This window comes from Bosea sp. BIWAKO-01, assembly GCF_001748145.1.
Classification (GTDB): Bacteria; Pseudomonadota; Alphaproteobacteria; order Rhizobiales; family Beijerinckiaceae; genus Allobosea.
Window position 1 is genome coordinate 372501 of record NZ_BCQA01000002.1, and the last position, 113918, is coordinate 486418.

98 protein-coding genes, 2 tRNA genes, 1 rRNA gene and 9 pseudogenes (1 of these 110 only partly in view) are annotated in these 113918 nt (G+C 63.2%); 44 read left to right on the forward strand and 66 right to left on the reverse strand.

The window, feature by feature from the left end:
• Positions 1-222 precede the first annotated feature (222 nt).
• From BIWAKO_RS33505 to BIWAKO_RS33535, 7 genes are all read right to left on the reverse strand, one after another.
• Positions 223-298 (reverse strand) — tRNA-Ala (locus tag BIWAKO_RS33505).
• Positions 299-328: 30 nt separating this feature from the next.
• Positions 329-405: transfer RNA gene (locus BIWAKO_RS33510), tRNA-Ile, on the reverse strand.
• A 225-nt stretch (positions 406-630) separates the two neighbouring features.
• Positions 631-2117 (reverse strand): 16S ribosomal RNA (locus BIWAKO_RS33515).
• An 846-nt stretch (positions 2118-2963) separates the two neighbouring features.
• Positions 2964-4028 carry an amino acid ABC transporter permease gene (locus BIWAKO_RS33520; protein WP_069883269.1) on the reverse strand — a complete coding sequence of 355 codons (1065 nt, stop codon included), beginning with the start codon at positions 4026-4028 and terminating at the stop codon, positions 2964-2966.
• Between the two features lies 1 nt (position 4029).
• Positions 4030-5205, reverse strand: a complete 1176-nt coding sequence (locus BIWAKO_RS33525) for an amino acid ABC transporter permease (RefSeq protein WP_069883408.1) — start codon at positions 5203-5205, stop codon at positions 4030-4032.
• A gap of 59 nt (positions 5206-5264) precedes the next feature.
• Positions 5265-6266, reverse strand: coding sequence for an amino acid ABC transporter substrate-binding protein (locus BIWAKO_RS33530; protein ID WP_244523739.1), 1002 nt, complete (start codon positions 6264-6266; stop codon positions 5265-5267).
• 150 nt (positions 6267-6416) lie between these two features.
• On the reverse strand, positions 6417-7361 hold the full coding sequence (locus tag BIWAKO_RS33535) for a LysR family transcriptional regulator (RefSeq protein ID WP_069883270.1): 945 nt from the start codon (positions 7359-7361) through the stop codon (positions 6417-6419).
• Positions 7362-7550: 189 nt separating this feature from the next.
• On the opposite strand from BIWAKO_RS33535, the gene BIWAKO_RS33540 reads away from it, so the two are divergent.
• From BIWAKO_RS33540 to BIWAKO_RS33565, 5 genes and pseudogenes are all read left to right on the forward strand, one after another.
• Positions 7551-9629, forward strand: coding sequence for a hydantoinase/oxoprolinase family protein (locus tag BIWAKO_RS33540; RefSeq protein ID WP_069883271.1), 2079 nt, complete (start codon positions 7551-7553; stop codon positions 9627-9629).
• 74 nt (positions 9630-9703) lie between these two features.
• A pseudogene (locus tag BIWAKO_RS33550) lies at positions 9704-11367 on the forward strand (hydantoinase B/oxoprolinase family protein).
• Positions 11367-12527: a M24 family metallopeptidase gene (locus BIWAKO_RS33555; RefSeq protein WP_176733507.1), complete on the forward strand. Its 1161-nt coding sequence runs from the start codon at positions 11367-11369 to the stop codon at positions 12525-12527. The pseudogene BIWAKO_RS33550 and the gene BIWAKO_RS33555 overlap by 1 nt, the downstream one beginning before the upstream one ends.
• Before the next feature lie 179 nt (positions 12528-12706).
• Entirely contained in the window at positions 12707-13681 is a 975-nt protein-coding gene (locus tag BIWAKO_RS33560; RefSeq protein ID WP_244523727.1) for a M24 family metallopeptidase, read from the forward strand.
• 62 nt (positions 13682-13743) lie between these two features.
• Positions 13744-14970, forward strand: a complete 1227-nt coding sequence (locus BIWAKO_RS33565) for an MmgE/PrpD family protein (protein WP_141740463.1) — start codon at positions 13744-13746, stop codon at positions 14968-14970.
• A 1152-nt stretch (positions 14971-16122) separates the two neighbouring features.
• Here BIWAKO_RS33565 and BIWAKO_RS34690 read toward each other — a convergent pair.
• The 7 genes and pseudogenes from BIWAKO_RS34690 to BIWAKO_RS33600 form a co-directional block, all read right to left on the reverse strand.
• Positions 16123-16305: pseudogene (locus BIWAKO_RS34690) on the reverse strand (helix-turn-helix domain-containing protein); the annotation flags it as partial.
• Positions 16306-16393: 88 nt separating this feature from the next.
• A complete protein-coding gene (locus tag BIWAKO_RS36275; protein ID WP_069883277.1) occupies positions 16394-16690 on the reverse strand; it encodes a hypothetical protein in 297 nt (98 codons plus the stop codon).
• Positions 16691-16725: 35 nt separating this feature from the next.
• Positions 16726-17046 (reverse strand): hypothetical protein, encoded by a 321-nt coding sequence (locus BIWAKO_RS33575; protein ID WP_141740464.1) that lies wholly within the window; start codon positions 17044-17046, stop codon positions 16726-16728.
• Between the two features lie 665 nt (positions 17047-17711).
• On the reverse strand, positions 17712-18755 hold the full coding sequence (locus BIWAKO_RS33585) for an amidohydrolase family protein (RefSeq protein WP_141740465.1): 1044 nt from the start codon (positions 18753-18755) through the stop codon (positions 17712-17714).
• A gap of 272 nt (positions 18756-19027) precedes the next feature.
• A pseudogene (locus tag BIWAKO_RS37025) lies at positions 19028-19404 on the reverse strand (transposase); the annotation flags it as partial.
• 224 nt (positions 19405-19628) lie between these two features.
• On the reverse strand, positions 19629-19973 hold the full coding sequence (locus BIWAKO_RS33595) for a hypothetical protein (protein ID WP_069883281.1): 345 nt from the start codon (positions 19971-19973) through the stop codon (positions 19629-19631).
• A 481-nt stretch (positions 19974-20454) separates the two neighbouring features.
• Positions 20455-21360 carry a hypothetical protein gene (locus tag BIWAKO_RS33600; RefSeq protein ID WP_141740466.1) on the reverse strand — a complete coding sequence of 302 codons (906 nt, stop codon included), beginning with the start codon at positions 21358-21360 and terminating at the stop codon, positions 20455-20457.
• Positions 21361-21982: 622 nt separating this feature from the next.
• Here BIWAKO_RS33600 and BIWAKO_RS33605 point away from each other — a divergent pair.
• Positions 21983-24067, forward strand: coding sequence for an adenylate/guanylate cyclase domain-containing protein (locus BIWAKO_RS33605; RefSeq protein ID WP_069883283.1), 2085 nt, complete (start codon positions 21983-21985; stop codon positions 24065-24067).
• A gap of 524 nt (positions 24068-24591) precedes the next feature.
• Here the strand turns inward: BIWAKO_RS33605 and BIWAKO_RS33610 are convergent.
• From BIWAKO_RS33610 to BIWAKO_RS33640, 7 genes are all read right to left on the reverse strand, one after another.
• Entirely contained in the window at positions 24592-25794 is a 1203-nt protein-coding gene (locus BIWAKO_RS33610) for a mandelate racemase/muconate lactonizing enzyme family protein (protein ID WP_069883284.1), read from the reverse strand.
• A gap of 4 nt (positions 25795-25798) precedes the next feature.
• Positions 25799-27019: a mandelate racemase/muconate lactonizing enzyme family protein gene (locus BIWAKO_RS33615; RefSeq protein ID WP_069883285.1), complete on the reverse strand. Its 1221-nt coding sequence runs from the start codon at positions 27017-27019 to the stop codon at positions 25799-25801.
• 21 nt (positions 27020-27040) lie between these two features.
• Positions 27041-28768, reverse strand: a complete 1728-nt coding sequence (locus BIWAKO_RS33620) for an ABC transporter ATP-binding protein (RefSeq protein ID WP_069883286.1) — start codon at positions 28766-28768, stop codon at positions 27041-27043.
• On the reverse strand, positions 28765-29892 hold the full coding sequence (locus BIWAKO_RS33625; RefSeq protein ID WP_069883287.1) for an ABC transporter permease: 1128 nt from the start codon (positions 29890-29892) through the stop codon (positions 28765-28767). The genes BIWAKO_RS33620 and BIWAKO_RS33625 overlap by 4 nt, the downstream gene beginning before the upstream one ends.
• Before the next feature lie 3 nt (positions 29893-29895).
• Positions 29896-30882, reverse strand: a complete 987-nt coding sequence (locus BIWAKO_RS33630; protein WP_069883288.1) for an ABC transporter permease — start codon at positions 30880-30882, stop codon at positions 29896-29898.
• A gap of 63 nt (positions 30883-30945) precedes the next feature.
• The gene (locus BIWAKO_RS33635; protein ID WP_069883289.1) at positions 30946-32904 is read right to left on the reverse strand and encodes an ABC transporter substrate-binding protein; all 1959 of its coding nucleotides are present in this window, start codon (positions 32902-32904) and stop codon (positions 30946-30948) included.
• A gap of 83 nt (positions 32905-32987) precedes the next feature.
• Positions 32988-33929 (reverse strand): aldose epimerase family protein, encoded by a 942-nt coding sequence (locus tag BIWAKO_RS33640; RefSeq protein ID WP_069883290.1) that lies wholly within the window; start codon positions 33927-33929, stop codon positions 32988-32990.
• Between the two features lie 233 nt (positions 33930-34162).
• On the opposite strand from BIWAKO_RS33640, the gene BIWAKO_RS33645 reads away from it, so the two are divergent.
• The 3 genes from BIWAKO_RS33645 to BIWAKO_RS33655 all read left to right on the forward strand — a co-directional run bounded on the left by BIWAKO_RS33645 (position 34163) and on the right by BIWAKO_RS33655 (position 38117).
• On the forward strand, positions 34163-35890 hold the full coding sequence (locus BIWAKO_RS33645) for an IclR family transcriptional regulator domain-containing protein (protein ID WP_069883291.1): 1728 nt from the start codon (positions 34163-34165) through the stop codon (positions 35888-35890).
• A gap of 78 nt (positions 35891-35968) precedes the next feature.
• Positions 35969-36790, forward strand: coding sequence for an NAD-dependent epimerase/dehydratase family protein (locus tag BIWAKO_RS33650; protein ID WP_141740488.1), 822 nt, complete (start codon positions 35969-35971; stop codon positions 36788-36790).
• A gap of 70 nt (positions 36791-36860) precedes the next feature.
• Positions 36861-38117, forward strand: coding sequence for a glucarate dehydratase family protein (locus tag BIWAKO_RS33655; RefSeq protein ID WP_069883293.1), 1257 nt, complete (start codon positions 36861-36863; stop codon positions 38115-38117).
• 22 nt (positions 38118-38139) lie between these two features.
• On the opposite strand, the gene BIWAKO_RS33660 is transcribed toward BIWAKO_RS33655, so the two are convergent.
• The 3 genes from BIWAKO_RS33660 to BIWAKO_RS35775 all read right to left on the reverse strand — a co-directional run bounded on the left by BIWAKO_RS33660 (position 38140) and on the right by BIWAKO_RS35775 (position 40273).
• Entirely contained in the window at positions 38140-39030 is an 891-nt protein-coding gene (locus tag BIWAKO_RS33660; RefSeq protein ID WP_069883294.1) for an SMP-30/gluconolactonase/LRE family protein, read from the reverse strand.
• A 384-nt stretch (positions 39031-39414) separates the two neighbouring features.
• A complete protein-coding gene (locus BIWAKO_RS35770) occupies positions 39415-39855 on the reverse strand; it encodes a hypothetical protein (RefSeq protein WP_141740467.1) in 441 nt (146 codons plus the stop codon).
• Position 39856: 1 nt separating this feature from the next.
• Positions 39857-40273: a hypothetical protein gene (locus BIWAKO_RS35775; RefSeq protein ID WP_141740468.1), complete on the reverse strand. Its 417-nt coding sequence runs from the start codon at positions 40271-40273 to the stop codon at positions 39857-39859.
• A gap of 294 nt (positions 40274-40567) precedes the next feature.
• Here BIWAKO_RS35775 and BIWAKO_RS33670 point away from each other — a divergent pair, with 294 nt between their 5' ends.
• A complete protein-coding gene (locus tag BIWAKO_RS33670; protein WP_069883296.1) occupies positions 40568-40777 on the forward strand; it encodes a hypothetical protein in 210 nt (69 codons plus the stop codon).
• Between the two features lie 269 nt (positions 40778-41046).
• Here the strand turns inward: BIWAKO_RS33670 and BIWAKO_RS33675 are convergent, their stop codons facing one another.
• From BIWAKO_RS33675 to BIWAKO_RS35790, 16 genes and pseudogenes are all read right to left on the reverse strand, one after another.
• On the reverse strand, positions 41047-43014 hold the full coding sequence (locus BIWAKO_RS33675; RefSeq protein ID WP_244523740.1) for a methyl-accepting chemotaxis protein: 1968 nt from the start codon (positions 43012-43014) through the stop codon (positions 41047-41049).
• Between the two features lie 586 nt (positions 43015-43600).
• Positions 43601-44694 (reverse strand): annotated as a pseudogene (locus tag BIWAKO_RS33680) (ABC transporter ATP-binding protein).
• The gene (locus BIWAKO_RS33685) at positions 44691-46631 is read right to left on the reverse strand and encodes a glycoside hydrolase family 127 protein (protein WP_069883410.1); all 1941 of its coding nucleotides are present in this window, start codon (positions 46629-46631) and stop codon (positions 44691-44693) included. Before BIWAKO_RS33685 ends, BIWAKO_RS33680 begins: the two are co-directional and overlap by 4 nt.
• Positions 46632-46659: 28 nt before the next feature.
• Entirely contained in the window at positions 46660-47523 is an 864-nt protein-coding gene (locus tag BIWAKO_RS33690) for a carbohydrate ABC transporter permease (RefSeq protein WP_069883298.1), read from the reverse strand.
• The gene (locus BIWAKO_RS33695) at positions 47523-48449 is read right to left on the reverse strand and encodes a carbohydrate ABC transporter permease (RefSeq protein ID WP_069883299.1); all 927 of its coding nucleotides are present in this window, start codon (positions 48447-48449) and stop codon (positions 47523-47525) included. Before BIWAKO_RS33695 ends, BIWAKO_RS33690 begins: the two co-directional genes overlap by 1 nt.
• 76 nt (positions 48450-48525) lie before the next feature.
• Positions 48526-49770, reverse strand: coding sequence for an ABC transporter substrate-binding protein (locus BIWAKO_RS33700; RefSeq protein WP_069883300.1), 1245 nt, complete (start codon positions 49768-49770; stop codon positions 48526-48528).
• A 58-nt stretch (positions 49771-49828) separates the two neighbouring features.
• Positions 49829-50872 (reverse strand): LacI family DNA-binding transcriptional regulator, encoded by a 1044-nt coding sequence (locus tag BIWAKO_RS33705; protein ID WP_069883301.1) that lies wholly within the window; start codon positions 50870-50872, stop codon positions 49829-49831.
• Between the two features lie 701 nt (positions 50873-51573).
• Positions 51574-52071 carry a hypothetical protein gene (locus tag BIWAKO_RS35785; RefSeq protein ID WP_141740469.1) on the reverse strand — a complete coding sequence of 166 codons (498 nt, stop codon included), beginning with the start codon at positions 52069-52071 and terminating at the stop codon, positions 51574-51576.
• A gap of 335 nt (positions 52072-52406) precedes the next feature.
• Positions 52407-52625, reverse strand: a pseudogene (locus BIWAKO_RS34695) (transposase); the annotation flags it as partial.
• Positions 52626-53149: 524 nt separating this feature from the next.
• The gene (locus BIWAKO_RS33720) at positions 53150-53338 is read right to left on the reverse strand and encodes a hypothetical protein (RefSeq protein WP_141740470.1); all 189 of its coding nucleotides are present in this window, start codon (positions 53336-53338) and stop codon (positions 53150-53152) included.
• Between the two features lie 950 nt (positions 53339-54288).
• On the reverse strand, positions 54289-54504 hold the full coding sequence (locus BIWAKO_RS33730; RefSeq protein ID WP_141740471.1) for a hypothetical protein: 216 nt from the start codon (positions 54502-54504) through the stop codon (positions 54289-54291).
• Between the two features lie 231 nt (positions 54505-54735).
• Positions 54736-55110 carry a hypothetical protein gene (locus tag BIWAKO_RS36540; protein ID WP_141740472.1) on the reverse strand — a complete coding sequence of 125 codons (375 nt, stop codon included), beginning with the start codon at positions 55108-55110 and terminating at the stop codon, positions 54736-54738.
• Between the two features lie 38 nt (positions 55111-55148).
• Positions 55149-55796, reverse strand: a complete 648-nt coding sequence (locus BIWAKO_RS33740; protein ID WP_069883308.1) for a response regulator — start codon at positions 55794-55796, stop codon at positions 55149-55151.
• Between the two features lie 506 nt (positions 55797-56302).
• A complete protein-coding gene (locus tag BIWAKO_RS33745; protein WP_141740473.1) occupies positions 56303-56662 on the reverse strand; it encodes a periplasmic substrate-binding domain-containing protein in 360 nt (119 codons plus the stop codon).
• Positions 56663-56766: 104 nt separating this feature from the next.
• Positions 56767-56976 carry a hypothetical protein gene (locus BIWAKO_RS33750; RefSeq protein ID WP_141740474.1) on the reverse strand — a complete coding sequence of 70 codons (210 nt, stop codon included), beginning with the start codon at positions 56974-56976 and terminating at the stop codon, positions 56767-56769.
• Positions 56977-57316: 340 nt separating this feature from the next.
• On the reverse strand, positions 57317-57517 hold the full coding sequence (locus BIWAKO_RS35790) for a hypothetical protein (protein WP_141740475.1): 201 nt from the start codon (positions 57515-57517) through the stop codon (positions 57317-57319).
• A 378-nt stretch (positions 57518-57895) separates the two neighbouring features.
• Here BIWAKO_RS35790 and BIWAKO_RS33755 point away from each other — a divergent pair, with 378 nt between their 5' ends.
• Entirely contained in the window at positions 57896-58291 is a 396-nt protein-coding gene (locus tag BIWAKO_RS33755; RefSeq protein WP_069883311.1) for a hypothetical protein, read from the forward strand.
• 562 nt (positions 58292-58853) lie between these two features.
• On the opposite strand, the gene groL is transcribed toward BIWAKO_RS33755, so the two are convergent.
• Positions 58854-60494, reverse strand: coding sequence for a chaperonin GroEL (gene groL / locus BIWAKO_RS33760; protein WP_069883312.1), 1641 nt, complete (start codon positions 60492-60494; stop codon positions 58854-58856).
• Between the two features lie 41 nt (positions 60495-60535).
• The gene (groES, locus tag BIWAKO_RS33765) at positions 60536-60853 is read right to left on the reverse strand and encodes a co-chaperone GroES (RefSeq protein ID WP_069883411.1); all 318 of its coding nucleotides are present in this window, start codon (positions 60851-60853) and stop codon (positions 60536-60538) included.
• Between the two features lie 296 nt (positions 60854-61149).
• Between groES and BIWAKO_RS33770 the strand changes: the two genes are divergently transcribed.
• Positions 61150-61785 (forward strand): hypothetical protein, encoded by a 636-nt coding sequence (locus tag BIWAKO_RS33770; protein ID WP_244523728.1) that lies wholly within the window; start codon positions 61150-61152, stop codon positions 61783-61785.
• Positions 61786-61867: 82 nt separating this feature from the next.
• The gene (locus BIWAKO_RS33775) at positions 61868-62194 is read left to right on the forward strand and encodes a hypothetical protein (protein ID WP_069883313.1); all 327 of its coding nucleotides are present in this window, start codon (positions 61868-61870) and stop codon (positions 62192-62194) included.
• A gap of 279 nt (positions 62195-62473) precedes the next feature.
• Here the strand turns inward: BIWAKO_RS33775 and BIWAKO_RS33780 are convergent, their stop codons facing one another.
• Together BIWAKO_RS33780 and BIWAKO_RS33785 are read right to left on the reverse strand one after the other, a co-directional pair.
• Positions 62474-62761, reverse strand: coding sequence for a hypothetical protein (locus BIWAKO_RS33780; RefSeq protein ID WP_069883314.1), 288 nt, complete (start codon positions 62759-62761; stop codon positions 62474-62476).
• 314 nt (positions 62762-63075) lie between these two features.
• Complete coding sequence (locus BIWAKO_RS33785) at positions 63076-63603, reverse strand: type 1 periplasmic-binding domain-containing protein (RefSeq protein ID WP_244523729.1); 528 nt, start codon at positions 63601-63603, stop codon at positions 63076-63078.
• Between the two features lie 45 nt (positions 63604-63648).
• Between BIWAKO_RS33785 and BIWAKO_RS33790 the strand changes: the two are divergent.
• A pseudogene (locus BIWAKO_RS33790) lies at positions 63649-64092 on the forward strand (transposase); the annotation flags it as partial.
• Positions 64093-64173: 81 nt separating this feature from the next.
• Here BIWAKO_RS33790 and BIWAKO_RS33795 read toward each other — a convergent pair.
• Positions 64174-65136, reverse strand: a complete 963-nt coding sequence (locus BIWAKO_RS33795; protein ID WP_371332371.1) for a GntR family transcriptional regulator — start codon at positions 65134-65136, stop codon at positions 64174-64176.
• Here BIWAKO_RS33795 and BIWAKO_RS33800 point away from each other — a divergent pair.
• The 7 genes from BIWAKO_RS33800 to BIWAKO_RS33830 are packed head-to-tail and all read left to right on the forward strand — an operon-like array spanning position 65123 to position 73803.
• Complete coding sequence (locus tag BIWAKO_RS33800) at positions 65123-66460, forward strand: M20 family metallopeptidase (RefSeq protein WP_069883317.1); 1338 nt, start codon at positions 65123-65125, stop codon at positions 66458-66460. The two genes, BIWAKO_RS33795 and BIWAKO_RS33800, sit on opposite strands and share 14 nt — an antisense overlap.
• 11 nt (positions 66461-66471) lie before the next feature.
• The gene (locus tag BIWAKO_RS33805; RefSeq protein ID WP_069883318.1) at positions 66472-68025 is read left to right on the forward strand and encodes an ABC transporter substrate-binding protein; all 1554 of its coding nucleotides are present in this window, start codon (positions 66472-66474) and stop codon (positions 68023-68025) included.
• A 21-nt stretch (positions 68026-68046) separates the two neighbouring features.
• Positions 68047-68994, forward strand: coding sequence for an ABC transporter permease (locus BIWAKO_RS33810; RefSeq protein ID WP_069883319.1), 948 nt, complete (start codon positions 68047-68049; stop codon positions 68992-68994).
• Positions 68987-69811 carry an ABC transporter permease gene (locus BIWAKO_RS33815; RefSeq protein ID WP_069883320.1) on the forward strand — a complete coding sequence of 275 codons (825 nt, stop codon included), beginning with the start codon at positions 68987-68989 and terminating at the stop codon, positions 69809-69811. Before BIWAKO_RS33810 ends, BIWAKO_RS33815 begins: the two co-directional genes overlap by 8 nt.
• 4 nt (positions 69812-69815) lie before the next feature.
• A complete protein-coding gene (locus tag BIWAKO_RS33820; protein WP_069883321.1) occupies positions 69816-71432 on the forward strand; it encodes a dipeptide ABC transporter ATP-binding protein in 1617 nt (538 codons plus the stop codon).
• Between the two features lie 17 nt (positions 71433-71449).
• Positions 71450-72670: a M20 family metallopeptidase gene (locus BIWAKO_RS33825; protein WP_069883322.1), complete on the forward strand. Its 1221-nt coding sequence runs from the start codon at positions 71450-71452 to the stop codon at positions 72668-72670.
• Positions 72667-73803: a M24 family metallopeptidase gene (locus BIWAKO_RS33830; RefSeq protein WP_244523730.1), complete on the forward strand. Its 1137-nt coding sequence runs from the start codon at positions 72667-72669 to the stop codon at positions 73801-73803. The genes BIWAKO_RS33825 and BIWAKO_RS33830 overlap by 4 nt, the downstream gene beginning before the upstream one ends.
• Positions 73804-74229: 426 nt before the next feature.
• Here the strand turns inward: BIWAKO_RS33830 and BIWAKO_RS33835 are convergent, their stop codons facing one another.
• From BIWAKO_RS33835 to BIWAKO_RS33860, 6 genes are all read right to left on the reverse strand, one after another.
• Positions 74230-74514: a hypothetical protein gene (locus tag BIWAKO_RS33835; protein ID WP_069883323.1), complete on the reverse strand. Its 285-nt coding sequence runs from the start codon at positions 74512-74514 to the stop codon at positions 74230-74232.
• Between the two features lie 98 nt (positions 74515-74612).
• Positions 74613-75038, reverse strand: a complete 426-nt coding sequence (locus BIWAKO_RS33840; protein WP_069883324.1) for a DUF1236 domain-containing protein — start codon at positions 75036-75038, stop codon at positions 74613-74615.
• Positions 75039-75547: 509 nt separating this feature from the next.
• The gene (locus BIWAKO_RS33845; RefSeq protein WP_069883325.1) at positions 75548-77308 is read right to left on the reverse strand and encodes an adenylate/guanylate cyclase domain-containing protein; all 1761 of its coding nucleotides are present in this window, start codon (positions 77306-77308) and stop codon (positions 75548-75550) included.
• Positions 77309-77735: 427 nt separating this feature from the next.
• A complete protein-coding gene (locus BIWAKO_RS33850; RefSeq protein WP_069880922.1) occupies positions 77736-79160 on the reverse strand; it encodes an ISNCY family transposase in 1425 nt (474 codons plus the stop codon).
• A 141-nt stretch (positions 79161-79301) separates the two neighbouring features.
• Positions 79302-79766, reverse strand: a complete 465-nt coding sequence (locus BIWAKO_RS33855; protein ID WP_069883326.1) for a hypothetical protein — start codon at positions 79764-79766, stop codon at positions 79302-79304.
• A 58-nt stretch (positions 79767-79824) separates the two neighbouring features.
• Positions 79825-80253, reverse strand: a complete 429-nt coding sequence (locus BIWAKO_RS33860) for an RrF2 family transcriptional regulator (RefSeq protein WP_069883327.1) — start codon at positions 80251-80253, stop codon at positions 79825-79827.
• A gap of 659 nt (positions 80254-80912) precedes the next feature.
• Here BIWAKO_RS33860 and BIWAKO_RS37520 point away from each other — a divergent pair.
• From BIWAKO_RS37520 to BIWAKO_RS33875, 3 genes are all read left to right on the forward strand, one after another.
• On the forward strand, positions 80913-81107 hold the full coding sequence (locus BIWAKO_RS37520; RefSeq protein ID WP_371332380.1) for a DUF6455 family protein: 195 nt from the start codon (positions 80913-80915) through the stop codon (positions 81105-81107).
• Positions 81108-81528: 421 nt separating this feature from the next.
• On the forward strand, positions 81529-82674 hold the full coding sequence (locus BIWAKO_RS33870) for an NnrS family protein (RefSeq protein WP_069883329.1): 1146 nt from the start codon (positions 81529-81531) through the stop codon (positions 82672-82674).
• Positions 82675-83259: 585 nt separating this feature from the next.
• On the forward strand, positions 83260-84102 hold the full coding sequence (locus tag BIWAKO_RS33875) for a DUF2189 domain-containing protein (RefSeq protein ID WP_244523731.1): 843 nt from the start codon (positions 83260-83262) through the stop codon (positions 84100-84102).
• Positions 84103-84238: 136 nt separating this feature from the next.
• Here BIWAKO_RS33875 and BIWAKO_RS33880 read toward each other — a convergent pair.
• A pseudogene (locus BIWAKO_RS33880) lies at positions 84239-84367 on the reverse strand (IS3 family transposase); the annotation flags it as partial.
• 136 nt (positions 84368-84503) lie between these two features.
• Between BIWAKO_RS33880 and BIWAKO_RS33885 the strand changes: the two are divergent.
• Both BIWAKO_RS33885 and BIWAKO_RS33890 read left to right on the forward strand, forming a co-directional pair.
• The gene (locus BIWAKO_RS33885; protein WP_069883330.1) at positions 84504-84959 is read left to right on the forward strand and encodes a pseudoazurin; all 456 of its coding nucleotides are present in this window, start codon (positions 84504-84506) and stop codon (positions 84957-84959) included.
• 194 nt (positions 84960-85153) lie between these two features.
• Complete coding sequence (locus tag BIWAKO_RS33890; protein ID WP_069883331.1) at positions 85154-86293, forward strand: hypothetical protein; 1140 nt, start codon at positions 85154-85156, stop codon at positions 86291-86293.
• Positions 86294-86525: 232 nt separating this feature from the next.
• On the opposite strand, the gene BIWAKO_RS33895 is transcribed toward BIWAKO_RS33890, so the two are convergent.
• Positions 86526-87389, reverse strand: coding sequence for a ferritin-like domain-containing protein (locus tag BIWAKO_RS33895; protein ID WP_069883415.1), 864 nt, complete (start codon positions 87387-87389; stop codon positions 86526-86528).
• A gap of 240 nt (positions 87390-87629) precedes the next feature.
• On the opposite strand from BIWAKO_RS33895, the gene BIWAKO_RS33900 reads away from it, so the two are divergent.
• The 9 genes from BIWAKO_RS33900 (at position 87630) to BIWAKO_RS37035 (ending at position 98649) form a co-directional block, all read left to right on the forward strand.
• Complete coding sequence (locus tag BIWAKO_RS33900) at positions 87630-89975, forward strand: NosR/NirI family protein (RefSeq protein WP_084652505.1); 2346 nt, start codon at positions 87630-87632, stop codon at positions 89973-89975.
• Positions 89976-89994: 19 nt separating this feature from the next.
• Positions 89995-91944: a TAT-dependent nitrous-oxide reductase gene (nosZ, locus tag BIWAKO_RS33905; protein WP_069883332.1), complete on the forward strand. Its 1950-nt coding sequence runs from the start codon at positions 89995-89997 to the stop codon at positions 91942-91944.
• A gap of 4 nt (positions 91945-91948) precedes the next feature.
• Entirely contained in the window at positions 91949-93343 is a 1395-nt protein-coding gene (locus tag BIWAKO_RS33910) for a nitrous oxide reductase family maturation protein NosD (protein ID WP_069883333.1), read from the forward strand.
• A complete protein-coding gene (locus tag BIWAKO_RS33915; RefSeq protein ID WP_069883334.1) occupies positions 93340-94260 on the forward strand; it encodes an ABC transporter ATP-binding protein in 921 nt (306 codons plus the stop codon). Before BIWAKO_RS33910 ends, BIWAKO_RS33915 begins: the two co-directional genes overlap by 4 nt.
• Entirely contained in the window at positions 94257-95087 is an 831-nt protein-coding gene (locus tag BIWAKO_RS33920; RefSeq protein ID WP_069883335.1) for an ABC transporter permease subunit, read from the forward strand. The genes BIWAKO_RS33915 and BIWAKO_RS33920 overlap by 4 nt, the downstream gene beginning before the upstream one ends.
• The gene (locus BIWAKO_RS33925) at positions 95084-95641 is read left to right on the forward strand and encodes a nitrous oxide reductase accessory protein NosL (RefSeq protein ID WP_069883336.1); all 558 of its coding nucleotides are present in this window, start codon (positions 95084-95086) and stop codon (positions 95639-95641) included. Before BIWAKO_RS33920 ends, BIWAKO_RS33925 begins: the two co-directional genes overlap by 4 nt.
• Before the next feature lie 10 nt (positions 95642-95651).
• Complete coding sequence (locus tag BIWAKO_RS33930; RefSeq protein WP_069883417.1) at positions 95652-96647, forward strand: FAD:protein FMN transferase; 996 nt, start codon at positions 95652-95654, stop codon at positions 96645-96647.
• A gap of 36 nt (positions 96648-96683) precedes the next feature.
• Positions 96684-96827, forward strand: a complete 144-nt coding sequence (locus BIWAKO_RS35795; RefSeq protein WP_141740476.1) for an ABC transporter permease — start codon at positions 96684-96686, stop codon at positions 96825-96827.
• Between the two features lie 805 nt (positions 96828-97632).
• The gene (locus BIWAKO_RS37035; RefSeq protein ID WP_371332373.1) at positions 97633-98649 is read left to right on the forward strand and encodes a DUF6538 domain-containing protein; all 1017 of its coding nucleotides are present in this window, start codon (positions 97633-97635) and stop codon (positions 98647-98649) included.
• Between the two features lie 45 nt (positions 98650-98694).
• Here the strand turns inward: BIWAKO_RS37035 and BIWAKO_RS37525 are convergent.
• From BIWAKO_RS37525 to BIWAKO_RS33955, 4 genes and pseudogenes are all read right to left on the reverse strand, one after another.
• Positions 98695-98889, reverse strand: a pseudogene (locus BIWAKO_RS37525) (SpvB/TcaC N-terminal domain-containing protein); the annotation flags it as partial.
• 671 nt (positions 98890-99560) lie between these two features.
• The gene (locus tag BIWAKO_RS33945) at positions 99561-100622 is read right to left on the reverse strand and encodes an IS110 family RNA-guided transposase (protein WP_069878466.1); all 1062 of its coding nucleotides are present in this window, start codon (positions 100620-100622) and stop codon (positions 99561-99563) included.
• A 258-nt stretch (positions 100623-100880) separates the two neighbouring features.
• A complete protein-coding gene (locus BIWAKO_RS33950) occupies positions 100881-101090 on the reverse strand; it encodes a hypothetical protein (protein ID WP_069883339.1) in 210 nt (69 codons plus the stop codon).
• Entirely contained in the window at positions 101087-101566 is a 480-nt protein-coding gene (locus tag BIWAKO_RS33955; RefSeq protein ID WP_069883340.1) for a hypothetical protein, read from the reverse strand. The genes BIWAKO_RS33950 and BIWAKO_RS33955 overlap by 4 nt, the downstream gene beginning before the upstream one ends.
• A 64-nt stretch (positions 101567-101630) precedes the next feature.
• Here BIWAKO_RS33955 and BIWAKO_RS37530 point away from each other — a divergent pair, with 64 nt between their 5' ends.
• The 4 genes from BIWAKO_RS37530 (at position 101631) to BIWAKO_RS33970 (ending at position 105379) form a co-directional block, all read left to right on the forward strand.
• Positions 101631-102068 (forward strand): helix-turn-helix domain-containing protein, encoded by a 438-nt coding sequence (locus tag BIWAKO_RS37530; RefSeq protein ID WP_084652506.1) that lies wholly within the window; start codon positions 101631-101633, stop codon positions 102066-102068.
• Between the two features lie 876 nt (positions 102069-102944).
• The gene (locus tag BIWAKO_RS33965; protein WP_176733513.1) at positions 102945-103313 is read left to right on the forward strand and encodes a phasin family protein; all 369 of its coding nucleotides are present in this window, start codon (positions 102945-102947) and stop codon (positions 103311-103313) included.
• Positions 103314-103368: 55 nt separating this feature from the next.
• The gene (locus BIWAKO_RS36290; RefSeq protein WP_176733514.1) at positions 103369-103539 is read left to right on the forward strand and encodes a hypothetical protein; all 171 of its coding nucleotides are present in this window, start codon (positions 103369-103371) and stop codon (positions 103537-103539) included.
• Positions 103540-105025: 1486 nt separating this feature from the next.
• Positions 105026-105379 (forward strand): hypothetical protein, encoded by a 354-nt coding sequence (locus BIWAKO_RS33970; protein WP_069883343.1) that lies wholly within the window; start codon positions 105026-105028, stop codon positions 105377-105379.
• A gap of 200 nt (positions 105380-105579) precedes the next feature.
• Here BIWAKO_RS33970 and BIWAKO_RS33980 read toward each other — a convergent pair whose 3' ends face one another.
• The 4 genes from BIWAKO_RS33980 to BIWAKO_RS33995 are packed head-to-tail and all read right to left on the reverse strand — an operon-like array spanning position 105580 to position 107901.
• Positions 105580-105870: a hypothetical protein gene (locus tag BIWAKO_RS33980; protein ID WP_069883418.1), complete on the reverse strand. Its 291-nt coding sequence runs from the start codon at positions 105868-105870 to the stop codon at positions 105580-105582.
• A 44-nt stretch (positions 105871-105914) separates the two neighbouring features.
• Entirely contained in the window at positions 105915-106208 is a 294-nt protein-coding gene (locus BIWAKO_RS33985; protein ID WP_069883345.1) for a hypothetical protein, read from the reverse strand.
• Positions 106208-107488, reverse strand: coding sequence for a Y-family DNA polymerase (locus tag BIWAKO_RS33990; RefSeq protein WP_069883346.1), 1281 nt, complete (start codon positions 107486-107488; stop codon positions 106208-106210). The genes BIWAKO_RS33985 and BIWAKO_RS33990 overlap by 1 nt, the downstream gene beginning before the upstream one ends.
• On the reverse strand, positions 107485-107901 hold the full coding sequence (locus tag BIWAKO_RS33995) for a LexA family protein (RefSeq protein ID WP_371332374.1): 417 nt from the start codon (positions 107899-107901) through the stop codon (positions 107485-107487). Before BIWAKO_RS33995 ends, BIWAKO_RS33990 begins: the two co-directional genes overlap by 4 nt.
• A 1084-nt stretch (positions 107902-108985) precedes the next feature.
• On the opposite strand from BIWAKO_RS33995, the gene BIWAKO_RS34000 reads away from it, so the two are divergent.
• Positions 108986-109657, forward strand: coding sequence for a response regulator (locus BIWAKO_RS34000; protein ID WP_069883348.1), 672 nt, complete (start codon positions 108986-108988; stop codon positions 109655-109657).
• Between the two features lie 416 nt (positions 109658-110073).
• On the opposite strand, the gene BIWAKO_RS37260 is transcribed toward BIWAKO_RS34000, so the two are convergent.
• From BIWAKO_RS37260 to BIWAKO_RS34010, 3 genes are read right to left on the reverse strand one after another with little or no spacing between them, the layout of a single operon-like run.
• Entirely contained in the window at positions 110074-110199 is a 126-nt protein-coding gene (locus tag BIWAKO_RS37260) for a hypothetical protein (protein WP_274533628.1), read from the reverse strand.
• Positions 110196-110393: a hypothetical protein gene (locus BIWAKO_RS34005; protein WP_069883349.1), complete on the reverse strand. Its 198-nt coding sequence runs from the start codon at positions 110391-110393 to the stop codon at positions 110196-110198. Before BIWAKO_RS34005 ends, BIWAKO_RS37260 begins: the two co-directional genes overlap by 4 nt.
• Positions 110377-110673, reverse strand: a complete 297-nt coding sequence (locus BIWAKO_RS34010) for a hypothetical protein (protein ID WP_141740478.1) — start codon at positions 110671-110673, stop codon at positions 110377-110379. Before BIWAKO_RS34010 ends, BIWAKO_RS34005 begins: the two co-directional genes overlap by 17 nt.
• Before the next feature lie 267 nt (positions 110674-110940).
• Between BIWAKO_RS34010 and BIWAKO_RS37045 the strand changes: the two genes are divergently transcribed.
• Together BIWAKO_RS37045 and BIWAKO_RS34720 are read left to right on the forward strand one after the other, a co-directional pair.
• A complete protein-coding gene (locus tag BIWAKO_RS37045; RefSeq protein WP_074471719.1) occupies positions 110941-111168 on the forward strand; it encodes a helix-turn-helix domain-containing protein in 228 nt (75 codons plus the stop codon).
• A 7-nt stretch (positions 111169-111175) separates the two neighbouring features.
• Positions 111176-111403: a hypothetical protein gene (locus tag BIWAKO_RS34720; protein WP_074471720.1), complete on the forward strand. Its 228-nt coding sequence runs from the start codon at positions 111176-111178 to the stop codon at positions 111401-111403.
• Between the two features lie 266 nt (positions 111404-111669).
• On the opposite strand, the gene BIWAKO_RS34020 is transcribed toward BIWAKO_RS34720, so the two are convergent.
• Entirely contained in the window at positions 111670-111990 is a 321-nt protein-coding gene (locus BIWAKO_RS34020) for a hypothetical protein (protein ID WP_069883352.1), read from the reverse strand.
• 360 nt (positions 111991-112350) lie between these two features.
• Positions 112351-112632 carry a hypothetical protein gene (locus BIWAKO_RS35805; RefSeq protein ID WP_141740479.1) on the reverse strand — a complete coding sequence of 94 codons (282 nt, stop codon included), beginning with the start codon at positions 112630-112632 and terminating at the stop codon, positions 112351-112353.
• Between the two features lie 90 nt (positions 112633-112722).
• Here BIWAKO_RS35805 and BIWAKO_RS37535 point away from each other — a divergent pair.
• Positions 112723-112914, forward strand: a pseudogene (locus tag BIWAKO_RS37535) (NapC/NirT family cytochrome c); the annotation flags it as partial.
• Between the two features lie 469 nt (positions 112915-113383).
• On the forward strand, positions 113384-113918 hold the beginning of the coding sequence (locus BIWAKO_RS35130) for an autotransporter family protein (protein ID WP_176733516.1). The gene runs 2789 nt beyond the window's last position; 535 of the gene's 3324 nt are visible here — the first part of the coding sequence; its start codon is at positions 113384-113386; the stop codon falls past the right edge of the window.

The following is a 113918-nucleotide window of genomic DNA, read 5'->3' on the forward strand; positions in this document are numbered from 1 at the left end:
GATCGATGTCCGCAATCCAACAGGATGCTAAAACATGATCGGAAAGACCATTTTATGCTTGCCGAATAGACCCGAATAAGACGAGCACGGATGGTGTCCGCGTCCCGAATGTCGCTGGGTAGCGACCTCTTCAGATCTATTCCCTCTTCACAATGACAAACAGCGTTACTCATCGCCGCTCAAAGAGCAGCAATCAGCAAAACCTGAATTTCCGGGCGGTATTGGTGGAGCCAGACGGGATCGAACCGACGACCTGAAGCTTGCAAAGCTACCGCTCTCCCAACTGAGCTATGGCCCCTTGATCGAACCTGACCGCTGTCGAGAAAGCTGGTGGGCCTGGGAGGATTTGAACCTCCGACCTCACGCTTATCAAGCGCGCGCTCTAACCAACTGAGCTACAGGCCCAAGGCATGCCTCACGACAACGTCGCAAGACACGGCCAAAGAACCAAGCTGTTGGCCCAGAATGCGCGATCCGTTGCAGCCCTATGCCGCACAGATCGAGCGCATTCGCCCGGAAAAGAAAGAGAAACGAAGACGGCGAAGTTCCGCATGTCGAGGCCTGATTTGGCCTCTTTGTTCCAAGCGGATTTGATGATGAAGCAAGCTTCACCGAAAAATCCTACCTTAGAAAGGAGGTGATCCAGCCGCAGGTTCCCCTACGGCTACCTTGTTACGACTTCACCCCAGTCGCTGAGCCTACCGTGGTCGCCTGCCTCCTTGCGGTTAGCGCGACGCCTTCGGGTAAACCCAACTCCCATGGTGTGACGGGCGGTGTGTACAAGGCCCGGGAACGTATTCACCGTGGCATGCTGATCCACGATTACTAGCGATTCCACCTTCATGCACTCGAGTTGCAGAGTGCAATCTGAACTGAGACGGCTTTTTGGGATTAGCTCCAGATCGCTCTTTCGCTGCCCATTGTCACCGCCATTGTAGCACGTGTGTAGCCCAGCCTGTAAGGGCCATGAGGACTTGACGTCATCCCCACCTTCCTCGCGGCTTATCACCGGCAGTCCCCCTAGAGTTCCCAACTGAATGATGGCAACTAGGGGCGAGGGTTGCGCTCGTTGCGGGACTTAACCCAACATCTCACGACACGAGCTGACGACAGCCATGCAGCACCTGTGTTCCGGCCAGCCGAACTGAAGAAAGACATCTCTGTCGATCAAACCGGACATGTCAAAAGCTGGTAAGGTTCTGCGCGTTGCTTCGAATTAAACCACATGCTCCACCGCTTGTGCGGGCCCCCGTCAATTCCTTTGAGTTTTAATCTTGCGACCGTACTCCCCAGGCGGAATGCTTAAAGCGTTAGCTGCGCCACTGAGGTGCATGCACCCCAACGGCTGGCATTCATCGTTTACGGCGTGGACTACCAGGGTATCTAATCCTGTTTGCTCCCCACGCTTTCGCGCCTCAGCGTCAGTATCGGACCAGTTGGCCGCCTTCGCCACTGGTGTTCTTGCGAATATCTACGAATTTCACCTCTACACTCGCAGTTCCACCAACCTCTTCCGAACTCAAGACTCTCAGTATCGAAGGCAATTCCAGGGTTGAGCCCTGGGCTTTCACCCCCGACTTAAGAGTCCGCCTACGCGCCCTTTACGCCCAGTGATTCCGAGCAACGCTAGCCCCCTTCGTATTACCGCGGCTGCTGGCACGAAGTTAGCCGGGGCTTATTCTTCCGGTACAGTCATTATCTTCCCGGACAAAAGAGCTTTACAACCCTAAGGCCTTCATCACTCACGCGGCATGGCTGGATCAGGCTTGCGCCCATTGTCCAATATTCCCCACTGCTGCCTCCCGTAGGAGTTTGGGCCGTGTCTCAGTCCCAATGTGGCTGATCATCCTCTCAGACCAGCTACTGATCGTCGCCTTGGTGAGCCATTACCTCACCAACTAGCTAATCAGACGCGGGCCGATCTATCGGCGATAAATCTTTCCCCCGAAGGGCTTATCCGGTATTAGTCCAAGTTTCCCTGAATTATTCCGAACCGAAAGGTACGTTCCCACGTGTTACTCACCCGTCTGCCACTAGCACCGAAGTGCCCGTTCGACTTGCATGTGTTAAGCCTGCCGCCAGCGTTCGCTCTGAGCCAGGATCAAACTCTCAGATTGGATGAGTTTGTTCCGGCATCGCTGCGTATTGACGGAGTCATTGCTTGATTACCGAAGTAATCAGCGATGGCTCTTGTAAACGCAGCACACCGAAGTCTCGTATGACTTGCCCGAAAGCAAGTCCGCAAGAACTCCGCCGTCCACGTTTCTCTTTCTGTCTTCAGTTTTCAAACAGCGACGCACTAACAGAGACAGAAAAACCCGCCGATCTCTCGGCTACAAAGGCCTAACGTGCTCTTGAAGCGCAGTAGAGCGGCCCCGCCAGCGGCGGCGCCGTCTCGATGAGCAGTGTTTAAGCGAATCAGGTTTCGGGTGTCAACAGCCGATTCGCATTCTGTTGAAAACGTCGATTGGCGAAAAGCAGAGGATCCTGGGTGCGCTCGGTGGCGCCTCACCGCAACAGGGCGACCCTATGGCCTGGCTTCGCCATTCGTCTGGGAAAGCCATCGGAGCTCACACTGATCGTGCTTCGCTCAGCGAACGGACCGGTGCCAGCGGCGGTGCCGGCCGATAGCGAGGATGCCTGCGAGGCACGGCGCGTCACGCCCGATTAGCCCGTCTGCCACTACGACAGCGTGGCGGGCTGACTGGTGCGCGTGGAGACACATCAGTCTTAAACCGGTGAGCTTCACTCACGAGTTCGTTGAGCCTGACCGCGCTAATCGCCGTCCTTCGCCTTAACTAGTTTAAAACGCCGTGCGCTTGGGCTGCGCGGTCTGTCGACATCTGACCTTACGGGAGGAGAAATGCTCTAATGGTCAAACTCACGATGAATGGCGCGCCGCGCGAGTTCAACGGCGACCCGGATATCCGCTGCCCTTGTTGCGTGTTCCACGCCCGCAAGCGTCAAGCGCGCGCGCGCTCGCCTTTTGACAGGCGACGCTCGATACTTGCGCTGTAACAAGACAGGCCAAAGCAGATGATAAAGAATACCGCGCCGGCGAAGAAATAGGCGGTTTGACGGATCTGGTCGCCGATGTTCCACGCCGGATCAATCAGCGCCCCCTGCAGTACGCCAAGGAAGTCGAACAGTCCGGCGATCAGAATGATCGTCGTTTCCTTGATAATCGAAATTGACACGTTGACGATGCCTGGAAGCGCGGCTCGGAGCGCCTGCGGGAGCACGCACAGCACGAGCGCGTTCCGATTCCTGAGGCCCAACGAAAGCGCGGCCTCCATCTGCCCCTTAGGCACCGACTGAAGGCCGCCGCGGATGACTTCGGCCATGATGGCGGCGTTGAACAGGCTAAACGCGATCAACGCGCGCAACAGTACGTTGATCTCGACACCGGGCGGAGCGAACAGGGGGAACAAAACGATTGCCAAGAAGAGGACGCCGACGAGTGGCAGTCCGCGCATTACGTCGATATAGAACGCAGCTACGCTGGCAAGGATCGGCAGGTTCGACCGCCTGGCCAGCGCCAGCGCCAGGCCAACAGGCAACGACGTCGCGATTGTACATGCAGCAACGATCGTGGTGAGCATGATGCCGCCCCATTGCGTCGTCGGCGCCGGCCACAGGCCGAACCATCCGCCGCGCAAAAGGATCGTCGCGACTATCGCATAAAGCGATGTACAGCCGAACGCCGCGAGCGCCTTTCGTCTTCTCCAAGGCAGCGCAAAAATTGCGACGCCGACGATCGCGATAATCAGGCACAGGATCGGGCGCCAGCGTTCGGACGGCGGGTAAAGACCGAACAAGATTTGCCCGAACCGATCTTTGATGAATAACCAGCAAGCAGCGTCCACACCGGCGCAGGCCTGTGGGCCTGCGCCGCTCCACACTGCGTCGACCAGCGTCCAGCGGACAAGGCCGGGAAGGGTCATGCCAAGCCAGATGAGAATCGCGGCGGTGACCGCCGCATTGAGCGGCGTCGATACACAGCGACGCAGAAAGTTTGTCGCACTCACCTTAGCGCTCCCGCCTTAGCATGCGCCCGTTGGCGACGTTGGCGACGGCCGCGATCGCGAGATTGATGAGCAGGTAGCTCGCCATTGTTATGCCGATGATCTCAAGCGGCTGCCCTGTCTGATTGAGCGCGGTTCCCGCGAAGATCAGCATGAGGTCGGGATAACCGATGGCGGCCGCTAGCGAAGAATTCTTGAAAAGGGTGATGTACTGGCCGGTCAGCGGCGGGAGTACCGCCCGGAAGACCTGTGGAATGACGATCGTCGCGTAAATGCGCGATTGCGAGAGGCCGAGCGACATGCCCGCCTCGGTCTGTCCTCGGTTGACGCTGGCGATGCCGCCGCGAATGAGTTCAGCGATGAATGCCGAGCCGTAAATCGTCATGCCAATGACCATGGCCACGAACTCGGGAATGACGGTGGCGCCGCCGGCGATATTGAAACCGCCGAGCCTTGGCATATCCCAGGCGATCGGCGTCCCGGTGACGACAGTGCTCGCGAACGGCAACACAAGTGCAACGAGAGCTGCGCCCCAGATACCGCGCGCCGAACGGCCGCTCGCAATGCGCTTCCGTCGTGCGGCGCGGGCGAGCAGAACGAAGGCGACGAGGCCGACCGCGAGCAGGGCGATGAAGGCGACAAAGCTGGGCTCAGGAACAGGCCAGGGAAGAGCGAGGCCGCGCTTATTGAGGAAGACAACGTCGAACAGCGAAAGGCTCTGACGCGGTGGCGGCAGCGGCCCGAGTACGGCGAAATACCAAAAGAACAGCTGTAGCAGGAGCGGGATGTTGCGCACGGCCTCAATGTAACCGAGCGCAATGAGCGCAAGGAGCGGGTTGCGGGCGAGCCGAAGCAGCGCAACCGCAAGGCCGAGCACAGTCGCCCCGGCGATGGACAGCGCACCGAGGAGGACCGAATTCAGCAGCGCGACCCAGAAGGCGCGCAGGTAGGTGGACGTTTCCGGATAGGGGATCAGCGCTTGCGCGATGTCGAAGCCCGCCGGCCTGCTGAGGAAATCAAATCCGACACGCAGGTTGAGCCGCGCGACATTGGCGCCGACATTGCCGACGACGAAGGCCCCCGCGGCGCATAGCAGGAGCACGAGCCCCACCTGAATCGCGAAGCCGCGCGGCTCGTCGAGCTTCAGGCGGCTTGACCAAGACGCGCGAGGCGGTGTCATGCGGCCTTCTTCCGCTCTGACTTTGGCGTGTTCGGCGTACATTCCGCAGTTTGGTGGGATCAACGGAACGGCGGCGCGATTACAAGCCCGCCATCTTTCCACAGTCCGTTGAGCCCACGGCTTAATCCGATCGGCGACTTCGCTCCCAGATTGCGGTCGAAAATCTCACCGTAGTTTCCAACGAGCTTGACGATATTGTAGGCCCAGTCACGCGAAAGGCCGAGCTTCTGCCCAAGGTCGTCGCTCACGCCGAGGAAGCGCTTGACCTCAGGATTGGTCGAGGACGCCTTCATCTCGTCGACGTTTTCCGACGTGATGCCAAGTTCCTCAGCAGCGATGGTCGCGAACATGACCCAACGCACCAGATGGGCCCATTTAGGGTCGCTGTCGCGTACTATGGGGCCGACGGGCTCCTTGGAGATGGTCTCCGGAAGGATGAGGTGCTCAGCCGGATTCTTAAGTCCCTGGCCTCGCGACGCTAGCGAGCCGCGATCGTTCGTCCAAGCGTCGCAGCGGCCCTCGTCATAGGCGAGGCGCGCCGGATCGGTGCCGTTGAAGGTGACGATCTTGTAGGTCAGCTTGCGCTGCCGGAAATAGTCCGCAACGTTGAGTTCGGTCGTCGTGCCCTGGGCTGCGCAGATTGTTGCGCCATTCAACTCGTTCACGCTCTTCACGTTCGCAGACTTGCGCACCATGAAACCCTGGCCATCGTAGAACAGCGCCTGGGTGAATTCGAGGCCCGCGCCGTTGTCGCGATTGAAGCTCCAGGTGAAGCGGTGCGTCAGCACATCAACGCCCGCAGTCGCAAGCACGGTGAAGGCGTCGCGGGGCTCGGCCACCTTGGTTTCGGCTTTCGCGACATCGCCGAAGATCGCAGCGCTCAGCGCCCGGCAGAAATCGACGTCGAAGCCGCGCTGCTTACCTGCAGAATCGGTGAAGGCGAAGCCGGGATTGTTTGGCGACGTTCCGCAGCGGACAACCTCACGTTGCTTTACGTCCTCGAGCGTGCCGGCATGAGCCGCGCCGAGCGACGCGAAAAGGGCCGCAGTAGCGACCGTCAGGGCCGTAGATAGTGGAGTCCTCGACGTCACGACTTCCCCCTGAGGATATGGTTCTTGGGTCTTTGGCGTGATGTGCGGCAGTTGGCCACGACGCCGACGCGCGTCGAGAAGGCCCAACCGTCCGGCAAATAGCAATGGGGCGATAGGCTCTCAGGTGATAGGCAATCGCTTATCGCCCTTGCTGTTGTGCGCTGCGAGCTGTCGCCGGAGATGCTCAGCGAATAACGCGACCGCTGGCGATACCGGCTTCGTCACTGAGAACACCTGCCGCATTTCCATGGTCAGAGGCGGCGCGTCGAGCGAGAGCATGACGAGGGTGCCACTGTCGAAATCCGCCGCAACCCTGTCCAGCACGCAGCAATAGAGGCCGACGCCGCCGATCACCAGGGCGCGCAGAAACTCAAATTCGGTGGCCTTCGAGACGAGATTGACACTGGAGACGCCGATGCCGGCCAACAGCGCCGCGATGCCCTGTCCAAGAAGCGAGCCGTCTGGCGCGCCGACGAAGGGATAGGCCGACAGCTCCGCCGGAGGGATGTTTTGGCGACGGGCGAGCGGATGCTCCGGCGCAGCCGCTATGGCCAGCTGCATGTGGCCTACCGTCGTCGCACGGAGGCCTGGAATATCCTGATCGCCGAGGAACAAGCCGATATTGGCGGTTCCGTTGCGAATCATGTCGACGATTTCTTCCTGACGGCCGACGCGCGTAATGAGCTCGACCTCTTTGTGCTCGCCAGCGAAGTTGGCCAGAAGGGGCGGCAGCACTTGCGACAGTGATCGCTGGCAGGCGAAAACGACGCGGCGTTCCGCCACCGCTCGGAAGCGGGAGAGATCGCTCACCATTTCATCTGCTTCGGCGAGCAACTGCCTGGCGTGGCTGAGGAAGGTCTTGCCGAGATCCGTGAGCTCGACGCCGCGGCCTCGGCGCCGCTCGAACAAGGCGCCGCCTGATTGCGCTTCCAGTGCTTGCACGTGCGAGCTGATGGAGGGTTGCGCTACGCCCAGCCTTTCCGCCGCGGCGCGGAACCCGCCGCCTTCGGCGATCGCGATAAATACCTCGAGCCGCCTTAACGTCAGGCCCGGCACCCGCTTCATGGCATTCCCTCATGCGCATTCTTGTTCGCATAATAGTCAATTGGCTATCGCCGTCATAGGTGTTTCGCCCCGTTGATCTGGCTCTGCCTTCCTGAAACGTTCCCGCCACCTCAACGTGGCGCTGAGGCCCAAGCGGCTGATCGCGGCCTGAGATCGGCGTCTGAACAGAATTGAATGGGGAGGTCTTGGATGGCGCTGCAGGATGCTGCTCCCGCCTCATCGCTTAGCGTCGCGGTGGACATAGGCGGCACGTTCACGGACCTTGTCGGGTTCGACGAGACGACAGGCCGGGTGCTCCAGTCGAAATCGCTGACCACGCCGCACGAACTGTCCCAAGGGGTCTGGGACTGCCTCGCGAAGGCAGGCATCGAGCCCCGCGCAGCGCAGAATCTCGTGCATGGCTCGACAGTCGCCATCAACATCGCGATCGAGCAAAAGGGCGCGAAGACGGCTCTCGTCGTCACAAAGGGCACGCGCGACGTCTACAAGATCGGTCGGCAGAACCGGCCGGACGCCTACGACTTCAACTTCAAGAGGCCGTCACCACTTACGCCGCGGTCGTTGACGTTCGAGGTGAGCGAGCGCCTGAAGGCGAGCGGGGAAGTTCTCTCGCCGCTCGATCAGCGGGAAGTGGAGGACGTCGCGGCGAAGATCCGCGACAGCGGCGTGGCCGCAGTCGCCGTATGTTTCCTGCACGCCTACGCCAATCCCGCCCATGAGATCGAGGCAGGCCGCCTCCTACGGGCCGCGCTTCCCGGCGTGTACGTATCGCTGTCGCATGAGATCGTCCGCGAATACCGCGAATATGAGCGCACCTCGACCACGGTGATGAACGCTTATATCGGCCCGCGATCGGCTGAATATGTTGGCCGCATGCAGGACCGCCTTGGGGAAGACGGTTTCGACGGCCGGTTCTTGATCATGCAATCGTCAGGTGGCGTAATGTCGCCCGAGCACGCCAAGGTGCTTCCGGTCGCTATGATGGAATCGGGTCCGGTTGGCGGCGTCATCGCTGCGGCCGAGATCGGGCGGAGGCTCGGTCTGCCGAACGTCATCACCTTCGATATGGGTGGTACGACGGCCAAGACCAGCCTGATCCAGAACAGCGTCGTCTCGATTGCTCAGGGTTATCATGTTGGCGGCCACGCCAGCGGCCATCCTGTGATGTTCCCGGTGGTGGACATCGTCGAGGTTGGTGCCGGGGGCGGCTCTATCGCCTGGATTGACGATGTCGGCGGCCTCAAGCTTGGCCCGCGGAGCGCCGGTTCCGACCCAGGCCCTGTGTGCTATCGGCGGGGCGGCGCCGAGCCGACGGTCACCGACGCCAATGTCGTTCTCGGCCGTATCGGCGCCAGGAGCTTTCTCGGCGGCGAGATGCCGCTCGACGAGGCGGCGGCGCGCGCCGCCCTTACGGAGAAGATTGGCGGGCCGCTCGGGCTTGAGGCGGCTGCCGCGGCGCATGGCGTCATCCGCGTCGCGATCGCCAAGATGGCGCTCGCCGTGCGCGGTGTGTCTGTTCAACGCGGCTACGACCCGCGCGACTTCGCACTTGTTGCGATGGGCGGCGGTGGACCTCCACACGCCCTTGAGATCGCGCGCGATCTCGCAATTCCAAAGGTCATAGTTCCAAATCTTCCGGCGCATTTTTCCGCACTCGGCATGCTGATGAGCGATGTGCGGCATGATTTCGTGCGCACACATTATCGCATCCTGACTGACGCCGACACGGCGGAAATCCGCACGCTTTACGAAGAACTAGCGGACGCCGGCGCCGTGGCGCTCGATCAGGCGGGCGTCGAACCCGCAGTCCGCTCCGTCGAATATTTCATGGACCTTCGCTACGCCGGGCAGGAGTTCACACTTCAGATTCCCGTGAACGCCGATGAGATTGCGCACGGTGCCATGGCGGCTGTTCGCAGCCGCTTCGATGACACGCATCAAAATCGGTTCGATCACTCTGCGCCGGACGAACAAGTAGAACTGGTCAATCTGCGTCTAACGGCGCGCGGAGCGCGGCCCAAGATCATGTTTCCGCGACTTGCAGCCGGCGACGGCGACGCCCGAATCGGCGTTCGCCCGATCGTACTCGACGATCCGGCCAAGCCGATCGACTGCCCGGTCTATCGGCGCGAGCGACTTACCGCCGGCGCGCGAATCGAAGGCCCTTGCGCCATCGAGGAGTTCGGATCGACGACGCTTCTGTTCGCCGGCGACGTGGCCACTGTCGTGGAGACGGGCGAGATGATCGTGGAGGTGGCACGGCCATGATCGGAGGTTCTCTAGTGCTCGATCCAGTCACGCTTGAGGTGATGCGCAACGCGCTGCCCGCCATCTCGGACGAGATGAGCTACGATCTCCAACGCACCTCATACAACATGATGATCTACGAGGTGCAGGACTATTGCACTGCGCTGCTCGACGTCGATGGCGCGCTGATCTCGCAGAACATCGGCGGCGTCTCGCATTTCGTCGCCGACCTCGGCGCCGTCATCAAGGATGGCGTCGCTCGCTTCGGGCAGGACGGCTTCTCTCCCGGCGACGTCGTCATGCACAATCATCAGGCGACGGCGGGCAGCATCTCAACAACGTCGTTATTTACACGCCCGTGTTCCACCATGATCGCCTGGTCGCCTTCGCGGTCGTGCGCGCGCACTGGGCCGACGTCGGCGGTCAATCCACGGGTTTTGGCGGCACCGGCGCCTACGATCCATGGAGCGAGGGCCTCCAGGTCGATCAGCTCAAGATCTATGAGAGCGGACGGCCTGACGAGAAGGTCCTCAAGATTATCCGCGACAACATTCGGTATCCCGACGCGGCCTTCGGGGATCTGCGCTCGCAGCTCGCGGCGTGCAGGCTCGGCGAGCGTCGCTTCTGCGAGCTGCTCGACCGTTACGGCCACGACGATGTGCTCGCGATGATCGCGGCGATCTACTCGGAGACCGAAGCGAAGGCGCGCGCTGCGGTCGCCGCGATCCCGGATGGAACCTACGAGGCCGAGGCGAAAATGGACGGCCCGCGTGGCACGCCGCCCTTCGAGATCAAGGTGAAGGTGATCGTCGCCGGCTCCGACATGACGATCGACCTGTCAGGCTGCTCGCCTCAGCGGGAGAATTCAGGCCTGAACAGCCGCACTTATGCTGGGGCCTATATCGCCTACAAGGCGCTGACCGCGCCGATGGAGCCGCTGAATGAAGGTGCGTTCGGCGGCCTCAAGGTCGTGATCCCCGAAGGCAATATGATGATGGCGAAGTTCCCCGCCTTCATGGCGAGTTGGGGCTCGCCTTTGCCAACGGTCGTCGACGCCATCTGGCGCGCTTTCGCGGGGGCGCTGCCCGACCGCATTCCGGCGGCTCATTCCGGCTCGCTTGGAGCGCCATTTGCGCTGTCCGGACAGGACCCTGCGCGTGGCGCCGGTTTCGTCGCGCAGAGCATCGAGGCCGGCGGTTGGGGCGGCCGTCCGGATGCAGACGGCGAAGACGTGTCCATGTCGGTTTGCCAAGGCGACGTGCGTAACACGCCAATTGAAACCATGGAGCTCAAGGCTCCACTGATGGTCGGCGAGCGAGCCCTGTGGGCTGACTCGGGCGGGCCTGGAAAGTTTCGCGGCGGCCTGGGCGTGAAGACCACGATCCGATCGCTGGTCGATGGCCGGTGGAACGCCGGGCCGCCGGGCCACCGTTCCGGTTACGCGCCGTGGGGATTGTGCGGCGGCAAGCCTGGCGCGATCGGCTTCACTATGATCCGCGAGCCGGGCGGCGACTACGAGCGGTCGCTGGCGCCGCGCGTGTTCGGAGCAGCCGGAACCGAAGTCATCTACCGCACATCGGGGGGCGGTGGATGGGGTGATCCGCTGCAGCGTGACGTTGACCGCGTGTCGCGCGACGTGCGCGAGGGCTACGTCTCGCCCGAGCAGGCGCGCGATGCCTACGGCGTCGTCATCGACAGCAGCGGCCGCGTCGACATAGCCGCCACACATGCGCTGCGAGAAGGTGCGGAGGTCGCATGATGACGAGCGCGACATGGATCGACGAGGCGCTCCGCACGCGCTGTCTTGCGCGCCGGCGCGAAGCCATCCGCGACAGTCTTCGCGCCAAGGGCCTCGACGGACTGATCGCGTATGGCAGCGGCCGACACTCCTTCCTCGCCTCGAATCCTGCGTGGTGGCTGACAGGGCTTCGGCAGATCGGACCGCATCTTGCGATTGCGATCACGCTGGACGGCGATCCGTTCGTGATCGCTACTCCCGCCTACGACGCGCGGCGGATCGCGCAGCGCATCGGCCATATCGAGCTGACGGTTGTCGACGAAGCGGACTTCATCGAAACCGTGCGCCGGGAACTCGATCGGCGCGGTCTGCTCGGCAAGCGCTTTGCAATCGCGGGAGGCGTTCAACCAAAGCGCATCTACGACACGTGGCCGACCATTTTCTCGACGCCGCCGCAATCTGGCGATGCGCTGGTGAGCGACATCGCCAGATTGCGCGACGATTGGGCGATGGCGTGCGTTCGCCGCGGCGCTGATATCGCTGAACGAGGCTGGGCCAACGCGCTTACGACGGCACACTCGGGAATGGCGGAGTATGAGCTCGCCGCGGAGATGGAAGCCGATATGCGCGCCATGGGCGCCGAGGATAATTTCCAGCTCCTGTCCGCCTCCCAGCACAATCGCGCCGCGCATCGCGCCAGCAATCGCACCTTCGCCGCCGGGGACGTGCTGCTCGGTGAAGTGACGCCATCCGTCGAAGGCGAATATGTCCAGATCTGTCGAACCGCCGTCTTCGGTGAGCCGACCAAGCTGCAGCAGGATACATTCGCGCTTCTCGACGGCGCGCTCCGGCGCGCGATGGCAGCAGCTACGCCCGGCACGCCCGCCCGAGACATCGTGCGCGTGATGAACGAACCGATTATCGCAGCTGGCTATGAACCTTATACCAAGCCGCCCTACATGCGCACGCGTGGCCACAGCATGGCGCTCGGTTCGCTTGATCCCGAGATCGCCGTGGACAGCGACCAGATCCTAGTCGAAGGCATGGTCTTCGTGCTGCATCCGAACCAGTACATCCCGGAAACCGGCTATGTAATGTGCGGCGAGCCCGTGCTTATCACGCGTGACGGCGCCGTCCCGTTGACCGCCCGGATGGGCGCGCTGGACGTCATTCCGGCCTGAAGGAGGCGGTCATGCTTTCGCTCGAACCTTCGATCAAACGCGGCCTGACGTTCTGGGACCGCGCGCTGCTGTCGCCCGACGAATTCGACGAGCGCGTACGACTCGTGCGGGAAGACATGCGACGCCGCGGTCTTGCGGCGATCGTCATCGCCGGTAACATGTATGAGGACGAGGATCTCGTGTTCCTCGTCGGCTACAATGTCGACGGCGTCTTCGTTCTGCCGGCGCAAGGCGAGCCGGCGATCTTCACTAACAGCGGCAGTCGCGAAAGCTTCTTCCTGCGCGAACTGACCTGGGTCTCCGATCTGTCTCATCGCGGCGCGCAGACTGGCGCTGCCGTCGCAGAGACTCTGAGGAGCTGTGGGGTGACAAGCGGCCGCATCGGCGTCGCCGGCCTGCAGGTTCTGGCCGTGCAGCCTTACAATGATCTCGTTCGTAATCTCGCCGCCTATCAGATCGAGGATTTCACGCCGGGCTACCGAGCTCTGCGCCAGAAGCTGCGGCCCCGCGAGCGCGCTGCAATGCGCGTGGCGTTCGGCATGGCGGACGCCGCAGCGATCGCGGCAGAGAAAATCTACGCGGCTGGCGCATCGAACGCGAGTGCCGTCATCGAAGCTGAGCGCGTTGCGCGCCGCGTCGGCGCATGGGACGTGCGCATCCTGTCGAATCTTGACGGCGACGAATTGCGTCCATTCGAACGGTTATCTGACGAGAGGCGCGACCCGTTCCTAATGTGGGTCGCGACGCGCTACCAGGGCTACTGGGCCGCGCGCGCCGTCAACGTGCCGGCCGATCCCAAGAGCGAAGCGGCGCGCGCCGTCGCGGCTATGTCCGCTGCAGCGCGCCCCGGCGCGCCCGCCGGCGAGATCGCTGCAGCGGGCCTCGTCTGCTTGAGCGAAGCCTCCCGCCGAACTGCTTTGGCGTACGGCCTTGGCGGCTGCATCGGACTCGCCATGGACGCGCCGCCCTTGATCCGCCCCGACAGCCGCGAAGTTCTTGCACGCGGTATGACCTTGTTGCTTCATGTCTTCGCTGAGGGCGGCGATCGTCCGTCCCTGGCCGGTGCAATGATCGAAATCGGCGCTAACGGTGCGCAAACAGTGGATGCAATTCCCGCGTCCCTGCCGCCGATCACGGCGACGGTCTGCGCGTGATTGTCCGGGAATGGGCGGACGAGTTCGTCCAGCGGGCGCCACCGTCGGCAGCGCATATCGACATGCGCGTCGCCGACGTTGCGATGGCCTTCTTTGCGGGTTGCGGCGCGATGGAGGCCAGGTGTCTCGCCAAGGCTTTTAGCGAGAATGAAGCCGCAGCCTGCTCCGCAATGGTTCGTCGCACAGAATGTGACGATATCAATGTTGGCTCGTGCATAACGCCGGGTTCGGTGGTCGTGCCAACGGCGTTGGCCGCAGCATGTGAAAACGATGTTGCGCTTGAGCGCTTCGATCGAGCTGTCGCTGCGGGCTACGCCGTCGGCGTGCGCCTGGGGCGCGCGCTTGGCGGCGTCGCGGCCCTGAGCGGCGGCATTTGGCCGACATGCTTCGCTGCACCAATGATGGCGGCCGCGACTGCCGCGGTCGCACGCGGTTTTGATCGCGACGGCATTGCGTCCGCCATTTCGCTCGCCGTCCCCCGAGCCGGTGGACGTGTCGGGCGGCCCGCCGGTGCGCCATCAGGACGATGGTTGGCGTTCGGAGACGCCGTCGCGTCAGGCTGCCGGGCGGCGGACGCCGCGGTGCTTGGGTTCCAAGGCGACATATCACTCGTCGGCCGCGACTGGCTGGCCGCCATCGGCGGGCCGACGCATATTCAGCCGAACGCCCTGCATGCGTCGGAAACAGACGAACTCTCCGGCACCGGCTTCAAGCCGTTCATTGCGGCGCGCCAAACGATCAACGCGGTCGTCGCATTCCAGCGCATTCTCGCAAAAGGTGTTGCGCCGGAAGGTATTTCACGCATCGACATCGGCGTGCCGACGGCGAACGCTGGGATGGTCGCACGCCGCGCCGCGCCATGCGATCGCTTGAGCACAATCGCGGATATGCGTGTCCAGATTGCCGCGGCCGCGCTGCGGCCGGCGTTGCTATATTCGGTAGAACGCGACGGCGAGCCCGCCGCAGATCTTCTTGATTACGCCGCACGTATTCACATTTACGCCGATGCGGCGCTTGATCGGGATATGCCGGAGGTCTGGGGCGCGCGCGTGCGCGTCCAATCCGGCGGCCGCGCCGTCGAGGAGCACTGTCTCGTCGTCGACGGCGATCCCGGCCACGGAGACGCAACGGCGATGCTGCGCGCAAAGCTCACGCGCCTAGCGCCGCTCGCCGATCGACCGCTCTGCGCGGCGTTGCTGGAGCCAGCGAACGATGAGGTGCGTCGCGCGCGCCTCATGACGCTCTGGCGCGCGATGCGCGCGCGGCTCGCCGACGCCCCTAGACCATGATCAGGAAAAGCGGCAACCAGCTTTACGCTCCCTAGGGAGCGCCATCGGTCAGCCACATTGCATCGGACACGTCAGCATCGCTGATGAAGCGCCGGGGAATGTCGACACAAGTAAACGGCGAAAAGGGCGTGGGGTATATCCACGCCCTCGCTCCACAGGAGCTAATTCGCCGTTGGTTAGGCGATAAAGACTATCAGCAGATGAATGAAGTCATCAGTTGGTTAGCCCTCCTTTGTGTCGCTAAGGTGTCGCGAGACACCTCTCCGCGCAGTAGAGGTGAAGTCGTCTGCGCGAAGCTCTATCGTCCTGAGACGCCAGACCGACTACCCCCGGTTACGCCTCGTCCCCTCGACAAATGTTCTTTCCTCCCGCCGTGTACTGCGTCAGACCCCGCTCTTGCAGGAGGTCTAGTAATGCGGAGCACCCGAAACGGGATCTACGTCTTACTTCATCGCCAGAGTCTTCGACATGTTTCGGGTTTGAAGGCTGTCACTGTCAGCCATGTCGTTCTCCGACAGCCATTCGTCGGCGCAGATGTGCGATCAGTGTGTACTAACAAGCGATCGCGGTTAGACCAGTGACGAATTGCAAGCCGCATCATCGGGCACCTCCGACATGTCATCGGGCACCTCGTTTGGATTGAATGTGGGAACGCCACCCATCGCTTTACAGATGCCGCTTTCAGATTTCGTCGGTCTGATCCGTTTGCATGGCGGTAACAAAACCAGCGCACGGGTCGCGGTCCTTATAAACCATCGTCTGACCAGCATAGGCGTTGGCGCGGCGATGGAACGCTGACGGCAGCCCTACGCCCAAGAAAGGAGGCGATGCCCTCAGCGTTCGCTCCCGACGGGTACGGAAGACCAGGCAGAATGCGCGACGACTGAATCACGCCCTGGTCTGCGAGCATCCCGAGCGCAAACGTGGGGGCCGGGCCAAGAGGGATCCAAACAGCGTCAGGAAGCTACCGGGGCCTCTGCGGCGAGATACTCGCGAACCTGTCTCGCCAGCATCGGTTGACGCACCATGGACGGATTGCCGGAGCCACCCCCCAATTTGAGGGGCTGCCGCAATGCGGCGAGGGGGTCGTCTACTCGCCATTTCAGAAGTGGAACAAGGCGGAAAATCAACCAACTGAGTGACCTTTATTGGCTATGCGGCCGTGCTATCCGATGTCGCTTCAAGCACGCGATAGACGGATGCGCGGCCAATGCCGAGGCGGCGGGCGATTTCGGTTGCGCCGACGCCTTCGGCAGCGAGCGCCTGAACCTGCGCTGTGTCGATGGAGGGCTTGCGACCCTTGTAGACACCCTCGGCCTTCGCTTTGCCAATGCCCGTAGGGCCATCGGACGAGCCTAGCGCAGCATGAGGGCGATGTGAGCAGTTGCGCAGAACGTGAATCGGTTTCGTCGGTTTTGCTCCTTTAGCGCAATGCAGTCGTAGCCCGCTCGACCTCTGCCCGATAGGTGGCGCAGAACTGCGTCGGGCCGGCTGCCCACTCGGCCAGCACCCCGTCTCGCGCAGCCTCCATCGCGCTTCGCGGGATGGTTGGGATCTGCTGCTTCGCCATCGCGAGAACTTCGGTGGGCAGTGATGTGCACTTGTCGTGATAGGCCGTGACAAGCGCGACGCCGCGCGCGGGCCACTGGTCGTTCGCTGCGGCGGGCGACATCGCGTTCGCCGCGAGGGCCGTCGCCAGCTGGGACGGGATCAGTTTCATCGTGCTTGCTCCGGCGATGAAGGGGGCGCTTGGATTCAGTCGATGCGGATGCTGCCGCGCGCGATCAATTTGCCGAGGGCCTCGTACCGGTTGTCCTCGCAAAATTCCCGCATCACGAAATTGCTGTCCCATTTCTGGGCGCAGTGGTCCTGCGGCAACGGCGCGATGTCGGCGGCGCTGAACTCGCCCGCGAAGGCATGGCTGGCGAGGAACGTGAACGCTGCGGTGACGAATAGACGTTCCATGCGTTCACTCCACGTTTGAAGGCCGGGATTGGCGTTTCGTGCTGCGGGTCGCATCCCGCAGAAGAAAAGGGTCCGCGGGCGACGGCGGTCGGCCTTCTCAAGCTGGATCACGTCGGCGCGTGCAGCTTCGCGGTGACTGCCACCGCGTTCCGGCTTGCCGCCTCAACGCCCTCAGCAGGGTCGCTGCTGAACCGGACGAGCTGCGTCGTCGGCGCTACAAGCGAGGCGGCGGACGGCGACCAGCCCAAGCGCGAGGGTGGCGACGGCGCACGACCAGATGGCGAGGACCATGAGCATTACTCTTTTTTGGGGTACCTCTGCCTAACATGCGTCGGCCATGGCGGGCTTGTTGGTTCAAGCCATGCCCTTGCGTATCGCTGCCATTCGTGGCGCTTCCTGCCGATGCTGCGCGTCCATGCGGTCGAGTGGCGCGACGGGATGCCTTCCGCGAGCCCGCCACCGATGGCGTGACGCGGCTGCGTGATGCCTGCCCACGTCGCCGTGAAGCTGGCGGCGGTCGAGGTCAAGGCATGGAGGGGCGCGGCTGGGCAGGCATGGCACGGCGAGGTCGGGCACTGCGGGGCATGGTCTGGCGGGCACGGCTCACGGCGATCCGCTAATCGGCTCAGTGACGATCGGGGCTTCGTTCCCCGGCCCTCACGCCTTTCCCCATCCTCAAGATGTCACTGCCGCCTGCCGTGACAGGACGACGGTTGGAAGAATCACGTTCATCACTTCAGATCGGTTCGATCTGAAGTGATGATGATCTAGAGTTTTCAGGCCGCGGCGCTGGCGAGAGTGCCCGCGGGCGCATCGCGCAGATTGAGAATGCGCCGCGCATTATCGTAGAATAGCTTTTGCTTGTCGGTCGGCGACAGCTCCAACGCTTCGAGCAGGCGCAACGTCTCGGACGGCATCCAGCATGGATAATCCGTGCCGTACATCACGTTGTCGATTCCGTAATATTCGATGGCGAACTTCATGCCGAGGCTGTGGGGCGACACCGTGTCGGTGAACATCCGTTTGATATAGGTGCTTGGCGGATGCGGCAGTCCGACGCGTGCGCCGTTCTTGTCCATCCGTCCCGACTGGTAGGGCAGCGCACCGCCCGTATGCGACATCACGATCTTCAGCGTCGGATGGCGCTCCATAATGCCCGAGAAAATCAGGCGCGCAGCAGCGACGCTGACCTCCATGACGCGGCCAAGGGTCAGGTGCAGCGCGCCTCCGTAACCTTCCAGAACATCTTGGAACACAGCATCCGTTGGATGGATGAACATGGGAACGCCGAGCTCAGCGACGCGTGCATAGAAGGGCTCCAGACGTTCCGCATCGATGCGCGGATCGTTGCCGACGCTTCCGGGAATATTGACGCCCATCAGGCCGAGCCGGCCGACCGCGTCGTCCAGCACCTCGATTGCGACTGATGTATCCGTCAGCGGCACGGCCGCGCTGGCCCAAAGCCGCCCCGGATACCGACGCTGCGCGGCACTCATTTCTTCGTTCCAGAACAGCGCGTGATCGCGCCCTTCCTCAAGCGGAAGATCGGAGAAATGGATCGACAGGGGCCCGATCGAGCAGACTACGTCCACGCGATGGCCCAAGCCGTCCATGTAGGCGAACTGTCGCTCGAGATCGAACCATTCAGGCTCGAGATTGAGGAGGCCAGTGGCGTTCTCTTTGCGCCGATAGTCATAGCCGCCATCGGCATTGCGCGTCACGCGGGGATAGACGCATCGCTTTGCGAGCATTTCGAAGAACGAGCGTGGCCAGTAATGAAAGTGCGAATCTATGATGTGCATTCTTGCATTCCGATCCAAACCGCACCTTCTGGGGGAGTGCTACCGCGATAATGGGCCGCAGCGTAGGCCGGCGCAACGGAGGTTTCAATGCAACCGCGGTCACGCAAACTGCGGTCTGCCTCGGCCCGCAGTAGATGCCTCGCATGAGCCTGCCGACTGATCTGCGCCCGTCGAGCGGTCCGGTCTGAATGTTAGCGGACGGCCACGGCGCCAACGCACGCGGCCTAGCTGGCTTGAATTGCGCAGCCGCCTGCGCGCTCGTGGCAGGCACGAGGACCTCAGGGAGCCAGCGGCTCGCGTCGCCGCGCCGACCTGAGCACCCGACAGACCCGCCGCTCCGATACCTTCAGGACGAACCGGTCATGCTCAATGCAGCCGCTGCGACGCGCTGGGCTCAGTGATTTCCTGAGGCCGCAGGATCACCTTGTCGAGCGTCAGATCTGCGAAAGCACGGCGAAGCCGGGCGTTCTCGGCCTCGCGCTCCTTCCTACGCTTCACCTGATCCATCTTCAGGCCGCCGAACTCCTGGCGCCAGCCGATAGTAGCTCACCTCCGTCGCGCCGATCGAAGGGATCGCATCGGCAACGGACTGGCCCTGCTAGACCGGCACATCGAACCGCCACAGTTTCGCGACGATCTCTTTGGGCTTGTGGCGCTTCTTCGGCATTGCGGTCCTCCAGATCTACCTCAAGACATACTTCAGGGTGGACCAGTTCAATGGGGGGATCAGCCACGAGCGCAGCAGTCACATTGAGTTTAGAGGACAAATCGCCCACCCATTCGAGCGGCGCTACTCGCTCCATCCCAGCTCGATTAGCAGCGTGGTCGGACGGCCCCGTCAATTTGTATGGACGGGGAGCCGCCATTTCGGGATGCCGCGATGGGCCGGGTTCAATCCGTCAGTCGGATGGACCTTTCGCGGCAAAGATCGACACCTTCGTTGTCGCTCTCCACCTCGTCGCCGAATTTGGCGAGGACAGAATAACTGCAGCCCGCCGGCTTGTTCAGCTTGAGCGCGATGCTCTTGCCAGGGGCGAGCGGCTTGGTGAGCTTTGCGATTAGTCGCGGCTGCTCGCCAGGCGTGGCGATCTCAAGTGAAACTACCGGCACCGTCCGTCCATTTGTCACCTTCACTTGAACGGGTGGCTTTGCCGTTTGAGCAGTCGCAGTTGCGAAGCAGATCGATACCGTGAAGCCGAGCAGGCCGGCAGCCGAGATGGCGGACTGAATTGTCATGATCGTATCGTTCCCCCAATTGCGAGCTTGTTACCGCCCGCACTGAATTTCCGGCTATTGCTTACACGAAAGAGGCTGCTGTCCTCCTGAACAGCAGCTTCCTTCCGCAAAGCGGCGTTCCCCCCGAGATTGTTATTAGCCCTGTGCTCTCTCTCGGCTGGTGGCACGATCCCACACACATCCTTTGGCCGACAGTAATACTTTGTATTACGTCCAATCGATCTTCGTCATAACGATCCGCAACTTCTGCGCGCGTCGTGCGGTGTGGCGGCTCAATTAGAGCTTGAGTAAATTCTCGGGATCTCCATTTCCGAGCGGAGCCCGAGCCGCTTCGCACGGATCAACTTGGTCGCGAACGCGAGGGGGATGTAGTTTTCACCTCGCCCCCCAGTTCCTGACCGGCATCATCGGAACCTTTGGCCACGATGGCTGTGTGTCCGGCCGCGGGCGAAACCAGTTGGCAATGCGATATCGAGATGTTTCATCTGATCTTTGCTACATCTTCCGCACTCACAGCATCGAGTGCTTCGCTTGCATCCGCCTGTTGCTGAGCGAGTATGTTCCATCGATTGATCTGGTCTTGGCTGGCGAACAAAGTTTGACCGTTCAACACTATCTTACCATGCTCGGAAGCCAGGAAACCGACAACGTTCGCCACTGCTCCGTAGACAGCGGCTTTTGCGTCAAGCAGCTTGTGGGCATGTATGCGTTCCTGAGCCTGCCGCTCATCAAGTTCCTTCAAGAAGCTGTTTGTGAGCGCGTTGTCCCTCGTCATGCGGCCTTGTGCATGACTAACGGCCTCCCGTTCTTCCGAGAGTAGCGTGTCAAACTCGGCCTTGGCCTTGCGCGCATTCGACTCGGCTTTGATGAGGAGATCGCGATAGCTCTCAAGGTCTTCTTGTGTCGCAGTTTCGATGTCCGGCTCGGTCTCAAGGCCGGCGGGTTCAATTCCCCTGAATAGTTTGGCTGCGATCTGCTGGGCTTCAACAGCCTTTTGTTGCACCATCGCAGCAAGTTGCAAGACGTCGTTCGAAGGTGCCGTCCGGGAGGGACGCTGAATATCGGGGTAGGTTTGGACCGCGGGCAATGCCTTGGCGGCATATCTAGATTCTGTAGCGATAACTATCTTGTTGGCGTGGCTTGAAAGGAACACTGCTGAAGCGAGGAAGAGCCCTACGCCTATATAGAAGCCGCCTAAGGGGCGACGTAAGGCATAAGCACCGATTTGGCAGATTAACAATATGACGATGGCATTTGCGACTATACGGCCCGTGACGCCATCGCGATCGTCATAGAGAACCACGGTTACGGTCAAAATGGCGGACACGAATACAGCAATCGCGACGCGCGTGACGCATCTTGTCCTCATTGCTCCCCCCAGTTCCACTTAGGTCGCACTGATCTCCCTAGGGCGAATAGTAACACTCTGCGATGCAATCTAAAAGCGTTGCCGGCTCACGTCGGCGATCTGCGTCGACCGTTGATTCAGAAGGCAACGATTTGATTTCCGCTGCTCACCGATTGGGGCGAAGGCCTCATCAGTGGCCTCGGGAGCCATATGCGTCGCGGAGTCCTATCGCATTGCCGGTCAAGCGCGTCGGAACGCGCTGGGTTAGGCCGGGCCTGGTCGCCACATCGAATTCCGGCTGGACCGCAGATCAAAGCTCAGGCATCGCTACGCCTCGACCAGCGCGCGCACCTCATTTTGCGCAGGCGGGTAGCCCGTCGACACGTAGGCTTCGCCGGCGTTCGCTTCGCTGCCGCGCGGTATCGCCTTGTTCATGAGAGCGGCCTCGAACTACGAGACTGGGGCGAGATAACTTGCGGCCTTTTCAACTCTCCTGTTGAGGAATTCGTGGTCGCTGCAAGAATTCCCCAGGAGATTCCCGGTTTTTGTCGATTTGGGCTATTGTTGTTGTCTATACCTCTCGGCCCTTTGCGTAGTCGGCTAGTGGTGCGTTATGTCTTCTACAAACGTGACCGGCACATCGCACCCTGTGCACTGGGGCTTGGCCGCAAAGCTGTTTGCGACCCTCGTTCTGCTCGGCACGGTCGCCGTGCTGCTCACCGGCGTGCTTGGTTATTTCCACGCTCGCGACGCCCTCAAAAAGGCAGTCTTCGACCAACTCACTGCCGCCCGTGTGACCAAGACACGCCAAGTCGAAGCCCACTTTCGTACAATGCAGGCCGAGTTGCGCCTCCTTGCCAGCTCCAAAATGGTCGTCGATGCTACGCGCGAGTTCAGGATCGCAGTCGACCAGCTCGACCGGGGCGGCAACTCACCCGAATTGCGCCAGAGGGTGAGTGACTGGTACGCAGAGAACTTCATCCCCCTCGTCACGCATATCCTGGGCAAGGAACCAGCTCTGGCGGATTACCTGCCCGTTGGCGCTGCTCCTACCTATCTGCAATACCATTACATCGTCGCCAATCCGAATCCGGCAGATCGGCGCAAGCTTCTCGATGACGCCGACGACGGAAGTGACTACAGCAGGCTGCACGGCGTTTATCATCCCTTGATGCGCGCCGCAGCGGTGACGGTCGGCTTCTTCGACTTCATGGTGGCCGACCCCAAGACAGGTCGCCTGATCTACACTGTCACGAAGGCGGTGGATTTCACCACGTCTCTCCACTTCGGCCCCTATCGCCGCTCAAACGCCGCCGCTGCCGTCGCGCGCTGCGCGCTGACCCCCGACCAGTCCTCGATCTGTCTGGAGGATTTCGCTGCCTACGCTCCTTCCGGCGGCGCACCAGTTGCCTTCATGGGAGCACCTGTGATCGATCGGGGCGCCGTCATTGGCGTGCTGATCGCGCAATTATCGAACGAGGAGGTCGACAACGTCGTCACAGGCGGTCGCCATTGGCGGGATGAAGGTTTCGGCGATACGGGCGAGGCCTACCTCGTCGGGCCCGATTACCTGGCGCGCTCGGCTCCGCGGGCATTCTACGAGAACCGTCAGGACTACTTCGCAGAGCTCAAGTCCGTTGGCACCTCGGACGAGGAAATCGCTGCCATTCAGCGTTACGGAACGCCAGTACTGCACCAGCGCATCGACACCAAGGCAACTCGGGCTGGGCTCGCCGGTGTCGAGGGTACGGGCGAGATCATCGGCTATCGTGGCGTGCCGACGCTCGCCTCATGGGGACCGCTTGCAATTTCCGGCGTCGAGTGGGCCCTCGTCGCCAAGATCGACAGCGCCGAGGCCTTTGCGCCGATCGACCAGTTGCGCCGGGATCTCCTGGTGGTTGGAGGGTTGGCGCTGCTGGTCGTGGCAGCCACCGCTGCGTGGCTTTCTCGGGCGCTGTTTGAACCATTGCGCGAACTCACTGCGGGAGTGAAACGCTTCGCTGCCGGCGATTACGAGGCCAGCGTGCCGGTTCGCACAGGGGACGAGATCGGCCAGCTCTGCTCAGCCTTCAACGGCATGGTCGAAGAGTTGCGCCAAAAGAATGTCGTGATCCAGAACAAGAATCGCGAGAATGAGGAACTGTTGCTGAATGTGCTGCCGGCGCCGATCGCCAACCGGCTGCGCAGTGGCGAAGAGGGGATCGCCGACGGCTTTGCGGAGGTCACGGTTGCATTCGCTGACCTGGTCGGATTCACCGCGTTGACGTCGGATATGCCGCCGCACGATGTCGTGACGATGCTCAACGAGCTTTTCACGCGCTTCGACGCCGCCGCCAGCGATCTCGGCATCGAGAAGATCAAGACGGTCGGCGACGCCTACATGGCGGTGTGCGGTCTGCCGGTGCCTGTGGCCAACCACGCCGAGCGCATGGTGCGCATGGCCATTCGCATGATCCACATCACCCGCGAGCACGCCATGGAACACAACGCTTCGCTGAAGCTCCGGGTGGGCATCAACACAGGCCCGGTCGTGGCCGGCGTCATCGGGAAGAGCAAGTACATCTACGACTTGTGGGGCGATACCGTTAATCTCGCAAGCCGGATGGAAACGGGCGCCATTCCGGATTCGATCCAGGTTACCCGCGCGGTCTACGACCAACTCAAGGGGCTGTTCGTCTTCGAACCGCGTGGTGCGATCGAAGTCAAAGGCAAAGGGAAGGTCGAGGCGTGGCTCCTGCGATGGTAGAGCCGTGGGCATCATCCCCGATGTTCCACGCAAAGATTGGCGGAGGGATATTCCGCCGAAATTGATCTGCAAGTATTTGAAATTACATTTGAAAACCCGATGCAATGTTTCGCATCCCAGCATTTGCCCAACGCAGATGACATTCCGAGCCGATCGCGCCGTCTCTCGAACCTTCGAGCTTGCCCAGCTGCCGTATGTTCCGCCCGTACCAGGTCCCCAGATCGGCTCCCCAGGCGTTGGCGAGTTCAGCGGACGTCAGGTCCTCCGGCCTTCTCGGCTTGAGAGCCTACATACCCCGGAGCCAGCGCTCCCGATGCTTCGGCGGAGGAGCTCGCCGGCCGCGCCCGCCCAAAAGTGAAACGCCGCAGCTGCTGGCGATCGACTTTGCCGGAGCGCCATCATTGGTAATCGCAGCAAAGATGCCAATCCACGGACTATCCACGATGTGCGGTGGCCGCGCGGGCTGGTTCCGCGCCCTCGCGGCACCGATACCTAATCGTCAAATCAGCGATCCGCTTGCCGAATCATGCATAGGCGGTTGAGCCGTCCGGGCGGCGTGGGACCTTCCGCTCCCAGTGGACGTAGTTGTCCTTTGCCAGGACATCCATGTCCATCTCGACGCCCCAGCCGGGGCGATCGGGCCGCAATTCGAGATAGCCGTCCTTCGGCAGATACGGATCCTTGACATACCAGGCCCCCTGCGAGCGATCCGGCCGGGTATTGGCATCGCCTCTGCCGTCACCGAAGGCGTAGTTGGGACCATGCGGGAGCCGGTACTCAAGAATTCGGAAATTCGGCTGCGCCGCCGAGAAATGCAAGTTCACCGCGGTGGCTAGGGGTCCCATCGGGTTGTGGGGAGCGATGGTCACGTAATGCGCTTCGGCAATGGCGGCGATCTTCCGCATCTCCAGCAACCCGCCCACGACGCAGATATCCGGCTGGATGATGTCACAGCCTTTGACCGATAGCAGCCGCAGGAACTCGAACCGGCTGTAGAGCGACTCGCCGGTCGCAAGCGTGCAGTTCAGCCCGCGTTTGAGCTCGCCCCAGGCCTCAAAATTCTCGGGCCGGAGGGGCTCCTCGAAGAACAGCGGATCATAGGGGGCGAGCGCGTTGCCAAGCTGCATCGCCTGCCCGACTTCGAAAATCTTGGCATGGGCGTCGAAGGCGATCTCGAAGTCCGAGCGCACAGTCTCGCGCAGGCTGCGGAAATATTCGGCGCTGGTGCGCACGACCTCGCCCCAGCGATGCGCATGCATGTCGATCCGGTAGGGGCTGAGCTTGAACGCCGTCAGACCCCATTCCGCGTTCAGCGCGTTGAGCTGGTCGCGCGCGATGGCCGGGTCCGGCGCGGTGTAGACGCCGGCATAGACGCGGACTCGGTCGCGGACATTGCCGCCAAGCAGCATGTAGACGGGAACGCCGAGCGCCTTGGCCGAGATATCCCAGAGGCAATGGTCGATGGCCGAGATCGCTGCCAGCCCGAGCGCTCCCGGCGGGAAGCGGCTCTGCTGGAGCAGGTAGAGGATCAGGTATTCGATCCGTCGCGGGTCTTGCCCGCGGATAAACTCGAACAGGTAGTCGAGCAGCGGCAGCAATGCCTTGTCGGGCCCGTGATTGTAGCACTCGCCCCAGCCGGTCAGTCCGTCATCGGTGTCGATGGCGACGACGACGCGGGGACGATCTTTGTCGCGCGACATATAGGCTCGCAGGCGCTCGATCTTCATAGGCTCAGCCCTTGAAATAGGTGCCGCGCTTCCAGCGCGTCTGAACGTAGACATGTTCGCGAAAAGTGCCTTCGGCATAGGAGCCGGCTCCCTCCGTGACAGGGATCGACACGTTCATCTCGCTCGGCCATTGCGCGACGAAATCCTCGTCGATCTCGACGCCGAGGCCGGGACGGTCGGGTACGTCGATATATCCGTCGCGCGAGAGCGGGTGCGGTATCACGGTCTTGGCGCGGCCGTCCCAGTCATCCTCGATGCGTTCGAGGACGAGGCCGTTCGGGCAGCTTGCAAGGAGGTGCAGCGCGGCATATTCCGCGACCGGCCCGAGCGAGCCGGAATGCGGCGCCAGCATAATGTGATGCGCTTCCGCCATCGCCGCGATCTTCTTCATCTGAGTAATGCCGCCGGCGCGGCCTGTATCGGGCTGGACCACGTCGATCAGGTCGCGTTCGATCAGCTCGCGTTCACCGAAGATCGTCGCCATGCGCTCGCCAGCTGCCAGCGTCACCGCGGAATGGTCGCGAATGCGGCGGTAGCCGTCGAGGTTGTCGGGCGCGATGGGATCCTCGACCCACATCATCTTGAAGGGTTCGAGGGCGCGGCAGACCTGCGTCGCATCGGCCGGGGTCAGCCAGGGCGGGCCATGCAGGTCGATGGCGATGTCCATCTCCTCACCGACCGCTTCGCGCAGCGCCGCGACCTTCCTGACGGGATCGGAGACGCCGCCGCATTTGATCGCGGTGACGCCGCGCTGCTTCAGCGACAATGCGGTCTCCGGGGTATTCGCGTGGCCATAGATGCGGATCTTGTCGCGCAGTTTGCCACCGAGCAGGTTCCAGACTGGCGTGTTCAGCGCCTTGCCCTTGATGTCCCAGAGCGCCATGTCGATGCCGGTCATCGCGCCGGCGCCGACCACGCCGGTCATGCCGTGGCCCATGATCGCGACCTGCATCTTCTGCCACAGGCGCTCGATATGCGTCGGATCCTCGCCAACCAGCAGCGATTTCAGGTCCTCGACCGCCGTCCTGATGACGCGCGGCCAGCCCGAGCATTCGCCGATGCCTACAATGCCTTCGTCAGTGACAACCTTGACAAACAGCCAGTTGCGGCTGCCCGTGAGGTTCTTCGAGAATTGCTGCGCGCCGAACGATCCATCCGACGCCCAGCTCTTGAGGCTGGGCGCACCCGCATGCATCAGGAAGGTCCTGATATCGACGATCTTCATGGCGATGCCCCGGGGGTTCAACTAGCCGACATAGCGATGCCGGCGATGGATGCTGCGGGCCCTGGGATCGGGCCGCGGAATGGCCGAGAGCAGCGCCTGAGTATAGGCATGCGTTGGCGCGTTGCAGACCTGATCGGCCGGTCCGGTCTCGACCACCTTGCCGCGATACATCACCGCGACTCGGTCGCACATGTAGCGGATCACGCCGATATCGTGGCTGATGAAGACGTAGGACAGGCCGAGCCTGTCCTGCAGGTTCATCATCAGATCGAGCATCTGCGAGCGCAGCGACACGTCGAGCGCCGAGGTCGCCTCATCGGCGACGATGACACGGGGATTGAGCGCGATGGCGCGGGCGATGCCGATGCGCTGGCGCTGGCCGCCGGAGAAGGCGTGCGGATAGCGCTCCCGCCAGGACGGCTCCAGGCCGACCTGCCGCAACAGCTCGGCGACACGGTCGTCGAGCTCCCGGCCTTCCGCGATCTTGTTGACGAGCAGCGGCTCGCCGACGATCTGGGCCACCGTCATGCGCGGGTTGAGCGAACCGACCGGGTCCTGGAAGATCATCCGGATCTCGCGCCGGCAGGCCTTCAGCGTCACCTTGTCGGCCTTGAGCAGGTCGACGACCTCGCCATCGGCGCGGCGATAGTCGATCGTTCCGGCCTGCGGCTCGTAGACCCGGAGCAGGCAGCGCCCCATCGTCGTCTTGCCCGAGCCGGATTCGCCGACGATGCCGAGAGTCTCGCCCGGCCTGACCTCCAGCGAGACATCGTCGACGGCCCTGAGCGGGGCCTTCGGCGAGCCGAAATACATTCCGAGGTTCCTGACCTGCAGGACTGGCGCGGCTTCCTCGGCGATCGGCGGGCGCTTGAGCCGGATTTCGGCCTTCTGCTCCAGCTTGAGCACGGAGCCGATCAGCATGCGAGTGTAGGCATCCTGCGGTGCATGGAAAATTGAGTCGACCGGGCCGCTCTCCATGACCTTGCCGTGGTGCATCACCAGCACGTCGTCCGCGATCTCGGCGACTACGCCCATATCATGGGTGATGAACATCACCGCCATGCCGTGCTGCGTCTGCAGCCGCCTGATCAGATCCAGGATCTCGGCTTGCGTGGTGACGTCCAGCGCAGTCGTCGGCTCGTCGGCGATGAGCAGCGAGGGATTGCAGGCAAGCGCCATCGCGATCATCACGCGTTGGCGCATGCCACCCGAGAACTCGAACGTGTAGCGGTCCACCGCGGCATCGGGCTTGGGGATCTCGACCTGCTTCAGCAATTCGATGCAGCGCGCGCGGGCCTCCTTCTTGCCCATGTTCAGGTGGAGCTGCAGCACTTCCATGATCTGGTCGCCGACCGTGTGGACCGGGGACAGCGAAGACATCGGCTCCTGGAAAATCATCGCGATCTCTCGGCCACGCACGGAGCGGATCTCGCGCCCGCGCGGATTGAGCTTCGCGAGGTCGACCGAGGTTCCGTCGGGGCGATGCAGAACCATCGAACCCGAGACGATATGTCCGGGCGCATCGACGATCTGCAGGATCGAGCGCGCGGTCACGCTCTTGCCGGAACCGCTTTCCCCGACGATGCAGAGCGTCTTGCCGCGCCGCAGGGTGAAGGATACCCCGTCGACGGCCCTGACGACCCCGCCCCGCACGGGAAAATGCGTCACGAGATCGGTGACTTCGAGGATGGCCGGGGCCGGTGCAGCTGCCCGGGCCTCCGGGGCAATGGCGAGATCGACCAGGCTCATTTGTTGTACGGATCGGCGGCGTCGCGCAATCCGTCTCCCAGGAAGTTGAGGGCGATCACGGCGATCACCACCGCGACGCCGGGCGCGAACAGCCAGGGGGCGGTCGCGATCGAGCGGATGTTCTGGGCCTCGCGCAGCAGCACCCCCCAGGAGATGGTCGGCGGCTGCAGGCCGAGGCCCAGGAAGCTGAGCGCGGTCTCGGCGAGGATCATCGCGGGGATCGCCAGCGAGATCGACGCGATGATGTGGCTGGCGAAGCTCGGCAGCATGTGGCGGAAGATCACCCGTCCTTCCGAAGCGCCGTCGAGCCGCGCCGCGGTGACGAATTCTTCGGTGCGCAGGCTCAGGAACCGGCCTCTCACCACCCGGGCCAGTTGCGCCCATCCGGTCAGCGAGAGGATCAGCGTGATCATGAAGTAATTGAGCGTCGCCGGCCAATCCTGCGGCAGGGCCGCCGAGAGTGCGAGCCAGATCGGGATGCTGGGCAATGACAGCACGAATTCGATGACGCGCTGCACCGCGAAATCGATCCGCCCGCCGTAATAGCCGGAGATGCCGCCGAGCAGGATCCCGATGGTGAGGGAGAGCAGGACGCCGACCAGGCCGACCGAGAGGGAGATCTGGGTGCCCTGGATGATGCGGCTGAAGACGCAGCGGCCGAGGCGGTCCGTCCCGAGCAGGAAGATCGGCTGGGCCTTGTTCTCCGAGGCGATCAGGTGGGTGGTCGTGCTGAACAGGCCGAACAGCCTGTACTCATAGCCCGCGCCGAAGAACCGGACATAGCTCTTGCGGGTCTTGTCTTCGCTATAGATCGCCGAGAGCGTCTGCGGATCGCGCTTGAAAACGGAGGGATGGATGAAGGGGCGGAACGTCCAACTCCCATCCTTCGCCCTGTCGATGAAATGGATCACCTGCGGCGGATGAAAGGCAGCCCGCGCATTCTGCAGCGACGGGTCGTTGATGGCGAAGAAGCCGGGCGCGATGGCGATGATGTAGAGGAACACCGTGACGACCAGCCCGGCCATGGCGAGGTGGTGGCGCTTGAACGCCCACCAGACGAGCTGCCATTGCGAGGCGACGGCCAGCCGCTTGCTGTCGACGGATGAGAGGGCAGCGTCGGTCATTGTCTATTCCAGCCTGATGCGTGGATCGACGAGGGCGAGCAGGATGTCGCTGATCAGCGAGCCGATCAGCGTGAGCGTGCAGATCAGCAGCACGAAGGCGCCGGCCAGATACATGTCCTGGCTCATCAGCGACTGGAGCAGGAGCGGCCCCGCGGTCGGCAGGCTCAGCACGATGGCGACGATGATCGAGCCGGAGACGAGGTTCGGCAGCAGCCAGGAAATCGTCGAGATGAACGGGTTGAGCGCGAGGCGGAGCGGGTATTTCACCAGCAGGTGGAATTCCGAGAGGCCCTTGGCGCGCGCGGTCGTGACATAGGGTTTGTTGAGCTCGTCCAGCATGTTGGCGCGCATGACGCGGATCAGGCTGGCGGTGCCCGAGACGGCCAGGATGATGACCGGAATCCAGAGATGCTGCAGCAGGTCGATGACCTTGCCGATGCTCCAGGGCGCCGTGACATACTGCTCGGAGAAGAGCCCGCCGACCTCCTGCCCGAACTCGACCGCCGCGACATACATCAGCACGAGCGCGAGCAGGAAGCTCGGGATGGCAAGGCCGAGGAAGCTGAAGAAGGTGACGATATAGTCGCCGATCGAATATTTCTTGACCGCCGAGAACACGCCGATCGGCAGCGCGATGCCCCAGGTCGCGAGCAGCGTCGAGAAGGTCAGCACCAGGGTCAGCGCCATCCGTTCCCAGATCAGGTCGCTGACCGGCTGCTGCCATTCGAAGCTGAGGCCGAAATCGCCTCTGAGCACGATGCCGCTGATCCACTTGAAATATTGGACGATCATCGGCTGGTCGAGCCCGAAGCGAACCCGCAGATCGGCAGCCGTGTTCTGGTCGACCACTTCGTTCGAGGCGGCGAGCGTCGCGATATAGGTCGTGACGAAGTCGCCCGGCGGGAGCTGGATCAGCACGAAGGCAAGAAAGCTGACGACGATCAGCGAGGGCACCATCCAGAGGAGGCGCTTGGCGATGAAGCGAAGCATGGCACTGCCTGTCTCGATTGGAGGAGCCCGGTCGCGCCGACGGCGCCGCCGGGCTCCCGCCGATCAGGTCGCGAAGAAGAACTGCTGCGGCAGGGCCGGGCCGGGATTGGGCCAGGTCCAGGCGTTCGGATACTTCTGCGGCACGTTCTGCAGGTTGTTCTTGCAGATGCCGAAGGCGTTGACCGCCAGGCAGATGCCGATCGTCTCGAACGCCTCAGCCGTCAGGTCGAAGACGTGCTTCATGAGCGCCGCGCGCTTCTCCAGGTCGGCGGTGGCGCGGGCCTGATCGAAGAGCTTCATCCGCTGCTTCTGGCCCTCCGGCGGCTCCTGGCCGTCCTTGCCGCCCGAAACGTACCATTGCGCCCACGGAATCGCGTAGCGCGAGCCCTGGGTGTGCTGGGCGAAATAGTCGCGCGGATCGAGCATCGGATCGAGCCCGCCGGGCCCCGGCCAGACGGCGGCGTCATGGTCGTTATTGTCGCCGCGCGTGTAGTAGAGCGCGCGCTCGATCGTATTGACCTTGATGTCGACGCCGATCTCGGCCCAGTGGCGCTTCACCAGTTCGAGCGCGTCGACCTCGTCGGGATACAGGGTCGGGATCACGTCGATGGCGAAGAAGATCCTCTGCCCGTCCGGCCGCAGCCTGATGCCGTTGGCGTCCTTCTTGGCGTAACCGAGCTTGTCTAGGATGGCGTTGGCCTGGGCCGGGTCGTGGCTGGTGAACTGCTCGGACAGGCCCGCATGATACCAGGGGTGGCCCGGGCGCGGTCCGGTCTGGTGCGGCTGCGACTGGCCGAGATAGACGAGGTCGATGATTTCCTTGCGGTCCATGCCCAGCGAGAGCGCCTTGCGGAACTCCTTGTTGGCGAACATCTCCCGCATCTTCGCGTCCTTGTGCGTCATGTTCAGGTAGATCTGAACCTGCTGCGACGAGGAGCTGACCAGCTCGATCAGGCGGTAGCCGCCCTTCTGCATGTTCTGCGACAGAGTCGGCTTGTTCTGGAGCGTGTCGAGATGGCGCTCCTGGATGTCGAGGCGCCCGGAAATCGCGTCCAGCATCAGCGACTCGACGTCCTGCGAGATGCTGAAACTGAGCCTGTCGATATAGGGTAGCTGGTTGCCGGCGGTGTCGACCTGCCAGAAATAGGGATTGCGCTCCATCACCACGCGCGTCGCGCCGCCGGTATAGGGCTCCTTGATGACCCAGGGGTCGAGCGTCGGCTTGTCGGCATTGCCCCAGCGCGACGGAATCTCGATATCGCCGCACTTGTTGCGGAACAGCGTGCCCCAGTCGGAGAGGTTCGCCGCCTTGACCAGCTCCGCCACGCCGGGATTGTACTTCGGATGGAACTGGCTGCAGTAGTGCTTGGCGAACAGCGTCGGATGCTGCCCGAGCGGGGTCGCCATCATCTCGAGGAACAGGGCATAGGGGCTGGCGAAGGTGAACTTGACCGTGGTTTCGTCGATCCTGGTCGCGGTGCCCGCCTTGTTGTCGATCACGATCGGCGAAGGGGCCGACTTGTAGAGCTCGGTATTCTTGGCGCAGTCCTCGATCGAGAAGACGACGTCATCGGCCGTGAACGGCTTGCCGTCGGACCATTTCATGCCCTTGCGGAGATGGAAGGTGAACTCGGTCGAATCCGCGTTGACCTCCCATTTGTCGGCCACGTTCGGCAGGACTGCGGTGAAGGCAAGGTTCCAGCGTACGAGGCCCTGGTTGCCGACCATGCGCAGGATGCCGTTATGGTCGGACGAGCCGCGCAGGCCCCGCCTGAGCGAGCCGCCATAGCGGCCGACCTTCTCCACCGTGATGACCAGCGGATTTCCCGAGATGCGCTCGGCCAGCGGTGGCAGCTTGCCTTCGGCCGCAAGCTTCGCGAGAGCCGGCGCTTCCTTGGCCGCCTGGGCGAAAGCCATATCGGGCAGGGCCGAGAGCGCGGTGGCGCCGGCAAGCCCCTTCAGCATGTCGCGACGATCGAGGCCTGGGCGCAGACGTGGTCCGTGTTCGGTATCCCTGCTCATGCTTTCCTCCCGATAGAGATGATGCCCGGCCTTTCGGCTTTGTCGCCTTGGGTAGAATGGTCGCTGCCGCCTTTCGGCTCACCTCATGCCAGCTCGATCCGCATCGTGGCCGAGATCGCCTCGCCGGCGCGCAGCACCCGGGCGCCAGTGCCCGCCTTTCCTGAAGCCGCGAGGTTGAAGGCGTCGGCGACATGGCTCACCGGCTCGAGGCACAGGTAGCGCCCGCCGGCCGGGACGTGGAACACGAGGTGGTCGAGCGGGGCGTTCGCCTCGATCACGACCCGCGTGCCATCGCGCCGATCGAGCGACGCCGTTCCGCCCCAGCCGGCGTGATAGGTCGTGACCTCATCCTCGCCATGGCGCGAATCGTGGAGGCGGGCACTGCCCGTGAGCGTCAAAAGCTCCCGGCCGCAGCCGTTGGCATCCGCTTTCCACACGGCATCGGCGGCAAAGCTGATGCGGTCGCCCTGCGATACCGCGAAATAGGGATGAAGCCCCAGGCCGATCGGCATCGGTGACGCTGCCCGGCTTTCGACGCCGATTTCGTGGGTCACGCCGGACGCGTCCAGCGTGATGCGCTGGATGGCCTCGAATTCCCAGGGCCAGGCATCCGGAGCGCTCTCCGGGGCGTGCCGATAGCGCATCTCGACCTGCACCTGCGAGTGCCGGGTCATGGTCCATGGCCGCATCTGGCAGAAGCCATGCAGCGCATGGGGCGCCGCGGCCGGGTGCGGCGCAAGCGCGACCGGGGTTTCGCCAAACCGGAACGCGGCTCCGCGGATGCGGTTGGAAAACGGAACGAGCGGATAGGTGCCGGCCTTCGGCCAGAACAGCGGGTCGAAGCCGGTCTCAGGCAGCGGCACCAGCACGTCGGTGCGGCCGCCCCCGGGCTCCTCCCGCCACAGCGACGCGAGCCGCCCGCCATCGAGCGGCCTCACGCTCGCGCGCATCCGTCCCGCCGCCAGGGCGTGGACGTGAGGCGAGGCCTCTGCCGAACGGAGTGGTGACGTCGTCGCGTCCACCATTGCCACGTTTCGTCCCCACTGAGCCGGGAGAACCCCGATCTTGGGGAAAGGCTAGGAGTGGCTGCGCAGGCTGTCAACGACCATTCTTACTATGTATGAAAAGGTGAGTTGCTTCTCACGTTGCGCAGCGGTAATTCTCACATTGTGATACTGAGCCATTGCGGCCGATTGCGTGTCTGCGTAAGCTTTGGCCCGCTCCGCCTCAGCCCGCTCCGACAGGCCGCCCCCGTCTCATGCGTCATCGCCTCGTCAGCCTCGAACCGGATGTCGCGCCCGAAGACGAGGGGCAGAAGGGCAGCGCCGTCACCGAGATTCGCGGCACGAGGCTCGTCGGCAAGGCGCTGAACCTGATCGATCTGATCGCAGCCTCGCCGGGCGAACACAGGGCGCAGACCCTGGCCGACGAGCTGGGCGTTCCGCGCAGCACGGTCTACCGCATCATCAACACGTTGCAGCAGCGCGGCCTGGTGCGCGTCGAGGCGAGCGGGCAGGGCTATTTCCCGGGCTTCCGGTTCCTCGAATACGCCCAGGCCGTCTGGCCGATGCCGGACCTGCCGATGCTCGCCATGACGGAGATCCGCTGGCTTCACGAGCTCAGCGGGGAGACCGTCTATTTCGCCGCGCCGGGCGGCACCAACATGATCATCATCCAGAAGATCATGAGCCTTTATCCGATCAGCACGGGAGCTCCGCTCGGCAGCCTGCGGCCGCTCTATTGCTCCGGGATGGGCAAGGCGCATCTCGCGGCGCTCGCACCTGCCGAGCGTGAGGCCCTGATCGGCCGCATGAGCTTCGAGCGCGTCACGGACCGCACGATCACGGATCCGGCCCAGCTGCGCTCGCAGCTCGATGTCTTCCGGCAGCGGGGATACGCGATCGATGACGAGGAGTTCATGGAGGGGGTTCGCTGCGTCAGCGCCGCCGTGCCGGGCGAGGGCGACGTCCCGCTCGGAGCCTTCACGGTATCTGGCCCCTGCTATCGGATGACGCTGGAGCGGGTGCACCAGCTCGGGCCCGAGGTTGCGACCGCCGCCCGGCGGCTCGGTGAGGCCGTCAGGCGGCAGGGCGGGGTGCGTCCGCGCGCCAGGCCCGATGGCGCAGAAGTGCCGCTCGCCGCCATCGGGCGTTCCTTCCTGGGAAAGTCGCCGAGCTGGGATGCAGAGACGGGTTCGCTGCTCTGGCTGGATGCGCTGGCACCTGCGATCATGCGTGCGGGAGCCGGTGAATCCGGGGCTCCGTCCCGCTCGGAGGTGATGGCGAAGTTTACCGCGCCTGCGATGGCCCTGACCCCGATCGGCGAGGGCCGCTGGTTCGTGGCGACGGAAAAGGGCGCCATGACCGTCGACCGCAATGCACACTTCGCCTCCCTGGACCCGCCCTTGCCGTTGGAATTGCTGGCCGGGATCTCGTCCGCTTGCCATGGGCCGGATGGGCAGATCTGGTTCGGGACCGGCGAAACGTCGTCCTCTCCTGCCGGACCCGGCCTGTACCGGCTTGCGGCCGGGAAACCTGTTCTGGAGGCGGAATTGCCGGCCGCCGCCACCGATATCCTGATCGACCCGGTCGGGCATCATCTCTATGCGGCCTTGAGAGCTGCAGGCGAGATCATCCGCGTCCGGATCGCCCCAGACGGAAAATGCGCGGGCCAGGAGCTGGTCGCGCGGGTCGACGCCATCCATGGCCGCCCCATGGCCCTGGCCCTGGAGGAGCCTGATCATCTCTGGGTTGCCCTCTGGGATGGCTGGAGCCTGGCGCGTCTGCGGCGCGACGGTTCCGACATGCGGCTCCTGTCCCTGCCGGTGCCGCGTCCCACCGGACTGGCCTTCGGCGGGCAGGGCGGGGACCTGCTCTATGTCACGAGTGGCCGGATTGGACTGACGCCGCAGCAGATTGCCGAAGCCCCGGCATCCGGGAGCGTCTTTGCCCTCGACAGGCGGCTTCGTGCCGCCCTGCTGCGCTGAACCGGAGACGCATCGGACCCACTCGTTCCAAGAACAAAAGCCGGGAGAGGACGCATGGTACAGCAAGAGCCGACCGTCATTCGCAACCTTCTGATCACGGGCGGCGCCGGCAATATCGGGCGAAAACTGCGCCAGGAACTCGGCGCGCGCTTCACGCGCATCCGCATTCTCGACACTGTGGCTCCAACCGCCCTTGCCGCCAACGAGGAGGCCGTACAGGCCGATATCTCCGACATCGCCGCCGTCGAGCGGGCCATGACGGGCATGGATGCAGTGATCCACATGGCGGGTGTCGTGCGCGAAGCGCCGTTCGAGGCCATCCTGCAGGCCAATGTCGTCGGCACCTGGAATGTCTATGAAGCGGCGCGACGCCGGGGCGTCGGGCGCGTCGTCTTCGGTTCGAGCAACCATGCCGTCGGCTTCTATCCCAGGCATCAGCGCCTCGACGAGACGGTCCTGCCGCGGCCGGACGGCCGCTACGGGCTCAGCAAATGCTGGGGGGAGGCGGTTGGCGCGCTCTATGCCGACAAATACGGCATCCGCAGCATGCATGTGCGGATCGGCAATGCCGCCGACATCCCCGGCAATGCCCGCACGCTGAAGATCTGGATCAGCGGACGCGATCTCGCCCAGCTCTGCCTGATCGGGCTGGAGCATCCCGACATCCACAACACCATCGTCTACGGCGTCTCGGACAATGCCGGCGGCTGGTACGACAATGCCGTCGCCCATCGGCTGGGCTACAGGCCCCAGGATCATGCCGAGGACTACACGCAGGAGGCCATGGCAGGGGAGGCCGAGCTCACGCACGAGCCGCCCGCACTCTATTTCCAGGGCGGCGGCTTCTGCTCCCTCGAATATGCCGGCGCGCCCGTTCCTCCGACCGCGCCAGTTGCATGAGCAGCCAGCTCGCCCCCCGACGATCCAGCTCACTGACCCCACCTTGCCCCCCATCCTGCCGAGGCCTCAGATGCGCATCATCGATGTCCGTATCACTCCGATTGCCTTCCGCGACCCGCCGCTTCTGAATGTATCCGGCGTGCACGAGCCCTGGGCCCTGCGCAGCATCATCGAGATCGAAACCGCCGACGGCCATGTCGGGCTCGGCGAGAGCTATGGCGACCTGGAAACCCTGGCCAATCTGGGCAAGGCGAAAGCCGGCCTGGTCGGGCTCGATCCCTTCGACCTGAACGGGCTGACGCGCGTCGTCTATGCGGCGGTCGGCGACAACCCGGATCCCGGCCAGACCTTCGGGCCGGCCGGCGACAAAGCCCGCGCCTCGGCGCTCGCCGCCTTCGAGGTCGCCTTCCTCGATCTCCAGGGCCAGATCACCGGCCGCCCGCTCTACGACATCCTTGGCGGCAAGCTGCGCGACCGGGTGCCCTACAGCGCCTATCTCTTCTACAAGTTCGCACGGCACAAGGATGATCCCGGTTATCCCGCCGATGATTGGGGCGAGGCGCTCAGCCATGAGCAGATGGTCGAGCAGGCGCGCCGGATGGTGAGCGAGTTCGGCTTCGGTTCCATCAAGCTCAAGGCCGGCGTGTTCGAGCCGGATTTCGAGATCGAGACGCTCCGCCACCTGCGCAAGGCGTTTCCGGACCACCCCTTGCGGATCGATCCCAATGCCGGCTGGTCGGTCGAGACGACGCGGCGCGTGATGCCGCAACTGGAGGGATTGCTCGAATATCTCGAGGATCCCACCCGGACGCTCGCCGAGATGGGGCAGGTCGCGACCTTCGCGCCGATGCCGCTCGCCACCAACATGGTCACGATCGCCTTCGGCCATATTCCCGAAACGATCCGCCTGAACGCCGTCCAGGTCGTCCTGTCCGACCATCATTACTGGGGCGGCCTGCGCGCCACCCAGCATCTCGCCCATCTCGGTCGCGTCTTCGGCTTCGGCATCTCGATGCACTCGAATTCGCATATGGGTATCAGCCTGGCGGCGATGACCCATGTCGGCGCCACGATCCCCAATCTCGCCTATGCCTGCGACACGCATTATCCTTGGCAGGTCGAGGAGGTCATCGAGGGCGGCAAGCTCAGAATCGAGGACGGCTCGCTTGCGCCGCCGGAAGGCCCCGGACTTGGCGTGCGGCTGGACCGCGCCGCGCTGGCGCGCTTTCACCAGCAATATCTCGATTGCGGCATCCGGGTGCGCGACGACACCAAGGAGATGCGCAAGTACCGGCCGGACTTCAATCCGGCGCGCCCGCGCTTCTGAAACCGGCCCTGCGAGAACCGGCCTATAGGCCCATGTCCAGCGGCTCGCCGAACCGGGCCACTGGCGCGCCTGGCACGTCGACGCGGAACGACAGCACCGTTCCCTCCCGCTTCGTGCCGGTGCGGTCCGTGGTCAACGAGGTGACGAAGAGCGTCCTCAGATCGGGCCCGCCGAAACAGGGCATGGTCGGGGCCGGCACGGGCAGAAGAACCTTGCGGTCGATCCTGCCATCCGGCGCGATCCGGTTGAGGCAGCCGGCGGAGACCCCGGCCGACCAGTAATAGCCCTCGGCATCGCAGGCCGCTCCATCGGGCCGGCCATCCTCCTCTTCCAGCAGGCAAAGGCGGCGCTGGCGGCTTAGCCCGCCGCTGGACAGGTCATAGTCAAAGGCCTGAACGAATTTGCCGCGGCTGTCGGAGTGAAACAGTGTTCGTCCGTCCGCGGACCAGGCCAGGCCGTTCGAGACGATGAGGCCATCGAGCATCCGTTTGCAGGTGCCGTCATGATCGACGCGATAGAGCGAGGCGACCGGCTGCTTATCCGGCGTATCGTCCATGCTGCCGACCCAGAAGCGACCATCGGGGCCGACCTTGCCGTCATTCAGGCGATTGCCGGGCCGGTCGGCCTCGGGATGGGCCACGAGCTCGAACCGGCCGCTGGTGAAGTCGAACATGTGTATGCCGTGGCGCAAGGCCACGATCGCCCGGCCATCGCGACACAGACCAAAACTCCCGATCGCGCTCGGCATATCCCAGCGCGTAAGCGCGCGCGATACGGGATCGAGCCGGAACAGGGCGGGAGCCAGGATGTCCACGAAATACAGCGCTTGTTCGGCTGAGTGCCAGAACGCGCCCTCACCAACCCCCAAGGGCAGATCGATCAGCTGTTCGACGTCGGGGGAATCGATGCGCATAACTTTCCTCTTTGTCGCCGCCATAACGCAAATTCGGAGCTTAAACCGCGCCAAGGTTGATTTTCTAAGCCTTACGAAGGCCCGCAACGCAAATATGCTTAGCGCCACATATTCGATGTCCGTGTCCGGCAGGTTTCGAATGTCAACTTCTGGCGCGTTTCCCCGGACAAGGGACGGGCGTTTGTGGCGCTCCTGCGAGGCGCACTCGCTCAGGATCTAGGGTTCTCCGCGCTGGTGCGTCTGGAGCCGGGGGATCGCTGCGGATGTCAGGAGCGACTATAAATCGGGGCGCCACGGGCATGGACCGCGCTAGAAACGTGCCCATCGCAGAGTCAAAGCACGGCGGAGGGCGCCGTCAACGCAGGTTCGGGTTGGTCGAAACCATCACTGCTTGAAGTCGGCAATTGCGCAGCCTGCCGTTTTGCTCTGGCGATTGACGGAGCCGAGATGGACTCTCCGAAACAGCTTGGCCTTGCCAGCCGGCACCGTGTCGTAGACGACAGTGCTGGGCGATGAGAGGGCGGTGCCACTGGCGCCGGCAGTGGTGCATTCAACCCTGATGTCCTTCACGCCGAACTCGTTGTCGTTCTTCACCCGCAAATCGGCGAGCATCATGGTGCCAAAGCCCCCGATCTCCCAGTCCATCGACAGGATAGTGATCTTAGCTAGCGCGGCTTGTTTAAGTTCCCGCGCGCTGGGCTGGCGAGGCCCGAGGATTTCGCGCTGTTTGGAATTGCTGGCGGAGGTTTTGTCGCCCTTGGCACCGATAGCAGCGATGCCAGAAACAGCGAATAGCCCGACAATGATTGCTTTCCCGCGTGTCATCTCAGTTACCCTTACTGACGATGCGCTTGGAAAAGTTCGAGAAAGTAAATTCCTTCAACGCTGCATCAAGCGAGTCAGTCGGATTTAGACGGCAATGGTTTGTGAGCCAGAGCTTCGCGCCAGCGAGCCCCCCACTTCCCACGATATCATTGGTGATCGGCGTCAGTAGATTAAATGCGCTGAGATAGCCACCAACATAGGCCGTCACGATCTGCCAATCTGACGAATATTTTGATGCTGGACTGTTGTCGGCTAGACGATCGCGTCGTGCATTCTCTGCGTCGGTAACCCGCAACACAAAAGCGCAAGTGTTGGCGCCTTCGAGGGCATGCACAGTGTAGTTGCCATTCTTGTCCGCCGAACTGGCTTGGCTCGAAATGCCAAGCGCGCCAATCGACAGAGCGCCCGCGACTAACATCCCCGCGCAAAGTTTCCGTATCGACATAGTGCCCTGGTTTGCGGTGAATGGGATTGACGCCGATTGCCTGCGTCCGCAGCAGGGACGTTCGGCGTTGTCGCCTGGGGGCAAGGCATTCCTGCCACTTCGCGGCTACGTCGCGCTCGTGCGACGTTGGCGAGAAACTACCCCCGGGCTGGACGGCGGTCTTGCTAAAGTCGGACAGAGATTTGTTCGGCGGAGCCTCGACCAATCGGCGTTGCCCGGCTGATCAACTGGTTGAGGATGGTTGAGCAGGAGAGGAAGCGGAGCCGGATGCTGACGCGCGATGAAATCTGGATCTTGCAACTGCTTCGGCCAGACAGGGGCTGCGTCGATTTGAGACCGAGCAAGGCGCGCGAGGAACTGATCCGCAAGGGGCTGATTGAATGGACGTCCGCGCCAGTCTGGGCCGGCATCAACACCTACACGCTAACTGAGCGCGGGCGGGCGGTCATGGGCGTGCTGCCGAAGTCGCCGGATTGATTAGTTGCGAGGATACGGGGGAAGCAGTCGAGTTGGAGTCGCCCGATCGAAGTCAGCTTGCGGACCGAGATCCAAAGGGCAGAATCGACCCGTCTGAGACATTTGCGGATCAGTGCCTAGTGGCCAGTTGGCCCGTTGCTGACGGTCAGAATCCGCTGTGCGGCAGTCAAGTTGAAGCACCTAGGCGATTTACTTCCAGACATGTTGCGGAGATGCTCGTCGTGCCGTCGCAGTCACGACCATCACGGCGAATGACGTCGCACCATCCTTCAAGCTGCGTCCAGAGTCCCGAAGAACTCGCCGACCTGGCTCCTGATCCGCCTTGCCTCGCCGTCGAGGTCGCGGGCCAGCGCCATCACGTCGATCGCGCTGGTACTGGACAGGTCGGCCGCCTCGCGCACGGCCCTCGCACTGGCCAGTACACCCTGCGCATCGTGGGCCGCCGACCGGATGGTAAGCGCGATCTGAGCGGTCGAGCGGCTCTGCCCGGCGACCCGGTCGGCAACGCGCTCGCCGAGCGTTTGCGTTTCCAGCATCCGGCCCCGGATGCTTTGGAGCGCCTCGATGCAGCGCTGACTCGCCAGCTGGATCGCTTCGATCTGGCGGCCGATCTCGCTGGTCGCGCCGCTCGTCTGCGCGGCCAGCGACCTGACCTCAGAGGCGACGACAGAAAAACCGCGGCCGGCCTGGCCGGCGCGGGCGGCCTCGATCGTGGCGTTGAGCGCCAGCAGCTTGGTCTGGCTGGCGATCTCGCTGATCAGGGTCGAGACGTGGTCGATCTGGTTCGTCGCTTCCGCCAGCTGCGCGATGGCGAGGTCGGTCCGGTCAGCTTCTGCGATTACGTCGGCGGCAGTGCTGACGGAATCCGCCACGCGCGCGGCGATCTCGTGCCCGGCGCCGGAGATGTTCTCGGCATTAGCGGCCACGCTGGTGACATGGTCGGCGGCGCGGCTGGAGGCGATCTCAGCCCGCTCGCTGCCCTCGCGCGCTTGCCCGGCCGCCGCCATCATTCGCTCCGACAGACTGGCCACGCTTTCGATCATCCGGCCGAGCCGGTCGAGCGAACTACGCAATTGCGTGTCGAAGGCCGTCACGCGGGACTTCATAGCAGCGTCGCGCCGCAGCAGCGCCTCGCGCGCATCCCGGATCTGCAGCTCCTGGATCTGGTCCGAGGCCATCTTTTCGGAAGCCGCGAGTTCGGCGAGCGTGGCGCCGTGCTGCCGCAGCAGCTTAGCGATCCAGGAGGTCAGGAGGCAGATCAAGCCGACGAATAAGGCGACGATGCCGCCGAGTATCAGCGCGCGCTTCCACCAGTAGCGGAAGATCAACTCCTCCGGTACCGCGATACTAATCTGGAGCGGATAATCGGGAACTGCCCGCGCCGAGATAATCCCCGCCTCGCTTTCCTGCGAGCCGGCAATGCGCCTCCCGGCGGACAAGGTGCTGGCGGATGCGGCCGCCTCGGGCAGGGCGCGGAACAGGGCGGAGCGGTCCGCGAGCGGGCGGTCAACGGCGTCATCATAGCTCGGCAGGCTGGCGAGCAGCACGCCGTCGCGGCGAAACAGCGCGACATGAACGAGCTCATCGGCCCGGGCCTTGTCGTAGAAGGCGCTGAAGAAGCCCGTTTCGATCTCAACCAGGGCGAGGCCGATTACGGTCCCGCTCCGGTTCCGCATCTTGCGGGACAGGACAATCGTCCTTTCCGCCGCGCTGGAGCCGAGGACCGGCGCGGCCAGGTGCAGCGCAAGCGCAGGATCGGCCATATGGGCCAGGAAGGGTTCCCTGTCTTTCAGGCTGTGCGGAGGCGGCGGGAAGGACCGTGTCGAGTTTACGACATCGCCCTGCATGTCAACGATCGTTACCGCGGCGATTTGCGGAATGGCTCGGGAACGCTCCGTCAGGACGTCGAATTGCTGGCGCGTGCCAAATGTCGCGCGGAAATCGGCCGGCGAGACGATATCCGCCCCAGTGCCGGTTTCGAACCAGCCGCGCAGCATCAGATCCGCTGTCGCGAGCGTCTGGCGGGTTTGCTCAGAGAGCAGCGCCGTGAGCGTGCCGAGTTGCTGCTGCGAAATCTCGATTGCGGTCTGGCGGCCCTGCCAGAGTGCACAGCCGGCGGTCACGACCATGATGGCGGCTGCGACCAAGCCGCCCCGGACCATCAGGCGCGCGCGTTTGCCGATGGTTTCGCGCATGTCGGGCGCTAGGAACTGGCCGGCCGGCTTCACAGCATCCATGTTCACTGGCGCGAACGTCCGTCCGATCGAAAGCCCGGTGGCGTTGGCCGGGTCCATTTAACGTGACGGAGAATGGTAACTCCCGCGTTAAGGCTTTGTGTACCCTGGCGACTGCGCGGGCCGCGTTCCAGTCTTCGCTGGGGTGCGCGTCATCCCGGGGCTGAGGCTGCAATTTTAATCGGGATAACTGCGCCTTTGCATCGGAACAACTACTGCGCCATGCATATCGCTGCGGCGCGGAGATAGAGGCGCGCGCTTATCCCTGCTTCTCAAGCCTATCCTCCCCTACGCCGACCAACCCCGACGGGCGCGCGCGGGTGCCTCAAGGTCTATGGCGCCAGGCTGCCGAACAGATTCATCACCCCCGCTTCGACGAGCCGCCGCGCGAGGCCATTCTGCTCGCCTCGGCACTGGAGCCTTTGCTCGACGCGCGCGGCCATCTTTACCGCGCATTACTCGAGATCGATCGGCGCGTGAGGGCCATCGCGCAATCAGACCCTGTTCGCCACACACGTCTACTGAAGACTGCGCCAGACTTCCACCGATAAGCCCCGGATCAAGTCCCTCCCCACTGGGATCGGCCCGTTCAGCCTCGCGCTTCGCCGGACGCGGAAAAGACTTTCAGGGCTGGCTGGTGGCAGTTCAGCCAGAGGCTGTCGCCGGGCCGGGCGTCCGGCCCCCCGCGCTGCTCGACGGTGACGACGTCTCCATTGCCGAGCCTGCAGTGGAGATAGCGCGTGCTGCCGAGATACTCGGCGAGTTCGACCTGCGCTGGCAGCGAATTCTCCCGCCTTTCTCCGACTGACCAGTGCTCGGGGCGAATTCCGAGTTTGATCGCCTCCTGCGCGGCGGCCGGCATCGGAGCGTCGAGCTCGATCTCGGTTCCGGCGATGCTGACGCGGTTGGTGGCCAGGCAGATCCCGTCGATGATGTTCATCCTCGGCGAGCCGATGAAGCCGGCGACGAAGAGATTGGCGGGATCTTCATATACCTCCCTGGGGGAGCCGACCTGCTCGATCCTGCCATCGCGCAGCACCACGATCCGGTCGGCCAGCGTCATCGCCTCGGTCTGATCGTGCGTGACATAGATCATCGTGTTGCCGAGTTCGCGGTGCAGCCGTGCAATCTCGACGCGCATGCTGACGCGCAGTTCGGCATCGAGGTTGCTCAAAGGTTCGTCGAAGAGGAAGACTAGCGGCTTGCGCACGATGGCCCGGCCGATCGCGACGCGCTGCCGTTGCCCGCCCGAGAGCTGGCCGGGGCGGCGGTCTAGCAGCGGGCCGATCTTGAGAATCTCGGCCGCGGCCTCGACTTGCCGCCTGATCTCCGAGGCGGGCGTCTTGGCGATCTCCAGACCGAACGCGAGGTTTTCCCGCACGCTCATATGTGGATAGAGCGCATAGGATTGGAACACCATCGCGATGCCGCGCTTGGCCGGGTCGAGATCGGTAACGTCCTTCCCGGCGATCAGGATATCGCCGTCCGTGACCTCCTCGAGGCCCGCGATCATGCGCAGCAAGGTCGACTTGCCGCATCCCGAGGGCCCACGAAGACGACGAACTCGCCTCCCGCAATCTTGAGGTCGAGGTCGTGAATGACATCGACCGCGCCGAAGCTCTTGCGAACGCCCTTGAGCTCGATCGTCGCCTTGTTCGACGTGGTTGTTTCGCGCCCGCTCATCGCCGGCCCCTGATCCAGACCAGCATCTGGCCGGGGTCGCGATTGTCCCAAAGGTGATAGGGCACGAAGCGCGCGACGGTTTCGGCGAATTCCGGCGGATGCGTATCGTAGAGCCTGCCGCTTCGTTGCGGCCATAGCTCGCGCCGCACCGGCAGGTCGATCGCAAGGGCCCCGCCGAGTTCCGGCATCTCAACCGTCGTCGAAGGCGTGAGGTCCTCCGGCACGATCAGCGCGTTGAGGTCGGCATCGTTGTCGACTTCCTCGGCGCAATAGATCAGCGGCCCGCGCGCAATCGCGACCCGACCGAGATCGGCCCTCACCGCCGGATGTGCATGCAGCGCCCGAACCTGCATCGGCAGTTCGAGCTCCAGCCTGTCACCGTTCTGCCATTCACGCTTCAGGTGGATGTAGCCGTCGCGCATCTCGCTTTGACCGACTGGCTTGCCGTTCAGCGTCAGGGCAGGGACTTCACACCAGCCCGGTACGCGCAGCCAGAGGGCGAAGCCTGCCGGCGCCTCTAGGCTGATGGTGATCCCGACCCGCCCATTCGTCGGATAGTCGGTTTCTTGAGTCAGCGTCACGGCCGTCGCGCCGGCGCTCAGCCGCGCCGTGTTGGAACCGTAGAGATGCACGGCGATGCCGTCCGCCGCGACGCCGTACATGTAGCTGCCGATCGCCGCCACCGTGCGGGCGATGTTTGGTGGACAGCACGGGCAGCGATGCCAGGTCCAGCGGTGATGGTCACCGCGGCTTTCCAGTGGATTGTCGTAGAAGAAGCGCTCGCCGTCGATCGACAGGCCCGACAAGGCACCATTGTAGAGAGCCTGCTCCATGATGTCGGCATAGTGCCGATCCGGTCCACGCCCGAGCATCCGGCTCGCCCACATCATCAGTGCAACGGCTGCACAGGTCTCCGCGTAAGCGGTTTCGTTGGGCAGGTCGTAATAGTCAGTGAAGCCCTCATTGCTGGCTGCCGGGCCGATGCCGCCGGTGACATACATCTGCTTGGAGGTCAGATCCTCCCAAAGCCCTTTCAAGGTCTCGGTCAGGCTGTCGTCGTCGAACTCGGTCGCCACATCCGCCATGCCAGAATAAAGATACATGGCCCGCACAGCGTGGCCCACGACCTTGGTCTGCTCGCGTACCGGGATGTGCGACTGGTTGTACAGATATGTCTTGTGGCGCCATTGCGACGGGGCTGCACCGCGCGCGGCGGCCTCGACGTCGAAATAGTGCGGCTGTTGCCCGCGCTGCTCGACGAAGTAGCGGGCGAGATCGAGATAGCGCTGCTCGCCGGTCGTACGGCCGAGCCGGATCAGCGCGAGTTCGATCTCCTCATGGCCGCAATAGCCGGGTTTCTGGCCGGGGTTCGGCCCAAATGTCTCGTCGATGTGGTCGGCATAGCGGCACATTACGTCGAGCAGCTTGCGCTTGCCGGTGGCGTGAAAATACGCCACCGCGGCCTCCATCAGGTGACCCGCACAATAGAGCTCGTGACAATCGCGCAGATTGTTCCAGCGTTGGCCAGGCTGCATCCGAACGAACCAAGAGTTCATATAGCCGTCCGGCTGCTGCAGGTCGGCGAACATGACGATGATCGCGTCGATCTTGGCTTCGAGATCGGGATTAGGCTTGCGGTAGAGCGCATAGGCCGCTGTTTCGATCACCTTCGCGACGTCGGAATCCCAGAACATCTGCACGTTGACCGTGTCGGGCGTGCCATCGGCACGGGTATGCCACGGCATTTTGACCGGCGGCACAGGTCGTGTCGGGTCGATCTGGTCGAACATGCCCGCGCTCACGCAACGCTCGTAGAGGATCATAGCGGTCTTGTCGGCGACGGCGTCGATACGGTTGCCCCAGAAGCCGCGCATCTCGACATCGGGGACGGCGGGAGGCCTGAAGCCGCTGAAGCGGGGCCGTTCGTGAGAGGTCATGTCCTTACCCATCGGTTCGACTTGAGGATCACTTCACCGCGCCAGCGGTGAGGCCGCGGATGTAGTAGCGTTGGAGAAGCAGGAAGAGGGCGAGGCAAGGCGCCATCATCAGCATCACGCCCGATTGCACCGCACCCCAGTCGATGGTGCCGAACTGGCCTGAGCGTACAGCCGCCATCATCACGGGTAGCGTGTACTTCTTCTGGTCGGTGAGCAGGATCAGGGCCGCTAGGAACTCGTTCCAGGAGGCGAGGAAAGCGAATATCGCGACCGTCGCCACGCCGGGCAGGACGAGCGGCAACATCACCCGTCGCAGCATCAGGAAGACTGATGCGCCGTCCACCCGTGCCGCGTCCTCGATCTCCTTGGGCACGGCGTCGAAGGCGTTGCGCATCATGAAGATCGAGAAGGGCAAGTGGAGGGTGACATAGATCAGCACGATGCCGGTCAGTGTGTTCTGCAGCCCAAGTTTGGTGAGGATCAGGAAGAGTGGCGTCAGGATCGACTGGAACGGGATCATCACCGTCGAGATGATCAGCACGAACAGCACATTCTTCAGAGGAAACTTGAAGCGTGAGAAGCCGTATCCCGCTAGCAGGCTGATGATGACCGTGGCGATAACGGTCGCTGCGGCGACCGAGAGGCTGTTGCCGGCATAGGTCCAGATGCCGACGCCATACTGCTGGAGGTTCTCGTAACTTTGCGTGCTGAAGCCCTCGACCGGCCAGGGCGGCAGCGGCGGGCGGGCCGCCTCCGCCGAGGTCTTGAAGCTGACGAGCGCGCTCCAGGCGATGGGTGCGACGAAGAGGAGCGAGATGAACAGCCCTGCCGCGTGATAACGCGTCGCCTGCCAGGCCTTGCGCCGGCCGGTTGCTGCCTTGCGTTGGGACATCATGCGCCCTCCGGCGTGCGCAGCAGGCGCAGTTGCACGACGCTGATTGTCACGAGGATCGCAAGCAGCACCATCGACATCGCCGAGCCGTAGCCGAGCCGGAACGAGACGAAGGACTGGCTGAATATCCAGTAGACGGCCGTGACCGTGCTGTTCTGGGGACCGCCATCGGCGATGATGTAGAACTGGTCGAAGGCCAGTACAGAGCCCGCGATCGACAGGATCAGCGCCAGCGCGATGGTCCGCCGCATCAGGGGCAGGGTGATGCGGCGGAAGCGCTGCCAGGACGAGGCGCCGTCCATTCGCGCCGCCTCCTGCACTTCTGACGAGATGCCCTGCAGCCCGGTGAGCAGGATGATCATGTTGAAGCCGGCCGTCTTCCAAACCACCATCACGATGATGGACCAGAAGGTGGTGTCGAACTCTGCCAGCAGGTTGACCGGCTTCTCCGTCAGCCCGAGGCGATAGGCCAGCGGCGAAAACAGGCCGACATCGACATTCATCAGCCAGGCCCAGAGCAGGCTGGCGGAGCCGAAGCCGACCACCACCGGTAGGAAGATCGCGGTGCGGTAAACCTTTGTCATCGGCCTCGCCTTCTCGACGAAGAGGGCGAGCGGAAAGGCAACCGCGAAGATCGCGATCGTGACGATCACCGTATAGTAGCCGGTGAAGCGCATCGCATTCCAGAAGCGCTGGTCGCCCATCAGATTTACGTAGTTAGTCAGGCCGATGAAGCGGGGCCGGCCCAGCAGCGGCCAATTGTGCAGCGACATCCAGAAGGCCATGCCCAGCGGCAGCAGGAAGAACACGAGTACCAGCAGAACCGCGGGCGTCACGAAGAGGAGACCAGCTAGTTGCTGACGGCGCAGGCGCGTGCCGCGTCGGCGGGGCGTCACGCGCCCCTGGGCGATCTGCTGTTGGATCATCGGTTCACCTGAAGAAGCGAGAGCCGAACCGGGCAGGGTGACCCGCCCGGCGAACGATGAGCGCGGTCGTGATCCGCTACTTGCCGGCGGAATCCAGGATGGACTGCATGGTCCTCTCCGCCTTCACCAGCGAACCCTCGACGTTGTTGCCGAAGAACACCTCGTTGAGCATCTGCTTCCAGGGCCCGGTGCTGCTGTTGATGATGTCGTTGTAGACGGGAGAAGAGGGCGTCCGGCCGATCTTCATCGCCTCGGTCGCGGTCAGATAGCGCGCGTCGAGATCTTTTACTGCTTCAGCCGCGATATCCGCGCGTGTCGGCAGGCTGCCGAGCTTAGCGAGCAGCGTCTGGCCTTCCAGCGAATAGACGAAGGTCAGGAATTCCTTCACTGCGGGCATATTCTTGCGTCCAGCCGTGACGACGAAATTGTCGCCGCCGGCGAAGGAAGCCTTGCCGCCATCCTTCCCCGGCAGGAACGTCACGCCGAACTCGACCTTGGGATAATTCTTGACGAGATTGCCGATGGCGAAAGCGCCGATCGGCGATAACCCGATCCTGTCGGTCGCAAACCCGCCGAAGAAGTTGGGGCCGGCGTCCGTCTTGGCGCTTTCGGGCACATAGCCCTTCGCCACCAGCCCGCGATAGAGCGCCACCGCATCACGCATCTGGGGCGTGTTCAGCGTCGCGCGCTTACCGCCATCGACAAGAATCTCTCCCCCGGATGCCCAGACCAACGGCATGAAGGTGAAGGCGTTGCAGCCGCCGCACGCTCCCGAGAAATAAAAGCCGCGAACATCGCCGCCCAAGCCGTTGACCTTGCCGGCAAACGCTTCGATCTCAGCCCAGTTGGCTGGGCCCCTTTCCGGATTGAGTCCGGCCTCGCGGAAGAGGCGCTTGTTCCAAAGCATGACCGAGGCATCAGCCGACATCGGCACGCCGTAGATCCTGCCTTCGAACGTGCCCGCCCCGAGATGGGCCTTCGACAGCTGATCGAAGAAGCCAAAGCCCTTGACGAGATCGGTGAGATCTTCGAGTTGGCCAGATGCCGCGAAGGCGGGCGTATAGACCAGGTCCAACGACAAGAGATCCGGTGCAGAGCCGCCCGCGGCGGCGATGGCGTATTTCTGCACCATCTCCGTATTCGGTACGATCTGCAGCTCGATCTGCGTCTTGTGAGCCGCGTTGAATGCCGAGACCAGCGCCGGCATGAATGCCTGACTGCTGGAACGCGACCACATGCTCAACTTCTGCTGGGCCAGGGCCACACCCGCCGATGCCTGCATGGCAACGAGGGCGAGCAATGCTGCCTTGAATCCCTTCATTTGCGTTTCCTCCGGTTGTGGCCTTTGTTTTTCGGGCCGTTTTTTGTCGGGCGTAACGTCACGAGGACGAGCGTATGATCAGGCTGCAGGGCAGCCGCCAGACTCCCTTTTCGACAGCCTCACCGTTGACCTGGCGAACGAGAGCGAGCCCTGCTTGCCGCCCCAGTTCCTTGAGATTCATGTCGATCGTCGTGAGGGGAGGGCGGGTTTCCCTCGCGACGATTTCCCAATTGTCGAAACCGACCACGGACACATCGCACGGGACGTTCACGCCGCGCTCGCGCAGGGCGTCGACGACCCCGCGTGCGATCTGGTCATTGCCGCAGAAGACGCCATCCGGCACCTCGGGCCCCGACCACAGCGTTTCGACCGCCTGGTGCCCCCAATGCTCCGACCACGAGCCGAAGAGCGTACCCAGATCCGTCGCCTGCGCGGCTTCGGCCAGCACTTGCGTGCAGGCGAGCTCCCGTTCGTGCACGACGCCGAAGTCGGAGGGACCGGTGATATGGGCAATGCGCCGCCGCCCCTGCGCGAGGAGATGGCGCACGGCCTGCTCCGCTCCCCGACGGTCGTCTGGAACGAGCGTGAGCCCGTCGCTGGGGCCGGCCGTCAAGGCATAGACCACGGGGACGGACAGGTGGGTTAGGTCGACGGGCAGCGGCTTATCGGTGCGCTTGCCGGTCGCGATGATGCCGTCGACCTGCTTGTCGAGCATCGCATCGACATGGATCCTGGCGAGTTCGGGATTGTTCTCGACGGCGCAGAGGAAGACCGACACACCATGATCGATCAGCCCTTCGGATATCCCCGCCATCACCGGCAGCGTGAAGCGGCCATAAGTGTCGTTCGTCAAAAGGCCGACCGTGAAACTGCGCTTGCGCGTCAAGCTGCGGGCCAGCGCATTCGGCCGGAAGCCGAGTTCCTGCGCGATGCGCTTGATGCGCTCTCGGGTTTCCTGCGTCATCCGCCCGGAATCGTTGAGAGCCTTCGATGCCGTAGCCGTGCTGACGCGCGCGGCCAGCGCCACATCGTAGATCGTCACACGTTCGCCCGACACCGTGCTTGACACAGTCAGCCTCGACTTGAGAAACCGGTTTCTCATAGGCTATCTCTGAGATCTACGCAATGAGAAACCGATTTCTCAGCCCGATACATGAGGTCGATCCATCTCGCCATCGCGGGCTCGAATAGATCGCGCGCGAGCAGCATCTGCCGGCCATTAGCGAGCGCGACGGCCGCGACCTAGCGGAGCGGGCGGCCAGCCGAAGCGCTTCATCAGCCATCCGAAAACACCGAACCCGATAAGCAGCCAGCAATCCTGGAGACTGTTCGCATTGCCCAGAAGCAGAAATTGCCAATGGGCTCGCCTGACTTCGGTTCCCGACCCAACTGCGACATTCCCGTCGGGCCGCTGAAGGGTCAAAAGTGGCCCAATCCTGACGTCTGGGATGTCCGCTTCGGGGCGGTTCACTTTGACAGTTGGCTCGCAGCCTGGGTTGGCTCACGGCTAACTCTCGGGAGATCCGCTCCCTCGCAGCCTGGAGAATGGCACCACACTTTACGCGCTGGCCGCACGGATCGGTCGACGGACAGAAAGCTAGCGGCGGCACTTCAACACGTTGCGCCCGCACGGCTCGCTCGACTACAAGCCTCCCAAGCCTGAGGTCTTCATCCCCACCATGACCGCACGGGCGGCTGCGCAAACCAGACCGGCCTTCCACTAGCAATCACCTTGGACCTTTCGGTGGGGGCGGATCAGGCTTCGGTGGCGGTGACCGGGATGGGGGCGATGGCGCCACTTCTCTATTTGCGCGATGCGGTGACTTCGCATGCGCCGAAGGAATAGGTCGGATACAACCGGACCGAGATTTTCTGCCCCGCGATAAATCCTTCCCAGTGGCCGGTTATCCGCGCTTGGCTGAAAGAGGGCTCAAGAACCCGGGCATCAAGGGGGCGGATCGCTAGGACCCCGATTGCAGCCGAGCAGATTTTTCGTGCCAGAACGAAAATCGGTTCTGGCCGGCCGTTGATTGCGTCGAAATTGATCTGGACGCTGGCGAGATTGCCGCGTTCGTCCGGGCGAAGCCAGATCTCCACGTTCTGCGACGGTTCGAGAACCTTACAATTAACCGCTGGATGATCACAGTCCGTCTGAGAAGAGAGGCTGACACCTTGCTGCTTCACAAGGGGGCTGAGCAGGACTGCGAACACGGGGCGCGAGATCGGCTCCTCCTGGCTCGCGACTGATGCGCCATGAGCCAGCACAAGAGTAACACCAGCGAAAGCTGCCCTGAAGGCCATGGCGGACTCTCCGATGCGGCGCGGTTACCGCGCCCTATTCCCACACTTCGCAAGACTGACCGTGACTCATCAAGAAAACTAGGAGGGCGAGAGCAGTGCGGCATTCCCCGCAGCGGACCGGCGCTTAGCCAACTCCAGGCGGGTGCGGGCTTTGAAATTGGCATCGGCTTGGTCGAGTGTGAAAAGTTCCTACCGAATGATGCCCCCCAAGGATGGGCGGTTAGCGTTAAGGAATCACGTTCCTGCAGGAGGGGCGTTGGCGGTCGACGGTCGTGTCCCAACTCGTGGTGTAGCTGACGGTTAGGACCGTCGATCGCCGGCGTAGGCCGGGCTGGTCAGGCCGCCACGGCTGGCAGGCTAGCGAGCGGATCATCGCTCATGGCGCGATGCTTTCCAGCGCGATGTATCGAGCGCTGGACCGCCCATCGGTCATTCTGTTCGAGCAGGATCGCGTCGATGAGCCTGGTGATGGCGGCCTCGTTAGGGAAGACGCCGACGACCTCAGTCCTGTGCTTGATTTCGCCACGCTCCAGCGGATTCGTCGGCCTAAGCTGGTCGGCGACGCGGCGCCTCTGACACCATGTCCGCTTCGGATCTAAAAGCCGACTTGCGCTCGCTGCGCTCGTTGAGCGATGCGCAACTCAGGGACGCCGGCATCGACAGGTCTCCGATGCATTCGGGCCGGAATTCGAGGTCGATGCTCGCCTAATGAGCGATCTGATGTCGATGAGGTGAAGTGCCACCGTCAAACCTCGCAAAGCCCGTCCGTGACCGGACGCGATGTGCGCTCGTACGTCCGCAAGCCACACCCAATCTTGCCGTTGGCTGAATGGTGGACTTGGCACGGCGGTCGCCCGCCGCTCCGGGTTCGTTACAGGTCCAACTGCCGCAATCCAGATAAAGCCGTCGAAGCTGGGAAATCTCGGCCGACTCATAAGGCGGCCCGTATGGGTGCGGAAGCCTCCGGGGCGAAGCCGGTCCTTGTGCGATAAATTACACCGGGTTTGGTTCCTGGAGCCTGCGCTCGGCCCGTCGATCACTCAGTTGTCGAGGCTGGACGCGCGCCCGCCGCGCATGTTCAGGCTGCCCCAGGCAGTCGGGTGACGATCACCCCGGTCTTGTCGATCTCGAATCTGCTGTTGTCGATATAGTTCACCAGCGCGCCGGTATCGAGCGTATAGCTGGTGCGGCGGCGATGCGGATAAGGGCGCCAGACGATCACCGTGTAGCGCTTGCCGTCGTCATCCCCGCACATCTGCCGGGTCAACTCGACAGGCGCTCCTGCGACCACTCGGGGCCGAAGAGACGCTTGCCGGTCAGCTGATGGCTGACGGCGCCGGGTCTTTGAATGGAAGGCATGCGGCAAAGAGCCCATCGTGCGCGCCCTTATGTTCCGAAACATTGCCAGTCGTTCCTCTGAGCCCGATCACGCCGCTGAGGCAAGCGGGAATCCCGGCTGGGATGGCGGTTCAATGCATCAACACCGCTGCAATCAACGCAAATGCAGCGGCAAGCGTGAGATGAGCTGCCCAGGCGGGGTAGCGCGGAGCCATCCACACCCCAAGGGCGCGGCAATTGTCCAAACCTAGCCGGATGCTCGTCATGGTGGACTCCATCGTACGTTGGCCGGAACCAGGCCAATCCGCCGAGAGACTGAAGCAGTGGCTGCTCTCCGAAAGAAGTTCCAGAGGCCTCTAGTCAGGTTGCCGCACCGGCCGGCTGCCTTCGAAGCCGGTCGAAGGCTCAATCGAACTCGCAGAAACCGACGGCTGTGGGCGACGTCATCCCCACCATCGGACATGGCAGGTTGTCGCGCCAAAGGCTTTGGCCCGTGCCTTGCTCGACTGGAATTTGGGTGGGCCGAGACAAGGTCGGCATCGAGGCCCGTCTCGGTTCGGTCCGAAGAGAGACTGCCGATTCACTGGACGCTCAAATGAATGATTAAGCAAGCAGACGACCCGCGTCATCTTAGCCACGTGCAGGCGCGGTTTGCCGATAGGCTTTCGCGGGAAGGGGTAGGGTTGAGGGGGATGCGAAGAGGCTTGGCCGCAATCGACGTCAGCACCGCGGGCGCGAATTCGGGTACCTCGGTCGTTTCCTTTTCCCGTGACGGCGAACTCATCGCCCCTGCGGCTCGCAGGATCGGCAGCAACTCAGGAGCCCAGGCCGGGCTAAGGCTGAGGCTGAGGTGATTGCTCTCTGCCGTGGAGTCCGCTGTTAGCGGTTGCCCGGTTCGGCTCGCCTCGGCGCGCCGTTCCTGGTGGCCGCCTGCGTGGCGACCGGATCGCTCGCGGGAAATGTGTTCTCAAGAGCGTGCGTCAACTCGGCATCCCTGCCCTCCACACGCTCGGCGCTGAGCTGTTCGCGTTGCTCCTGGCGCAGGCTTTGCTTGGCCGGGTTCTGCTGCTCGAGCGGCGTGACAACGGTGTCCATGAGCACCTCCGGCCGGTCAGTCATAAGCTGTGCCGGTAGGCAGGATATGGGGACAATAGGTAACGCCGATAAGGTCCACAGGGACGAATACAGCCGCCGCGGCGGTCACAGGCGCCGAAGCTCTGACCTGCAGGAACAGCCAGTTCTCCCTCCGGGAGAGGATGGTTCAGCGCCACAATGATCGGGCCGCAGGCGTGCACACGCCCAAGGCGTGACCGGCCTCGATCACCATCAAATCTTCTTCTTGGTGATGAGCGTGAGCCGCCCATAGGCACCGGTCTCGGCGATGAGCACGTGCAGCGAAGACAGCCCCTGCAGCCGAAGGGCAAAGATGAGGGTCGGTGCTGCATCAATGGCAGTCCGGAGCTTCTCAAGCTCGCTCTCGCCGCGTGCTGCGACGATCTGGTTGACGCGTAATCGCTCCGCCTTCGGCAGCGCGCCGATATCGACGACGATCACGGATCGATTCTTCAAAGGGCCCGATGGCGCCCCCGGATTGAGCGCGATCTCCCGGTCAGCCGTGAAGTCTCCGGGCGGAGCCTGGGCACTGGCGGCTCCGGAGAGCGCAAGAGCGGAAACCGCCGCCACGATCGGGACCATGTGCATCGGGATTCCTTTCATCCGGCCGCAGATGAGCGCGAAGTTCAGGCACGCGTGGACGCCAGTTTCTGTGCTTCAATTACGACCTGGACGCGGTTGCGAGCCCCCAGTTTTTCCATCAGGTTTGTCATATAGCTCTTGATCGTCTTCTCGCTGAGCAAGAGAGCACCGGCGATTTCGCGATTTTGCTTTCCGCACAGGAGCAATCTGACAATCTGATCTTCTCGGACAGTGAGCCGGGACCTTGGCGCAGTACGCTTGTCGCGGGCGGCGCGCTGCAGGGAGCCGATCACCTTGGTCGCGATCGATGGCGTCAGATAAGTCTCCCCGCGTCGCGCACTGGCGATCGCCTCGAAGAGGTCGTCTGCCGGCGTGCCCTTCAGGACATAGGCACAGGCGCCAGCCTCGAGTGCCCGGAGAGCGTCATCCGCATTGCTCGACGCCGTGAAGACGATGAGCTTCATCTCAGGGACCGCCTTGGTGGCCGCAGCCATCGCTGCCAGCACGTCGCCAGGCATGCTGAGATCGACGATTATGCAGTCAGGACGATCGGTCTCGGCGATGGAGAGAATGCGGTCCGCCGAGGACCCCGATGCCACAAGCGCGAAATCGCCTCTCCGCTGCAGCAGGGCCGCAATCCCCTCTATCAGAAGCGGGTGATCGTCGACAACTGCAACTGAAATAACTGTCACGATCTAACCTTCCATATTAAATATTCACCTCGGCTCGAGTGCGTGATTAAAAAACTTGCACAAGAATTTATATCTCACCAAATCCTGAAGAAGCCCGCAATTGAGGCGCCAGATACGAAGGATTGTACAGATATTTCTTTTTCGATTGCGATCTTGTTATCAGACCAGAGGGCGAAGACGTTCAATGACGGATGTCGCAGCCAACGTCCTTATCGGGGCAAGACATCCAAGCCGATCGCCGCGACACGGCCCAGCGCAGCGCAGGCGGGGCGAACTGGCAAAGCTGCCGGGCCGCTCGACCGTGAAATGCGCCGCGCCCCGGGGGGCGCGGCGCATCTTGGTGACGTCGCGGGAAGGCGGACAGGCCGCCCGGCAACCGGCGCTGGTTCTCACTTCATGACGGTGAGCCACATCCGCGGCTTGTTGTCCGAGTTCGGCACCAGGGACGCGATCCGCGACCGGGCGGCCCATGCCATGGGTTGCTGGTGCAGCGGCAGGAGCATGTGCTAGTCCTTGGCGATATTCATCGCCGCGGTCAGCATGGCGGTGCGCTTTGCGGGATCGTTCTCGACGGCCGCCTGGGCGTTCAGGGCGTCGATCCTGTCATCGCCCCATTCGCCCCAGTTGAAGACCCCGGCCGCAGCGCCCGTCTTGTGGATGAGCTGCGTCAGGAGCGAGGACGAATCCAGATTAGGCTCATTGGCCCAGCCGAAGGCGACGACGTCGAACTCGCCGCGCATGCGCTTGGGCGTCTGCTGGCTGCGCGGGGCGATGCTGAGATTGGGCCGCAGGCCGATCTTCGACCACATCGAGGCGGCGGATCGCCGCCGCGCCGCCCACCCCGGCCGTGTCAGGAGCGTCGTCATCAATGGTGCCGATCCGGCGATGGGAGAGGCGCCGACAGGAAGGTGGCCGACATGGAGCACCTGGCCGCCGACCATAAGCGTCCAAGCCGAGAAGTCGCCCCGCGCTATCCCGGTGTATAGTCCGACCACGACGCCGGCTCCTGGCCAGCGTGACGCCCGACGGGCTCGGGTTTGATGGCCTCGAGGACCGTATCGACCACATCGAGGTAACTCTGCCACATCGGTTTGCCCTCGAACGTGATGTTCTCCGGGCGCCCCTCTCGCCGGCATAGCGCCCGCGCTGCGGCTTCTCTCGGGTCAAATGGCTTGCTCATCGCCGCCTCCATGCTGATAGCGCCTGATTTGCCTCAGCCCTGAACATGGCTGATGGGCCCGCTCGTCCAGCGATCTCGGTAGGTTCGATCCCCCAACGTCGCTGCCACGCAAGCAACATCAGGGTGGTCGTTTGAAGGTCAGAGACTTCACGTTGAATTAAATCCAACCTAGTGCGGAATGCTTTGTACTTCTGCATTTTGCATATGGGCGCTCTTCCGGCTCTTACCACAAGGGAAACATCAGCAGGATCGTCCATAGCCCGCAACATCCGCTCTACAACTACGAACAAGATGCCGGCGAGGACCCCAAGGTCTGACTGTCACTAGCATCTGCGGATCATCACCTGATCTCCCGTCGATGTTTTTCCGCAACGCGACGCGACAAGCGCTCGACGTCCTCGACGTCGCCAGCCTCCTCGGCAACGCGCAAGCAGCGAGCCGCCTGCTGCAGCCAGTACTCCGCCTGACGAAGTGCGTGAGCGCGCATTGATCCGGTGCGAATGGAGCGTCTGGCAGCAGCTTTGTCGAGCAGATCAACCATCGTCACTGCGCTCCGCCAGTGTCATATCTCAGCCGTACCACCGCTACGATGCGTCGGATACAGATGTAAGCGAACACATGTTCGACGAGGTCACGAACGCGACAATCATCATCCCCGATTATCCTGCGCGCACTACCTCTCGCGCTTCATAGACGGCGATTGCGGCTTTGAGCCTTTCCAGTTCAAGCGCCTCAACAGTGTCAGCCTTCGCACCCGCAATCTGCCGCGCTGAAGCGCGCACCGATAAGAGGCCCGGAAAGCAGACGTTCAATCGGCAATCGCCTCGTTCCGCATCCCACATCTCGCGACCAGGAAGAAAAGCGTCCGCCGCGTCACCACGCCGCGCCCGGCCTGCCGCCCTCGGGATTAGATTGAACTATGAAACACCTGATCATTGCGGGCGTGCTGGCCGCGTCCGGCATCGCTCCCGGCGCAAGCCAGGCGGGCGAAGGCAATCCAGAACCATCCGCCAAAGAACGATTGGAGAAGCATCCGCGGTACCAGTTCGGCTGCATGGTGGGGCGCTTTGGGCAGTTGCCGCCGATAATCCCGCAACGGTTCGAGACCGTCGAGGAAGTTGACGCGCTGTCGCAGGAACTGGCGGGCTATACCTTCTGCAAGGCGCGCAAGGGCCTGCTAGCCGACGCCACGAAAGAGCAGATCGAGGCCGCCGATAACAAGGGACTGGACGAGTTCAACCGCTATGGCGTGATCGTCAGCGAGGCGATCCAGCGCAGCCGGAAGAAGGCGCCGCAACCGGCATTACGCCGATAACCGCCCCGCCCGCGCTCGGTCAGCGCGTTGGTGTTGAGGCCGGCCCAGACCGCGGCGGGCGTCCATTAGATCAGTGCCTTGCGCCAACAAGATCGTTCGCCCTGTTTTGCTCGATCGCGATCAATCAGTCGATCAGCCGCCGCAATCCCGCTTGATCGAGAAGGCCTTGGCCGCGCTCCAAGCGGTAGCCTGTTCTAACGTCGATATTCTGGGATTGCGCTTCGCGCCTGGACCGTCGATTCCGGTCTTCACGTAGCCGGGCGGGTTAGGTCCGCTCTTGCACGGTGCAAGAGTCCGCTTCTGGCGCATTTCGTCCGAACGAGCGATGGGCGCGCGTGGCCCAAAGCTGGCATTCAGAAGGTCCACTTGTGGGGCGGCGCGATGAGGGCCGGTCCTGAACCTAGGCTGTGTCAAAACGCTTCTCCGGCTCGGGCGAATCCCCTCATCGCACGCAATTCATTCTCGACAAGACCAGCTTCCGATCGGACCTGCGCCAAAGTAGAATGGGCCGCCTTCGGCGGCCCATGGCGTTATCAGTATCGCTAATGCGATCGTGTGGTGGCTAGTAGTCCATTCCGCCCATGCCACCCATCCCGCCGCCCGGCATTGCCGGCGCGTCTTTCTTCGGCGCTTCGGCAATCATGGCTTCGGTCGTGATCAGGAGGCCAGCGATCGAAGCCGCATCCTGCAGGGCAACCCGAACGACCTTGGCCGGGTCGACGATGCCGGCCTTGAGCATGTCGACATATTCTTCCGTCTGCGCATTGAAGCCGTAGGTCTGGGACTTGTTGTCCGTGATCCGGCCGACAACGATAGAGCCCTCAACACCCGCGTTTTCCGCGATCTGGCGGGCTGGAGCTTCCAGCGCCCTGAGCACGATGCTGATGCCGGCTTGAATATCGGGGTTACGATTGCTGAGCTTTCCGACGGCGCCTCTCGCGCGCAGCAATGTTACGCCGCCGCCCGGCACGATGCCTTCTTCGACCGCCGCTTTCGTGGCGTGCATGGCATCCTCGATGCGGTCCTTCTTCTCCTTGACCTCGATCTCGGTCGCGCCGCCGACGCGGATCACCGCGACGCCGCCGGCGAGCTTGGCCAGACGCTCCTGGAGCTTCTCGCGGTCGTAGTCCGAAGTGGTCTCCTCGATCTGTGCCTTGATCTGGGTGATGCGGGCCTCGATCGCGATCTTGTCGCCTGCGCCGTCGATGATCGTGGTGTTCTCCTTCTCGATGTGCACCCGCTTGGCGCGGCCCAGCATGTCGAGCGTCACGTTTTCGAGTTTGATACCGAGGTCTTCCGAAATCGTCTGGCCTGCGGTCAAGACGGTGATGTCCTCAAGCATGGCCTTGCGGCGATCGCCGAAGCCCGGAGCCTTGACGGCCGCCACCTTCAGGCCGCCACGGAGCTTGTTGACGACGAGCGTGGCCAGAGCCTCGCCTTCGATGTCCTCGGCTATGATGACCAGCGGCTTGCCGGACTGCACGACGGCTTCGAGGATCGGTAGCAGCGCCTGCAAGGACGACAGCTTCTTCTCATGGACGAGGATATAGGGGTCTTCCATCTCGGCGACCATCTTCTCGGCATTGGTGATGAAGTAGGGCGAGAGATAGCCACGGTCGAACTGCATGCCCTCGACGACGTCGAGCTCGGTCTCGGCGGTCTTGGCCTCCTCGACGGTGATGACGCCCTCGTTGCCGACCTTCTGCATTGCCCGGGCGATCATGTCGCCAATGGCCTTGTCGCCGTTGGACGCAATTGTGCCGATCTGACTAACTTCCTCGGAGGAACCCACCTTCTTCGCCCTGGCCGCGATGTCTTTCACGACCGCGGCTACGGCGATATCGATGCCACGCTTCAGGTCCATCGGGTTCGTGCCGGCCGCGACCAGCTTGAGACCTTCTTTTATGATCGCGGTCGCAAGCACCGTCGCGGTCGTGGTGCCGTCTCCAGCGAGATCATTGGTCTTCGAGGCCACTTCGCGCACCATCTGGGCGCCCATGTTCTCGAACTTGTCGGCGAGCTCGATCTCCTTGGCGACAGCGACGCCGTCCTTGGTGACGCGCGGCGCCCCGTAGGACCTGTCGATGACCACGTTGCGACCCTTGGGACCGAGCGTGACCTTGACCGCGTTGTTGAGGATTTCGACGCCCCGCAGCATCCTGTCTCGCGCATCCGTGGAAAATCTGACGTCTTTGGCAGCCATGACTTGGAACTCCGGTGGGTCGCGACGATCGGGGGCGTGGCTCAGGCCGCCTTCTTTTTGAGTATGGCGGTGCCCTCAATCACCCCCATGATGTCGGACTCCTTCATGATCAGGAGGTCCTTACCGTCGATCTTGACCTCGGTTCCCGACCATTTGCCGAACAGGACGCGATCGCCCTTCTTGACATCGAGCGGGGTCAGCTTGCCGGCTTCGTCGCGGCCGCCCGGGCCGACGGCGATGATTTCGCCCTCCTGGGGCTTTTCCTTGGCGGTATCGGGGATAATGATGCCACCCTTGGTCTTCTCTTCGCCTTCAAGGCGACGGACCACGACGCGATCATGCAGCGGACGGAATTTCATGAATTCCTCCATGTCGACAATTTGCACGAGATAGCGGGCTCTCGACCGGAGCCTCTGCGGCCGGCGATCCGGCGCTCCATCCGCTTCAGGACGGCTCAGTACCTAACACACAACAACTGTTAGCACTCTTGCCAGTTGAGTGCCAATGGAATTGATGGGCGCCTTGGGCCTCCGCTTATGTCACATTGGCCTGATGGCCCACGCCGGCTCCCAGGGAACAAGGAGCGGAAGCATCCGTTCACGAGGGGACTGAGGCTGCGCGCTAAATCGCGGTCCAACGCATCATCGGTGGTGACATGAAGGACGGAAACGGGAATCCACTTTCCCCGGACCAGGAAGCTGCGATCCGGAACGGAGTGCGACCCGCCAAGGAGACCTCTGAGAAGGGCCTGGCTCAGGACCTGGTTGCCAAGATTGCTCGGAAGCATGGGGTGGGAGTAGACGCGGTAGAGGTTGCCCTAGCAGCGCTCCGCCGCGGCAAGTGCTCAATGGCCCAATTCTCTCATCCCGAGTTTGGGGGGATGGCCCAATGGGCTGCCGGCGGGATGAGTATGGTCGGGGACATGTTCAACGCCGCGACAAAGGCAAAGCTCGACGGAGTTCTCCATGATCTAGCTGATGCGCTCCGGTGCGGCGAAGTCGAGATGGACGAGGTGAGGGCCGCCACAAGCCGTGTAGCGCAAGTGAGCGAATGGGGCTGGCCTGCTGAGTTTGGCCGCCCGGCGACGGCGGGCAGCCAAAACGACATGCGGTACGCATTTTTTCCGACGGCCCGACGCCTGGTCATCGAGGACGGAACCAAACGGACAGTTTATGACACGGGAGAGCACATAATCTCCGGAGTCTCCCAACAGCAGAGTTCTGATCGGACGCTGACGTTCCAAAGCCAGCTCGGCGCGGTAAATATCGGAGACCTCCCCATTCTGCGTTAGCGCGAGCGGCTGCTCGTGCAGTGGGCTTCAAATTCTGGGAATGAGAGGATCCCGTACGCCCTTGCCCCACTCGGGAGGATCAATGGACCGCGCTTCTGATGACCAAGAGGCTTTCATCAACACGCTGGCAGCGTCGCTGGCCGGCGCCGTGACTGTCGGCCGGAACGCCTTGGTCGAGATCGCCATTTTGAGCGGGCCGGAGCGTCTTGATGCTCTTGAGCAGCAGTTTCTGAACGACGCCAAGAACGCGTCGATTGAAGGCGTCTCGATCGAAGAGGATGTTCGTCTTCTCAACAATATTATGACGACAGTCAGGATGATTTTTGCGCAAGCTAGGGAGGCCGTGGCCGATCGCCTTGACAATCAGCCGCGGCGAGGTGGAGACCCGAACCCCTCAGGTGGAGGCTGACGACGTGACATCGGGTTGCGGCAATGGCGAGCTGAGCCAGCCTCTGCAATGGGTCGACAGCGGGCTCAGCCTCGCCAGTTCAGGTCCGCTTTCGGGCGCGATGCCAACTTCCGCTCATGGCGCAGGGCAGACCGCTGGCAATAGTGAGATCAACCGCGGGATTGGGTCGGCTCCGAGCTGATCAGAAGAGGCCGGCCTAACTTTTAGAACCGGCTCACCGTCGCGCTACTGAGGTTAAACTATCGACACGCTGAAATTTTCGACGCCGCGCTCGTTCAACTACCGCCAATCTCGGCTCTCGGCAGCAGCTGAAGATGCTGCTTCCAGTTCCAATGACGCCATCAACTGCTGGTATTCCTCGATCCGCTCAGAGCGTGTTGGCGCGTCCGAGTTGATCCAGAATTCGAGCCCATTCCACGCCAGTTCGTACGCCTCGCAGATATCTAGAAAGGCGTAGTCAAAGGTCTGTGCAAAGGCGGCACGCCAAACAGGCAATCGCAGCATCAGACGAGCGCGCCCGCGCTCCTGAAGCGGCGTCCCGGCCTTGGTTTCGGCCAGCTTCGGCATGTTGTGCCCGCAAATTCAATCCCCGCTAGACAAGCTGCCACGAGCGAAGTGTCCCCTCTATTGTACTTGGGGGTGGCTCATATGCGGCCCTTTCCAACCAACCTGCGTCGTCCAGGAATGTCGGGGACGGGTGGTTTGCCGAAGTTCGTTGGGCACCTCTCGGATGTCCGGAGCGCGCCCTAATGCAGTCGTTCCCGCGACTGTTGGATGCTGCCGTTCCGAGGGCTATTCGATGCTAGCTGCGGACGCCTGTGCGAAGCTGGTCCAATCGTCTCCGAAACCGGCGCCATGGGCCGCACTTAGGGCTAACCAGATCATAGCGCCTCGGCATAGGGAAAGATCAGTCGTCCTGACGCCAGCGCGCCGGGAGAGACGACGACCTGTCTCGATCCATCCTTGAAATGGTCGGCGTCGTGTCCGGCTATGCCCTGGAACTGGACCTGCAGGACGCGCGGCTGCGCCCATTCCCCGTTCGTGCCGAATTCGACGTCGCCCATGACCGTGTTGAAGGTCGCATCCCTTGCGAAGGTCGACAGGGCGGTGTCGTCAAGGCCACCGGTCGCTTCGACGGCTTGAGCAAGCACCTGCATCTGGGCATAGGCCAGCGGCGCCATGTAGTGTCCCAGGAGGTCGACGCCGGCATCGGCGGCGCGCGCCCGATAGATGCTCAGAAACTCCTGAACCCCGGGGAACATCATGCTGGGGACCGGCACCCAATATTCGTAGTTCACGAAGCCGTTGAGCAGCGGGCCGAGCGAGGTTTTCACGGCGGAGTTCTGCGGCCCGATCATGCCGGCACCGACCATCTTCGGACGGAACGGGTGCGCATGAATGGCGCGCACCAGGCCGATCGAGTCCTGAAGATAGGAGCAGAGAAACAGCAGGCCTATGACCACGCGCGCGATCTCTACACCTGCCCGGGCGGGAAGGAGCTTCACCAGTATCGCCGGCGCCTCAGCGTCGGCCGCGACGGCGTCGACCCCGAAGGCTTCATGCGCTACCGCGCCAGCAAGTTCGACTGCGACGCCTGCTCGCTGAAGCCGCAGTGCTCACCCAACACGCCGGCGCGCAAGATCCTGCGCTCAATCCACGAGGGCGCCCGTGACATGGCCAGGGACATCGCCGCGACCGATGCCTATGTCACCTCGCGGCGCGAGCGGAAGAAGGTCGAGATGCTCTTCGCCCACCTCAAGCGGATCCTGCGGCTCGACCGGTTGCGACTACGCGGACCCAATGGCGCCAGGGACGAGTTCCATCTCGCCGCAGCAGCCCAGAACCTCAGGAAGCTCGCCAAGCTCCTGCCGAACGGACCGAAACTCGGACCAGCATGATCGGCGAGGCTCCACGCCGCCAAATGCGCTCCGCACCAGCGCCGCTCTCAGACCGACTTTTTCAACGGTATCGGCGCAGACCTACCTTACTTCGTTGACATAGGCGTGCGCGGCGGTCGTGGCGTGATGCCGCCCGAGGATCGTTGGAACACCCGCCTGATCGTAGGCGACCTCGTCGATTGTGAGCACGGCCTGGCGCCCATCGAGCTGGAGCAGTGCCATATCCTCGTCGCTGGCGAGGTCGGCTGTGATCTGCTCGCGAACTGCGGAAATGCGGATACCGTAACGTTCAAGCAGGTGGAGGTACAGCAAGGCTGGCAGCTCCGATTTGTCGAGCGGCCAATCAGGCAACCGATGCTGCGCCATGACCAGCCTATCATGCATCACAGGGCGGCCGTCGACATGGCGAATTCGGTGGATCGCGATGACGCCGCCGACTTTGATCTGGAGCGCTTCGCTTTGAGCCTGTGTGGCAGGCAGGGCCTCGACGCTGAGGAACTGGCTCGTCGAGCGCACCAGGATGCCATCGGCCCGGTGCAGGCGAAAATACTGGAAGAAGAAGCGCAGACTATGATGCGGCGTGCGGCCGGTCACGACGGTGCCGGTCTTGCGGCGCCGTGTCAGCAGTCCCTCCGCCACCAGGTCGCTCATCGCGCGCCGGACCGTGCCGACGGCAACGCCGAAACCTTGTGCAAGGGTCGTCTCGCTGGGAAGGACCATTCCGGGCGGCCATTCGCCGACCAGAATGGCCTCTGACATATGCCGCTTCACGCGCTCATAGAGCGGCGCCGCTTCCCCAATCGCAAGATTTGGGAGGGTCGGCACAGAGCCGCCTGCACCCATGCCCAATCCGCTGGCACCGGGCGTCACATTTTTAGCGTTGACAGGGGGCATGCCGCTGGTTCCTATTTCTATATAGTTTATATGAAAGAGAAGGATCCGCAAATTGGCGCTGCCAGCTGCGGCTTTTACGTGGTTCCATTGCAGATCGCCCCGGCGCTGGACAAGCGCGGCGGCTTTGGGCTGAGCAATGGTCGACACCATGGCCCTGGACCGGAATGCAACGGCGCTGGCGCATGCCGGCGACTGGATTGTCGCGAATGCCGAGGAAGCGGTCGCCGCGCTCGGCCGGATGATCGCGATCGATACCTCCTTCCCGCCCGGCCTCGGCTATGACGATTTCGCGGCGCTCATGGAGGAGTTCGTGGCTCCGCTCGGCTTCGTGACTGAGCGCGTCACGGTACCCGAGAGCCTGTGGCAAGTGCCGAACGGTCCGGCCAGCGGCCCGCGCACCAATTTGATCGCCAGCCGCGACAGCGGTCGGCCTGCCTGCGGCCTCTATGTCCATGTCGACACCGTGCCCGCGGCCGCAGGCTGGGCGGGCGATCCGCTGCGGATGGAGCGCGCCGGCGATCGCCTGATCGGATTGGGCGCCGCCGACATGAAGGGCTGCGCGGCGGCGATCCTGCTGGCGCTGCGTGCGGCCCGGGCCTGCGCGGTCGATCTCGCCTACGATCCGGTGCTGCTGTTCTGCACCGACGAGGAGGGTGGGCTCTATCCGGGCGTCCGCTACCTCGCCGAACAGGGACGCCTGCCGGAGCATATCCTCAACTTCAATGGCAGCGCCGAGGCGCGGATCTGGGCCGGCTGCTTCGGCCTGTTCAACCTGCTCGTCCGCATTCACGGGCAGGCTGTCCATGCCGGCGAGGGCAATCGCCAGGGGGCCGGCATCAATGCCGTCGAGGGCGCGTTGCCGCTGCTCAACGCCTTGACGGTGCTGAAAGCCCGGATCGCGACACGGGTTTCGGCCCTGCCGCCGCCACCGGGCAAGCCGCCCCTCGCCGCCCAGCTCAACCTCGCCGCGATCCAGGGCGGTACGGCTGGCGGGCAGGTTCCCGCTCTCCTCGAAGTCACGCTGAACCGGCGCTACGCCCCGGAGGAGCGCTTCGAGGACGCTCTGGCCGAGATCGAGGACGTGATCCGCCGCAGCGTCGCAGCTGTGCCGGGCCTTTCGGTCGAGACCATGCTCGTCGGCCATCTGATGCCGACCGCAGATCCGACGGGTCCGCATTGGCCGCGCTGGCAGGCCGCCATGGGCGAAGGCTTCGGCTATGCGCCGGAGACTTTCCGCAAATGGGGGGCGGCGAGCTGCTCGGACTTCGGATGGGTCCAGTGCGCGACCGGCCGGCAGGAGGTTCTCCTCGGCGGGCTCGGACGGCCCGACCGCAACATCCACGCGCCAGGCGAACACACGACCGTGCCGGACATCGTCTCGCTGGCGCAGGCGATCCTGTTCTACCTCGCGGCCGATTTCAGGCCGGACCTCAACCCCGACCTCGATCCCCAACTGCCTCCCACAAAAAGCTGAAGGAGCGTCCCATGCCGAGCATTCATCGTCGCGATTTCCTCGCCGCTTCCGCCGCTCTCAGCGGCATGGCCATGTCCGGCCTGCCGGCCTTCGGTCAGTCGCCGCGCCGCGGCGGCACGCTGCGCGTCAGCGTCGATCAGGCAGTTTCCAAGCTGAACCCGCTCGTGACCCGGGTGAACCCGGAATATCTCGTCGCCGAACTGCTCTATTCCGGCCTGACGCGCCTAAAGCCCGATATGAGCGCCGAGCCCGACCTCGCCGAATCCTGGACGAACTCCGCCGATCTGACCGAATGGACCTTCGTCCTGCGCAAGGGCCTTACCTTCCATGACGGCTCGCCCTGCACGGCGGCCGACGTGGTAGCAACCTTCGAGGCAATCCTCGACGCCAAGACCGCCTCGCCGGCGCGCCAGAATGTCGGTCCGATTGCCAAGGTCGCGGCGAAGGACGACACCACCGTCGTCTTCACCCTGTCCGCGCCCTTCGCCGATCTGCCGGTGACGCTAGCCTATACCAACGCCAAGATCGTGCCCGCCGCCGTCATCAAGGAGGGGCTCGCGAAGCTCGACCGGCAGGCGATCGGCACCGGCCCGTTCAAGCTCGTTTCCTTCGAGCCGGAGCGGCAGATCGTCGTCGCCCGCAATGACGCCTATTACGACAAGGCGAGGCCCTATCTCGACAAGATCGAGGTCGTCGTCTTCCCGGATGTCAGCGCCGAGGCCTCTGCGCTGATCGCGGGCGACACCGACCTGATCTCGACGACGCCGCCGACGGAGTTCGGCCGGCTGCAGAAGGCCTCCGGCGTCAAGGCGCTGCGAGTGCCGTCGGGCCAGTTCTGCAACGTCAATTTCGGCTGCGACCAGAAGCCCTTCAACGATGTGCGCGTGCGCCAGGCGCTGGCGCTGACCGTCGATCGCGCCGCCATGGTCGATTTCGTCACCGAGGGCTTCGGCTCGGCCGGAAACGACACTCCGCTCAGCCCGGCCTACCGCTTCTACGCCAACCTGCCGGCCAAGAAGGCGGACATCGCCAAGGCCAAGGCTCTGCTCGCCGAGGCCGGCTATCCAAAGGGGCTCGAGGCGACGCTGATCGCCTCGGACCGTCCGGGCCAGCGCACGCAGCTCGCGGTGGCTCTGCGCGAGATGGCCAAGCCCGCCGGCTTCGACATCAAGGTCGAGACCATGCCGCACGCGACCTATCTCGATCAGGTCTGGAAGAAGGGCTCATTCTATGTCGGCTTCTACAACATGCAGGCGACGGCCGACGCCATCTTCTCCCTGCTCTACACCTCCAACGCCGCCTGGAACGAGACGCGCTGGAATAACGCGGCCTTCGACAAGCTCGTCTTTGAGGCGCGCGCCACCGTCGACGAGGCCAAGCGCCGGGCGCTCTACGCCGAAGCGCAGAAGCTGATGTATGACGAGGTTCCCTCGATCATCCCGGCCTTCTTCGACCTGCTCGGCGCGCAGCGCGAATGGGTGCAGGGCTATGAGCTGCATCCGCGCGGAGCCGTCTTCAGGCTCGACTTCGTTTCGCTCGGCGCCAACGCGCCGAAGCGCAGCTGAGCCAAGAACAGGGCAGCGGGCGTGTCGCCGGCCTATATTCTCAAGCGGATCCTGTTGATCGGCTACACGCTCTTCGTCGTGTCGCTGATCGTCTTCGCGATCACGCAGATCCTGCCGGCGGACGCCGCCGTCATGATGCTGGGTGAGAATGCGACGCCGGATGCGCTCGCGGCGCTGCGGACCAAGATGGGGCTGAACGACCCCATCTGGATGCAGTACCTGCATTGGCTCGGTGGCGTCGTTCGCGGCGATTTCGGCGTTTCAATGCGCACCGGCCAGCCCGTCGCGCCGTCGATGCTGGAGGCGCTCGGCCGCTCGCTGCTGCTCGCCCTGTTCTCGATCGTGCTGATGCTGGTGCTGGCAATCCCGCTCGGCATCGTCGCGGCGGTGCGGCGCGGCCGCGCCGCCGATCTCGGTGTCAGCTTTCTCTCCTATGTCGGGGTTTCGCTGCCGGAATTCGTTACGGCGACGCTGGTCGTGCTCGTTCTGGCCGACTGGCTGCAATGGCTGCCGGCGACCGGCTATGTCCCGCTGACCGAAGATCCGCTGCGAGGACTGCGACACCTCGTCCTGCCCGTGCTCACCGTTTCACTCATCCTGATCGCCCATGTCTCGCGCATGGTGCGCTCAGAACTCGTCGACGTGCTGCACTCCGACTATATCCGCGCCGCGCGGCTGAAGGGCCTCTCGAGGCGCCAGGTACTGTTCAAGCACGCGCTGCGCAACGCGCTCCTGCCGACCATCACCATCGTTGCGCTCGATGTCGGCTATCTACTCGGCGGCGTCATCGTCGTGGAGGAGATCTTCGCCCTGCCGGGCATCGGCCGCCAGCTCATCGTCGCGATCCAGGCGCGCGACCTGCCTTCCATCCAGGCGGGCGCGCTGATCATGGCGACGACCTATGCCGTCGCCAACTTCCTCGCCGACATCGCCTATGCCTGGATCGACCGGAGGATCCAGTATGATTGAGGTTCTCAGGCGCATGCTGCGCTCGCCGCAAGGAGCGCTCGGCCTCGTCATCGTCGGGCTGATCCTGCTCGTCGTGATCGTCGGCCCATGGCTCGCGCCCTACGACCCCGAAAAGATGGCGCCGCTGATGCGCTACAAGCCGCCGAGCGCGCAGTTCTGGCTGGGCACGGACCAGTATGGCCGCGATATCCTGAGCCGCCTGCTGCATGGCGCCCGCGCCACCGTCGTCATGGCCTTGCTGGCGACGGCGCTGGGCACGCTCGTCGGCGCCGTCATTGGCACGGTTTCAGCCTTCCTCGGTGGGCGCAGCGACGAAGCGATCATGCGCACTGTCGATGCCATCATGTCGATCCCGAGCCTGCTGCTGGCCCTGCTGATCGTGAACCTGCTCGGCAAGAGCAGTCTCAACGCGCTGCTCGCGATCGGGCTCGCCTTCGCGCCCGGAATGGCTCGCATCACGCGCTCCGTCGCGCTCGCGGTGCGTAAGCAAGACTATGTCAACGCCGCCATCGCGCGCGGCGAGAGCGCCGCCTTTATCGTCGGGCGCGAGATGCTGCCGAACGTGGTGGCGCCGATCATCGTCGAGATGACCATTCGCGTCGCCTTCGCCGTGATGCTGTTCGCCACGCTTTCCTTCCTGGGACTGGGCGCGCAGCCCCCGGCCTCCGAATGGGGACTGATGGTCTCGGAAGCGCGGCGCTTCATGCATCTGAGCGCCTGGATGATCCTGTGGCCGAGCCTTGCCGTCGCGTTGGTTGCGATCGGCTTCAACCTGCTCGGTGACGGCCTGCGCGACGCGCTGAATCCGAGGGCATGAGGCGATGACGACGGTTCTCGATATCGCCGGCTATGGGCTCGACTACGCGACGCCGACGGGGTTCACCCGCGCGCTCGACGATGTCAGCCTGCAGATCGCCCGGGGCGAGGTGCTGGGCCTCGTCGGCGAATCGGGCTCTGGCAAGACGTCGCTCGCCTGGGCGATCATGCGCCATCTGCCGACGAGCGCGCGCGAGGCGGGCGCCATCCGGCTCACCGGGCAGGACCTGCTGAAGGTGTCCGAGGCCGCGATCGAGGCGATCCGCGGCCGGCGCATCGGCATGGTCTTCCAGGACCCGAGCACCTCGCTCAACCCGACCTTGCCACTCGGGGAGCAACTCGCGGAGGTGTTGGTGCGCCATCGCGGCCTGACGCGGAAGCAGGCCTGGGCCGAGGGCGAGGAACGCCTGGCCCATGTCGGGCTGAAGGTCCCCAAGCAGATGATGCGGCGCTATCCGCACGAGGCCTCCGGCGGCGAGAAGCAGCGCGTCGTCATCGCCACCGCCTTCGCCTGCCAGCCGGAATGCATCATCTTCGACGAGCCGACGACGGCGCTCGACGTCATCACCGCCCGGCAGATTCTCGACCTGTTCAAGGCCTTGCAGGAGGAGACAGGCGTCGCCTCGCTCTATATCTCGCACGACCTCGCGCTGGTCTCGCAGATCGCGACGAAGGTTGCGGTCATTCATCGCGGCAGGATCGTCGAGCAAGGTGCGGTCGGCGAGGTCTTCGCCAGGCCGCAGGACGCCTATACGCGCAAGCTGCTCGCCGCTGTCCCGCGGCCGGACCACCGGCTGGTCGAGACGGAGCCTCCTCAAGCCGGCAAACCGCTGGTCGAGGTCGAGAAGGTCAGCGTCCATTATGGCCGCAAGCCCTTCCTTGGCGGGTTGCTCGGCCGGGCCAACACGCAGTTCACCGGCAATCGCGAGGTGAGCCTCTCGGTGATGCCGGGCGAGATCCTCGGCATCGTCGGCGAATCCGGCTCTGGCAAGTCGACGCTCGCCAAGGCGATGACCGGGCTCAACCGCTTCGAGGGCGAAATCCGCTTCGCCGGGCGCCGGATCACCGGGCTCTCCGACATGGACAAGGCCTATCGCCGCGATGTCCAGATCATCTTCCAGCACCCGGATTCCTCGCTCAACCCGCGCCAGCGCATCAGCGAAATCCTGTCTCGGCCCCTCGAGCTTTACGGCGAGGCAGGCGCCCGCAAGGACGCGGCAGCCATCGGTGAGTTGCTGGAGCAGGTGCGCCTCCCGGCGTCCTATGCCGAGCGCTATCCGCACCAGCTCTCCGGCGGCGAGAAGCAGCGCGTCGCCATCGCCCGTGCCTTCGCCTCGAAGCCGAAGCTCGTGATCTGCGACGAGATCACCTCAGCGCTCGACGTCTCCGTTCAGGCCTCCGTCGTCGAACTGCTGATCGATCTCCAGAAGCGCTTCGGCACCGCCTATCTCTTCATCACGCACGATCTCAACCTGGTGCGCCAGATCGCTCACCGGATCGCGGTGATGTATCGCGGCGACCTCGTCGATCTCCTCGATATCGCGACGCTCTCGACCGGCCCCCTCCACCCCTACACCCAATCCCTGCTCGAAGCCGTGCCCGCCCCGGCCACGGCCGCCTGACATTCGAGGCCCTGACGATGAATCCGCGCGACCTGATCCATACGCTCGACGAGAAGGCTTGCCTCACGCTGCTTTCGAACTGGGCGCAGCACAAGAGCTACTCCGAGACCGAAGGCGAGAAGGCGCTCGTCCTCCATGCCATCGACCAGATGAACGCCATGGGCATCGAGGCGGAGGCGCAGCTCTTCGACGACGGCCGCCGCGCCAACGCCATTGGTCGCTGGAAGGGCACTGGCGGGGGCAAGAGCCTGCTGTTCAACGGCCATCTCGACACCAATCCGGCAACCGAGGGCTGGACGGTCGATCCCTGGGGCGGCCTGGTCGATGACGAGTTCATTTACGGTATCGGCGTCTCCAACATGAAGGCCGGCGACGCGGCCTCCTACTGCGCGGTTAAGACCCTGCTCGACGCCGGCGTAAAGCTGAAGGGCGACGTGATCCTGACCTATGTCGTCGGCGAATTGCAGGGCGGTGTCGGCACGGTCGCGGCGATCCGCAACGGCATCCGCGCCGACTATTTCGTCAACAGCGAGCCGACCGACCTGCAGGCCGTGACCATGCACGCCTGCGCGTTTTCGTTCGTCATCGAGCTCGTCGGCAACACCCGCCATCTCTCCAAGCGCGAGCAGGCGGTCGACGCGATCATGGCGGCCTGCGATCTGGTCCCGCGCCTCAATGCGATGACGTTCAGCGGCGCGCCGTCGCCGGAGCATGAATCCATCAATCGCGTCCATGTCGGCGTCGTCCATGGCGCGCTCGGCAAGGAACTGCACGAGTGGCGCTCGCCGCAGGTCGCCGACTATTGCAAGCTCAAGGGCTCCGGCCGCTTCGCCCCGGGCCAGACGCAGGAAGGCGCGCTCGCCGACATGCAGCGCGAACTCGCGGCGTTGGAAGCGCGCTTCCCCGGTCTGAAGACCACGATCCGCATCGAGAAGAAGGAAGGGCACCAGTCGATGCCGGCCTTCGAGGTCGCCAAGGACGCGCGCATCGTAAAGAGCATCAACGCTGCCTATGAGGCCGTGCGCGGCGAGAAGCAGCCGACCGGGGCGATCAAGCCGCCGGGCTTCTTCGGCACCGATGCCGGCCATCTCTATGCCGAAGCTGGTATGGAGGGCATCGTCTGCGGTCCGGGAGGGCGCTACAACACCATGCCCGACGAGCGCGTCGAGATCCGCGATTTCCTCGACATGGTGCGGATCTACATGCTGACGATCCTGGACATCTGCGAGGTGGCGTGAACCCGCTTTTTCCGCGCGAGGAGTTCGCCGCGCGGGTCGCAAGAGCCCGCTCGGCGATGGCCGAGGCTGGCGCCGACCTGCTGCTGGTCGACCACGCGGAGTTCCTCGCCTGGCTGACCGGCTACACAGTCTCGGAGACGATGTACCGCGCCGCCTTCCTGCCGCGCGAGGGCGAGCCTTGGTTCGTGCTGCGCGAACTCGACGCCGGGCCGTGCCGCGACGCCTGCTGGTTCTCCGAGATCGTAGGCTTCGCCGATACCGATGAGCCGCATGCGGTGATGGCGGAGGAGCTTCGGCGCCGCGGCTTCGCAACTTGCACGATCGGCTCCGATCACGCCTCCTACGGCTTCACCGCCGCCACGCGTGACCGGCTCGCAGCGTTGCTGCCGGGCACGCGTTTTGTCGACCTGCCGCAAGCGAGCGACCTGTTGCGCGCGGTAAAGTCGCCGGCCGAGGTGGATCTGATCGCCCGCGCCGCCGGCATCGCCGACAAAGCGATGATGGCCATCGCCGCGCAGGCGCGGCCCGGAATGTCGCCGCGCGCCGCTGCCGCGATCGCCGCCGCCTGCTTCCTGGAGAACGGCGCCGATACCGGCGAAACCGGGCCGATCGTGCCCGGTATCGGCGGCCATGAATTCCTGCATGGCGTCATGACCGATCAGCCTCTGGCCGAAGGCGACATCCTGCACGTCGAACTGATCCCGAAAGTGCGCAATTACGGCGCCCGACTGATGCGGCCCGTGCTGATCGGCAAGGACGAGCGTGGGCTTCTACCGCTCGCCGAGCGCCTCGTAGCACTCCAGGACTGCCAGTTCGCCGCAATGCGGCCTGGCGTTTTAGCCTGCGAGGTCGATGCGGTGTTGCGCGAAGCCGTGCTGCGTGAGGGCTTGCGGCCTGCGTACAACAACGTCACCGGATACACTCTCGGCCTCTATGGCCGCACGCCGCGCCCCAGCGACTTCTCCCGCGTCTTCCTGCCGAACGCTCGCTGGCGGCTGGAGGAAGGCATGGTCTTTCACATGTATGCATCGGCAGCCGGATTGGGCTTCAGCGAAACCGTCGTCGTCGAAGCCGAGGGGGAAAGGCGCTTGACCGCCTCGCCGCGCAAGATGCTCACTGCCAGCGCAGTGTGAACCGCGGCTGTTTCGCACTGCTCGACTTCAGGGGGTATTGGCAGGCTCATTAGTTGAGCCGTGGGATGCGGATGTCCGCTTTCCGGCTGGGTGCGAGAGTCCGCTCATGGCGCGACCCAGCCCAACTGGGACGCCGAGATCAACTTCCGCTTCCCACCCACTTCCCGACTTCAGTCGTTAGCGGCGGGTGGAGCAAGCGAACTGCTGGGATAAAGAAGTAGGCCCGCGCGGGGCATCCCACAGCGGGCCAACTTCTAAGGTCATGGGTCGATTTCAATCAACGCGCCCGCATTAAGCAGGTTAGGAGGCTCGCAGCACTTCGCGATGCCTCAGCGGGCTACACGCACCGGGGGCCACCGGCTTGCTTGTAGTAATGTTCCAGTGTCGGCGGAAAAACTCGCAGGGCGGCTGCTTCTCCGCACCATCCTACCGGTAACGGTAATATCCGGCGTCGTGTGCTCTCCGCCCATAGGCGCGCGCGTGCGGCGGTGGGCCGCCGTAATGGCGGCCGTAGCTCCGTCCACGATTCCAATGGCGAGATCCGTGCCAGCCCTTATGCCCATGATATCCGTGGCCGCCATGTTTGATCTGCTCGATGTGATTTGGATTCTCGATCGTCTTCAGGCCCGCGATCGGAGCGGCTTGCGCCATGGACGTCAAGAAAGAGCCGAAGCCCAGCGCGGCAGCCGCAACAAGGATGAACTTTCGCATTGGTGTCTCCCAAAGGGGGCGGCATGGCAGAGGGGAGGGGAAGGAATGGATCACCCACCGCGGACAGGAGCCCACCCGTGAAGGTGGGCTCCATCTGATCATTCGATGATCTGAACGATCTTCCGGGTCCTTGGCTCAACCAGAACGGTCTTATCGTTGATCACGGTATAGCGGTATTCGGTCTTGCCGTAGCGAGCCGGAACTTCGCGATAGGTCACTGTGTCCGGCAAAGTCGCGCCGACGACGACCTTCTCGCGATAAGCCACCGAAGGCACCTTCTGCTGCGTCACATAGGTCCGGAACTCGGTGCGTTGATCCGCAGCGATACCTCCCACGATCGCGCCAGCCGCAGCGCCCCCGACCGCGCCAACCGCTGCTCCGGCCGGCCCGCCGACGATTGCACCACCCACTGCACCGGCGCCTGCGCCTGTGGCGGCACCGGCCGCGGCACCCGAGTTCGACTGCGCAAATGCGGTCGCGGGAACGACGGCGAGAGCGGCGATAAGAACGAGATTCGTGATCATGGTTCTTTCCTTTTCATGGGACTTGGTGCTGGCCCCTGCCGAAAAGGTAAACGTGCGGACCTCGCAAGCTGTTCCATGAATAACCGTTCATAATGAGAGGGTTAGCGGCGCTGAATTATCTCGCCTTTAGTTGCGGTGCGCGGCTGAAGGCCGAGAGCATCTGCTGCTGTTCCCGCGGCCTGGGGCAGATCGGGAACCTTCATTCGACAAACGCGTATCGAGTGGGAGAACGATTCCGGAGGCCAATCATGATCCCGCATTTGGCTGCGCTTCTTGTTCCAAGTGCGCTTTATCTGGCCGCCCACGCTGATACCGATAGGGCCGTAACCGATACCTGCAGGTTCGAGGGGGGTGTCATTGTCATCGGCCAATCCGACCCTGCGGGCACGGTCGACATGCTTGTCGGCGGGACCGAGATCACCCCATCCGGTCAGCGATCTCCGCGGCGATGGCGTCGGATAGCAGATCCGGACAAGGTCGCTGAGGACGCATGTCTATCCAGTTAGTCTTCAGATGGAGACTCCGGCCTCTCGAAGTCCGTCCACCAGCCGATCGAGCAGATCAGGATCCCGGTAGGGTAAAGCCCGCTTGAGGTGATCGACAGAAAAGCTCGGGTTAATCTCCAGTATCTCCCGCCAATAGCGCCGCGCTTCTTCGTGGCGTCCGATGTGGCCATAGAGGCAGGCGAGATAAAAGCGCGTCATGTCCGATCGCGGTGCAAGCGCCAACCGACGCTTGAAGGCGATCTCGGCCTCGTCAAAGCGCCCGAGGCTCAAGAGGGCCCGCCCCAGGAAATGCAGCGACAGGTCGAATTGCGGGTCAAGCCGGTGGGAGCGTGTATAGAGCGCGACGGCGTCTTCGTACCGGCCCTGGAACTCCCTTATGTTGCCTAGCACGGTATAGGCGTCGGCGAAATTGGGGTTGAGCGCGACGGCCCGCTCGGCCGGGGATTCCGCCTCGTCCAGGCGCCGCATCCAGGCAAGCGCGAGCGCCAGCGAGGTATGGGCCTGCGGCTCGGTGTCGTCCGTGTCGATCGCTTTGTGCGCCAGTTGCAGCGCCCGCTCCAGATTGTCTGGCGTCGCGCCGTTCCACTGGTTGACGTAGTCGACAAAGTCGATGATCGACAGCCGGGCATAGGCGGCCGCCAGCCCCGGATCGATCTCGACGACGCGCTCCAGCATGACGCGCGCCTCCCTCGACGATACGGCGCTGAGCTGCAGCACGGTCTGACGCGAGCGGACGAGCAGGTCGTAGGCCCCCGGATCCATCTTGCCGCGGCTCTCGCGCCGTTCCTCTTCACCGGCCGTCAGCTTCACCTTGAGCGCGCTGACGATGGTGCGGGTGACCTCGTCCTGAACCGCGAATATATCCTCGATGCCGCGATCGTAGCGCTCGGCCCAGAGATGGCCACCGGTCGTGCCGTCGATCATCTGGGCGTTGATGCGGATGCGGCCGGCGGCCCGGCGCACGCTGCCTTCCAGGATGTACCGGACGCCGAGTTCCCGGCTCATCTTGCGGATATCCGGCGCCTTGCCCTTGTAGGCGAAGGAGGAATTGCGGGCGATGACGAAGAGGCCCGAAACCTTGGACAGATCGGTGATGATGTCCTCGGTGATGCCGTCGGCGAAATAGCCCTGCTCCGGATCGCCGGACATGTTGTCGAACGGCAGGACGGCAATCGAAGGTCTCCCCGGAAGCCGCGGCCGGGTTTCCACGATTGTGCTGTCGGCGTCGCCGGCGCTGTTCGGCGACCAGCTCCAGACATGCACCAGGCGCTCGATGTTCTTGACCTCGTGATAGCCGCTGTCGAAGAATTCGATGCCTACGCGGCCATGCACATGTTCGTGGACGCTGTCCGAAATCGCGACGCCACCGGGACTGGCGAGCGTCTCGATCCGGGCAGCCACATTGACGCCATCGCCGAAAAGGTCGCTGTCCTCGACCATGATGTCGCCGAGGTTGACACCGACGCGCAGAACAATGGCCCGGTCTTCCGGCGTGCCGCTGTTGGCAGCCGCCATGGCCTGCTGAAGGGCCGCGGCGCACTCGACGGCGTTGACGGCGCTGCCGAATTCGACAAACACGCCGTCGCCGGTCCGCTTAAAGATGCGGCCCTGATGGCTTGCGACGAGCGGCTCCAGCACATCTTTCCAGCGCGCCATCAGCAGCGTGTGGGTGTTCTTTTCATCCCGCTCCATGAGCCGGCTGTAACCGACCACGTCAGCGGCCAAAATGGCAGCAAGCCGGCGTCTGATGGATTCGTGGGCCATGCGCCTTCCTAGCCCCCATCTATCTTGCTTCCCTGTCTATTCGGCTTGGCTCTCCACCCGTCCCGTCCTTACCCTCGCACTTAATTATCATCTGAAAAGGCTTCCGCATCGCAATCACTCTTTGAGCGAGGTGACGGGCTTTGTCTCCGGGCTGATCGTCAGGCGCGACGCCCCGGCGGCTAATATCTCAATACGTTCGAGATCCCCGGGGCCAGAAGACGGCATTCCGGATAGATTTGGCGGCAGACTGCGAGGGCTAAGTCTCAATCAGAACCTCTGGCACGAACTTTGGCAGTGATCGACATCGGCACGGTTCACAACGTTGCGACAAGCTCATTGCCGGGGAGACCGTGATCTTACCAGCAGGGACCTATATCTCGTGTTGCAACACCTTTGAAATGTCTCAGGTTTTGGCAATTTAGAAATGTCACAGCCGCGCTCTCGACGGAGCCTCTGTTGGGGCTGCGGAGACCTCACATATCGCAGCAGCCCCAACAGAGGCGTGGGGAAGGGCGCCTTTGGCGGCGATGTGCAGATCGACGAAAGAAGGGCGACCTCGCCTTCGTCCCTTGGGACGAGCCACATAGCCACCGGCTTCGCTAGTGGTCTTCACCGGTGCCGGCCTGATCTCATCCTGGCGGGCCTTCACCCAGGCCAGAACTTCCGACAAGCGCTTGTTCTCGACGATCGCGGCATGGGTCACACGCTGCTTCTTGTCGAAGGTCCGGTAGGCCAGGCAAACGCCCTTCCAGCGGATCTCGAGCCGGCCATCGGGAAACTCGTAGGTCTCAACATATTTGCCCACCAGGCCAGCGGTCACAGGCGTCTCGTCCAGAATGACGCGCTTGCCGTCATAAGAGAGGGCCAACTGCTGCGTGACATAGCGCTGTTCGCGCCACGCCAGGATCGTGTCGAGCCGATCCGACGTGCTCTCGAGAGGACGATGCAGGTCCTCCGGACGGGAAGGCGGCGTCGCGAAGCGCGCATTGAAACGCTCGACAAAGCCCGGAAGGTACGTGTTCGCCGCCTCGATCGACGAGATCCCGGCCAGCCGCAGCTCCTTCACCAGCCGGTCCTGCAAGGTGCGGTTCACCCGCTCAACCCGGCCCTTGGCCTGGCTCGAATGAGCGCACAGGATCTCAATGCTCAGCTCGGACAGCGCCCGCCCGAACTGCGTCATGCCTTGGCCTCCGAGAGCCTGGGGCTTCGACACCCGGAAGATCGAGTGCTTGTCGGAATAGAAGGCAAGGGGCCGACCATGGCTCGTCAGATAGCCCTTCAGCGTCTCAAAATACGCAAAGGCGCTCTCCGACGCCACAAAACGAAGCGCCACCAGGCGGCTCGTCGCGTCGTCGATAAACACGATCAGCGTGCAGCGCCCGCCGCGATCCTCGAACCAGGCGTGTTCGCTGCCATCAATCTGAACCAGTTCGCCAAAATGATCGCGGCGGATGCGCGGCTGGTGAAACCGGCGTCGCTGCGTGCGCGACAGCCAGAGCCCGTCCTCGCTCATCCATTTGCGTAGCGTCTCCCGGGAGACGCTCAGTCCATGCCGCTCCAGCAGCATCTGGCTCGCAAAGGTCGGCCCGAAATCCCGGTAGTGCTCCGCCACATATGCCAGGGCCAGATTGCGCACATGCGGCCCCAGCAAACGGTTCGACGGACGTCCGCGCGCGCGATGGCGCAGGCCCGCCGCGCCGCCATCTGCAAACAGAAGCGCAAGACGATGCGCCTGGCGCCGAGACACGCCCATCAAACCGGCCGCCGCCGTCATCGTCAGCCGGCCAGACAAAACCGACCCCAGCACTTCAGCACGCCGAAGCTCTCGTTCGCTCATCTCCACCCAGCCCATGCCACCCCCCCCCAAACCCATCAGCCCGGGGAGTGTGACATTCCTAGTTTGCCACGGTGGGACATTTTAGCTTTGCGCCTACATCTCGGATTCGCATAAGGTTTGATATGGAACTTCCACCCTATGCCAGGCGGGCGTCACCTATCTCAGGGTAGCTCCGATCCGCAGCGCCTCCTCGGCGTCCCTGATCCGGAGAGCCAGCGGCGTTGTGAGAGCTGTTCCAGTCGCAGGACACAGCGCGCGTAGAGCCAGATCGCAGACGCTGTCGGCGAGCTCCGATAACGAAGCGGCAGCTTGAAAGGGTAGCATCGTCAGCGCCGTTTCCATGAAGAGGTCACGGGCATCAGTCACATGCTCAGGCGCCAACGCTGGAAACGCTTCATACAACGCCAGTAGGCCGCCGCCATGATCGCCGGTTCGTGCGATCAGAGCCGTGAGAAAATGTTCGAGGCCAACCTCAAAATCATACCAGCGGTTGCCGACGACACGGCCTAGCGGACTGCGCAACCTGGTGTGGGCGCGCAATCCCTCACTAAACGCCAAAATGATGTCGCGCAGGCTGTCCTCGTCCAAGCAGTGGGCCTTATCGAATACCAGTCGCGTCACCTCGAGCCTCTCCTTCCAGCTGCCGAAGCTCAGGGAGCCACTGGGAGCGTTGGTGACGTCAGGCGGCTGGCCGGATGCCGAAGTCCTCAGGCCTCAGCATCAAATCGGCCAGGGTGTAACGGTCGATCGTGCTGAGAAAAGCGGCCAGCGCCTCATGGAGAATGCCCTTGAGCCGACAGCGCGACGTGACCAGACAGCCATTGCCACTGCCGAAGCACTCGACCAGAGCGAAATCTGGTTCTGTAAGGCGCAACACCTCTCCGATCCCGATCTCTATCGGAAGTCTAGCCAGGACGAGGCCGCCAGAACGCCCGCGGACCGCTTTGAGGAATCCCGCTTTCGTGAGCAGATTAGCAACCTTCATCAGATGTGCGCGTGAGATTCCATAGGCCAAGGCCGTTTCCTCGATCGTAATCAGCCGCTCGCCCTGCGCAGCCGCGTACATCAGGATCCTAAGCGAATAGTCGGAGAAGCTCGTCAATCGCATGGTTCATTTCGGCTTCTAGCCAGTGTTTCACGCGGCAATTTTCGTAAACCAGCCCACTCCCGTCAAAGCCAGACCGCGTGGAGAGGATCCGCATGTCTGGCTGCTCTGATCTGCGAGCTCAATTCCGCGGGCGGCGTCGCTACACCCTCATTCAGCACGCTACTCCCGCCAAAGCTGAATTGTGTGCTCGTCCTAGACGAAGATCATCACGACGGTCATTCCAATGACGATGAGGACGAGTCCCCATACCAGCATAGGCACCAACGTACTGTCGGCGTTGGGGGCCTTGGACACGTTCTGAGGTTGGTTGACCATCGCTCTGCACGGCTAAAAATAGGGTTTCCTGGTAATTTCACTACGCTATAAAAGATATACTGTAAATGACTGTTTAAGGGCTTTGAGATTTCACGGCCGAGACGGACCTGTCCAAGCAGCATCGATAACGGCAGCTCCATCGATTTCGCGCGAACGCAATCCGGCTATCGGATGTGTGGCTCCTTGCTCTGCATCAATGAGCCAGATTGCCGGGCTGCTATCGTCAGGTTCGTCCAGTAATGTCATGGGAGTACACCATGCCCTTGGGACCTCGGATTATGGACCGTTTCCTGGCCTGGCCAATCTTCGAGCGGGCCCAGAGACAGGCGCATTTATTCGGCGAGATGTTGGAGCGCTCTGGCGCCGATCTTGGAGCCGCGGTTCGGGAAGGCCGAGGAAGCGCTTTTGCGCTCGCCGCGCGGCGGTGCCTTGCCTGCCCGCATGGCGGCGAATGCCGCAGCTGGCTCGATGGCGCCAGAGAGGAAGCTGTGCCCGACTTCTGCCCGAATGCGGTCTATCTGCACCGTACCAGTGCGTGACGTCACGCCCTGGGTCTCGCGATCGAAATCCGCTGACGCGCGCGCCTCGCCGCGAGACCGATGGACGTTGCTCACGGTGATGAAGCCGCTCGCCCGGCGCGTGCCGTCGCCCTCGATGCGATCCCGCTCGGCCACCGCCTATGGGCAGATCGAGAGCCTGCTCGCGAGCGAGGCCGATGTGCGGCTTAAGGAACACCAGTGGCTGGTGCAGCTGCGGGAAAGCCGGCCCCGGGGATCTGCGGGCCATGCCCTAAGCCAAGCAGACGGGAGCGGTTCTGGTCCCGCCCACGCCCGCCTTCTAGCTCAAACCGTGTTCGGTTGCAGAGATGGTTGATCACATCGCGCTTCGCGCCACGGGGTTGCTCGGCGTTAAGTCCGCGTCGCTCTCCCTCCCTGCCCCAACCAGCTACGAGTCTAGGCCGTGACCTCTGCGGCGCAGGCGCACGGCTCTTGGCCGCGACAACCGTTTCGGCCCTTCTTCCTGATGGCGGGGCTCGACGCCGTCGCAGGGATCTGGCCGTGGCTGCCGGGCGGCGGAGTCATGCTTCCTGCGGGTGCATCTGCCGCGGCTTGGCATCGGGACGAACTACTATTTGGCGTAATGCCGGCCGTGCTGGCGGGCTTCATCCTGACGGCCTTGCCGCGCTGGACGGGGCGACCGACCCTGTCGCCGCCAGCGCTTGCGGGCCTCGCCGCGCTGTGGCTGGCGGCGCGCTTCTCACATGCCTGGCTGGGCGACCGAGCGGCAGTGCTTTCTGGAGTTTTCATCCTGGTCCTGGCCGTCATCGTCGCGGAGCAGGTCATGGCCGCTGGTAAGACGCGCGACATTAAGGTCGTGCTGCTGCTCTTCCTGCTGGCGGCAGCGGCAATGTTGCCGGAGGCCGCGCCAGGCGCTCCAGCTTTCGGCTTCCGGCTGCGCCTCGGCCTCATCTCCCTTCTGGGGCTGGTGCTGATCATGGCCGGCCGGATCGCGCCCGCCCTAACCGTGGCCTATCTTGAGGCGAGGGGGCAAGTTGCCGGTAGGCTCAAGGCCGAGTGGAGTGAAATGGCGGCGGGTATCACGGCATCGGCCGCGCTCGGCGCTTGGCTGATCGCGCCGATGACCGCTGCGACCGCGACCCTGTGCGCCGCGGCGGGTTGCGCCCAACTCGCTCGCCTAGCACGGTGGCAGACGTGGCGAGTGCTGACCTGCCCTGCGATCCTCGCGCTTCATCTTGCCTATGGTTGGGCGGCGCTTGGTTTTGGCCTTCTCGCGATCGGGACTGTCCGCCCCGAACTGATGGGCGAGGCCGCCGCCATTCACGTCTGGACGATCGGTGCCATCGGCGGCGCGAGCCTGGCGATCATGGCGAGCATGATCCGACGTCAGACCCGCAAGCCCTTCGCCTCGTCGACCATGTTGACAATAGCGCTCGCCTGGGGGGCGGCGGCGGCCGTCACCCGGCTGCTGGCGGAGTGCGGTGAGGCGCACCGTCCGCTCTTGCTGCTGCTCGCCGCAGGTTGTTGGATTGCGGCCTTTGCCTTCTTCCTGATCGCCTTCAGGGACGAACTGCTGGGGCGCCGGTGACGCGGGCGGCGGCGGAACTTGGCGACGGCCACTCGCCTTCTCACGGCGCGACGGAACTGGCGCGACGAGTTGTCGATAAGTGTCGAGGCCCAAAGTCGCCTTGCGAACGAGCAGCCGCGCGCCCTCCGGCATAAGACGCGGCAGCCGTCGAAGCTTCGCCGGCGAACAGGCGCAGTCGGAGAAAATGTTCCGAGCTCGTCCAGAATCCTGCATTGCCGGCCGAAAGCGCTTTGTTACCGATGTCGGCGACAATGAGCGACGTTTTTGTTCTAGCTCAAACAACAATGGACCGCCGGCGGGTATACGAAAGCCAACAAATGAAAGCCGCATACAGCATGGGCATGGGCATGGTCGGTATGGTCGTTGTTGTGACCGATCTTGTATTGGAGCCCCTTCTGCGGGCCGGGGAGTAATGCAATGTTCGGTCTGCGTTACCGCGGCGGATCGGACTTGGATACAGCGGTTGGCGGCGACCGATTTCATGCGTCACGCGCTCTTCGGCGACAATTGCGCCTTGCGTTACGGCGCGGATGCGAGCTCAGATCTAGCGGTACTGCGCAAGTGCTGGCCGTTGGCTGCGACGGAATGCCAACCCTCGCTGAGATCCTGTACGTCGCCGGCGGAAAGGACGACGCCAGCAAGACCGTTTACATGGGGAATTGTCCCGCGTGTCGCGGCGACAAAGGCAAGAGCAACGACGATCTCCGCGCTCCCGGCCTGACCGACAACGAATGGAGCCACGCTGTGCCGGCCTCGGCCGCCTTCGGTTGGCTCGCCGCTGGCTGGAGCGACCTCACCGAGGACCCGGTACCGAGCCTGATCTATGGTTTGCTGGTTTTCCTGATGGCGCTCGGCGTCGGCGCCAGCCTCGTCGCCTTCGGACGATACTACGCGCTAGTTCTGGCATTGGCAGCCTTCACGATTGTCGGGCCGCTTCTGGCCGTCGGCCTCTATGAGAAGAGCCGCCGCCTGGCGATGGGCGAACGGGTTGGCCTGTCGCAGATGATCTTCGTGAAACCGGTAGTTGGTGGGCAGGTACTGTTCACCGGTGTCCTTCTATGCCTGCTGATCCTGGTGTCACGCCCACTTCCGGGACACGACCTCATCGCGCCAATGCTGTTAACGACCCGTGTTGGCTGGGCGATGGTTCTGGTTGGTGGCGCGGTGGGCGTTCTTTTTGCTGCTTTCTCCTTTGCCATCAGCGTCTTCGGCCTCTCGATTCAGCTGGACAGGCGTGTCGACGCCTTAACCGCGATGGGCGCAAGCATGGCATTGGTCTGGAACAACCTGCCAGTGATGCTGGTCTGGGGTGGGGTCGTCGTTGGACTGCTTCTGCTGAGCCTGGCAACTGGGCTGCTCGGCCTGATTGTCTTGTTCCCGCTGCTGGGGCACGGGACCTGGTATGCGTATCGCGCGATCGCACCCTAGGGCTTTTGCGGTTGCGTGCTGAAGGGGGCCTGGACGGCGGGGATTTCAAGGAAGAACCCGGACGATCCCCTGACGATGTCGGTGATGTGGAGCGTCGAAGAACCTTGGTTTGGCCTGCTGCTGGTTCTGTGGACGGTCAGTTAAACATCTTTTCGAACTCGACCGGGCTGAGATAGCCGATGGTCGAGTGCCTGCGGATCGTGTTGTAGAACCGCTCGATGTAATCAGACACGTCGGCTCTGGCGGCGCCGCGCGTCCGATAGATTTCGCCTCCGCTCCGGCGGGCCGACGACCGAGATTTTCTCCGTGTTTGCGCCAGAACAATTCAGGCTTGGCGGCCGGCAGGTAAGTCCCTCCGCAGGCGCCATAACCGGCGCGCGCAACTCAACAGGAGACAGATCATGCGGAAGGTCATCGTGCTCGGTGCCCTTGTGGCTGCACTCGGGGTCACGGGCGTGGCCGGCGCCGCCGAAGTCGAGGTGAAGATGCTCAACAAAGGCGCCGAGGGCATCATGGTGTTCGAGCCCGCTGTGGTGAAGGTAAACCCCGGCGATACCGTCAAGTTCATCGCCGCCGACAAGGGGCACAACGTCGAGAGCGTTGAGGCGATGCTGCCCGAAGGTGGCAAGGTCTTCGTCGGCAAGATCAACGAGGAACTCGCCATCACCTTTGATAAGCCCGGCGTCTACGGCTACAAATGCAAGCCGCATTACGGCATGGGCATGGTCGGTCTGGTCGTGGTCGGCGAACCGCCCAATCTCGACCAGGCAAAGGCCGCAGCGCACCCGCCGAAGGCGAAGCAGGTTTTCGCCACCCTGTTCGACAAGGCCGCCCACATCTCCGTCGCCTCGAAATAGCGGAAACTCCGCCGCCGTTAGAACATCGGACCGAGAAGTGGAATCCGGTTTTCGGAAAAATCCGATGCTCAAACAAAGAGCTAGATCGCGGCGGTGAGCCGAGCGTGCCTGTATGGCCGTGATGCGACCTCGCCAACCCCATATCGCTGGCGATTTCCTGCATCGCGGCCGATGAGGATCCGGAGACCGAGCCGATGGCGAGCACCTCTGAAACCGATCAGGGCGCGAGGCGGATGCCGGCCCGCCCCGCATTCGAGGCTCACTGGCGCCGGCCACTTCTGTTGCTCTGCCTTCTCGCGCTCGTCTCCGGGCTGAGCGGCGGCCTGTCGCTGCTCGGCTGGCCGCTGCCGGCAGGCGAGACCCATGGCGCTCTGCATGGACCGCTGCTGATCTGCGGTCTGTTCGGCACGTTGCTCGCCTGGAAACGGGCGCTTGATGCGGGCGATCGCTGGGCCTTGCTCGCGCCCGCGCTGTCGGGGGGCGGGACGCTTGCCCTCCTCGCTGGCATGCCGCTCGCGCTCGGCGCGGGCGCCTTCGTCCTGTCCGCCGCGGTTCTCTGCCTGGCGGCCTTCGTCATCATGTTGCGAGAGCCGTCAGTGTCGACCGCACTGGTGGAACTGGCTGCAATCTCCTGGCTGGTCGGCAACCTGTCGTGGTTTCTCGGCAATCCGGCTGCGGATCACGCCGGGTGGTGGCTCATTTTGTTCGTTCTGAATGTCGCGAGCGAGCGAATGGCCGGACCAGGCGCGAAGGGGCAGGCGTTACGGGAGGTGGCGGTCCTGTTCGCGGCCGGGCTCCTGCTCAGCGGCGCCCAGAACGGGCTCGTCTCCGAGAACGGCGCCATCCTGTTTGGCCTCGGACTGCTCACGCTCGCCGGGCTCTTCCTGCATCAGGACGTTACGGAGCGGGATCTCCGGCGGAGCGGGCGGGCGCGGTTCGCTGCGCTCAGCATGCTGCTGGGCAATCTCTGGCTCGGGATCGCGGGCGCGGTGCTCGTCGCGCAGTCGGGCGGTGCGCTGGGCTATGGGCTTAGTCTGCATGTGCTGCTGATCGGCTTCCTGTTCTCACTCGGTTTCGGCCACGCCTTGATCATCATGCCGGCCGTCAGCCGGCGCCGTGTCATCTACCGACCGTTGATGTATCTGCCGCTGGCGGCCCTGCATCTGTCGCTCGCTGTGCGCGTTGCGGGAGAAGTCGCCGGCTGGCCGGATCTGCGCGCCTGGAGTGGGTTGGCCACGCTCATGGCGCTCACCGGTTTTGCGCTGTGCGTTCTGGCGGCGGCAAGTGCGAAGCGCTCGCCTGGCGGCGCGGCACGCATCGCGATGGCCCGTTAGCCAGAGCCGGATCGGTTTAGAGTTCCCGCCCGCGTCGTTGCGAGCGGAACAGAGCAGTCCAGAGTGTCGCGCCGGGCGCGCATGCTTCGCCGCGCTGCCATTTCGCAACGACGATCCGGTTGCGTTGGACCAGAGCATCTGACCGAAATATGGAATCCGGTTTTCGGAAAGATCCGACGCTCAGACAAAGAGCCATATCGCCTCTCCTGCGTCCGAAGGCACGCACGGCGATCTAGTCGAGCTCGGGCAAGTCGGTCCTGAGCCAGGCCAGCCGGTTGATCGCGCGCGCTGCGAGTGCCTGGGCGAGCGTCATCGCAGCCTCGTCGCGCGCCTGATCGGCAGCCTCAAGATAGCGGTCGACCAGGAATTCGGCGATAGCGAGCGGAGCATCCAGATTCGGTGGGACCGGGGTGATGGGAATGGCCACGGCGCCCTGATCGAGCTGCCCGGCCAGGCGGTGGGCTTCGGCCGCGAACTGCAACAGGGTAGCGTCGCAAGACGGACCGGCGCTCCGCGCCGCCGCGTCCAGCGCATCGGCCAAGCGGCGCTCAAGCCCGGCAGCGGTGGTCGGCGTTTCGCTCCCGGAATCTGCAAGGCGCCGCTCGCGATGAAAGGCCTTGCGCCGCTCCCGGCGCAGAAGCGAGACATGGCCGAGTTCCTCATACGCGAGCGTCTCCGCCGCGGTCCGGATGTCGGCGGAGGAGGCGTGAGCCGCGACATAGCTCCAGAAGGCAAAGGCGCGCTCCTCGTTACGCACCGCCATCGACAGCGCTCGATAAGTGCTCAGCAGCCGGGGATCGGCGCTCGCGGCACCCTCGTCATCGAATGTCTCAGGAGCCGTCCAGCGGATCAGGGCGGGGTCGGGCGCACGCCCATGGGCCTGCTGAGACCAGTCGGTGATGCTGTCGAGGTGTTCGCGCTCATCCGCAGCGAGCTTTTCGAAGGCCTCTGCAAGCGCAGTTTCTCCCTCGGATCGCATCTGGACACCGAGCGCGGCATACCGGCCTGCCGCCTCCTGCTCCATGGCGAAGGCGATCGCAAAGAGCTCCGCGAGCGATTTCACGGGGCCGGAGGGCTCCGCTTTCAAGAGCGACATGGGTTTCTCCGCAGCACTGCCAACCGGCTCTGCAGCATCGCCGGTCTTTGCGGGCGACTGTTTGCGTTGGATCAAAGTCACGCCCGGGCCGAGTCTGCATAACGGCCTCGGATCGATCACCGGTTTCGGATCGATCCGAACTTTGCTGTCGAAGGCTGAACCAGAACGGCTGTGCCCGGGCACCTGTTCAGCGATCTTGCGAAACCGGACGGTGTCACGTTGCTGAAGCGCCCACATTGCATGGCCGACAAATCCGAAGCTTGCCGCTTCGGCTTCGTCGCACGCGTTCTGGCTGGGTTCTGTGCGATTCTCTGGCTGCTGTTCACCGTGCAGGTGTCACTCGCGGCGGGGCGCGTTCAGGAATTCCTGGCGCAGGCAAAACCGGCCGAGTTCTTCGCGAATGCCGACCGGTTCGGCGCCCCATCGGGCGATCCCGCAATCGTGCCGACCTATCAGGGCGACAGGCTGCTTGGCTACGTCTACCTGAATTCGGATTTCACCAACGCGACCGGCTATTCCGGCAAGCCGATCAATCTCCTGGTCGGCATCGACCCGGCTGGCGTGGTCACTGGAATCAAGCTCGTCGAGCACAAGGAGCCGATCGTCCTGATCGGCATCCCGGAGCGCCGCATCGTCGACGCCGTCAACACGCTGATCGGCAAGGACATGAAGCCGGTCGCCGCCGGCAGCCAGCGGCCCCCGCAAGTCGATATCGTCAGCGGCGCCACCGTGACAGTGCTCGTCATGGGCGACAGCGTCGTGCGTTCGGCCGTGAAACTCATCCGCAGCGGGCGCCTTGCCAGCGGCAGCGCGGTCGCTGCGGCGCCGAGCGCGGCCCCGCTCGGACGCTCGCTCGCCGCCGATAGCGGCGAGGTTCGCGACTGGCAGTCTCTCCTCGGCGACGGCTCGCTCCGTCGCCTGTCGCTTTCGATTGGCGAGGTCAACGAGGCCTTCATCCGGGCCGGCAATCAGGCGGCGGCGGAGAATGCGGAGCCCGGCGAGCCGACCGACAGCTTCATCGATCTCTATGTCGCCCCGGTCAGCGTGCCGGCGATCGGCCGCAGCCTGCTGGGCAACGAGGGCTATGACAGGCTGAGGGCGCGGCTGAAGCTCGGCCAGCAGGCCATCGTCGTCGCGGGCGAGGGCGCCTATTCCTTCAAGGGATCCGGGTATGTCCGTGGCGGCATCTTCGATCGGATCGAGCTGTTGCAGGACGGGCAGAGCGTCCGCTTCCGCGATCGAAATCATATGCGCCTCGGCGCCCTCATGGCAGACGGCGCACCAGAGCTGCCCGAGATCGCGCTCTTCGTCATGCCCGACGAGTTCCAGCTCGATCCAACCGAGCCCTGGCAACTGCAGTTGCTGGCGCAGCGCAATGTCGGCGTGCGCGAGAAGGCCTTCCTGACTTTCGAGCTCGCCTATCAGCTCCCCCAAACATATCTGCGCACCGAACCGCCTCCCGCAGGCGCGCCCCCGGCCACAAGTCCGCAAGCCCCGGCCAGCTCCGCAGCGCCGGCAGCAGCCTCCTCGGAGGGATTGGGGGTGGGAACCGTGCATGGTGCGGGAGGAGTCGACGAGCCGCTCTGGTTGATGATCTGGCGGATGAACTCCGTCTCTGTTGCCATCACGGCCGCCGCAATTCTTGTCCTTACCGGCATCTTCTTCTTCCAGAACCTGCTGGTCAGCCGGCCAGTGCTGTTCCGCTGGATCCGCCGTGCCTACCTGAGCTTTAGCCTGGTCTGGCTCGGCTGGTACGCCAATGCCCAGCTTTCGGTTGTCAACGTCCTGACCTTCAGCCATTCGCTGATGACCGATTTCAGCTGGGAGTTCTTCCTGGCGGCGCCGCTGATCTTCATCCTCTGGGCGGCGATCGCCGCGGGCTTGCTCTTCTGGGGTCGGGGGCCGTTCTGCGGCTGGCTATGTCCGTTCGGCGCGCTTCAGGAACTGCTGAACAACCTCGCGCAGTGGCTGAAGATTCCGCAGGTCAAGATCCCCTGGGGCCTTCATGAACGGCTGTGGCCGATCAAATACATCATCTTCCTCGGCCTGTTCGGTCTGTCGCTCTACTCGGTAGCGCTAGCGGAGACCTTTGCCGAGGTCGAGCCGTTTAAGACCGCGATTGTCCTGAAATTCGTCCGGGACTGGCCGTTCGTGATCTATGCGCTCACGCTATTGTCGGTTGGCTTGTTCATCGAGCGCTTCTTTTGCCGCTATCTCTGCCCGCTCGGCGCGGCCCTCGCGATCCCGGGGCGGTTACGCACCTTCGAATGGCTGAAGCGCTGGTCCGAATGCGGCTCGCCTTGCCAGCGCTGCGCCAAGGAATGTCCGGTGCAGTCGATCCATCCCGAGGGGCATATCAACGTCAATGAATGCATCTACTGCATGCATTGCCAGGAACTCTACCACGACGACCAGCGCTGCCCGCACATGATCCAGGTCCGCCTGAAGCGCGAGAAGCGCGAGGCGCTGACCTCGCCCTCGATGCGGACGCCCAAGGGCAGCGGCCCGGCCAAGACGGTCATCACCCACATGGGAAATTCAGTCGCAAAGCCAACCGCGGCCGACGTTCCCGCTACCAGTTCATGAGCAAAGCAAGGAGACTCTGATGTCGACCGAAGACAGGAAAAACGGACTCAACCGGCGCGACATGCTTGGCACCACCGCGGCGGTCGCCGTGGCCGGCGCGGCAGGCGCGGCCGGAGGCGCGGGGCTGTCCCGCATGGGAGCCGTTTCCACGGCCGAGGCACAGACGCGGCCGCAGCAGGGTGCGGTTCGGCCCGCCGTTGCGAGCAAATACGAGGTCAAGCCCGGCGAACTCGACGAATATTATGTGTTCTTCTCCAGCGGCCAGACCGGCGAGGTCCGCATCGTCGGCTGTCCATCGATGCGCGAACTGATGCGCATTCCCGTCTTCAACCGCGACAGCGCCACGGGCTGGGGGCAGACCAATGAGAGCCTCAAGATCCTGACGGAGGGGCTCACCCCCGAAAGCCGCGACTTCCTGAAGGATAAGGGCGGAATCTACCTCAACGGCGACCTCCACCACCCGCACCCGTCCTTCACCGAGGGTACCTATGACGGGCGCTACCTCTTCGCCAACGACAAGGCGAACACCCGCGTCTGCCGCATCCGCCTCGACGTGATGAAGTGCGACAAGATCATCCAGTTGCCGAACCAGTACACGGTGCACGGCCTGCGGGTGCAGAAGTATCCCCGGACGGGCTACGTCTTCTGCAACGGCGAGGATCGCGTGCCGGTGCCGAATGACGGGCGGGACCTGAACAATCCGAAGAAGTACATGTCGATCTTCAGCGCGGTCGACGGCGACACCATGAAGGTCGCCTGGCAGCTCAAGGTCGACGGCAATCTCGACAATGTCGACTGCGACTACCAGGGCAAATACGCCTGGGCGACCTGCTACAACTCGGAAGAGGGCGTCACCCTCGCCGAGATGATGGCGAAGGAGCAGGACTGGGTCATCGTCTTCAACCTCAAGCGCATCGAGGAGGCGGTGAAGAAGGGCGAGTTCGAGACCATCGGCGGCGTGCCGGTGCTCGACGGCCGCTCGGGCTCGAAGTTCACCCGCTACATCCCGGTGCCGAACAGCCCGCACGGCATCAACACCGCCCCCGACGGCATCCATTTCGTCGCCAACGGCAAGCTCTCGCCGACCGTGACGGTATTCGACGCGCGCCGGCTCGACGATCTATTCGACGACAAGATCAAGCCGCGCGACGTCGTGGTAGCGGAGCCGGAGCTCGGCCTCGGCCCGTTGCACACCGCCTATGACGGCAAGGGCAACGCCTACACCACGCTCTTCCTCGACAGCCAGATTGTGAAGTGGAACATCGACCTCGCCAAGCGGGCCTTCAAGGGCGAGAAGGTCAATCCGGTGATCCAGAAGCTGGACGTGCACTATCAGCCCGGCCACAACCACACCACCATGGGCCAGACCAAGGAGGCCGATGGCAAGTGGCTGATCTCGCTGAACAAGTTCTCGAAGGACCGCTTCCTCAATGTCGGACCGCTCAAGCCTGAGAACGACCAGCTGATCGACATCTCAGGCGATCGGATGGTGCTCGTCCATGACGGCCCGAGCTTCGCGGAACCGCACGACGCCACCCTGGTGCACCGATCCAAGATCAACCCGCTGCACGTCTGGAAGCGCGACGATGCCTTCTTCGCGGATGCGGTGAAACAGGCAAAGGCCGATGGCGTCGTGCTGGAGCAGGATTCAAAGGTGATCCGCGACGGCAACAAGGTGCGCGTCTACATGACCTCGGCGGCGCCGGCCTTCGGGCTGGAAGAGTTTACGGTCAAGCAGGGCGACGAGATTACGGTCTTCGTCACCAATATCGACGAGGTCGAGGACCTGACCCACGGCTTCTGCATCACCAACTACGGCATCAACATGGAGGTCGCGCCGCAGGCCACTGCCTCGGTGACCTTCGTCGCCTCGAAGCCGGGCGTCTACTGGTACTACTGCTCCTGGTTCTGCCATGCGATGCACATGGAGATGAAGGGGCGCATGCTGGTCGAGCCGCAGGCCACCTGAGCCAATGGCCCTGCTTCGCACAGCGATGTGTCTCGGGCTGGCGGCCGTTGCCGCCGCCAGCCTCGTCCGCCCGGCCACGGCGGCGCCGATTCAGGTTGAGCCCGGCCGGGAGGAGCTCCAGGCTGTCATCGACCGAGCGGCCGAAGGTGACGTCATCCTCCTTGCTCCAGGCGAGCATCGCGGTCCGGTCAGGCTGGCGCGTCGGCTCACCCTTGCCGGCGAGGAGGGGGCGGTTCTCACAGGCAGCAGCCAGGGCAGTGTCGTGACCGTCTCCGCCCCCGGGGCAGTCGTGCGCGGCCTAACCATTCGCGGTTCGGGCCGCGACGCCGAGCGCATGGATGCCGGTGTCTTCGTCGAGAAGACGGCCGCCGGCGCGCTGGTCGAGGCCAACCGGATCGAAGGCAATCTCTACGGTGTCTATCTGCACGGTGCCGAAAACGCGATCGCGCGCCGCAACGAGATTATCGGCATTGCCGAGGGCCGGATCAACGAAGCCGGCAACGGCATCTCCGTCTGGAACGCGCCGGGCGCCAAGGTACTCGACAATGACGTTCGCTACGGGCGCGACGGCATCTTCGTCATCACGAGCAAGAATAATGTCTTCAGCGGCAACCGCTTCCGCGATCTGCGCTTCGCGATCCACTACATGTACACGAACGACAGCGAGATCTCGGACAATCACTCGCTCAACAATTCGGTCGGCTTCGCCATCATGTTCTCGCACCGGTTGACGGTGCGCGGCAACGTCTCTGACGGAGACCGCGATCACGGTTTTCTGTTCAACTACGCCAACCAGTCGCGGATCACCGGCAACGCGGTGCTTGGCCGTCTACAGCCGGCCGAGCGCTGGCTCGCCGCCGGCATGCGCAGCAAGGATACGCAGGAGCACGGCTTGCCCGCAGCCGAGACCGAGGCGGTGCAGGGCGCCGGTGCCCGTCCGGCTCCGACGAAATGCGTCTTCATCTACAACGCCAACCAGAACCGATTCCAGGACAATTGGTTCGAAGGTTGCGAGATCGGCATCCATTTCACCGCTGGTTCCGAGCGCAACGAGATCGTCAACAATGCCTTCATCCGCAACCGCAATCAGGTGAAGTACGTTGGCAGCCGCTATCTTGACTGGTCGAAGGCGGGGCGCGGCAATTTCTGGAGCGACAATCCGGGCTTCGACCTCAATGGGGACGGCATCGCCGACAGTGCCTATCGGCCGAACGATCTGGTCGACACGGTGCTCTGGACCGCCCCGCAAGCAAAACTCCTGATCAATTCTCCGGCGGTACAGGTCATCCGCTGGGCGCAAGCTCAGTTTCCCGCCCTGTTGCCCGGCGGCGTGGTCGACAGCCACCCGCTGATGTCGCCGCCGCCCCGGCCTCCATTCGCAGAAGGGCGACGCCCATGACGGCCAATGTCGAAATCAGGAATCTCGTGAAGCACTTCGGCGCGGTCGCGGCGGTGCAGGACGTCTCCTTCGCGCTGCCGGCCGGCGAGACGGTCGCACTGGTCGGCCATAACGGCGCCGGCAAGACCACGCTGATGAAGCTGATGCTCGGCCTGATTCATCCAAGCGCGGGCAGTATCCAGGTTCTTGGCGAAAACCCCGCTGCCGGCGACTTTGCTGCCCGCCGGCATCTCGGCTACCTGCCGGAGAGTGTCTCTTTCAACGCGGGCCTGACGGGACGCGAGACCATCGCCTTCTATGCCCGCCTGAAGCGCCAGCCGATCAAGGTTGCGCTGACGCTGATCGAGCGTGTCGGCCTCGGCCACGCTGCCGACCGGCGTGTCGGCACCTATTCGAAAGGCATGCGCCAGCGCCTCGGCCTTGCCCAGGCGCTGCTCGGCCGACCACGCGTGCTCCTGCTCGACGAGCCGACCACGGGCCTCGACCCCGCGCTTCGCCAGAGCTTCTACGACATTGTCGAAGAGCTGCGCGCCGATGGCGCAACCATCCTGCTCTCGTCACACGCGCTGACCGAGCTCGAGGAGCGGGCAGGGCGCGTCATCATCATGAACCGGGGTGTGAAGGTCGCCGACGGCACCCTCGACGAGTTGCGCCGGATCGCGCGGTTGCCGACGCGCATCCGCCTCAAGGTCGCCGAGCGGCAGCCGGCGGAGCTCGCGGATTGGCTTGCGCCGATGGGCAGCTGGCGCCGGATCAACGGCCACGGCGTCGAGATCGACGCAGCGCCCGAGGACAAGATCGCGATCCTGCGCCGCGCCACCGGAGTCGAAGCCCCGGTGGAAGACCTCGAGGTCATGCCACCGACGCTCGACGAACTCTACGCGCATTTCCTGCGCTCACAGGAGCAGGCCCGATGAGAAACGTCCTGATCGTCGCCCTCAAGGAGATCCAGGAGGGGCTGCGCAATCGCTGGGTGCTGGCGACGACGCTGCTGCTGGCGGCGCTGGCGCTCTCGCTCACCTTCCTCGGCAGCACCCCAACGGGCCATGTCGGCGTCCGGGCGCTCGACGTCGTCATCGTCAGCCTGTCGAGCCTGACCATCTTCCTGCTGCCGCTGATCGCGCTGCTGATCTCGCATGATGCCATCGTCGGCGAGATGGAGCGCGGCACGATGTTGCTGCTGCTGAGCTACCCCATCGCCCGCTGGCAGGTGCTGCTCGGCAAGTTCGTCGGCCATCTCATGATCCTCGCCTTTGCCACCCTCCTCGGTTATGGCGCTGCCGCTGGCGCGCTGGTCGCCACCGGCGCGACCATCGACGCGGAAAGCTGGGGCGCCTTCGCCGCGATGATCGGGTCCTCGATCCTGCTCGGGGCGGTCTTCATTGCAGTCGGCTATCTCGTCAGCGCGCTCGTTGGCAGCCGGGGCGCCGCCGCCGGAGCGGCGATCGGCATCTGGCTCCTCTTCGTGCTGATCTACGACATGGCCCTGCTTGGGTTGCTGGTCGTCGATCAGGGCAGGCTGGTCTCCGGCGCGGTGCTCAACACGCTGCTGCTGCTCAACCCGGCCGACATCTACCGTCTGTTCAACCTGACCGGCTTCGCCAATGTCAGCGCCTTCTCCGGCATGGCCGGCGTCGCACAGGGCGCCCCTCTGAGCTTGCCCGTGCTGCTCGCCGCGCTGGCCGCCTGGGCGCTTGTGCCGCTCGGCCTGGCGGCGGCCGCCTTTTCGAGGAGAGAGTTATGAAGCTTCTAGCCCTGTCCGCGCTGCTGGCCGCGAGTCTCGCGGTCGCCGCCTGCGACGACAAGGCCAGGACCGCTGCGCCACCGCCGCCGCAGGCACTGACGCAGCAGGCGATGGGCCACTACTGCGGGATGAACGTGCTGGAGCATCCCGGCCCCAAGGGCCAGATCCTGCTGGCGAGCCGGCTGCAGCCTGTCTGGTTCTCCTCGGCCCGCGACACGCTCTCCTTCACCCTGCTGCCCGAGGAGGCGAAAGACATCCAGGCCGTCTACGTTTCCGACATGGGCAAGGCGCCGAGCTGGGAGGAGCCTGGCGCCACCAATTGGGTGGATGCGAGACAGGCACTCTTCGTCGTCGGCAGCAACAAGAAGGGCGGGATGGGTGCGGCCGAGCTGGTGCCCTTCTCGCAACGCTCCGCCGCGGAAGCCTTCGTCGCGGAGCATGGCGGCAGCCTCGTCGCCTTCGACGCCATCCCCCGCGACGCGGTGCTCGGCAGCGATGGTGATGCGAGTGCGTCGGATGGGCCGGCGCCGGCCGCCGGTGCCCACCTGCATTGAGGAGCGCCAGATGGACGTTGTCACCCGCAGGCGCATAATCGGGATTGCTGCCGCAGCCGGCGGCCTCGCGCTGCTGCCGCTCGGCTGCCCTGCCAGGGCCGAGGGGCATCTCGTGACCTGGCGGGGGCAGTGCATGGGGGCGGTCGCCTCGCTGCAGATCCACCACCACGACCGGGCCGAAGCGGAGCGCCTGATCGCTGCCGCAACGGCCGAAGCGGTGCGGCTTGAGCGCATCTTCAGCCTTCATCGCGACGACTCGGCGCTCGTACGGTTGAATCGCGATGGCGTCCTGATCGCGCCGCCGCCGGAACTCGTCGCGTTGCTCACGGATTGCCGCCGCTATTGGGCGCTCTCCGGCGGTGCCTTCGACCCGACGGTCCAGCGGCTCTGGACGCTGTATCACCGCCATTTCGCCCGGCCCGATGCAGATATGGCAGGGCCGTCACCGGAAGCATTGCGCGAGGCCCTCGATACGGTCGGGTTCGAGCAGGTCGTCGCCGATCCCGACCGCCTCCTGTTTCGACGCCGCGGTATGGCACTCACGCTGAACGGCATCGCCCAGGGCTATGTCACCGACCGGGTGGTCGCGCTGCTACGCGCCGGAGGCATCGACCGCAGTCTGGTCGACATGGGCGAACCCCGGGTGCTTGGCCCGCGCCCGGACGGTTCACCCTGGCAGATCGGCATCGCTGACCCGCAGGATCAGTCCCGGATCACCCGGGTGCTCGACGTCGTCGACGGAGCTGTCGCAACCTCGGCCGGCGATGGCTTCCGCTTCGACCGTGAAGGGCGGTTCCACCATTTGCTCGATCCACGCAACGGCGCGTCGCCGGACCGCTATCGCACCGTGACCGTGGCGATGCCGACGGCGACGGCGGCAGACGCCCTGTCGACGGCCTTCAGCCTTATGCCTTTACAGGACATCATCCGAACGAGGCGCGCACTCGGAACTGGCTGCGTGTATCTGACGACCTCTGCCGGGCAAACGGAAGCTATCGGAGTTTGAACAACAAGCTGTGTTGACCTCGGCGGCACCATCACGATGTCGGTCAAGATCTACATCGCGATCAATGATGGCGACTACGGCACGGCCGCCTCACTCTCGACGATCCTGCTCGTGCTGAGCGCCGGGGCGATCGATCTCGCCTTCCGCCTGCTCGGCCGCGACGAGCGCGCCTTGCTCTAAAGCATCGGCCCGAAAAGTGGATTGCGGTTTTCGGGAAAGCCGATGCACCCCTACATGCGTTTGATTCGCAGCCGGGGTTCCCCCTCGCGAGAATAGCCCGGCGTTCTGAGGGCGTAGAAGCCCTCTGCGCTCGCCCAGGCTCCGAGACTTCGTCCGATGGATTGGACGAGCCATGACGCTATGCTGGATCGCAAAGAGCGACAGCAATGCGAAGTTGACCAGGAGTGCCTGCACAGCCGGCGCTGGCGGCCCGTCGTCGATACCCTTGGGCACAACAAACCCGCCGACGAAGCCAATCGCATAAACAAAGGTTAGGAAGAAGAACGCGTATGACAGCAGGCCATAGAGAAGGATCGCGGTCTTTCGCATGGCTGGTACCTCGGTTGGCGCGATGAACGGTTGCAGTCGGCCGGCGTCGCGGTGAGGCGCGGTGAAAGTTCGAATATGGCGCGATGACCGATTGACCTCGGGACCTTAGCGAACTGCCTCCACAGCGTTGTCAGGCGTGATACTCGACGATCCGCGGTGCAAATGTGATGGAAGTCACATTCGCAAAGGAACTCCTCCAGAAGGGGCCCACGAAACGGGCCATGCTTCCCTACGGCATGCTTGAGGTAACTCGGGCCGAGCGCCGCAGCCTTGGCCACGCCAGTACTGGCTCTCCGGAGAAACTGAGACTCCCTCCGTCTCTTCCGCTTATAAGTCGTTGAAATCGTTGGAGTTTGTTCCTCTCGGTTCCACGCATTCTGACACAGCGGCCTGTCTCAGTCGGGATTGGAGGATCCCCAGTTGATTCGGGGACGCGATGTATCTGCATCGGCGAGGAACTCATTGGCGGTTTCGTAAGGCTGTCCCGGTCGATTTGGCCGAGCTCCTTGGCCTTCCTCAGTTGCGCCGGTCGCTGCGCACCACAGACCCTGCGTTGGCGAGGCGGAGGGCGCTGCAAATGCTGGTTCGAGTCGATGACGTCTATGCGGTGCTGCGGTCCGGCCGACCGTTTCAGCCCACCAGGGAAATTGCACTCGCGCTTCTGGATGACGCCCTCAGTTTGAATAGCGAGACCGAGGCAAGGTTTTCGCTCAAGCACGAGATGATCCAGCGGACGCAAAACGCGGTCGATGATTTTCTCGTTGAGGCTGAAAGCCTAGCCGAAGACCAGCATTTCAGCGGCGCGTTCGACGACGATTTAGGGCTAGTCGCTAGCGCGCCGACTATGGTCACGAGAGCAGATGCCCTTTACCTGTTGAAGAAGGAGCGGCGGCGCAGCGCAGAAAACGCAGTTGCCGCGTCCCTATTGCAAGCTGTTGATCAGCTCGCGTCGGTCGACTTGAAGAAAATGGCTGAAGGCCAGGAATCGGCCAGCGCGACCATCCGGAATATGATGGCGGTGAAACCTGCTGTCGGCCTAGCGCAGTTCCAGGCAGTCCTTCACTCCGCTGTGGCCGAGCTTCAATCCGTGGCGGAACAGCTTGCCAGCTTCAAATCTACTGCAGTGCCGCAGATCGAAGCGGCATCAATCAGAGAGGTGATTGCGAGCGAGGTCCAAGGCGCTTTGGTGGGGGCTGAACGCTCGCGATGGTCCGCGGAGCCGCTGTCCGCAATGCTCAGAAGCTATGAAAAGGAGTTGAAGGCTCGCGCGAGCGGCTTGAAACACGAGGAGGACGTGAGAAAGCGGCTTTCAAATTTCCTTGAATTCACCGGCGACAAACCTGTGCGCGATATCTCGCGCGAAGATCCAAAAGTCTACCGGGATCATCTCGATAGTTTGCCTGACCGTTATGAGCTGCGCTTTAAGATCCGCGATATGCGCACCCGCCAGTAGGAAGACCTGTGGGTGAGCCCGGTCATCATAGAGCGGCAGACCGCGGTCCGTACGGTACGTGATGGCAGGGACCGAAAGACTCCAGCCTAGGCCGAATGGCCCGTTGCCCGCGGCGGAATCGTAGGATAGCGAAAACTGCGGCCCAAAACCCATCCGCCCGGGCGAAACAGCAATGGGTACGGAAAAGGATGCGGTCCCGTTGGCCGGATTGGCGGAGAAGCTCTCGCCCAGGCCCCGCATCGCTCCTCCGCCCTTGGGCAGCGATAGCTGGGGCGCGGTGGCAACGAACCCAGCGCCGGGGCTCGACGGTTCGTTGCTCAGGGAGCCGACCGGCAAGAAAACCTCCGACGATGAGAGGTGGGGCGCTTTTGGAAATGGGTAGAGCGGTTAGACCTGCGCGCCTACCAGCCAGATGTAGGCCGTATTCACCTCGTCAGTGTTATCATTTCCGATGTTCCAACTTCACGTTATCTTGAACGGTAGGCGTCAAGCGCGCAGGCGGAAGGAGTTCGATGCAGTCTCCGATCGCGCGCACACTGACGATGATGATCAGGATGGACGTCGCACCGATCATAGCGGGGACGCCGATTATCTGCGCAGAGCCCGCAACCGAATGAGAAACTCGCGAATGTTCGGATATTGCCGGCACCCGCCCCAATGGTCCGTGTTCAGAGTTGGCCCTTTTGTATGGACCGGCTGCGTTTCACAACGGTTGGGCGCGATAACGGAAGTCGCTCATATGTATCCGGCCTACTGATCGGCTCGCGGGCCGTGGCCTCGTTGGGAATACGCGCGCACCTTTGGCCTCATTACCAGATCGGCCGTTCAGCGGCCAAAAGGGCCACCAGGCTCTGGGTGCGCATATTGAATCCGTTCCATGCCTGCTCCGTCGCGAACTCCTTGGGAGGCTGCTAGATGGCGAGCGCCTCCTCGTGTGTGTCGAACGACCGTCCGTTGCGCAAAACGCTCCAGCTGATGCGAGCGAGCTTGTTGGCAAGGGCTGTCGCAAGCTTGTTGCGGTGAAGCCGCGGAGCCGCCTCCTTCAACCAGGTTCCGAAGCTGAACTTCTCCCAGTTCTGCGGTCTCATGATGATGACCTTCGCGGCTTGGATGAACAGCATTCTCAGATAGGTGTTGCCCTGTTTCGAGATGCGCCCGAGCACGGTTCTCCCGCCGGTGCTGTATTGCCGCGGGACGAGACCGAGCCAGGCGCCAAAATCGCGGCCTCGGTCGAAGGCTTCACCGTCGCCGATCGCGGCGACCAGCGCCGTCGAGATGATTGGCCCGACACCTGGAACGCTCATGAGCCGTGTGCAAGCAGCCTGCTCGGCCGCGATCTTCTCGATCTCGGCGGTGATCGTCTCGATCCGCTCGTCGAGCCACAGCCAGTCCTCGTAGAGGCCGACGATCAGATCGCTCATACGAGGCGAGATCTCATCGGCACGGTTCTTCAGGATGTCGAAGAGCGAGGTGCGCAGGGCCCGCAACCCCGGCCGAATGGCGATACCCTGCTCGATCAGGAACGCCCGGATCTGGTTGACCGTTGCGGTTCGGCGCGAGACCAGCCGCGACCGGATGCGGTGGTAGGCCTGCAAGTCGAGTTCGTCCTGCGTCTTCTCCCGCACCACCCGCAGGTTCGGTCGCAGCGCGGCCTCCGCGATGGCCTCGGCATCGTTGTAGTCGTTCTTCTGCCCCTTCGCGAAAGGCTTGGCGTACTTCGCCGGAATGATGCGGGGCTCATGGCCGAGCCTGCGCAGCGTACGGGCAACGAAATGCGCACTTAGGCACGCCTCCATTCCGACGATGCAGGCAGGAAGGATCTTGAAGGTCTCTTCGAGCGCCAAGCGTCGGATCTTGCGCCGGAAGGCGATCTTGCCGTTCGCGTCGAAGCCGACGAGGTGAAAGACGTCCTTGCCGATATCGATGCCGATAACGGTGAGTTCTGCTTCAGTGTTCGAAGTCGTCCTGGTCATGGGGCTGCTCCGGCTTGACGGTAAGGCCGCAGCTTACGCGGCCGCGGGAGCAGCCGGTCCATCCCATTACCCGACATCCAGGGAGTCTGCTTTCGGGCAGTCAAGGTTGCTATATCGGGATCTAGTGAAATTAATTGCACAACAGCGTAGGAAAAAACCCCGTAGCCACCAGCCTGGGAGCAGAGCTGCTACGGGGTTTTGAGGAGCCCGACAGTGTCACCTGGGGAAGGGGTGCCGGGTTGTTGGATCAGCGTCGGCCTATCCGTTATCCCGGCTCCTGCCGTCCAATCGGGTCAGAGCAAAGTCATGCAATGCCGCATGGTGCGCCCGGTAGGCAGCTTGGTCAAGAAAAGACAAGATAAGTCCTTCAAATGCGCTCGCATTAACCTTACCGGACTTGATACGGGCAATGATGCCGTCCGCGTAGTCTGACACCCTGCCCCGGCAGCGCTGGTAATGCTCGTTCATGCCTCGCTCCGTCGGAAGAAGCGAACTGCTGCCTTGACCTCCGGTCCGTCCGTGGCGGCAACGACGAGGCGAAGGCTTTCCGTCGCCGAGAGGCTGGTGGGCGGCAGATGGGCGACCGCCGCGGCCCTCACCTCATCAAGCGCCTGCGCCATCCTGGCGGCGCGGGCCTCGATGGCGTCATGTGCCTTGCGCATCGCCTCGAGGGCGGCCTCGGCCAGCTCGGCGCGCTGCTCCAGAGAGGCGACCGCGTCCATCGCCATGACCCGGGTGTCAACGAGCATGTCCGCGAGGTCGTTGATGTGCGCCTTCGCGGTTTCCACGGCAGCGGGCGTGGCTGGCGGGTTGGGCAGCTCCACCGCTGGCGCGGACATGCGAGCGAGGGCTTCGGCAGCCTCGGAGAGCAGGGCAAACGTGGCCCCATCGGAGCGTGAGGCAAGCTGGAGCAGTCGCTCCTGGAGATCAGCCTTGGTCACCATCAGAGCCTCACGCAGAGTCTGAGAGCGCGGAGCAGTTGGGCGCCAGCCCATAGCCAGCACCGGTATGATCAACTTCAATCACACGTCCACCAACTACGTATTTGCGTCGGCGATCAGCGGCAATGGCACTGTCAATGGGCTCGCCGGCACGATCACGCTCACCGGTGCCAGCGGCGCTTGCCCACCCACTATGTCGGTTTACCGCTCCTTAACCGTGGCGGGCGTCATTCTAAGGTGTCCATCAGAGTTGGGGGGCTCGGAGAGGACCGTGACCATGCAACTGCTCGATGCTGTGCGATCCGTCGTGGATCAATTCGTCGGCCTGCCAATTGCCTTTGTCGAACGCCAACTGATCCTGGCAACGCTGCGGGAAACCGGCGGCAACCGAATCCATGCCGCCTCTCTGCTCGGCATCTCCATCCGCACGTTGCGTAACAAAATTACGTTGTACGCAGCGGACGGCCACGACATACCGGAACCTGCACATCCAGCGGCCCAATGAGCGTGCGATATCCCTTGCCACCTCGCACGGCATCGCCGCAGCAAACCTCGTCTCCTCCGCAACCATGGCCGGCCTACTGCGCTGCCTTGTGCGAAAGGCGTTTTGGAGGCCGCCGACATTAGGGAGATCTACGAAATCGCCCTTCTCATTCTTGAACAGCAGCAAGGCGCTGTGCCGGGCGCAGAAGCCACCTTCAATGCCGCCCGATCTGCAATTGAACGGCACCTGACGTAGTCGGCACCATATGCCGCATCAGATTGGCGGGAATGCACCAACATGTGGGTCAAGAAAATTAAGAACACTCGTTATGAATATTTTGTGTTGTATCTCGCTTGCATCAATGAATAATCCCCCTCGCGTGAAGGCAGAGGCCGGTTGCAAGGCAGGCAAAAGATTACGCCTCCCGCAGTGAAAAGACGTCGGCTGAGGGGCGCTCGTCGTGGTCGACCCAAAATGGCCATCAAAACCATCGATTGTGCCGAGATCGCTAAAATATACTAGGAAATTCTGGGTGAAATGCCACTTATCCTCGTTTATGCGCCATCGCTCCTGACCACAGTCTGAAAGAAGCTCTGATCAAGGGCCACACGATCAGGTCAGAACGGATCCTTACGTCAGGCGACCATGCGATCTTCAGCTGGAGATCTCCATGAACCACGCGAAAAACTTGCCGCGGAGCAACAGCTTCATCGTCGGCCGGAGCCGTGACGGCAGTTGGACCGTTCGCGAGATCGATGGCTTTGTCGCGGCCACTTTCCCCAACCGCAGCGAGGCGATCCGCGCCCTTTACAGGTGTCCATGCCGGAGCGCTTGAAGCTCTTCTTCAAAGCAGCGGGGTCGCAACCAGTCACAGTCTCATTGAGAGGAGACAAGACCATGCATGACCTGCCGAAAAACCTGATGGAGCCGTGGGAGACATCTCTCACCGCGGTCGTGAAGGCAAACAGGCTCGCCCTCGACAATCTGCAAAAGCTGAGTGTTCTGCAGATGGATATGCTCCGGACGTGCATGGACCTGGGCTTTGCGCGCCTGAGGGCCGCTGCGGATATCAAGGACGCGCAGGACTTCCTGGCTTTTCAGGCCGGCCAGATCGACGCCACGATAAGCCTGTCCGAGACGCTGGACGATGAAGGCAAGGCGCTGGCTGACCTCGGTGACGACATCATTGCCGAGTGCAGCAGGTTGACCGAAGATGTCGTCGGCCGACCGCCCCAGCCCCTGCAGCCCCCGCGTTGGGCCGCATGAGCGCCGCCCGCCATCTCGCTGTCGGACCTCGCGGGCGGTGGCTCCCCCGGAACCTATGCGCTCGGCCTGGTGCGGCGGAACAAAAAAAAGCCCCGACCTGGATGACGTTGTTATCCAGGTCGGCGCGGGCCAGCAATGCCAGCATGACGAGGCTGCCGATAGCGGCATGGGAGATCAGCGCCTCTCTTCCGTGACCAAGGCCGGCACGCCGCTGGCGGGGCGCTGAACAACGTCCCACATCACCCAGGCTAGGTCATGCCGGGGGCTTTGGGTACGATCATCGGGCCACTAGGGCGGCAAAAACTTGGCCTGCCATTCCGCTTCGGTCAGGGGCGGCCCAGTTCCGCTTCATCCTCAGCAATTGTACCAGCAAGGCTCGCTTCCCATCCCTCATGGCTTGGCGGGCGGTTACTGACCACGAAGCGCGCACCATTATTGGAGCGTGCCGTCTCCAGATTTGCGATGCGCTGAGACAGTCGCGTTATGGTGCTTGGCCTCGTCATGCCCTTCCTCCTTCGAGCGCCTCGAGCCTGCGGTGCAGATCGGTGACCTCGATGGCCTTGGCATGGGCATCGACCAGCTTGCCGAGTTCAGCGGCTTCGGATGGGTCAGCTCCCCGGCTGCGACTGCCTCCAGGATGGCATCTGGTCGTGCGCCGCCGCCACTCTCGCGCTGGGGGTGGTGATCGTCCGCTGGTTCGCTGGGCGCGCCGACGACGCAGTTCGTCCGGATCAGCAGCAGCCCTCCTGAGGGCGTTGAGGCGGCAGGCGAAGCGAAGCCGCAAGCGCCGACATGATCCAGCTGTAGAGGGCCCGTCCGCCGCATTCCGCGAAGCGCGATGGAGGCTGCGAGAGACGGGGTTCTGGCCGGGTGGCAGCCGGCCCGACGCAGTTCTTCGCCACCTACAAGGCAGAGATCGAGCGGGCCGCGGCCGCCCTGCGCTAAAGCAGAAAGCCCACCAGCATCGCCGCGACCGAATGCCTTCGCCTCGTCATTGCCGCCACGAGTGGCCCTCCGCGCAGCCATCCGCTTCTTCCGACGGAGCGAGGCATGAACGAGTATTACCAGCGCTGTGGGACAGGGTGTCCGACTACGCGGACGGCATCATTGCCCGCATCAAAGCCGGCGAGGTCCATCCGAGCGCCTATGAACGGCTGACCCCGTCTTTTCTTGACCAGGCTGCTTACCGGGAGCACCATATCGCATTGCACCACTACGCCCTGACACATTTCTACGGCAGGAGCCGCAGTAGCGCATAGGTCCAACTGGCTCCCCGGTGACCTTCCCATGGGTCGGCTGGGTGACGAAGACCCCGTAGTTGCACGCCACCTTAGAAGCTGGCCCTACGGGGTTTTTTATCACGCTGAGGTGCAACTAAATTCACTAGGACCGGACGAGCGATGGGCACGGCGCTGCCTCGACGCCGGCGCCAGCCGCTCCTATGCGAAGGCGCAGGATGACCTGAAGAAGAAGGAAGCCCTGACCTTCTCCGAAGAGGAACTCGACAACCTCCTGCCGCCGACGCTCCGGCGGTCGGACCGGAAGAGGCTTCCACCTCCAACAAAGACATAGGCTGATGCGCATTGCATCAGTGCGGCGGAAGAGCTTCTCCTACCAATGCCGACCGGATAATGATGTCGATCTGCCCAGGTCGATGATTTGCTGGATTTGCCAGACTGGGCCGTCGGGCTGCGAGACCGGAACAACGCCTGATGGACGTCGCTCAGCGCGGCGTTGAAGCGTTCGTGGCCCAGGCGATAATTCAGCAGGTGCCCTTCGCGATGGAAACTGTCTTCTCCTATTGGAAGGAGCAGCCAGACGGCACTTTCCTCTCCAAAATAGACAAGTTTCTGGAGCTCCGGCGGGAGGGATATTTCGTTCTGCTGTGCTTTGTCGGCTTGAGCAACTACGACCTCTCCGTGGGTCGCGTTCAAGCTCGCGATGCCGCCGGCGGTCACAATATCGACCAAGCGGATGTCTTCGTCAGGACCGAGGACCGCACCCCGCTCGAATACATCCTCAAGCCGCTCAAGGATCAGATCGCCAAGGCCTTCAGGGAGAGGTGAGGCGCGTGGTTTTGTCGGGCTTTATGCGAAATCTCGTGGTCACCCAGCCATATTCCGATGTCGAACAGGCGCTCGTTTAGCGTAAACGGTTCGAGGGGGAGGTCGATCGCGAATGCCCCCGCGGGGCCGACAGCGGTGGCCACAGCGATGCTGGATTTCTGCATTTCGCCCTCCCGCCGCACAGGATGAGGTCGCATAGATTAGTCCCCTCTGCCGGACTTTTTCAATCGCGAAGCCCAGGTTGCGAAAGGCGTGTTCTTGGCCAAGTGTCGATTGAAGTCCGGAGCGTCGTCGTCCCACCAGACAGGGCCCCGCTCGCCAAGGGCAACCTTGGCTGTTTCGACGGCGGCACGGGCGACATGGAGTTCGCCGCTTCCACGTTTGGCGTCCTTCACAGCACGGCGAGCATCCATCAGCTCGGTGACAAGCTCATGACGGCGCGCAGCCGGAATGGCGGGATTTGTTGCTCGCCACAGCCTGCCGGCGACCATGAAATATCTGCCGTCCGGTGTCGTCGGATGATCGCGCCGGTCGCTCAATCCGGATACTCGCGGGCGAGACGATCATAAGCGTCCTCGGCTGCGGCGTCGCCCGCCATGGCATTTTCGATTTCATTCTCGTCGACGAGCACCCCGCCGAAATGTGCGACGAAGGCGCGCGCCAGGCCCCGGTCTTCGAATGCGATGCGGACGGTGTCGGAACCCGGGAAGCGGTCGAGAACACGGAAGCCGATTTGCCAGTCGCCACACCAGCTCTCAATCCTGCGCAGGCGTTCCGGTGCAGAGACAGGGTCCAATTTCATTTCGACCTGATGATTGAAGCCTGGCATCACGCACTCCCAACGACTGGCACCTCGTCGAGCCGCGTCGTGTAACGCGGCGAACGCATATCGAATTTCGTGACCCACGCCTTCTGCTGACGAGCGATGCCGGCTGCGGCAGGAAAAACAACGCCACGACCGTGTTGCTTGTTGCACGCGTCCAGAGCCTCCATCAGCCGGCCGCTCTTCTCGCGATCGAGGGCGCCGATCAGGGCTCGCTGCGACATCTCGGGCGCCACCAGGTCGACCGTCATCAAGCCGGCCTTGGCGTAGCGGTAGCCCGACTTCCAGATCCGCCGCGCTCCCCACTTGGCAGCACGGACCAGGACGAGGGTGTCGTTGCTCGCCTCGGGGAAGTCGACCGTGGTCGAAACCGAGCGGGCAGGGCCGTTGTCGAACGGAGAAGTGTGGAAGAAGACCGTGACGTGATCCGTCGCCAGTCCATGGTGCCGGAGCTTCTCGCCCAAACGGATGGCGTGGGCGGCGATCGCCTCCTGCATCATCTCGAGGCTTTCAACCCGGCCTGAGAACGACCTTGTGACAGCACAGCCCTTTCGCGTGGGAGCGACGCTCTCCAGGTTGATGCAGGGCTGGCCGCGCAGCTCCTGGATGATCCGTTCCCCGACAACGGTCAGTGTCTTCCGAGCGAGCTTGGGATCGAGAGCGGCGACATCGGCGGCCGTCTTGCAGCCGAAGGCGCCCAGCTTGGTCTGGCTGGCGCGGCCGATGCCCCAGACGTCCTCCAACGGCATCAGCGGCAGCCACTCCCGGCGCGCTTCCTCGCTCGTCAGGTCGCAGGTGCCGCCGAGTTGGGGCGTGGTCTTTGCGATCTTGTTCGCGAGCTTTGCCAGTGTCTTCGTTGGGCCGATGCCGACGCAGGTGGGGACGCCGGTCCATTTCGAGACCGTGGAGCGCAGGTCGCGGCCCAGCTCTTCGCGATGCTCAGGCGCAACTGCGGTGAGGTCCAGGAAGCTCTCGTCGATGGAATAAATCTCGATGTCGGGGGAGAACCGCTCATAGACGGTGTTCATCCGACGGCTCAAATCGCCGTAGAGGGAATAGTTCGACGAGAAGACGACGACGCCCTCGCGCTTGCACAGGTCGCGGATCTGGAACATCGGCGCGCCCATCTTGATCCCGAGGGCCTTCGCCTCGGCCGTCCTGGCAACCGCGCAGCCGTCGTTGTTCGACAACACGATCACCGGTCGGTGTCGCAACTTCGGATCGAACACGCGCTCGCAGGAGCAGTAGAAGCTGTTGCCGTCGATCAGGGCGAACGACCGCGTCATCGCCGGAAGCGCCGCACCGCGTTGGTGACCACGCCGAAGACGTCGATTTCGGCGTCGGGACCAGGGTCGTAGTCTGGGTAGCGCCGGTTGCCGAACACGAGACTCGAACGGCCGCCGGCGATCTTGAAAACCTTGACGCTGCGCTCGCCGTTGACGTCCACCACGACGGCGTCTCCGTCACGGGGGACCAGGCTGCGGTCGACCGTGATCAGACTGCCGTCGAAGATCCCGACGTCGATCGCGCTGTCGCCAGCGACGGTCATGATGTAGGTCGCCGGGGCGTTCTTGATCAGCGCCCGCGACAGATCGATCGGTGTGTCGAGGTAGTCGTCGGCTGGCGAAGGAAAGCCCGCGCGCACGGCCTTCAGGTAGACCGGGAGAAAGATAGGCGGTCCAAGGACGGCGGGGGACATGTGCATTGAGGTGCGCTCTGATTGATGGAACATAACAAGAACATCATAATCGCACTCCGAGTCAACGCGGACAATTTGTTGCCTCACGGGCCGGCAGGAATGGTGTGCATCTGCAATGGCCCCAACGCCAGCACTGCCGCCCTAAAATGCGTGGCAACGGCCTCGCTCTCGCGGCGGGGTGGTCAATTATTCTGCCAATGCGCTCAGATCTGGATGGGACGCGAAATGCGGAAACTCGCCGGCGCCGGCAAGGCTGCAAAAATCAAAATGAAAAGGGTCCGGAAGCTTGACCCTTCCGGACCCGGTGTCTTGCCGACGGCTCTGCCTTCCGAAGGTTTAGGCAGAGATAGTATACATATGCACTGTGTGCCCGACTGCTTCAACCAACTCAAAGTAGGCGGCTAATCCACTGCGGATCGGAGGGTTTGATTTCGTCTGCGCCAGATTGGCGAATTTCTGAGATCACTGACTTGCCCGATTCACGCCGAAGCCAGATTGGGCAGTGTGCTGCGGAACTATGAGCTGAAATGACGCTCGTGGCGGGCCGCGCTCTCAAGTTCGGATTGGCCGACCAATACACCTTTCTGGAAAGCCGCGCATGAAGTCACGCCCGGCTGTGCCTGCATCTCGCGAAGCAATCGGAGTGCATCAGAAGCTGACATAGCAGGGTTCGTAATCTTGGAATTTCGAACGGTGGCTTTGATTTGATACAAGTTTGGACTCGCTTTTAGATTCCTTGGAGTCGGCATAGCCAGATACCGGGCCGACTGAAAAGCCTAATGTTTGTGACATTCAAGTGCGCATGTTTGAGCGAAGGTACGCCGGCCACTTTTTTGTGCGCGCTCGACGAGCTCAATCATGGCGACCGAGATCCGGTCGGTTCGAAGCCCAAGGCGCGCTATCGTTCGTGTTCCAGGATGCGAGCTGCGGCTCGTGGGCGTCATGGGGACGGAATTTCGGCATGTTAGTTTATAGTAGAACTATGATCAACACCAATCTCTGTTGGAAGTATTTACAAAGGACGTTAACTACGCAAACCTCAGAGTCCGGCTTGGGGAGGTAAAGCAAAGAGGATCGGCTGGGCATGTCGCAACGTTCTGTTGCAATTATCGACGATCATCCCTTGCTGATGGAGGGGATCGCCGCGCTACTGAAGCGGAGCGGCGGTTTCACGCTCGCTGCGACCGGGAATATTGCGGATGACATCGTGTCGATCACGAGAGCGCATCGTCCCGATGAAATGATAGTCGATCTGCATATGGCGGGGGATGTCTTTCACGCTATCTCCGAGGCGTTGAAAATCGCTCCCGAGATGAAGATCATCGTGTTCACAGCCTCAACAAACGCGGATGATGCAATCGAGGCTCTGGATTCCGGTGCCAAGGGATATGTCTTGAAAGGTAGCCCAGCAGCTGATCTCTTCCAGGCACTCCATTCCGCGCAGCAAGGTGAGGTTTACATCACCCCTGCTTTCGCGACCAAGGTGATCGGAGCCTTGCAAGATAGGGCCCTCTTACGAAAACAGGCGGTCCAAAACAGGCTCAGCGTTCGCGAAGAGCAGATCGTCAAGCTGCTGCTGCTCGGGAAAAGGAACAGTGAGATCGCTCACGAGCTTTCGCTCAGCGACAAAACCATCAAGGGCTACATGACGAACCTGATGGCCAAGCTGAACGCCCGCAATCGGCTGGAAGTAGTGCTTGCAGCGCAAAAGCTACATGCTTCTACGATTGCCCTCGAACCTGTAGATCGCTCGTAAGAAATGGCAATACCCGCCCACACCCTCAAAGGAAATGCCCTCGAGGTCCGACGATCTGCCGCGCTTTCGCCGCGGGGCATCGTCATGATCAAAATCACCGATCGGAGACATTGAAGGCCGGTGGCTGCTACCGCTCCTGGCCCTTTCCCGACATCCAGGGAGTCTGCTTTTGGGCAGTCAAGGTTGGTCTATCGGGATCTGGTGAAATTATTGCACATCAACGTAGGAAAAACCCCGTAGAGACCAGCTGGAAATTGGCTCTACGGGGTCTCTGCACCCGGCCATCCTTCCTGGGGAGGCCGTCGCCGGGGAGCCTTGGATCAGTGTCGGCCAATCCGCTGCTGCGGCTCCTGCCGTCGAAGCGTGTCATGGCGAGGTCGTGCAATGCCGGACGGTGATCCCGCTAGGCAGCCTGGTCAAGAAGAGAACAGGATCAGCCCTTCATACGCGCTCGGATGGACCTTGCCGGCCTTGATGCGGGCAGTGATGCCGTCGGCGTCGTCGGACACCCTGACCCGGCAACGCTGGCAGTGCTCGCTCATGCCTTGCCCTTCCGGAAGAAGTGCGTGGCTGCGTTGATCTCCGGTCCGTCCGTGGCGGCAACGACGAGGCGAAGGCTTTCCGTCGCCGAGATGCTGGTGGGCGGCAGATGGGCGACCGCCGCGGCCCTGACCTCATCAAGCGCCTGGGCCATCCTGGCGGCGCGGGCCTCGATGGCGTCATGTGCCTTGCGCATCGCCTAGGGCGGCCTCGGCCAGCTCGGCACGCTGCTCCAGAGAGGCGACCGCGTCCATTGCCATGACCTGGATGTCAACGAGCATGTCCGCGCGGTCGTTGATGTGCGCCTTCGCGGTCTCCACGGTAGCGGGCGTGGCTGGCGGGTTGGGCAGCTCCACCGCTGGCGCAGACATGCGAGCGAGGGCTTCGGCAGCCTCGGAGAGCAGGGCAAACGTGGCCCCATCGGAGCGTGAAGCAAGCTGGAGCAGTCGCTCCGGGAGATCAGCCTTGGTCACCATCAGGTCCCACATACAGAGCGCGGAACAGGTGGGCGCCGGCCCATAGACGGCACGGCTGCGATCAACTTCAATCACACGTCCACCAACTACGTATTTGCGTCGGCGATCAGCGGCAATGGCCCGGACAATGGGCTCGCCGGCACGATCACGCTCACCGGTGCCAGCGGCGCTTGCCCACCCACTATGTCGGTTTACCGCTCCTTAACCGTGGCGGGCGTCATTCTAAGGTGTCCATCAGAGTTGGGGGGCTCGGAGAGGACCGTGACCATGCAACTGCTCGATGCTGTGCGATCCGTCGTGGATCAATTCGTCGGCCTGCCAATTGCCTTTGTCGAACGCCAACTGATCCTGGCAACGCTGCGGGAAACCGGCGGCAACCGCACCCATGCCGCTTCTCTGCTCGGCATCTCCATCCGCACGTTGCGTAACAAAATTACGTTGTACGCAGCGAACGGCCACGACATACCGGAACCTGCACATCCAGCGGCCCAATGAGCGCGCGATGTCGCTTGCCTCCTCGCACGGCATCGCCGCAGCAAACCTCGTCTCCTCCGCAACCATGGCCGGCCTACTGCGCAGCCTTGTGCAGAAAGGCATTTTGGAGGCCGCCGACATTAGGGAGATCTACGAAATCGCCCTTCTCATTCTTGAACAGCAGCAAGGCGCTGTGCCGGGCGCAGAAGCAACCTTCAACGCCGCCCGATCTGCAATTGAACGGAAACTGGCATAGCCGCTCAGGCCACGCAGTCTCCTCCACCAGTCACTTAATGCGACCGAGCAAAGTCGCGACAGTCGGCCGGCGGCCCAATGAGATGCGGCGCCTAGGCGAACTACGCGGTGGTGATTCGTGCCCTCAGCGCGCAGCGACCCATGCCTGGCAACCTGCCCGACAGGCCGCGACGCGGGCAGGCCGAACCAGGATGGCATTCCTCATGCTCCAGACTGCGCCAAGCTTGGCGGAGACTTGCAGGCGTTGCCCTCGCTGGGAGGGTTCCGTCAGCGGGTCTGGCTGTCATCCTCCGGGGATGCCGACTGCGTTACCTGCGGCTTGGCCGCTCTGGCGATGGCGCCGGGAACCGGAACGGCCTCTGCCATCGCGATGGCGTCGCTCTCGATCGAGGTCGCGAGCCGGCGGTAATCGTCGAGGCTGAACATCGAGCAGCGTGTGTCCTGGGACCACCGGGTGATCACCTCCCAGACGACGTCGTACTCCTCGCAGAAGCCGCGAAACCGCAGGTCTTGCATTCGCACGAAGCGATTGCGGAATTCGGGGAGCCTAAGCATGAGGCGGGCAAGCCCGCGCTTTTGAGCCAACATGGCACGCCCTCATGAACCCACCAGAAGACATAGGCGAGGAACGCATAGGCAAGGGCGGAAGAGAGGAACGATCTCGATTATCACCATTCCCATGACGAATACTGACACGGAACGCCAATCGCCTCAAATGTACTTTGCATAGCGATCGACGATTTGCGCTTGCGATGCGGCGTCGTAGTTAAGACAGGTTTTTCGGGTTCACAGAAAGTTGCCGCCGCAGGGGCTTCCAGGGCCGCCTTCACATCAATGATTCAAGCCGAGCACTCCAAAGCAGAGTACGAGCGCCTGTCGGCAATCCACAGCATTGACGCTTTGGTGGTCAATCAACCCCTCGCCGTCGAGACAAGGGGGCGTTTCCGATCATGCCACTGGGCGCTTTTGAGCTTGGGCCCTGTAGGCGTTCGCCCGATCCAACAACATGTTCCTGGCATGAGGAATGTGCTCGGCGCCCGGACCTACCCACGCGTTAGCATCATGTTTTTCGGTGCCGCCATTCAGCTGCAATCCGTCAATCGGGACGTGGCTCCACTCGTGCTCGACGTAAAATTCGTTGGTGTCGGAGTTGTAGCAGAGATGCCACCAATCTTCGTTCTCGGCCGGAGGCCCTTTGATGCGGGAAGCGAGCTGTTCGAACAGAATCATATCGTCTCCATGCTCTTCGCTAGACACATTGGACGTGAAGGCTGATTGCGACAACCGCGTAGGGGGCAGCGATGCAGGCTTCGAAGTCTGGGCGAGATCTTCGGCACGATCTCGACACGCCGGAAATTCGTCGATCACCGGCTGGAACTCGCCAAGCATGAATGGGCGCGGCTGAAGGCGAACGGCTCGCTGGAATGCCGCAACCGCCAATCCAACGTGGTGCAGGGCTTTACCAAGCAGACGCGACGGGCAGCCGAGATCCACAGCCGGTTCCTGATCCCGAAGGATGGAAGGAAGCCCCCGAACTCCAGGGCAAGGGCATCGCCTCCTGGCGTGGGCCCGAACGGGAACTGCGCGCCTATCTCGCCAGCATCGAAGGCAAGCGTGCTTGCCAAGCGAGCGCGCCAATCAACGGCGTCCCACGCCTCCGACGGCCAGGGCGGATGGGCATGCCCCCAGCAGTATCTCTGCAACACGGCGCGGAATTCTTGTCGGAGCAAGTAGATGCCGTTTGACAAAAATTATCGACTCTCGAACTCTTCTCTTGGTGCGCGACTCGGAGTTGCCACTTTGCGATTCGAAGTCGCCACATAGGTGAGAGCGGGCCTATTAGGCGCGCGACTTGAGATGTGGAGGCTGCATGACTTGCGATGCCGCGATTCGACCTCCCTGCATCTTGCGAAGCGTCGGCGCTGGACGTCGAAAGCTTTTGCTTATGGCGGCGTCCGCACTTACGCCCTTGACCTTAAGCGTGGCGGAGCCGGCGCTGGCGCAGTGCGCGGGTCTCCTCGACAACACGACCTGTACGCCGGGTGGCAACCCCTATCCTAGCGGCATCAATGCCGACGGCGTTGGTACTAACGCCCCCATCAACCTCACGCTTCTGCCGGGTGTCAATGTCGTCATCCCGCCCGGCCCGGGCGGCGTCAACGCCGTCAACGCCGCTAACACCACTGGCGTGACCCTGGGCAGTGCTAACATCACCATCACTGCGAATGATGTAACCATCGCCAATGTCGCCAATCCGCTTAGCAACAACAACACCGGTTTGCGAATACAATCGAGCGGCGACGCCATAATTACGGCAACGAACACCACGATTGATGTGAACGGCACCGCAAGCGACTGGGCGATATTGGCGTTCGCAATGCCAAACCTAACGGGGTCTCCTCATGTGGCGAGCGTAAACTGGAGCGGTCAGCGCCTCACCTCAAGCGGACTTGAATCGGGCGGCATACAGGCGGACAACCGCGGCATTGGCAACGCCATCGTCGTGGCTTCGGGAG

What these genes read in the sequence shown, in the direction of transcription:
- BIWAKO_RS33525 (WP_069883408.1), bottom strand. Translation starts at nt 5,205, where the DNA reads ATGACACCGCCTCGCGCGTCTTGGTCAAGCCGCCTGAAGCTCGACGAG.
- BIWAKO_RS33535 (WP_069883270.1), bottom strand. Translation starts at nt 7,361, where the DNA reads ATGAAGCGGGTGCCGGGCCTGACGTTAAGGCGGCTCGAGGTATTTATC.
- BIWAKO_RS33540 (WP_069883271.1), top strand. Translation starts at nt 7,551, where the DNA reads ATGGCGCTGCAGGATGCTGCTCCCGCCTCATCGCTTAGCGTCGCGGTG.
- BIWAKO_RS33555 (WP_176733507.1), top strand. Translation starts at nt 11,367, where the DNA reads ATGACGAGCGCGACATGGATCGACGAGGCGCTCCGCACGCGCTGTCTT.
- BIWAKO_RS33565 (WP_141740463.1), top strand. Translation starts at nt 13,744, where the DNA reads ATGCGCGTCGCCGACGTTGCGATGGCCTTCTTTGCGGGTTGCGGCGCG.
- BIWAKO_RS36275 (WP_069883277.1), bottom strand. Translation starts at nt 16,690, where the DNA reads ATGAAACTGATCCCGTCCCAGCTGGCGACGGCCCTCGCGGCGAACGCG.
- BIWAKO_RS33595 (WP_069883281.1), bottom strand. Translation starts at nt 19,973, where the DNA reads ATGACAATTCAGTCCGCCATCTCGGCTGCCGGCCTGCTCGGCTTCACG.
- BIWAKO_RS33610 (WP_069883284.1), bottom strand. Translation starts at nt 25,794, where the DNA reads ATGAAGATCGAGCGCCTGCGAGCCTATATGTCGCGCGACAAAGATCGT.
- BIWAKO_RS33615 (WP_069883285.1), bottom strand. Translation starts at nt 27,019, where the DNA reads ATGAAGATCGTCGATATCAGGACCTTCCTGATGCATGCGGGTGCGCCC.
- BIWAKO_RS33620 (WP_069883286.1), bottom strand. Translation starts at nt 28,768, where the DNA reads ATGAGCCTGGTCGATCTCGCCATTGCCCCGGAGGCCCGGGCAGCTGCA.
- BIWAKO_RS33625 (WP_069883287.1), bottom strand. Translation starts at nt 29,892, where the DNA reads ATGACCGACGCTGCCCTCTCATCCGTCGACAGCAAGCGGCTGGCCGTC.
- BIWAKO_RS33630 (WP_069883288.1), bottom strand. Translation starts at nt 30,882, where the DNA reads ATGCTTCGCTTCATCGCCAAGCGCCTCCTCTGGATGGTGCCCTCGCTG.
- BIWAKO_RS33635 (WP_069883289.1), bottom strand. Translation starts at nt 32,904, where the DNA reads ATGAGCAGGGATACCGAACACGGACCACGTCTGCGCCCAGGCCTCGAT.
- BIWAKO_RS33640 (WP_069883290.1), bottom strand. Translation starts at nt 33,929, where the DNA reads ATGGTGGACGCGACGACGTCACCACTCCGTTCGGCAGAGGCCTCGCCT.
- BIWAKO_RS33645 (WP_069883291.1), top strand. Translation starts at nt 34,163, where the DNA reads ATGCGTCATCGCCTCGTCAGCCTCGAACCGGATGTCGCGCCCGAAGAC.
- BIWAKO_RS33655 (WP_069883293.1), top strand. Translation starts at nt 36,861, where the DNA reads ATGCGCATCATCGATGTCCGTATCACTCCGATTGCCTTCCGCGACCCG.
- BIWAKO_RS33660 (WP_069883294.1), bottom strand. Translation starts at nt 39,030, where the DNA reads ATGCGCATCGATTCCCCCGACGTCGAACAGCTGATCGATCTGCCCTTG.
- BIWAKO_RS35770 (WP_141740467.1), bottom strand. Translation starts at nt 39,855, where the DNA reads ATGACACGCGGGAAAGCAATCATTGTCGGGCTATTCGCTGTTTCTGGC.
- BIWAKO_RS35775 (WP_141740468.1), bottom strand. Translation starts at nt 40,273, where the DNA reads ATGTTAGTCGCGGGCGCTCTGTCGATTGGCGCGCTTGGCATTTCGAGC.
- BIWAKO_RS33670 (WP_069883296.1), top strand. Translation starts at nt 40,568, where the DNA reads ATGCTGACGCGCGATGAAATCTGGATCTTGCAACTGCTTCGGCCAGAC.
- BIWAKO_RS33675 (WP_244523740.1), bottom strand. Translation starts at nt 43,014, where the DNA reads ATGGATGCTGTGAAGCCGGCCGGCCAGTTCCTAGCGCCCGACATGCGC.
- BIWAKO_RS33685 (WP_069883410.1), bottom strand. Translation starts at nt 46,631, where the DNA reads ATGACCTCTCACGAACGGCCCCGCTTCAGCGGCTTCAGGCCTCCCGCC.
- BIWAKO_RS33690 (WP_069883298.1), bottom strand. Translation starts at nt 47,523, where the DNA reads ATGTCCCAACGCAAGGCAGCAACCGGCCGGCGCAAGGCCTGGCAGGCG.
- BIWAKO_RS33695 (WP_069883299.1), bottom strand. Translation starts at nt 48,449, where the DNA reads ATGATCCAACAGCAGATCGCCCAGGGGCGCGTGACGCCCCGCCGACGC.
- BIWAKO_RS33700 (WP_069883300.1), bottom strand. Translation starts at nt 49,770, where the DNA reads ATGAAGGGATTCAAGGCAGCATTGCTCGCCCTCGTTGCCATGCAGGCA.
- BIWAKO_RS33705 (WP_069883301.1), bottom strand. Translation starts at nt 50,872, where the DNA reads ATGAGAAACCGGTTTCTCAAGTCGAGGCTGACTGTGTCAAGCACGGTG.
- BIWAKO_RS35785 (WP_141740469.1), bottom strand. Translation starts at nt 52,071, where the DNA reads ATGGCCTTCAGGGCAGCTTTCGCTGGTGTTACTCTTGTGCTGGCTCAT.
- BIWAKO_RS33730 (WP_141740471.1), bottom strand. Translation starts at nt 54,504, where the DNA reads ATGGACACCGTTGTCACGCCGCTCGAGCAGCAGAACCCGGCCAAGCAA.
- BIWAKO_RS36540 (WP_141740472.1), bottom strand. Translation starts at nt 55,110, where the DNA reads ATGCACATGGTCCCGATCGTGGCGGCGGTTTCCGCTCTTGCGCTCTCC.
- BIWAKO_RS33745 (WP_141740473.1), bottom strand. Translation starts at nt 56,662, where the DNA reads ATGACGACGCTCCTGACACGGCCGGGGTGGGCGGCGCGGCGGCGATCC.
- BIWAKO_RS33750 (WP_141740474.1), bottom strand. Translation starts at nt 56,976, where the DNA reads ATGAGCAAGCCATTTGACCCGAGAGAAGCCGCAGCGCGGGCGCTATGC.
- BIWAKO_RS35790 (WP_141740475.1), bottom strand. Translation starts at nt 57,517, where the DNA reads ATGGTTGATCTGCTCGACAAAGCTGCTGCCAGACGCTCCATTCGCACC.
- BIWAKO_RS33755 (WP_069883311.1), top strand. Translation starts at nt 57,896, where the DNA reads ATGAAACACCTGATCATTGCGGGCGTGCTGGCCGCGTCCGGCATCGCT.
- groL (WP_069883312.1), bottom strand. Translation starts at nt 60,494, where the DNA reads ATGGCTGCCAAAGACGTCAGATTTTCCACGGATGCGCGAGACAGGATG.
- groES (WP_069883411.1), bottom strand. Translation starts at nt 60,853, where the DNA reads ATGAAATTCCGTCCGCTGCATGATCGCGTCGTGGTCCGTCGCCTTGAA.
- BIWAKO_RS33770 (WP_244523728.1), top strand. Translation starts at nt 61,150, where the DNA reads ATGAAGGACGGAAACGGGAATCCACTTTCCCCGGACCAGGAAGCTGCG.
- BIWAKO_RS33775 (WP_069883313.1), top strand. Translation starts at nt 61,868, where the DNA reads ATGGACCGCGCTTCTGATGACCAAGAGGCTTTCATCAACACGCTGGCA.
- BIWAKO_RS33780 (WP_069883314.1), bottom strand. Translation starts at nt 62,761, where the DNA reads ATGCCGAAGCTGGCCGAAACCAAGGCCGGGACGCCGCTTCAGGAGCGC.
- BIWAKO_RS33800 (WP_069883317.1), top strand. Translation starts at nt 65,123, where the DNA reads ATGGTCGACACCATGGCCCTGGACCGGAATGCAACGGCGCTGGCGCAT.
- BIWAKO_RS33795 (WP_371332371.1), bottom strand. Translation starts at nt 65,136, where the DNA reads ATGGTGTCGACCATTGCTCAGCCCAAAGCCGCCGCGCTTGTCCAGCGC.
- BIWAKO_RS33805 (WP_069883318.1), top strand. Translation starts at nt 66,472, where the DNA reads ATGCCGAGCATTCATCGTCGCGATTTCCTCGCCGCTTCCGCCGCTCTC.
- BIWAKO_RS33815 (WP_069883320.1), top strand. Translation starts at nt 68,987, where the DNA reads ATGATTGAGGTTCTCAGGCGCATGCTGCGCTCGCCGCAAGGAGCGCTC.
- BIWAKO_RS33820 (WP_069883321.1), top strand. Translation starts at nt 69,816, where the DNA reads ATGACGACGGTTCTCGATATCGCCGGCTATGGGCTCGACTACGCGACG.
- BIWAKO_RS33825 (WP_069883322.1), top strand. Translation starts at nt 71,450, where the DNA reads ATGAATCCGCGCGACCTGATCCATACGCTCGACGAGAAGGCTTGCCTC.
- BIWAKO_RS33835 (WP_069883323.1), bottom strand. Translation starts at nt 74,514, where the DNA reads ATGCGAAAGTTCATCCTTGTTGCGGCTGCCGCGCTGGGCTTCGGCTCT.
- BIWAKO_RS33840 (WP_069883324.1), bottom strand. Translation starts at nt 75,038, where the DNA reads ATGATCACGAATCTCGTTCTTATCGCCGCTCTCGCCGTCGTTCCCGCG.
- BIWAKO_RS33845 (WP_069883325.1), bottom strand. Translation starts at nt 77,308, where the DNA reads ATGGCCCACGAATCCATCAGACGCCGGCTTGCTGCCATTTTGGCCGCT.
- BIWAKO_RS33850 (WP_069880922.1), bottom strand. Translation starts at nt 79,160, where the DNA reads ATGGGCTGGGTGGAGATGAGCGAACGAGAGCTTCGGCGTGCTGAAGTG.
- BIWAKO_RS33860 (WP_069883327.1), bottom strand. Translation starts at nt 80,253, where the DNA reads ATGCGATTGACGAGCTTCTCCGACTATTCGCTTAGGATCCTGATGTAC.
- BIWAKO_RS37520 (WP_371332380.1), top strand. Translation starts at nt 80,913, where the DNA reads ATGTTGGAGCGCTCTGGCGCCGATCTTGGAGCCGCGGTTCGGGAAGGC.
- BIWAKO_RS33875 (WP_244523731.1), top strand. Translation starts at nt 83,260, where the DNA reads ATGCCAACCCTCGCTGAGATCCTGTACGTCGCCGGCGGAAAGGACGAC.
- BIWAKO_RS33885 (WP_069883330.1), top strand. Translation starts at nt 84,504, where the DNA reads ATGCGGAAGGTCATCGTGCTCGGTGCCCTTGTGGCTGCACTCGGGGTC.
- BIWAKO_RS33890 (WP_069883331.1), top strand. Translation starts at nt 85,154, where the DNA reads ATGGCGAGCACCTCTGAAACCGATCAGGGCGCGAGGCGGATGCCGGCC.
- BIWAKO_RS33895 (WP_069883415.1), bottom strand. Translation starts at nt 87,389, where the DNA reads ATGTCGCTCTTGAAAGCGGAGCCCTCCGGCCCCGTGAAATCGCTCGCG.
- BIWAKO_RS33900 (WP_084652505.1), top strand. Translation starts at nt 87,630, where the DNA reads ATGGCCGACAAATCCGAAGCTTGCCGCTTCGGCTTCGTCGCACGCGTT.
- nosZ (WP_069883332.1), top strand. Translation starts at nt 89,995, where the DNA reads ATGTCGACCGAAGACAGGAAAAACGGACTCAACCGGCGCGACATGCTT.
- BIWAKO_RS33910 (WP_069883333.1), top strand. Translation starts at nt 91,949, where the DNA reads ATGGCCCTGCTTCGCACAGCGATGTGTCTCGGGCTGGCGGCCGTTGCC.
- BIWAKO_RS33915 (WP_069883334.1), top strand. Translation starts at nt 93,340, where the DNA reads ATGACGGCCAATGTCGAAATCAGGAATCTCGTGAAGCACTTCGGCGCG.
- BIWAKO_RS33920 (WP_069883335.1), top strand. Translation starts at nt 94,257, where the DNA reads ATGAGAAACGTCCTGATCGTCGCCCTCAAGGAGATCCAGGAGGGGCTG.
- BIWAKO_RS33925 (WP_069883336.1), top strand. Translation starts at nt 95,084, where the DNA reads ATGAAGCTTCTAGCCCTGTCCGCGCTGCTGGCCGCGAGTCTCGCGGTC.
- BIWAKO_RS33930 (WP_069883417.1), top strand. Translation starts at nt 95,652, where the DNA reads ATGGACGTTGTCACCCGCAGGCGCATAATCGGGATTGCTGCCGCAGCC.
- BIWAKO_RS35795 (WP_141740476.1), top strand. Translation starts at nt 96,684, where the DNA reads ATGTCGGTCAAGATCTACATCGCGATCAATGATGGCGACTACGGCACG.
- BIWAKO_RS37035 (WP_371332373.1), top strand. Translation starts at nt 97,633, where the DNA reads ATGTATCTGCATCGGCGAGGAACTCATTGGCGGTTTCGTAAGGCTGTC.
- BIWAKO_RS33945 (WP_069878466.1), bottom strand. Translation starts at nt 100,622, where the DNA reads ATGACCAGGACGACTTCGAACACTGAAGCAGAACTCACCGTTATCGGC.
- BIWAKO_RS33950 (WP_069883339.1), bottom strand. Translation starts at nt 101,090, where the DNA reads ATGAACGAGCATTACCAGCGCTGCCGGGGCAGGGTGTCAGACTACGCG.
- BIWAKO_RS33955 (WP_069883340.1), bottom strand. Translation starts at nt 101,566, where the DNA reads ATGGTGACCAAGGCTGATCTCCAGGAGCGACTGCTCCAGCTTGCCTCA.
- BIWAKO_RS37530 (WP_084652506.1), top strand. Translation starts at nt 101,631, where the DNA reads ATGATCAACTTCAATCACACGTCCACCAACTACGTATTTGCGTCGGCG.
- BIWAKO_RS33965 (WP_176733513.1), top strand. Translation starts at nt 102,945, where the DNA reads ATGCATGACCTGCCGAAAAACCTGATGGAGCCGTGGGAGACATCTCTC.
- BIWAKO_RS36290 (WP_176733514.1), top strand. Translation starts at nt 103,369, where the DNA reads ATGCGCTCGGCCTGGTGCGGCGGAACAAAAAAAAGCCCCGACCTGGAT.
- BIWAKO_RS33970 (WP_069883343.1), top strand. Translation starts at nt 105,026, where the DNA reads ATGGACGTCGCTCAGCGCGGCGTTGAAGCGTTCGTGGCCCAGGCGATA.
- BIWAKO_RS33980 (WP_069883418.1), bottom strand. Translation starts at nt 105,870, where the DNA reads ATGGTCGCCGGCAGGCTGTGGCGAGCAACAAATCCCGCCATTCCGGCT.
- BIWAKO_RS33985 (WP_069883345.1), bottom strand. Translation starts at nt 106,208, where the DNA reads ATGCCAGGCTTCAATCATCAGGTCGAAATGAAATTGGACCCTGTCTCT.
- BIWAKO_RS33990 (WP_069883346.1), bottom strand. Translation starts at nt 107,488, where the DNA reads ATGACGCGGTCGTTCGCCCTGATCGACGGCAACAGCTTCTACTGCTCC.
- BIWAKO_RS33995 (WP_371332374.1), bottom strand. Translation starts at nt 107,901, where the DNA reads ATGTCCCCCGCCGTCCTTGGACCGCCTATCTTTCTCCCGGTCTACCTG.
- BIWAKO_RS34000 (WP_069883348.1), top strand. Translation starts at nt 108,986, where the DNA reads ATGTCGCAACGTTCTGTTGCAATTATCGACGATCATCCCTTGCTGATG.
- BIWAKO_RS37260 (WP_274533628.1), bottom strand. Translation starts at nt 110,199, where the DNA reads ATGAGCGAGCACTGCCAGCGTTGCCGGGTCAGGGTGTCCGACGACGCC.
- BIWAKO_RS34005 (WP_069883349.1), bottom strand. Translation starts at nt 110,393, where the DNA reads ATGCGCAAGGCACATGACGCCATCGAGGCCCGCGCCGCCAGGATGGCC.
- BIWAKO_RS34010 (WP_141740478.1), bottom strand. Translation starts at nt 110,673, where the DNA reads ATGGTGACCAAGGCTGATCTCCCGGAGCGACTGCTCCAGCTTGCTTCA.
- BIWAKO_RS37045 (WP_074471719.1), top strand. Translation starts at nt 110,941, where the DNA reads ATGCAACTGCTCGATGCTGTGCGATCCGTCGTGGATCAATTCGTCGGC.
- BIWAKO_RS34720 (WP_074471720.1), top strand. Translation starts at nt 111,176, where the DNA reads ATGTCGCTTGCCTCCTCGCACGGCATCGCCGCAGCAAACCTCGTCTCC.
- BIWAKO_RS34020 (WP_069883352.1), bottom strand. Translation starts at nt 111,990, where the DNA reads ATGTTGGCTCAAAAGCGCGGGCTTGCCCGCCTCATGCTTAGGCTCCCC.
- BIWAKO_RS35805 (WP_141740479.1), bottom strand. Translation starts at nt 112,632, where the DNA reads ATGATTCTGTTCGAACAGCTCGCTTCCCGCATCAAAGGGCCTCCGGCC.